Origin of the sequence: Neobacillus vireti, from assembly GCF_036962465.1 — a bacterium.
Taxonomy (GTDB): domain Bacteria; phylum Bacillota; class Bacilli; order Bacillales; family Cytobacillaceae; genus Neobacillus; species Neobacillus vireti_B.
Window position 1 is genome coordinate 26,039 of the sequence record NZ_JBALNF010000033.1, and the last position, 102,201, is coordinate 128,239.

Here is a 102,201-nt window from a genome sequence, read left to right on the forward strand (position 1 = left end):
CACCTTGAACTGTCCGAACTTTGACCCCCTTCGGACAACAAGCTCCGTAATTCACCTTAAGTTTGCTCTGTCTTGATCCCTTCTTAGCTTACGTTATAAGTTTTCTTCTTTCTCAGCTAAAAAACGCTCAATTAAATCCATCGTAAAACCTTTACGATACAGTGCTTGCTTAATCTTTTGCTGATACTCAAATCCATCAAGATGAGAATACTTTCTGTGGACCTTCTCGCCTTGAAATCGAACAGCTTCCATTTCCCTATCTACTTCTTCTGGTACTTCTGCTTCATTAACCGCAATATTGATAACTTCATAAGAATAACCTTTTCTCAGCAGTAACTGCTCAAGCTTCTGTTTTTGAACTTTAACAGAAACCTTTGCATTTTTTTGATAAAACTTCGCCGAAATTTTCAATGCCTTCTCAACCTGCTGCTCTAAAGGAAATTCCTCAAGCGCTTTTAAGAGGAAAGCCTCTGCTATCCCTTTCTCCTTTAAATCCATTTTAATCACATTTGGACCTTTATCGGTTGTATTTGCTTGGGTCCTTACAAAGGCTACAGCATATTCCTGATCATTAATATAATGTTGTACAGTTAATCTATGAATAACCTCATTAATCACCGGCTCGTCCACTTCTTTTTGGCCCAGATAATCCACAATTTCTTTTTCCGATCTCATTCGTCTGGCCAAATAATTAATAGCCAAATTATAAGCCTTGCGGATGTCATCTTGGTATTGAATTTCTAAAAAGGAGAAGTCATCAAGCTCCATTCCTTTTTTAAGTTGAAATTTAATTAAAACGTCACTATCGACACTAAAAGCAAATTCCTCACCTTTGCCTTTTCCATAATCCATAAACACGTTAAAGCGATCTTGGTTCTTCTGTTGTGTGGTGATTTTTGTAATAACGGCCATATCCTTCACCTCAAAATTACTTTACCATACGGAAGGGACCTTTTTTAAAAATATCTTTGAAAAAACCGTATCTTTTTTTTCGAACAGGTAAAAATGGAAATAAGTACATATTTAGTAATATGCATTTGCACTTAGGCTTTAAAACTTAACAAATATCGAAAGGAATGATTATAATGGGTGAAAAGAAAAAGAAGGACAGCAAATACGGAGGAAAGTATCCTTTAACCAGCATGCAAGAGGTACGCTATCAGCGTGATTTTAAGATGGCAGACCGTGCGGCTGGTTTCACGGACAAAAAAACTCGTATTTAGAAAAACATACAGAGAGTGATAATTAAATTTTTCCATTAATGTACTCCTTTCAAGCAGTAAAAACTATCTTTGAGAGCAATAATTGCTACTCACTTTAGTTTAATTTGAAAGGGGTTTTTTCATGGGCCGCGCACAAGGACAAAAGCACAATAAAGGATCACTTCCACAGGTGCCTAAAAATCTAAAAACAGATGGAAAAGATGTTGAGTATTCTTCAGAGTTCGCAGATCATGCCGATTTAGAAGCACAGGCACGAGCTAATGCTGCTAACCAACGTGTAAGAAATAGAAACAGTAAATAACTATCAGATAAAATAATGAAGCAGGGCTGCCCTTGCCCTGCTTCTTAAATAAAAGATTTATGCTATCTTGCCAAGACATGCTCCTTTTCATATTCCCCTATGATAGGGAAATACACTAGTTCTTTATTTAGTCTTGAGAGCTCGTCTATTTCTTCCCTTATTGCCTTGGCAATCCATATTCCATCTTTGACCTGATCAATCAGTTTAACAGCATGATCAGTTACATTATAAAACCCAGCTAATAGCCATGTTTCCTCTTTCTGCCCTTGTTCTGGTTGAGCAGAATTAGTTTCATTTGTTGTTAGGAATCCTTGTCTTTCAGTTCGATTCTGACAGACATAGACTAAGTCTTCGATGACTGCACTTGCAGTTGGCAGCATACCAGCCCCAGGGCCTTGAAGGGTTATTTGACCCACAATATCCGAAGAAATATTTACTGCATTCTGGACCCCTTCTACATGATATAGTGGATGTTCATTTCCAACCAGAACTGGTCCAACAGATACCTTAAGTTGATTAACTGATTTTTTTATACTGGCAATATGTTTAAACCTTAATCCAAGTTCCTCAGCTGTGTCGATTAATTCACTTGTAATTGAAGTTATCCCTATCCGTTCAACAGCATGCCAATTTGGCTCTTCGCCGAAGGCAAGCCTGCTTAGTATCATGGCTTTGTAAAAGGCATCGAAGCCTTCCACATCATTTGTCGGATCGGCCTCAGCAAAGCCGTTTTCCTGGGCTGTACGTAAAGCATGGGCAAAGGAAAGCTTTTTCTCCCGCATCTCCGTTAAAATGAAATTCGATGTTCCATTTAAAATGCCTTGAACCTGCTGAACACGATTAACATTTAATAATTGTCTTAAGGTTTGAATCACTGGTATTCCTCCAGCTACGGTTGCTTCATATCCAACCGAGACATGGTGTATTTGCGCAAGTTCAAGCAGCTCTGTTCCATAGTGGGCAAACATCTCCTTATTTGCTGTAATAATGTGACAGCCCCGCTCAATGGCCCTCTTTAGATATATGTAGGTTGGATCCTTATCAACAATGGCTTCAACTACAACATCAAGCTGTGGAAGATTAAGGATATCTGTAAATTCTGTTGTAACAAGGACATCCTTACTAATATCCCTTTTCTTCCCCTTGTTTTTGATTAGAATGGCAGCCACCTCTACTTTTTTTCCTAAAACGGCTGTCAGTTCTTCTGCATGAGATTGAATCGTCCGATAGAATCCTTCACCAACCGTGCCAAAACCAAGGATTGCCACTTTAATTACAGACATGTTGATATCCACCCTTCTACTTTCATTTGCATGATTCTTATCAGTTTTTCTAATAAATAAAGAAAAGCCCTCTTAATAAGAAGAGGGCGAATTCCTCCTCTTATCTGTCAGGTTAAATAACCTGCAGGAATTAGCACCTTTTCAAGGAATACCTTGAAGGTTGCCGGGCTTCATCGGGCCTAGTCCCTCCGCCTCTCTGGATAAGAGTCATATTTTATTTTATAAATTGCTGAGTTAAGTTATAAAAAGTATTCTAGTTTAATTATTTACAAATGTCAATATTTTCTTTCTATTTAAAAGTTGAGACGCCTTGATCAGGTAGTATGCCCCCGACGATCCCCCTGGGCTGGAGCTGGACAATTTTCAAAGTCAATTTTTATACTTCCTTAATCATAAACAAGACCCGCCGTTAAGCGAGCCATAAAATTACCTTATTATCTTTGAAGTTTCCCCTCTGCAAGCACTATTTGATGCTCTACCTGTGCTGGAGCAGTACCGCCAAAGCTGTTTCTTACTGCGACTACTTGTTCAGGAGCCAATACCTCGTAAATATCTTCTTCAAATAGAGGACTGAAGCCCTGATATTCTTCAAAACTTAAATCCAATAAAAACTTATTTGATTGAATTGCATATAGAACAATTTTTCCAATCACTTCATGGGCCTCACGAAATGGCAGACCTTTTCTAACTAAGTAATCAGCAATGTCTGTTGCATTGGAAAAATCATTATTAATTGCCTTTCGCATCACATCTTTATTGACTGTCATGGTTTCAACCATTGGGGCTAACAACTTTAATGAGCCTTCAAGCGTCTCTACTGTATCAAACATACCTTCTTTATCTTCTTGTAAATCTTTATTATAAGCAAGCGGCAGACCCTTTAGTACGGTCAACAATCCAATTAAGTTACCATATGTCCGTCCAGTCTTACCTCTCAGCAATTCCGGTACATCCGGGTTTTTCTTTTGTGGCATGATACTTGAACCGGTACAGAAAGAATCATCAAGTTCTACAAACTGAAACTCCTGACTTGACCAAATGACCAATTCCTCTGAAAATCTAGAGATATGTGTCATAATAATCGACCCGATTGACAAAAATTCTAATATAAAATCGCGATCACTTACGGCGTCCATACTATTAGGATAAATAGTTTCAAATCCTAATATTTCTGCGACTCGTTCACGATTGATGGGAAATGTTGTCCCTGCTAATGCACCTGAACCAAGTGGAAGCCAATTGATCCGTTTGAGTGAATCCATTAGTCTCTCTTTATCACGTTCAAACATCCAAAAATAGGCCATAAGGTGATGGGCAAAGGAAACGGGCTGAGCTCGCTGCAAATGAGTGTATCCGGGAATCAAAGTATGAATGTTCGCTTTTGCCTGCTCAATTAATGCCTGTTGAACATCTTCAATTAGCTTAATCAGCTCGGTTGTTTTAGTTCGTAAGTATAAATGCATATCGGTGGCCACTTGGTCATTACGGCTTCGCCCGGTATGAAGTTTCCCGCCAACTGGTCCAATTTTTTCAATCAAGAGCTTTTCAATATTCATATGAATATCTTCATCTTCAACTAAAAACTCAACCTCGCCGGCATCCACCAATTTCTTTATTGCTAAAAGGCCGTCCTTTATTTTAATAGCATCCTCGATCGGAATAATGCCGCATTCTCCCAGCATTTGGACATGAGCCATACTTCCGGCAATATCCTCTTTTGCTAACTTTTGATCAAAAGAAATCGATGCTGTAAACTCTTCTACCAGCTTATTGGTTTCTTTCGTAAAACGGCCGCCCCATAACTTAGACATTACTGGTTCCTCCTAATTATAAAAAAGACAGCCCCCGAGTGGATTCGAGGGCAATCCGGAATTATTTTAAAATGGTCTCTTTGTTATTTACTTCAGAATAAACTTTTGTTGGAAGTCCCCAAAGCTTAATAAAACCAACCGCTGCATTATGATCAAAGGCATCGCCTTTTGCATAGGTAGCTAGTTCTTCATTGTAAAGGCTGTGTGGTGATTTTCTGCCTACAACCGTGTGATTTCCTTTAAAAAGCTTAACGCGAATCGTTCCAGAAACAACCTTTTGAGTCTCATTAATAAATGCATCAAGGGCAGGTTTGATTGGAGAATACCAAAGACCTTCATAAATAATCTTTGCCATTTGCTGTTCAACCTGTGTCTTGAATTGAGTAACCTCACGAGTTAGCGTTAAAAACTCTAATTCTCTATGAGCATTAATCAAAATTAACGCAGCAGGGTTTTCATACACTTCTCTCGATTTGATCCCTACTAATCTATTTTCAATATGGTCGATGCGGCCAACCCCATGTTTGCCGCCAAGAGTATTAAGTGTCTCAATCAATTGAACAAGTGGCAGCTTTTCGCCATTAAGGGCAACAGGAACCCCTTGTTCGAATTCAATTTCAAGATATTCAGGTGCATCCGGTGTCAATTCAATCGGATTCGTCCAGTCAAACGCTGCCTCTGGTGCCTCTGCCCATGGATCCTCAAGAACTCCTGCTTCACAAGCACGTCCCCAGATATTAGCATCAATTGAAAATGGATTATCTAAATCAACTGGTATAGGAATACCGTTTTCTTCCGCATATTTAATTTCTTCATCGCGAGTCATTCCCCACTCACGAACCGGTGCAACAACCTTTAAACTAGGATTTAATGCTTGGATTGATACCTCAAAGCGGACTTGGTCGTTTCCTTTACCTGTACAGCCATGAGCAACAGCGGTTGCTCCCTCTTTTTCCGCAACCTCTACCAATAATTTAGAAATTAGCGGTCTAGATAGGGCAGAAGATAATGGGTACTTACCTTCATATAAACAATTAGCCTTTAAAGCTGGTAAAATATATTCTTTTGCTAACAATTCTTTTGCATCTATCATATATGCCTTGATGGCGCCAACTTTTAATGCTTTATTTTTAATAGCCTCTAGGTCTTTCCCTTCTCCAACATCCAACCCCAAGGCAATCACATCATAACCGTACTTTTCTTGGATCCATTTCACTGATACCGATGTATCTAAACCACCTGAGTATGCTAAAACAATCTTTTCCTTTGTCATTTTTACTCTCCTTGAACTCTCTGTGAATTTTTATTCATTTGATAGAATTATTATACAACATATTTCATAGAAAGTGAAACTATTTTGATAGTAAAAGTTTTAAAATTGCTTTTTGTGCATGCAGACGGTTTTCAGCTTCATCAAATACAACAGAATGTGGTCCATCGATAATCTCACTAGTTACTTCTTCACCGCGATGTGCCGGTAAACAATGTAAAAAGATAAAATCGTTATTCGCATTGCTGCATAATTCCTCATTGACTTGAAAACCTTGGAATGCCTTTAAACGAATATCAGTTTCTTCTTCCTGACCCATACTGGTCCAAACATCTGTCACCACAACATCAGCATCTTTTATGGCTTCATAAGGATTATTTGTAATTATAACGGAAGACCCTGTTTGTTTTCCTGCTTCGATAGCCCTTTCCGTAATTTCCTCATTAGGCAGATAGCCCGCAGGACTGGCAATACTGATATTCATTCCGACCTTCACGGCACCTTCCATTAAGGAATGGGCCATATTATTATTACCATCACCAATATAGCAAAGCTTTAAACCGGCCAGCTTTCCTTTATGTTCTAGTATGGTTAACAAATCAGCCAGTACCTGGGTCGGGTGCTGCAGGTCTGTTAACCCATTTATGACAGGTACTGTTGCATGTGCGGCTAACTCCTCAACCGATTCATGTGAGAATGTCCGTATCATAATTCCGTCAACATAGCGTGACAAAACCTTGGCGGTGTCCGAAATGCTCTCGCCACGGCCGAGCTGAATATCCCTTGAGCTTAAAAAGATTGCATGTCCCCCTAACTGCAGCATCCCTACTTCAAAGGAAACCCTTGTACGGGTCGAGGATTTTTCAAAAATCATTCCTAATACCTTTCCGTTTAAGTAAGGATAAGGTTTACCTTCTTTTTGCTGTTTTTTTAATTCGACGGCTTCATTAAGTAAATATAAGATTTGGCCGGAACTAAAATCATCCAGCTGTAAAAAATCCTGTCCCTTAAATTGCAGGTTCTCCCCGATGCTTTTATCGTCCGTATTAATTGCTTCCAACATGAGTAGCACCTTCTTTCTCGAGTTTGTAATACTCGCTAACCGTCCTTACCTCTGAATTAGCTCCGAGCATCTTTTCCACGCTTAATGTGGTCTCAATTGTATCAAGATGTGTGAATACCGGTACCTTATAGCGGACTGCATACTCGCGCATCTGGAAACCAAACTTGTTTTTGTTCCGACCTTGGTTCGGTATATTTATAACAGCCTGAATCGGCTTGTTCCGGAAGATATCATTTAAATCCTTTTCATCCTTAACGACTAGGTCTACGGTAAAGCCATTCAATGTTAAGAACAAAGCGGTTCCTTCTGTTGCAGCCAGTTTGTAATTTTCTTTTACGATTTCTTGTAAAATGGCAAGACTTTCTGTTTTTTCTCTATCAGAAATCGAACAAAGAATATAATTTTCTTCCTTATTTCCATTAATTAAAGGAATGGATTTTTGCAGTGCTTGCTGAAAGTTAGTTCCAATTCCAAGTACTTCCCCAGTTGACTTCATTTCCGGCCCAAGTACATGATCGACTCCCTTAAGCTTACTGGACGAGAAAACAGGAGTTTTTACTGAATAGTAAATAGGTTCAGATAGTAAACCTAATTCTTGGCTCAATTCTGTTAAAGAATCACCTAATTGAACATATGTTGCCCACTCAATCATTGGAACGCCGGTCACCTTACTAATAATTGGCACGGTCCGTGAAGAGCGCGGATTAACTTCTAAGACATAAACCGTATCGTCATAACTAACAAATTGGATATTCATAATGCCGATAACAGGAGCTGACTTTGCAATCCTGCCTGCATAATCGATTAACGTTTCTTTTATTTTGTTAGATAAAGAGATTGGCGGAAACACGGTAATGCTGTCTCCAGAGTGCACACCAGCCTTCTCAATATGTTCAAAGATTCCAGGTACGACAATATTTTCTCCATCACAAATGACATCAATTTCACATTCCTGGCCTGGTAAAAACTTATCTACTAATAATGGCCACATCTCAGCATTTGAATTTTCTTCAAGCTGAGTAATGTACTGAGCTAGCTCGCTCTCTGAAAAAATCGTAAACATGGATTGCCCGCCGATTACATAGGATGGGCGAACAAGCACCGGATAACCTAAGGCTGCAGCTGCTTCCATTAATTCCTCTGGCTGTGAAGCTGTTTTTCCTTCAATATGAGGAATAGCTAAATCATCCAGGAGTTGATAAAATTCTTTTCGGTCTTCTAGACGGTCAACATTTTGAACTGTTGTCCCTAAAATTTTAATTCCCTCTTCTTCTAAATCATGGGCAAGATTAATAGCTGTCTGCCCGCCAAACTGGATTAACACGCCATCCACTTTTTCTTTCTCAATTACATGGATAACATCCTCGGCAGCAAGTGGTTCAAAATACAAGCGGTCAGCAACCGAATAGTCTGTACTCACTGTTTCCGGGTTATTATTGATTACAACTGCTTCATAGCCTTTTTTCTTAATTGCTTTAGCAGCGTGGACTGAGCAATAATCAAATTCAATTCCTTGACCAATTCGAATTGGACCTGATCCGATTACTAGAATCTTTTTCTTGTCGGTGACCTCAACTTCATCGCTGCCATGCCAAGTGGAATAGTAGTAAGGAGTAACGGCATCGAATTCAGCAGAACACGTATCTACCATTTTGTAGCCTGGAAGCATTTGTTGCTCTTTCCACTTAAGTCTTACTTGTTTTTCCGGGATTTGAAACATTTGCGCTAATAACTTGTCAGAGACGTTGTTTCGTTTGGCCCTTTTAAGCAAGTCAATTGGAACCGTGTCCCATTGGCAGGAAGCTAATTCCTTTTCTAACGCAACGATTGAACTAATTTTGTGTAAAAACCACGGGTCAATCTCAGTCAGTTGTTGGACTTTCGGAAGAGAGTGACCTCTTCTAAATGCTTCGGCAATGACAAAAAGCCGCTTGTCATTCGCTATTTCAAGCAATTCAAACAATGAAGACTCTTTTAATGACTCATAAGCTGTTTGACATAGACCGTATACATTCATTTCCATGGACCGAATAGCCTTGTTTAAGGCTCCTTCAAATGTTCGGTCTATTGCCATTACTTCCCCGGTTGCTTTCATTTGTGTCCCTAAGGTTCTGTCTGCTTCAGGGAATTTATCAAATGGAAAACGAGGCAGTTTCACCACAATATAATCAATCGCTGGCTCAAAAGAAGCAAAGGTATTACCTGTTATTGGGTTCACAATCTCATCAAGATGGTAACCAATCGCACACTTTGCCGCCATCCTTGCGATCGGATATCCGGTTGCTTTAGAAGCCAACGCTGATGAACGGCTTACCCTTGGATTTACCTCAATAATATAGTATTGATTTGATTCGGGATGCAAAGCTAACTGAATATTACATCCACCAATAATCTTTAATTCTCTTATTACTTTTATCGAAACGTCGCGAAGCATTTGATATTGAACATCTGTTAATGTTTGTGATGGAGCCACAACAATGGAATCGCCAGTGTGAACGCCGACTGGATCCATATTTTCCATATTACAAACAATGATGCACGTATCATTTGCATCTCTCATTACCTCATATTCAATTTCCTTCCAGCCCTTAATGCTCTTTTCCACTAAAACTTGATGAATAGGACTCGCTGCTAACCCTTTTTTTAGTACATTTTCAAGTTCCTCATCGTTGTAGGCAAAACCTCCACCCTCTCCTCCTAATGTATAGGCTGGGCGGATGATGACAGGAAACCCGATCTTTTGAACAAACTGAACTCCTTCTTCATAACTGTGAATGATTTCAGATTCTGGGACTGGTTCACCAATTTCAATCATTAAGTTACGGAACTTCTCGCGGTCCTCTCCATTTTTAATGGATGCTACCGAAGTCCCTAAAAGTTCAACATTGTATTTCTCTAAAATTTTCTGTTCAAATAGCTGAACGGTTAAATTCAATCCAGTTTGGCCGCCAAGGGTACCAATTACCCCATCCGGTTTCTCCTTCTGGATAATCTTCTCAATCGTTTCTACATTTAATGGTTCAATATATACCTTATCTGCCACCGCTTCATCTGTCATTATAGTGGCTGGGTTGTTATTAATGAGAACAACTTCAATTCCTTCTTCTTTTAAGGCGATACACGCCTGTGTGCCGGCATAATCAAATTCTGCTGCCTGCCCAATCACAATTGGTCCTGAACCAATAACAAGTACTTTTTTTAGATTTTTATTTAACGGCATATATGTTCTCTCCCAATGATGCAATCTGACTCACAAAATCTTTAAAAATATATTCCGTGTCGCTTGGACCGGGATGTGCCTCCGGATGAAATTGAACGGTTTGAATTGGGTACAATTTATGTTGCAGTCCTTCAATTGATTGGTCATTTATATTTCGGTAGGTAACATTAAATACCTTTTGATCAATACTCTCATCAAGCACAACATAGCTATGATTTTGTGCGGTTATTTTTACCTTTCCAGTGTTCAGTTCTTTAACTGGATGGTTTCCGCCTCTATGTCCGTAGGCAAGTTTGCTTGTTTTTGCCCCATATGACAAAGCAATTAACTGATGTCCCAGGCATATTCCGAGAGTTGGATAGGTTTGTGTTATTTTTTTTATTTCTGGAAACCATGCTTTTAACTGCATTGGATCTCCAGGCCCATTACTCAATAAAATACCATCTGGATTTAAGGATTTTATTTTTTCGAATGTGGTGGTATAAGGAACAATCGTTACTGAACAGTTCTCTTCTAACAGAGCATGAAGAATAGACTTTTTATAGCCGAAATCCATTAGGACTACGTGTGGACCATTATTTTTGAAATATTGAATTTTTTTAGTAGAAACTTTATCCACCCACATTGTCGTTTTTGAATCGTTCGGAACAATATTTTTCTTTTCCTTTCCTAAATACCCTTTTACCGTACCACGGCTTCGAATGGTTTTGACAAGTCGTCTTGTGTCCACCCCGGCAAGCCCGGGTACTCCTGCAAACTTCAGCTTTTCTGAAAATTTATTAATAGATTGGTAATGACTTGGCTCTTCACATAAATCACTAATGACAACACCTGCTAATGCTGGAGAAATGCTTTCATCATCCAATGCATTGACTCCATAGTTTCCAATAATCGGATAGCAGAAGGTAATAATTTGCCCGGCATATGATGGGTCTGTGATAATCTCCTGATACCCAGTCATACTTGTATTAAAAACAACTTCGCCTAGAGAGTCCTTATCCGCCCCAATTAGGACGCCTTCAAATATTTCTCCTGTTTCCAAAGTAAGATAACCCTTTTCCAAAATTGTCACTCGCCTTTCTCAATACTTTGGAATGTTTTTTCCAATGCTTCTATAAATTTATTTATTTCTTCTTTCGTTACGGTTAATGGAGGTAAAATACGGACGACATTAGGTCCGGCAGTTAAAATAAGGAGTTGATTGGAAATTGCTTCTTGAACAATTTCTAATGCATTTGTATCGACAACTAATCCTTTTAACAGCCCTTTACCGCGAATTTCTTTTATAAAAGAGTATTTCTGATTTAAAAGGTACAGCTGCTGATCAAGATAATCTATTGCTTCCTTTGTCTGCTCAAGTAAATTACTTTCAATAATATGGGTCACAGTCGCAAGTCCCGCTGCAGTTGCCAGTGGGTTTCCGCCAAAGGTACTCCCATGGCTGCCCGGTTCAAAACCTTTTGCTGCCTCTTCTTTGGCAATGATCGCTCCAATTGGAAATCCGGAACCCAACCCTTTGGCAATACTGATGACATCTGGTTCGATAGAATATTGTTCATAGGCAAAGAATGTTCCTGTTCGGCCTATTCCTGTTTGGATTTCATCCACCATCAGCAGAATATCGTTTTCCTTACAAATCTGTGCTAATTTTGTTACCCATAGCTGATTTGCTGGAATAACCCCGCCTTCACCTTGGACAAGCTCTAGTAATACTGCTGCAGGTTTAATAGTAACAAGCTGTTCTAACGCAGTCTCGTCATTATATGGAAGGTAACTGAATCCTGGCATAAGCGGTGCAAAGCCGTTTTGGATTTTCTCTTGTCCTGTTGCTGTCAAGGTAGCTAAAGTTCTCCCATGGAAGGACTGCCCAAAGGTGACAACCTCAGAAGAACTGCTTCCTTTTACTTTATTTGCATATCTTCTTGCCAGTTTAATAGCGGCTTCATTCGCTTCAGCGCCACTATTGCAGAAAAAAACCTGATCACCGCAGCTAATAGCGGTTAGCAATGCAGCAAGCTGCTGCTGATTAGGAATGTTATATAGATTGGAGCAATGCCACAAATTTTGTAATTGTTCCTCCAGCTTTTCCTTAACTGGGTCGGGAACATGCCCTAAGTTACATGTAGCAATACCTGAAGTGAAATCTAAAAATTGGTTCCCTTGATCGTCCCACACGTAACTTCCTTTCCCCTTAACTAATGTGATAGGGAATCGGCTGTATGTTGCCATTACTGGTGTGGTCAGGGAGATGGAAGTATCGTTTACCATTACGCAATCTCCTCTTCTAAGACTATTTTTGTACCAACGCATTTGCCGTTTGAATAATCTAGCAGACTATTTTTTTCAAAACCGTTAATGATTCCAACCTCTGGTATGTTATGAACAAGGCCGTCAATCGCGGCTTGAACCTTTGGAATCATTCCTCCATAAATGGTTTCGTCTTCGATCATCTGTTCAATAATGGCTTTTGAGACCTTATCAAGCTTAGTTTTTACTCCATCATGATCCACCAAGATACCAGGAATATCACTGATGAAACACAGGTTGGCTTCTAATGATTTTGCAATGGCAGAGGCAGCAATATCACCATTTATATTGTAACGCTGCCCACTTGCATCAATACCAACCGGAGAAATAACCGGGATAAATCCCTGGTCAATGATACCCTCGATGATGCTGTGATTAACTTCGACTACCTCTCCAACAAAACCTAACGTTTTCGCATTAGTTGTCGGAGCTGCCTTTAACAGGCCGCCATCAACACCGCTAATACCGACAGCCTTTCCTCCAACTTCGACAAGGTTTCTAACTACTTGTTTATTAACCGATCCGCTTAAAACCATTTCAACTACGTCTAACACTTGGTGATCGGTTACTCTAAGTCCATTTACGAATTTAGTTTCCACATTTAAGCTTCTTAATAATGATGTAATTAGCGGGCCTCCGCCATGAACGATTATCGGTGTCCACTCACTGGATGCATGCATCTTTACGATGTCTTCATAAAAGGATCTTGGCAGATTTTCTAACACACTTCCGCCACACTTAATGACTAAATATTTCATTGTTGTCCTCCCTTAAGTACGGTAGGATGCATTGATTTTTACATAGTCATAAGTAAGATCGCATCCCCAGGCCGTTGCACTGTATTCACCTTGATTTAAATCTACATGTATAACAACATTCTCTTGTTCCAAGTAGCCTTTTACTTCCTCTTCAACGATTGGACACGGTAAACCTTTTTCAAACACTTTATATTGACCGATTGAGACCTCTAATAACTGGGGTTCAATTGGCACCCCACTGTATCCCGCTGCTGTGACAATACGTCCCCAGTTAGGATCGGTGCCATATATAGCCGTTTTGACAAGGTTTGAGGAAATGATTGACTTACCGACTGTTTTAGCTTCATCTGTGCTGAAGGCTCCACTTACTTGGACTTCAACAAGCTTGGTTGCTCCTTCACCGTCTCTAGCAATTTTTTTGGCAAGTTCTTTACACACAATCCCTAATGCGGTGACGAAGCTTCCCCAATCAGGATGTTCTTTTGTTAACTGTTCATTGCCAGCTAACCCATTTGCCATCACAAGCACCATGTCATTGGTACTTGTATCCCCATCAACTGTAATCATGTTAAATGTTTGGTTGGTTACGTCCTTAAGCGCGAATAACAAATCATCTTGGGCGACGTTAGCATCAGTTGTTACAAAACCGAGCATTGTTGCCATATTCGGATGGATCATCCCTGAACCTTTGGCAGCACCGCCGATTGAAATGGTATGCCCATCTATTTTTATTTGAACACCGATTTGTTTGATACATGTATCAGTTGTTAAAATGGATTGTTTAAAATTTTCTTCTTGTTCAAATTCAGATTGCAGGATTTGTTTAATTCCCGCATTAATACATTCCATTGGCATCAGTTCCCCTATTACTCCCGTTGATGTAACGGCAACTAGATGTGGTTGGATCCCTAACTCGTCTGCGAATCTTTTTTGCATCTCTGCTGCATCTAGTAAACCCTGCTCGCCTGTACAGGCATTGGCGTTCCCAGAGTTCACAAGGATTGCTTGAATTTTATTTTCTTTTGCGATACTTTCTTGCGTTAGAATTAGTGGTGCCGCCTGGAAAATATTAGTCGTATAAACACCCGCTACAGCGGCCGGTACTTCCGAGACGATATATCCCAAATCCAAGCGCTTCTTCTTAATCCCGCAATGCATACCGCCTGCTTTATATCCCTTTGGTAAGGTTATACTCTCATTTTCAAGTACAACAATTTTGTTGGTAGATGTGGCTTGTGTCAATTTGTTTTTCCCCCTTAGTGGTCCCTTGCAATTAACAGGGCTATTTAACTAGTAAATTATTAGTTTTAAATTATGGATACATTGGTATATCGGTGAGCCCAGTTTGTTCCTCCCAGCCGTTCATTAGATTGGCGTTCTGAATCGCTTGACCAGCAGCCCCTTTTACTAAGTTGTCGATGACTGAGATGATTGTTAACCGATTGGTCCGTTCATCCACATGCAAACCAATATCACAAAAATTTGATCCCATTACTTCTTTTGTTGCAGGTATATTTCCTTCCGGCCGTACTCTTATAAAATGAGATTCTTGATAAAATTGTTTATATAAATCAATAACTTTTTGGGTTGAAATTTTTTCTTTTAGATTCACGTACATCGTACACATAATTCCTCTTGTCATTGGAACAAGATGTGTTGTAAAGGTAACCGTTGTCCGTTTTCCACTCTCATCTGTGAGAACTTGTTCTATTTCAGGTATATGTTGATGTTTACCTAGTTTGTAAGCTTTAAAGTTTTCATTCATTTCCGAGTAATGGGATGTTAGTGATACCCCTCTACCGGCACCTGATACCCCGGATTTAGCATCGATAATAATGAAATTCTCATCCGCTAATTCGGACTTCATAATTGGTAAAAGTCCAAGATTGGTTGCGGTGGGATAGCAGCCCGGATTAGCAATTAAGGTTGAGTTCTTGATTTCCTCTTTATAGATCTCACTCAAACCGTAGACTGCCTGTTTTAAGTACTTATCCTCTGCTGGGGAGTGCCGATACCAGGTTTCATATTCTTCAGCTGATCTCAGCCGGAAATCCCCGGAAAGGTCAATACACTTTATTCCCTGATCCAGCAGCTGTGGTACAAGTTTGCTGCTTACTCCTGAAGGGGTAGCAAGGAAAACAATGTCATTTTCTTCACTTAATCTATTAGCATCAAATGTTTCTAGAGGTTGAACAACCACATCAGAAAGATGTGGATACACATCGCTAAAATTAACCCCAGCTTGGGAATTAGATACCACTGAACCAATCTCCAAGTATGGGTGCTTATTAATTAACCTGACTAATTCAATTGATCCATAACCAGTTCCGCCGATAATCGCAGCTTTCATTTCTTCAACTCCCAAGTCACTTTCATAATGTATTATTATACATATAGATATATAATTATTCAACAAGTAATTAGTCTTATTTTTTATTTTCGCTGAAAATTACCGCTATTTAATTTGTAAACGCTTTCACAACTTTTTGTAAGATTATACATTTTATATACACAAATAAGTAACCCACTATCTTTATACCTTATCTTAAAAAAAGCTCCAGCTTATGCTGGAACTTCACAAATATTTCATACAATGAGATTTGTTTTATAGACTCGTATGGAGCAAATTCAGTACGTTTCGCAGTTCCGTAACCGATACCTGTCCCGGAGCAGAAGCCTTCTTAGCGGCTCCAAAAGTAAGAGCCGAGCCAAATAATTCTCCGGCTAAGCGGCTAATAACTCCCTTTCCTGCCATGGACATAGTAATAATCGGTCTGTCAGCGTACTGTTCATTCATTGTAGATGTGGCCTCAAGCAATGTCAGTACATCAGCTGTACTAGCAGGCATTACAGCTATCTTTGGCAGATCCCCGCCTAATTCCTGCGCTCTACGCAATCGCGAAATAATCTCCTCTTTTGCCGGGGTCGCCTGAAAATCATGGTTAGAAATAATAACATAAACGTTTTGAGAATGAGCAGATTCTATTAATGCTTTAACATCATTTTCATCATTAAATAACTCCACATCAACGATATCGACCAGGCCGGTTTCAGCAATAGCTTTATTTAACTCAAAGTAGAAAGCGGTACTCACCTCTTTTTCCCCGCCCTCTTTGGCACTGCGGAAAGTAAAAACAAGAGGGATCTCTGTGAGGATTCCCCGAATCTCCCTTAAAGCCTCTTTTACCTTTTCAATTTGTTCGACATCCTCAAAGAAATCGACACGCCATTCTACTAAATCCAAATCAAGTGTGTTTAAATAGTTTGCTTCCTCTATTAGTTGAGCTAAGCTAGTCCCTACCATTGGAACACAAATTTTAGGAGTACCTTCACCAATGATAATGTTCTTGACTGTAATAGTTTTTATTCTTTTCTTAATCATGGCCTTACACCAAATTCCATTGATAACGTGTTAATAATTTGTTCTGCAATGTTATCAGCGCTTTGGTTGTCTGTACAGATTTTCAGATGATGCATTGCATAGATTTCCTGCCGATTATAGTAGAGCTCCTCCATTTCACCAATCGACTTACCATGTAAAACCGGCCGGCTGTCAACTATTAAACTGAGCCGCTCTTTCCAGCTTTCCAGGGATAAGTCCAGATGTATGACAATGCAGGAGGATAGACAAATCCTTCTTATTTCTTCCTGCAAAAAAGCACCTCCGCCGAGAGAAATTACTTTTCGCTTTTGTTCGGCTAAATCAGCAATTAGCTGTTTTTCTCGATCTCTAAAAGATTTTTCACCAATTTCCTTAAAAATTTGCGAGACCGGCATTCCATACTCTTTTTCAATTTCTTCGTCAATGTCAACAAAAGGACGAAGAAGTTTATGTGCAACAAGCTTCCCTATTGTCGTCTTTCCTACTCCCATAAAACCAATAAAAATTATACTTTTTTCACCATTATTCAAAACCTTTCATCCCCCTAAAGGCTATGAGCTTTTATTTACATCATTATAATGCTTAATTGAAAATTTAGAAACCTTGGATTATTAATGAATAAAAAAAGACCCCTATTGGAGTCTAACTTGTTTATCCATCGACCAACTCTTTTGCCTGTCACCTAGCGTTATGCCGAACTTCTCTTATTTCTAGTTCTTCATCTTCGGGTCAAGGACATCTCTAAGTCCATCACCCATTAAATTGAAACCTAACACCGTCAGCATGATGGCAACTCCTGGAAAAAATAAGGTCCAAGGGGCCAGGGTAATATAATTCTTTGAATCTGCCAGCATTTTACCCCACTCCGGTGTCGGCGCCTGTGCACCCATTCCAAGAAAGCCAAGGGCCGCTGCTTCAATAATAGATGTGGCAATCGCTAATGTTGCTTGTACAATGACTGGTGAAACACTGTTAGGTAAGATATGATGGAAAAGAATTCGAGTATCCTTCATTCCCACCGCACGTGCTGCCATAATGTATTCTTCTTGTTTAACACTTAGCACCTTTGAACGGACAAGCCGGCCAAAGTTCGGAATATTAATGACTGCAATGGCGATTAAAGCATTTTGTAAAGATGGGCCAAGAATGGCCACAACCGCTATCGCTAAGAGGATACTAGGGAAGGCAAGCATGATATCAAAAATTCGTGAAATAACAGAATCAATCCAGCGGCCATAATATCCTGCAACAATTCCTAAAATGGTACCAAATACCACTGACCCTAGGACGGAGAAGAATCCAACCCACAAGGATATCCTCGCCCCATAAACAATCCGAGAGAAGATGTCACGGCCAAAATCATCTGTACCAAACCAATGATCACCTGAAGGCGGGAGCATTCGCTCTGTTAACACTTGCTCTTTGTAACTATAGGGTGCAATAACCGGTGCTAAAATGGCAATGATGATAAAAAATGCTACAATCCCAAGACCAGCGAGGGCTAATCGGTTTTTATAAAAGGATACCCATGCTTCCTTCCATGGAGGTGTCTGCTTTTCTTCCCTTGCAGCAGGAAGGATATTAGCCGTTTTTTTTACAATTTCCGCCACTTATTAATCCCCTCCTTTATTTCGTATATTTAATTCTTGGATCAACAAAGACGTACAATAAATCCACAATTAAATTAATAAGGACAAAAATGGCAGCAATTAATAAGATGCCTGACTGAATCACTGGATAATCACGATAGCCGATTGCATCATATAAATATCGGCCAATTCCCGGCCATCCGAAAATTGTTTCGGTTAGGATGGCTCCCCCCAATAGCAAGCCTGTTTGCAATCCGATAATCGTTAGTACTGGGATAATTGCATTTTTTAAAGAATGCTTATACACGACCCAAAACATACTCAGACCTTTCGCCCTAGCGGTACGGATGTAATCTGATTTCATTATTTCAAGCATGGTGGCACGACTCATTCTGGCGATTATGGCCATTGGTATCGTAGCAAGTGCCAAACTTGGTAATATCAAATGCTTCAGTACTACAATAAATTGATCAAATCTTCCTTGTAAAAGTGTATCGATTAAATATAGATTAGTAATGGCGGAAACGGGATCTCTAACATTCTCTCTGCCTGTGGTCGGAAGCCAGCCTAAATGGATGGAAAACACCCATTGTTCCATTAAACCCAGCCAAAATATTGGCAGTGATACCCCTATTAAGGCAAGGACCATCGCTGTATAATCAAACCATGATCTCGAGAACCAGGCACTGACTATCCCTGCATTTACACCAATAATAACTGCGATAAACATAGCCACAATAGTTAATTCCGCTGTAGCCGCTAAGTAAGACCATATTTCTTCATTAATGGGACCCCTTGTCCTAAGTGATATCCCTAAATCTCCATGAAGCAATGATTTAATATAATCTATATATTGTATGTACCATGGGCGGTCTAATCCTAATTCCTTAGTTAAGGTCGCAATGGATTCTGCGGTTGCTCTTTGACCAAGAATGACTTGGGCTGGATTACCAGGAATAGCATGGATAATAGCAAAAACCACCATTGTCATCCCAATTAAAACCGGTATGAGAGAGAACACGCGGCGAACTGTGTACGTAAACAAATTTTTCACCTCTTTTGAGAATGAACTTTAGGTTACCAAAAGGGAGGGAAAATCCCTCCCCACTGTTACAAGATAAAAAATTTTAAATCACTTTAAGAATTGTCCAGCTGCAGCGCCTAAGCGCTTCCGCTTTTCTTTTTATTTAAATTCTACTTTTGTCAAAGCCTCTGAACCTGTTGGGTGCGGCAAATAGTTAACCACGTCTTTCCCTGCTGCTAATAATGGTGTGGAATGTACCAGTGGAACCCAAGGAGCATCATCATGGATGATGACTTGCGCCTGCTCGTAAAGCGCATTACGCTTAGCCTGATCTGTTTCTGTTTGAGCCTTAATTAGGATGTCATGTAATTGGTCATTGCTATAATAAGAATAGTTGTTGCTTCCAATGCTGTCTTTATCAAGCAGAGTGTATAAGAAGTTATCAGGATCTCCATTGTCGCCTGTCCAGCCAAGCATGAACATATCAAACTCGCCTTTGCCCGCTTTGTCTAAATAAGTTGCCCAGTCAACAGACTGGATCTTGGCTTTAACGCCAATTTTACTTAGACTTTCTTGGATCACTTCTGCGACCTTTTGCGCTTCTGGCATATATGGTCGTGCTACAGGCATAGCCCATAGGTCAATCGTAAAGCCTTTTTCATAACCAGCTTCTTTTAATAATTGTTTCGCTTTGTCTAAATCATATGGATATGGCTCAATAGACTTGTTATATCCCTCGATGGAAGGAGGGATTGGATTAACAGCTTCTAGTGCCTTTCCGCCATAAAATGCATCGATGATTGATTTTTTATCAATAGCATAATTGATGGCTTGACGGACAAGTTTGTTATCAAATGGTTTGCGAGTGGTTGTTAAACCAATATAGCCAACATTCATTGATGGACGTTCAATTACTTGAAGATTAGCATTTGCTTTAACTGCAGCTTCATCTGAATTGTTTAGTCCATCCATGACATCAATTTCACCATTGGCAAGTGCATTAAGACGTGCTGTATTTTCAGGGATGACACGGAAAATAATTTTGTTTAGCTTAGGATAGCCTTTTTGCCAGTAGTCAGGGTTTTTCTCAATCGTAATCGTATCGTTTTCCTTCCACTCAACGAATTTAAATGGACCTGTTCCTACAGGATGTTGTCTAAATTTATCACCGTATTTTTTAACGGCTTCAGGGCTGGCAATTCCAAACGGAGACATCGCCAAGTTCTTAAGGAATGGTGCTTGTGGTCTAGTTAAGATAAATTGAACTGTATGTTCATCAATCGCTTTAACCTCTTTAATGACGTGGCCTTTGTCCCCTTTATAACCGCCAAACATTGTATAATAAGGGAAACTGTCTGCGTTTCCATTCATCCAGCGGTCAAAGTTAAAAACCACCGCTTCTGCATTAAAATCGGTTCCATCATGGAATTTGACTCCTTGCCGAAGTTTAAAGGTATACGTTAAACCATCAGGAGTAACTTTCCATGATTCAGCAAGTCCAGGATGTATGGTAGTATCTTGGTCGCCATATTCAAGTAATGTTTCAAATATATTTTCGGTTACTTTAAATGTTTCTCCTTCCGTTGAGGTGATTGGATCTAGCGAAGTAGAATCTCCTCCACGGCCATAGACTAGTGTATCCTTTTTCGATTTGCTTCCAGAGACCGGATCTTTCTTGCCTCCAGCAGTTTCATTTGTTTTACTGTTGCAGCCAGCCAAAAACATGCTGATGACTAGTAGAGAAATCCACAACAGTATAAAAGGTTTTTTCTTCATAAAAGTTTGTTACCCCCTATACGCTTTATTTTTTTATCATAAATGCAGCCCATCACTTGTTATATAAATGACACGCAACAAAATGACCGTTCAACTCTTGTTCTCGAGGTCTTGATGTTTTGCAAATATCAAACACCTGTGAACACCTGGTATGGAATGCACAGCCAGAAGGAGGATTGGCAGGACTAGGAATTTCTCCCTCTATTAAAATCGTTTCCTTCTTACAATCTGGGTCTGGGATGGGTACAGCTGAGAGAAGTGCCTTGGTGTATGGATGGAAGGGACTTTGATATAGTCTTTCACTTTCAGCTAACTCTATTAATCTTCCTAAATACATCACGCCAACACGATCACTAATATGACGAACCACACCTAAATCATGTGCGATAAATATGTAGGTAAGCTGAAATTCTTTTTGTATATCCTTCATTAAGTTTAGTACCTGGGCTTGGATTGAAACGTCTAATGCTGACACTGGTTCATCCGCAATTATCAGCTTCGGTTTTGTCATCAATGCTTTAGCAATTCCAATCCGTTGACGCTGACCACCGCTGAATTGGTGCGGATATCGCTTGGCATAATTGCTGCTTAAGCCGACTACCTCGAGCATTTCTCTCACTTGCTTTTTGCGCTCAGCTTTGGTCCCGATTCCATGGACAATCAGCGGTTCTTCAAGAATTTGTTCAATCGAATGTCTTGGGTTTAAGGATGCATAGGGGTCTTGAAATACCATCTGTATATCGCGGCGGGTTTTTCTTAATTCTGATTTTGTCATACTCGTAATTTCTTTATCTTCAAATACAATCTTTCCTTCGCTTGCTTCAATCAAACGCATTAACAGACGGCCAGTAGTCGATTTCCCGCATCCACTTTCCCCTACAATGCCCAATGTCTCTCCCTTTCTAACATAAAAAGAAATATCATCTACTGCTTTCACTTCACCCTGTTTCCTTCCAAAAAGTCCTCCCGTAATCGGAAAGTACTTTTTCAACCCATTTACCTCAAGAAGTAACTCCGACATGTTTGTCACTCCCTTCCTTCACTGTATATAAAAAACAGCGAACTTCATGTTCGTCATTTTCTAATTTTCTTAGATTTGGTTTCTCCTCTTGGCACCTGCCAAAAGCTTCCGAACACCGTGGTGCAAATCGGCACCCATGTTGAATGGATCCCGGGAGAGGGACTGTTCCTGGTATGCTATAGAGACGCTCCTTTTTTCCTCTTATTTCAGGGACCGATTTTAATAGCCCTTTCGTATACGGATGCCGCGGATTTTTAAGGATGGTTCTAACATCACCCTGTTCAACGATTTGTCCAGAATACATAACGATTACCCGTTCACATATTTCGGCCACCACGCCTAAATCGTGCGTAATCAGGATAATTGATGTATTTGTTTTTTTATTCAAATCCTTCATTAAAGCAAGAATTTGTGCTTGAATTGTTACGTCAAGTGCGGTGGTGGGCTCATCCGCAATCAGTACCTTTGGATTGCAAGCCATTGCCATGGCAATCATGATCCGTTGTCTCATTCCACCCGATAATTGGTGGGGATACTCCTTAAGAATTCCCTCTGCTCTTGGTATCCCAACCAGTCTTAATAATTCAATTCCTCGTACTAGTGCTTCTCTCTTTGAAAAATTAGTATGTAATCTTATAGCCTCTATCACTTGATTACCGATGGTGAATAACGGGTTTAAGGATGTCATTGGTTCCTGGAAGATCATTGATATCTGATTTCCACGAACTTTACGCCACTCCTTTTCGGTATTCTGTCTTAAATCTTTTCCCTCAAATATAATTTGACCGTTTTCCATTTTTCCTGGCGGTGAGGGAATTAACCCCATTGCGGCTAAAGAGGTTACACTTTTACCACTCCCTGATTCACCCACGATTCCAAGAATTTCTCCGTCTTTTAAATCAAAACTAATCCCATCAACTGCAGGTAAGAGCTGTTTCCCAGATTGAAATGATACTTTTAAGTCCTTAATCTGTAAAATATGACTCACATTAACACCTACCTCTTAAGCTATGATTAACAATCACTTCTTCAAAATATTATAATATAACAAATATTAAAATAATTATGACACATTGTACATGCCTGTTTTTATCGAAACTTGTCAATCACATAAAAAATAATAAAAAAAATGCCTTACACCACACTGCATTAAAGCGTTACTGCAGGGTGGTGCAGGCATCAACTATTCAAATCCTTTTGATATTACTATATTACTATTGCTTTTTTATACCTGTGTAAATGTATATGGCATCTCGTAAAAACTTGGCCGTACCTGGCTGCTCTTTATCATAATAGGCAGTAAATCTCTCATCATCTACATACATTTGAGCAAGGCCGGCATGGGCCTCTTTGCTGTATTTGGTCCAATAATAGCCTAACCATTGTTTGTGCAGTTCTGCCGCTTTTTGGGCTAACTCCCCTCCAGGATCGCCTGTCTTAAACGCTTCAGCTAAGGTGATAGAAATATTTTCAGCCAATGCAGTGACTTCATTGTGCTGCTCCTGCGTCATACTCATTACCTTTTCATTTGATTGATCCACTCGGTCATTGCCATATTTTTGGCGGATTTCTTCACCAAACTTTTTCTCATTTTCCTCAATTATTCTTTTCTTAAAGCCTTCGAACTTATCTTTATTAGACATTTCCATTCTCCCTTCCGTTGACGCAATCGTTTTATCAAGATTGGCAATTAACACTTCTAATTGTTTCTTTTTCTCAAGGAGTTTTTCACGGTGTTCTTTAAGTGCAGCCGCACCATCAAAGGCTGGATCGGTGACAATTTCTTTGATTCTATCTAAACTGACCTCTAATTCCCTGTAAAAAAGAATTTGCTGCAGCCGATCGACTTCCGCTTGGCCATAGATCCGATATCCAGATGAATTAATTCTCGCCGGCTTAAGAATGCCTATCTCGTCATAATATCTAAGCGTCCTCGTACTAATCCCCGTCAAACTTGCCAACTTTTGCACGGTATACTCCATTCGCTCACCCCCTCCTAAAATCAACGATACACCTTAACGCAACGTCAAAGTCAACCAAAAAATTGGTGCCTGACACCACTAAAAGACATTGTCCATTTGAGGTGTACAGGCACCAGTTAGCTCTTGTATATCTGGTAGTTGCTTCTGCCGTTTTCTTTTGCTTTGTAAAGGGCATGGTCTGCATGTTGTAGTAAGTTTTTTTCGTCATGGCTATGATGGGAGTAAAATGCAATACCGATACTGGTAGTTATTTTAATTTTTGTTTGATTTATTTCCCATTCGTTTTTACTTGAGGCTATTATTCGCTTGGCGATTTGGATGACGTTTTCTTCTGACAACCCCGTCAGTAGAATAACAAATTCGTCTCCCCCCAGTCTTGCAAGCATATCCTCCTCCCTTATACAGGCTTTTACCCGCTGAGAGAACTCCTTTAATAGTTTATCTCCCATATCATGTCCCATCGAATCATTAATTTTTTTAAAATGATCGATATCTAGATAAAATACAGCTAATGTTGTTTTCGTCTGTTTTGATAATTCCATGTCCTCCTTCAGCCTTACAAAGAAGTAAGTCCGATTTGGCAGTCCTGTTAAGTTATCATGGTGGGCCATATGTTTTAATTGCTGCTCATACTTTTTCCGTTCTGTTACATCACGAACCACTGCCAGTAAATGCGTACATTGACCTTCCTGATTAACCACTGGTGTAACAGTTGATTCCCAATAAACGACATGGTTCTTTGAATGGTTCATTGGCGTTGAAAGAACAATTTTATCTTCGTATTTGACTGGTTTCTTAGTAGCCAAGACTTGTAAGTATTTATCTTCAATGACGCTGTAAACTTCTGGCTGAAGCACCTCTTTTATGGACTTTCCATAGCAGTCTGATGTTAGTCCTGAAAAATTTTTGGCCGGTTCATTAGCTAGAACATAACTAAATTGTCCATTATCTTCTACACTCGTCAAATAAACCAAATCAGACATATTATTAAATAACTTAAAAAATAAATCTTTATTTAAAAAGTTTAGATTATCTTTACTAACCATATATACGTCCCCTGTATTCATTAATTTTAAAATGGCCCCTGGTTTTTTCCCTTCTTAGCGGATAAATATAAAATGCCCCTTAAGTTCAGATTAAAACCTAATTGAGTTTCTATCAATCTATTTGCGCGAAAAATCATTTTAATCTGAAATGATTTATTATTTCAAAAAAACTTTCTTTTTTTTACTCAACAGCTCAAATATATTGAATTATCAAGGTTTTCATCCTCTATTCACTTTATTGCCAAAAAAAAGTTTTTGACAATTCAAACTTAGAAAAAGTATCATAGAATAATGTAAAAGGAGGTAATGTAATGTCAAATTTAAATAAACAGAAAATTGTGGATAGTGTACCTCAGAAAGGATTCTTTGGACATCCTAAAGGTTTATTTACACTTTTCTTTACAGAATTCTGGGAGAGATTCTCTTATTACGGAATGAGAGCTATTCTTGTTTACTATATGTATTATAGTGTAACCAAGGGCGGTTTAGGAATGGACCAAACCTTGGCATTATCGATTATGTCGATATACGGATCCCTCGTCTATATGTCAGGGATTATTGGAGGCTGGTTCGCTGACCGGATCTTCGGTACCTCAAGAGCAGTATTTATTGGGGGCATTCTCATTATGCTTGGACATATTGCCCTTGCCATTCCTGGAAGTATTGCCTTTTTCTTTGTTTCAATGGTACTGATTGTCTTGGGTACAGGATTATTAAAGCCAAACGTTTCAACCGTTGTTGGGGAAATGTATGCTGAAAATGACAATCGCCGTGATGCTGGATTTAGTATTTTTTATATGGGGATTAACGCTGGCGCCTTCCTATCACCATTAATCGTTGGTTCTAAGACCATCATGAATACTAGCTTCCACTTAGGTTTCGGTATTGCCGCAGTAGGGATGTTCCTAGGATTAGTTGTCTTTTTAATGACAAAGAAGAAAAATCTTGGTCTTGCAGGGACTTCTATATCAAACCCACTCACATCTACTGAGAAGAAAAAAATATACACATATTTCGCAATTGCGATTATTGTCATTGCTATTATCTGTTTTATAACAATTCCAGCTGGAATTTTAACATTCAAAGGGTTTATTAATATTGTAAGTATTCTTGGAATTCTAATTCCTACCATCTACTTTATTCGCATGTATGTAAGCCCTAAAACTACATCGGTTGAGAAATCACGTGTTATCGCCTATATTCCATTGTTTATTGCATCCGTGATGTTTTGGGCAATTCAGGAGCAGGGTTCAACGATCCTAGCCAACTATGCGGACAAGCGTACACAATTAGATTTTGCTGGAATAACTATTTCTCCAGCTTGGTTCCAATCACTGAACCCATTATTCATTATTGTATTAGCTCCTGTATTCGCTGCAATATGGATGAAATTAGGAAAGCGCGAGCCTTCCATTCCGCAAAAATTCTCTCTAGGTCTATTATTTGCTGGTCTATCATTTATGGTTATCCTTGTTCCCGCCTATTTCGGAGGAACAGATTCATTGGTAAATCCATTATGGCTAGTTCTCAGTTATTTAATTGTTGTATTAGGTGAGTTATGTTTATCACCTGTAGGACTTTCAGCAACTACTAAATTAGCTCCGGCAGCTTTCTCTGCACAAACGATGAGCTTATGGTTCTTATCCAGTGCAGCCGCTCAGGCACTAAATGCACAAGTAGTTAAATTCTATACACCGGAAACAGAAATGACATACTTCGGTGTAATCGGCGGTGTTTCTATTGTCCTTGGTTTTATCCTATTAGCACTCGCACCAAAAATTCAAGGATTAATGAAAGGCATACGCTAATGATAAAAGGTGAAAGTACTCTTATTGAAAGAGAACTTTCACCTTTTCTTTTACTCATTTTTTACTTATCCGTTAAATCCTTTAATTCATCGATTAATTGTTTTGTCCGTTTTGCGTTTCCTTCAGCAAAATTTTCTAGGCGTTCTTTTAATTCATCATTATCATGAATCCGCTCTGCAGTAATCAAATAAGTTCGCATTAAATCTTCTTCTATTTCTTTTGAGTTTTTCAGGATAACTTCAAGGTTTTCCTCTTCTTCTTTATCCTTTCGGCTGAACAGATGGTTATCCATTGCAAAGGACCTCCTTTTACTTTTATCCTTCTCTAACCTAACGATATTTATGTTTATTCCATCCAAAAGAAGTCTATATCAGTTATATGGGGGCAACAATGGGCACGTATGCCGGCAAAGACGGAATGATTATCTCCTTTTAAAAAAGTTAAAAGCTCATCTTATCTAAAAAGTAAGATGAGCTTTTTAACTTTATTCTAATAATTAGAGACTTCGGTTTAAAAAGGCCTTTGTTCGATCAAACTGAGGTTTGGTAAGAACCTCTGACGGGTGACCGGATTCAATAATCTCACCATTGTCCATAAAAATTACCCGGTTTGCCACTTCTTTTGCAAATCCCATTTCATGTGTTACCACAATCATGGTCATTTTCTCTTCTGCCAACTCCTTCATTACTTGAAGAACCTCCCCTGTTAGTTCCGGGTCGAGGGCCGATGTAGGTTCATCAAACAACAAGATTTCAGGGTTCATCATAAGAGCCCGCGCAATGGCTACCCGTTGTTTTTGACCGCCAGATAAATTAGCGGGATAGGCTTTTGCACGATTAGTTAAGCCTATTTTGTCAAGGAGTTCAGAGCTTCGCTGATGTAGTTCTGCGGCAGTTTCCTTTTTCACCAATTTAGGAGCAATGATTAAATTTTCCTGAACTGTAAGATGGGGAAACAAATTAAAATGCTGGAAGACCATTCCCATCCTAGCCGTAATCTGCTTAATCTCGGACAGTTTTGGATAGACTCCATCCTTGACCAAATATTCACCGGAAACACTGATACTGCCAGCGTCTACTTGTTCTAGATGGACAAGACTGCGGAGCATTGTACTCTTTCCTGAACCCGATGGACCGATTACTGCTACTACATCATTTTTATTTACATCAAACGTAATCTTTTTTAATACATCTAAATTACCATAAGACTTTTTCAGGTTTGAAACTTCAATGATCGCCATATTCACCCATACCTTCTATTCAAATCTAAATCTATTTTCAACCCATTTAAACACTAATGTTAAGACAAGTGTCATCAAGAGATAAATAATCCCTGCAACCACAAAAGGCACAATAGTAAAATCACGATTAACGGCTGTTTCGGCAAAATGTAATAATTCAGGCACTGCAACAGCATAAAGCAGCGCAGTATCCTTAATCAGTGTAACCGATTCATTTGCTACAGCAGGGAGAGCAATTCGAAACATTTGCGGCATGATAATTCTGGTTGTCATTTGCCACCTATTCAACCCCAATACCTGCGATGCCTCGTATTGTCCCTTATCAATCGCAAGAATCCCTCCGCGAAAAATTTCTGCAAAGTATGCTGCGTAATTCAAAATAAACCCTAAACAGGCTGCAACAAAGCGATCCAAAACTAAATATTCACCGATGACAGGAATCATTGGCAGCCCAAAGCAAATGAATAATAACTGCAATAACAGTGGAGTGCCACGCATTACATAGATATAGGCTTGAGCAAGCCATGATAAAGGTTTAATTTGGCTTCTTACCGCCAATGTTAATAAAAAGCCCAATGGAATAGAGACTACAATGGCAATGATGAATAATAGCACAGTCATCTGGGCCCCTTCAAGCATTGGTTTTAGAATCGATATAATGTAATTTATAGACATTCTTTATTTTCCTCCAATTAGAAAAGCGTAAGCACCTATACCAATTAACACAACAAAACAGGCTTCCCTATGGAAATCCTGTTTTGCCAATTATTATTTTACTTTAAGACTTTATCTTCACCAAACCACTTAGTTGAAATTTTGGATGCTGTACCATCTGCATTCATGTCATCAAGGGCTTTTTGAAGATTTTTAAGTAAATCCTCATTACCTTTTTTTACGCCGACTCCATATTCCTCAGGAGCAAGTGATTCATCCAGTATTTTAAAAGTATCTTTCTCTTTGGTCATATAATAATTAATAACCACCTCATCAATAACAACTGCATCCAAACGGCCGCTCTTTAGGTCGTTTAAAGCTAATACATTGTCCTTAAATTCTGTGACGGTTTTAATTTTAGATTTAATTGGATTTGCATCTAAAGCATCTGACGCGGAGGAAAGGGATTGAAGTCCAACAGTCTTACCCTCTAAATCCGATAGTTTAGTAAGTTTTGAATCAGTTCGCGTTACAACTACTTGTGCATTTTTTAAGTAAGGTTTTGTGAAAAGCACTTTTTTCTTTCTGTCATCGGTAATAGTATATCCATTCCAAATGAGGTCAATCCGTCCGCTGCTAAGTTCAGACTCTTTTGTCTTCCAATCGATGGGCTGGAACGTAACTTTTTTCCCCATTTTATCAGCCGCAGCTTTTGCGAGGTCAATATCAAAGCCAACAATTTTATTGTTTTCATCCCTGAATCCCATGGGAGCAAATTTATCGTCGATCCCAATAATTAGCGTATCATTATTAGTACCAGAAGTTTTGCTTGAGCAGGCTGTTAGAAGAGAAAAAACAGCCGCAATTGCCAAAATCATGGTTGCTATACGTTTCATCCTATTTTACCACCTTTTACAAGATAATTTTATAAGTCCTTTAGTACGTTACCATATTATCATACTAGCACATTATAACATTATAGCTTTTTAAAATACAATCACTTTTCTACTAAAACGAAAAAAGTCTCTCTATATGTAGAAAAATAGACTTATTTTATTTATAAATATNNAAATAATATAATTGAGTCAGCCTACAATAAGGAATCTATAAAAAAACAAAGGCAACTACCTTAAAAAGGGCAGTTGCCTTAATCTTTTCCTTATGCTATTGTGTACCGGCTCTCAGCCGACTTTATCCGTTGATACAACTCTTGATTAACCGGGGTTGGCACATCATACCTTTTCCCCAATTTCACTACGGTACCGGAAAATAACTCAACTTCACTAAATCGTCTTGCCTCAACATCCTGGGCCATCGAAGGTTTTCCATCTGGACTTAAAGTACCTAATACCTTTAACCAATACTCTAAATCCTCTTCCGATAGACGAACCCCTGCTTTTTCCGAGAGCGCAATTACTTCTCTCATAGCCGAAATCATCATCGTTCTGGCTGGACCTTCAAGCTGAACCTCGCCATAATTACTTTCAAAAACAGCAACAGTTTGATTTACCCCTACATTAAGCATGAATTTCCCCCACAGCCTTCTTAACATATCGGGGTCAACCTCATATGGAATCTCCACTTGATCAAAAAACTCAGCCAGGCTATTCACCTTTTCTGTATCGTTCCCTCCAAAGCAAATCATCCCCATATGGTCGTATGTCAATTGGTTCCCAACTTTAACCGCATCCATGCCTTGGGCCACACAATATAATATTTTATCTATCCCATAAGCCTCACCAATGATTTCTTCACTAGTGATCCCATTCAGGAGTGATATGATAATCGTTTTCTCACCAACATGTTGTTTTACCGCTTGAATGGCATCATCTAAACTGTTAAATTTTACCGCAATAATCAGTAAATCGGCAGGCTCGCAAGCTTCTTGAGGCATTACATAGTTGAAGTCACAACGCTCACCATTACAAAAAACTCCGTCCTCATTATAGCGTTGGATACGGTCTTGATCAGCAATTATCCTTAAATCAGTACCGGGCAATTTTTTGGCTAATTGGTTACCAAATAAAATCCCTAATGCTCCCAGACCGATAATAGAGACTTTTTTTATGACCATCGCTATTCACCTAAATCCTTACTGACCATCCAAAAGGATCTTCTTTTGTACCATTTTGGATTCCGGTTAATGTATCGTATAATTGCTTCGATAATGAACCAATCTCTCCATTATTAACAATCATTTTCTCATTCTTCCATAGGAGTTCCCCAATTGGCGAGATAACTGCAGCAGTTCCCGTACCGAATGCCTCTTCTAATACCCCTTCCTGATAGGCCTTTTCAATTTCATGAATAGATATTCTTCGTTCTACCAGTGGAATATTCATATAATTTAATAGTTCGATAATTGATTTACGTGTAATCCCTTCAAGGATACTTCCATTTAATTCCGGAGTAATAACCTCACCATTGATTTTAAAGAAGACGTTCATACTGCCAACCTCTTCAATATATTGATTCTCTCTGCCATCAAGCCATAACACCTGTGAATAACCATTTTTCTCGGCAATCTCGGATGCCTTTAAGCTTGCTGCATAGTTTCCTGCCGTTTTGGCATTCCCTGTTCCGCCTGTAACAGCGCGAACATACTCGCTTTCAACTGCAATTTTAACAGGATTGATTCCTTCTTTGTAATATGCACCTACAGGTGAAAGAATGATCATAAACTGATAGGTTTTTGCAGGATGAACCCCCAAAAAGGCTTCTGTCGCAATCATAAACGGACGAATATAAAGGGAGGTTCCTTCTCCAGATGGAATCCAATCACGGTCAATTTGAATTAATTGCTTCAAGGCACTTAATGCCCCTTCTTCATCCAGCTTCGGCATACACAACCGGTCATTTGATCGGTTAAATCTTTTCATATTTTCTTCAGGTCTGAATAATAATACCTGTTCATCTTTTGTTAAATAAGCTTTCAGTCCTTCAAAAACCGTTTGCCCATAATGAAATACGGTAGCTGCCGGGTCTAGCATAATAGGTTGGTACGGAATAATTCGTGCGTCATGCCATCCTTTACCTTCGGTGTAATTCCAAATAAACATGTGATCAGTGAAGTGTTTTCCAAACTCCAAGTGATCAAACGATGGCTTTTGTTTTTTTTCTGTGTTTAAAGTTACGTCAATTTTTAACTCCTTCATGATTGTGGCTCCCATCCTTAGTTTCTATAAACTTTCATTAAAAGATATAGTTACATATTTTTTTACTATTTCGATTATTTTAACATATTTTTTGAGGAATGGGTTTAATTTTATACTATCTCAAAAAAACAATTAAAGAATTCCATTTTTACAAAAAAAAGCAAGTAAACGAGTCTTAAGACATTGTTTACTTGCTTCATAGATTTTAGCTTAATACAACCTTACTATTATCTTTTTTCGCAATCTCAGCAGCTACTTCGATAATCATATCCTCTTGGCCGCCGACGACTTTACGCTTCCCTAATTCTATTAAAATATCTCGTGAATCAACGCCAAATTTCGCAGCAGCACGTTTGGCATGAAGAGCAAAGCTTGAGTATACGCCCGCATAGCCTAATGTTAAACTATCTTTTGTAATTTCCTGTGGTACTTGTAAGATAGGCGCAACAATGTCCTCTGCTAAATCCATCATTTTATATAGATCTACTCCAGTTTTAATTCCCATTCGTTCACAAACGGCAACTAGAACTTCTGTTTGCGTATTACCTGCACCTGCCCCCAAGCAGCGTACACTTCCGTCAATACGTGTTGCCCCTTCCTCAATCGCTGCAAGAGTATTGGCCATTGCTAGTGATAAGTTGTTATGACCATGGAAACCGACATTAATGCCAACTGATTCTTTTAAGGCATGAATTCTTTCACGTACTTGGTTAGGTAGTAAATATCCTGCAGAATCCACAACATAAACTGTATCTGCACCATAGCTTTCCATTAATTTAGCTTGTTCCACTAATGTATTAACTGGAGCCATATGATTCATCATGAGGAATCCAACTGTTTCCATTCCTAATTCTTTAGCGTAAGCAATATGCTGTGGAGCTACGTCTGCCTCTGTAACATGTGTAGCAATTCGGGCCATTTTAGCCCCTAAATTAGCTGCTTCTTTTAATTCATGCAAAGTACCGATTCCTGGTAAAAGAAGTACAGCAATTTTTGACTTATCAGCAACTGATACAGCAGCTTCAATTAATTCCATTTCATTTGTTCCAGAAAGACCGTATTGCAGGGAAGAGCCTGCTAGTCCGTCTCCATGGGATACTTCAATAAATGGTACGCCCGCATCATTCAAGGCTTTAGTAACTTTAAGTACTTGTTCTACTGTATATTGATGATTAATCGCATGACTTCCGTCCCGTAAAGCTACCTCGGTAATCAGGATATCTCGCTCATTTGTCATTTTTTCTTTACCCCTTTCTAACAGCTTAAACTGTTTCTTTCATTAATAGTTTTTTGGCAAATGCTTCAGCAATTCTTACACCAGCAGACGTCATGATATCAAGGTTACCTGCATACACCGGCAAGTAATCCCCAGCACCCTCTACTTCAAGGAAGATGGTTACTTTATTACCGTCAAAAATCGCTTCAGTCCGGAGACGGTAGCCTGGCACATAGGATTGGACTACTTTTTCCATCTCGGCAATGGATTGTCTAATAGCAGCTTCATCCATTTTTCCTTCTTCCACAAGTGTATAAACTGTATCACGCATCATAATTGGCGGTTCAGCAGGGTTTAATATCATAATGGCTTTCCCTTTTTTTGCTCCGCCGACTACTTCAATTGCTCTAGAAGTGGTTTCTGTAAATTCATCAATATTGGCACGTGTTCCAGGCCCGGCACTCTTACTAGCAATGGTTGCAACGATTTCTGCATATTCAACTGGTGCAACACGGTTTACAGCATGAACCATTGGGATGGTTGCTTGACCGCCGCAGGTAATCAAATTGATATTATCTTTATCTAAATGGTCTTCAATATTAACAGCTGCACAAACATATGGTCCTACTGCAGCTGGTGTCATATCAATTACTTTTATGCCTGCTTCTTTTAATACTTTTGCATTATATAAATGCGCTTTTGCAGACGTAGCATCAAAAACGATGTCGGCTTCTAATGTTGGATCGGCAAGAAATCCATCAATTCCTGTATCAACCCCGGCGTAACCTAATTCTCTTGCACGACGCAGTCCATCTGATTGTGGGTCAATCCCTATTACAGCAGTTAACTCTAATAGTTCAGAACGGCCTAGTTTGATCATTAAATCTGTACCAATGTTTCCTGATCCAAGAACGGCAACTTTTACTTTTGACAAGATAATTCTCCTCCAATACCAAATTTATTAATTTATTCTCTATGCTTTCTCTATTAAGATGCATTTTCCCCTTTGTAACCTAACTGTCTTGAAACCTCAGCTGCCGCCTGTTTAATTCCCTTAATTACTTTAGGCAGACGTTCTTCATCTAACCTCATTTTAGGAGCAGCACAGCTTATCGAAGCAATTGCCTTCCCTTGATGATTAAAGATCGGTGCAGCTATACATTTAAGACCCAGCTCAATCTCTTCATCATCGAAGGCATAACCTTGTTCCCTGATAGATGGCAAAAGACGTTTGATCTCCTCGACATTTGTGGTGGTAAACTCCGTAAATGCTTCCAAGCTGACGGATGATAAAATACGATCTACCTCTTCTTCACTTAATTGGGAGAGGATGGCTTTGCCAACACCAGTACAATGAAATGGGGCTCTTTTGCCAATATGCGAATAAATCGTTAAGGCACTAGGGCCTTCTACCTTTTCAATGTAAATTAGTTCATCACGCTGCAGCGTTACTAGGTGAACGGTTTCATTTAGTTCTTCAACAAGACCTTTAATGATAGGTCTGGCAATTCTGCCTATATCCAAATTTTTTCCTACGTAATTACCTAGTTCAAAAAGTTTAATTCCGAGACGATATTTTTGATTCTCTGAATTTTGCTCAAGGTAACCTCGATGTTCCAAGGTTTTAATAATGCCGTGAACAGTACTCTTCGATAGGTTCATTCTGTCGCTAATTTCTTTAATACTTTGTTCTGGATGTGAAGTCAAAAAAAGTTCGAGGATATCTGCAGCTCTTTCGATTGATTGAATCAGACGTTCCGTCACTTCGTTCCCTCTTTCTGTTCGACATTATCGAATGGTGTTCGTAAATATTAAGTACACTTTTATAGTACTCTTCGGTCATGATTCTGTCAACGTTTTCATTTGTAATTTTTCTGCTAAAAAAGCCGAATTCTCCTATTGGAAAATACGGCTTTTTTTAATAGCGATCCGACTAAATAATCTCAAATTGTTTAAAACCAGTTACATCCGGAATGTAATCTAATGTTTTATGATTGAAATAATGACATTCTCCTGCATTAATAATGAAATGCAGCCCATCTTTTATGAATTCTGTATCACTTGCTTGCATGTTTTCCTCTAATGTTACCTTCACTTTCATAAAACAACTTTTCCGCATTTGCATCCGAATAAACTGTTTATGACCATATTGTTTTAACCGATTTTGCAGCTCTTGATTTGCCGATTCTGTAACAATAAACATAAAATCACCCCGTTTCTGTTCGTACCTAGGATGATTATGTCAGATTAACGGGTGTCTGTCATGAATAATAAGTTAAGCATACTGATTAAAATCAGCCAAAGTACAGTCGTTGTCATATTGCTTTACTTATGATCCTTAAGAACAAAGCACATAATGCTTCTATCTTCACTTAGGTCCCAATCTACAAAAATGTCAGCAACAGGATTATGAAAAATTTCTTCAAAGCGGCCATCTCGATGTAAATATGATTTTTCCAGTTCATCTTTAGTGACCAAAAGTGTATGTTCATATCCCTTAGAAATTAATGCCTTTTCAATCTGAACTAAAATTCCATCGCGTTTTATTAAATAGATACTTGGTGAAATAAGAATTGCTTCTGTCCTCTCAGGTCTTTTCTGTACTAATATGCTAATCCTCTCTACCTCATCAATCAAAGGTTTAAGGTCAACGGAGCCGCCTTTATTTCGATCCATAGGCCCCGCGATGTCACCTTCAAATTCGACTGTAATCATCCCTGTATTTTGCGGATAGTTCCAATCATGGTAAAAGGATTCAATATCCTGTTCAAATTCTAATTCAAGAATTCCTTTCAACTGGTTATTTACCGACTTCATAACAATATGTCGTGAGATATCAATATTATCAGAATTTCCATTCTCTAATAAAGTGGATTCTAATGGAGACATGAAACCGCGTATGTAAAAAACTAAAAACCGCTCATTTGCATAACAATAGCAGGATTCGGGGCCGCGCCCAAAATTTTTTCTTAACAACTTACTAGTCAGGCTGCTAATATCCATTAGCTTTTGTTGCAGTGGTAATACCATCAAGGGTTCGACCTCACTTTCGGGTAAAAGCAAAAAAAATACTGCCTTACATTAACATGCCCAGGCAGTAAAAATTTTATGGTTCATTTTATGTATAGATCTTATTGAAACTAAAAATTAAGAAACCTTTATTAGCTGGAATATCCCACATCATAAATAAATCCTCAATCGACCGATTAAATAAGTCTTCAAATAGCAGTTTTTGCTGATAGTACCCTTTTTTAATTTCTCTTGTATAAGTTAATAATAAGTCGGAATCGCCATTTTCTACTAACAAATGGTCTAACGGCAGCATAACCCCTTTTAATTCAATTGCACAGATATTCTGAGTATACTTCACTACCTTTAATTGACTGGGAACCTTGTGCAGCTGTGAGCCGACCATTCGGACTAGATGAAATAGTTTCTTCTCAAGACGATCATCTATTTTCAAAACTGGATTACTTTTATTATTTACTAAAATTAAAATTCCCGAATTCGTATTAAAGTTCCAATCTTGGTAAAAGGCTTCAAATGAAATTCCTAAAAGCTGTGATGCCTCTTGCACTAATTCTGTTGACAAAACTGTTATGACAGATGAACGGAATTTCGTTGCCAAATTATAATCTTGTTTTTCTGATAAAATTTCTTCTGCTGGTGTCATAAAATTACGGATATGAACGTATAATCTATTTCCTTTTAAAAATGTATAACAACTTTCAGGACCTTTACCAAATCCCCGCTTTATTATTTTACTAAATGAACTGCTTAGAGAAAGCAAATCCTCTTGAGTTGCAACCATTCAAATCCCCCTAATAAAATATAAAAAGGCCTAACTTCACAAAAAGGAAGTTAGGCCACGGAAAAGACGACTATATAAAAATAGTTTCCACCATTTACCATCACAAAGAAAATATAGTTTTAAATATTATGTACTTGAAAAATGCTTCAAACTAATGACTGCAAGACATTAGACATATAACATAATAACATTAATTCTTCATGATAACAATACCATTAGAAAAAAAATAATTTGCCGAAACTTTATTCTTGTGAAGTTAAGGGTAATTTCACATGGATAGAGGTTCCATTTGAATTACTCTCTATGCATAGGTCCCCTTTATGTTCTTTTAAAATTTGCCGGCTGACCAGCATGCCAAGCCCCGTTCCATTTTCTTTAGTTGTAAAAAAGGGCTGACCAATTTGAGAAAGAATACCCGGGGCAATCCCACGGCCCTGATCAATAATACTAACTTTGACTTGACCTTCTACAAGGGGACTTCCATTTATCCTCAGCAATCCTCCATCGGACATTGCTTCAATTGCATTTTTTATATAATTAATTAAAACCTGTTTTAGCTGGTTAGGATCGCCGGCGATCCACATGTTAGCGAAATCAAACTGTTTGACGATTTGAATATTATTAAGGAGGGCCTGTGAGGCCATTAAGGTAACAACCTGATCTAATAAGACTTGAAGATTTACTCTTTCATATTTTTGTTTGGATGGTTTAGCGAGTACCATTAATTCTTTTAAAATGCCTTCAATCCGGTCGATTTCTGAATTAATGATTTCAAAGTAGATTTTATTACCAATGTTTTCTCCCATTAGTAATTGTAAAAAGCCTTTGATGGCTGTAATGGGGTTACGAATCTCATGGGCTATACCGGCAGCAAGTTGTCCGGCAGTGGCTTGTTTTTCTGATAAGCGGGATAAATGATGAATTAGAGTTTGATATTCTTGTTCACGTTCCATTGATAACCTATTTTGTTTAATGAACGTTATATCCTTTAAAACTAAATACGAGCCAAGAAACTCTTGTTCAAAAAAAATAGGAATCGCAGTAACGTTAACATCTAATTTACTTCCTTCAATTACTTGGACCTGGGCATCAAAATTATCAATTTTTTCCTGTTCTCTGCCTTTAAAGAAGGTTTGCTCTTGATCCAAAAAGTCCGATACAAACAGTTTATTTAATCTTTTCTGTTGCAAGGTATCCCTTGTGAAACCTAGAAGTGGTTCACACGCATGACTGGCATATTCAATATTTCCTTGGAGATCGATTAATATAAACGCATCACGAGTTTTTGACAGGATCGAAAAGTCCTTATCCATATTCGTATCTCGGTACACTTTTAACAGAACACTTTTTCGATCGGTTCCATGCATAACCATAAGGCAGATCCTCCTTTCATCAGTTAAAGAAATAAAAAAGCCACAGTAAGAGCAGGTAATTACCTACTCTTACTGTGGCTTTAAAATCTAGCATACATTTTCTAGAGTTCGTTACCTTATAATTTTCCTATTTACACAAATTTCTAAGTTAGAACATAAGAATAGAGCATCGACTCTATATCCATATTAAATATATTATATTCTTCCATTTTTAGCAATAAGTTATCAGTATTTTCTTAAAATAAATAGGCACTAAGCCCCGCTCCTCTTATCTTATGTTCCGCAAAAGGTTTGGTAAGGTCTTATTGAAGGCTCGGGCAGTGTACCGTATTCCACCTGTTCCGGAGTATGTGCATATGGGTTTGTAAGCACAGCTAAGAGCCTGTTCATGACGCCGAAATCATCATGATTTACTGCCGCTTCAAGTGCTTCCTCTACCCGATGGTTTCGAGGGATTACCGCAGGGTTACTACTCCTCATTAACTGGTGGGATTCCTCTTTAGTTTCTTTCTGCCTTTCAAGTCTTTCCAGCCACCGCTCCTTCCATTGTGTAAATCCAACTGTCCCAAATAACTCGTTCTTTTCGTATTTATCAAAAGTTAAGGCCAGGAATGTATTAGTATAGTCGGCCTTATACTTATGCATTAAATTAAGCAGTTCTTCAAATAATGATTCATCCTGTTCCTCTTCGTCAAATATTCCTAGTTTCGACCTCATCCCTGTGAGCCAATTTTTTTGAAACAACTTAGTAAAACCTGAAATATACTCCTGGGCCAATTGAAGGGCTTGCTCTTGATTATTATCGAGAAGCGGCAATAAAGTTTCCGCAAATCGTGCCAGATTCCATCCGCCAATGTACGGCTGATTAGCATAGGCATACCGCCCTTCTCTGTCAATGGAACTAAAAACAGTGGCCGGATCATATTGATCCATAAAGGCGCACGGACCATAATCGATGGTTTCCCCACTTATGGCCATATTATCAGTGTTCATGACTCCATGGATAAAACCTATTAGTTGCCATTTGGCAATCAAAGCAGCCTGCCGTTTAATAACTTCCTGAAGCAGAGTTAAATATTTGTTCGGAGCATCCTTAATATGTGGATAATGACGCTTTATAGTATAGTCAGCCAAAGCCCGCAGATCATCCAATTCTCCTCTTCCCGCTGCATATTGGAATGTTCCAACACGGATATGGCTGGAAGCCACACGTGTAAGAACAGCACCAGGCAGCATGGTTTCGCGGATAATAGTCTCTCCAGTTGTAACCACTGCCAGGCTGCGAGTTGTTGGAATTCCTAGTGCATGCATAGCTTCGCTGATAATGTATTCGCGCAGCATTGGTCCGAGTGCTGCTCTGCCATCACCGCCGCGCGAGTAAGGTGTTCGGCCTGAACCTTTTAACTGAATATCGAACCGTTCATCTTTAGGGGTAATCTGCTCCCCAAGCAATACTGCCCGGCCATCTCCTAGCATGGTAAAATGCCCAAATTGGTGCCCGGCATAGGCTTGAGCAAGCGGCTCGGCACCTTCAGGAATCTTGTTTCCTGCAAACACTGCTATACCATTCTCACTTTGGAGTGCCGAGATTTCAAGGCCTAACACCTCTGCCAATGGTTGATTTAAAATCGCTAGCTTTGGTGAATTTACAGGGCCTGGGTTTTGTCTTGTGTAAAATAATTCAGGAAGACGGGAGTAACTGTTATCAAAATTCCATCCTGTTTTTGTCATGGGAGCTCCTTTTCTACATATTATCCTCATTTTATTGTTATTCTTCGTAAAATGGTGATAGCCCTTTTTAATTTTTGCCTTCGCAATGTTATTATACCTTTTCTCCTTCAAGGTAATGTGAGCTCTGCACTGATAAGTTATAAAAAAAAGCAACTCCCTGAAGAGAGCAGCCTCACATAGAATGGTTAACTATATTTTGGTAATCATGTTTCATATCCACATCCAAAATCGTCCATTCATCATCTATTGGCACGTAAATATGTTGATCAGCAAATTTAAAAATCGGTTTCGCCCCCTGGTCACCGGTTATTGTTTTTAAATAAGGGATCATTGAGGCAGAAATAAAAACTGGATGTCCTGGAATTCCATTGTAGGTTGGTTGAACAATACATTTGGATTGAGCGAGTTCCTTTTCTATAATAACTTGGAGGATTTGGTCGATTGTCGATGGTCTTAGAAGGGGCTGGTCACCCAAGAAAACTAAAACACCACTTGTTTCATTATTACCGAAACCGATTGCTGCTTTTATCGAACTACTTAACCCTTCAATGAATTGTTCATTAGTAATCCAATTGAACCGATCGTCTTCAAAATTTATAGCCTCTTTTAGTTCCTTTGCTTTATACCCAACAACTGCCATGACTTCTTGAAATGGAAATGATAAAACTTTTGTTAAAACAATCTCAAGCATAGGTTTTCCATCAATCGGAAGCAAAGGCTTAAATTTTCCCATTCTTGAGGAAACACCTGCAGCTAAAACTACTGCTCTTATCGGTATCAAATTGATGGGTAGCCCCATGAACTTTTTCCTCCTCTTTTATCAAGCGAGAGGTCTAGAAAAACACACATGTCTGTGTTTAATAGAATAGCTCAGCCTAAACCATATTCTTTTATTTTGTTATAAAGAGTCCCCCGTGAAATACCGAGCAAACTAGCCGCCGCACTTTTATTTCCATATGTTTTTCTTAACGCCTCTTCTATTTGCAGCGCTTCCGCATTCTTTGAGGAAATTTCTACTGAGGTGCTTTCCACACCTTTTCTCTCCTTATTATTGATTATAATTTTGCTCTTTATGTTCTCAGGCAATTGTTCACTTGTAATAGATGGCCTGTCATTCAGTAGAACGATTCGTTCGATGGTATTCCTCATTTCACGCACATTCCCAGGCCAATCATAGTTCACTATGTGGAGCATCGTTTCGGGATGAACCTCTGGAACCACTTTTTTATACTTAGCACTAAATTCATTGATATATTTATCAACCAATGTGACAATATCCTCTTTTCTGGTCCGAAGCGGAGGGATATCGATTGTTATCACTGATAGATGGAAGTAGAGCTTCTCATTTAACCTCCCTTCCCTTAGCAGTAAATCAATGGGTTCGGAGGTGGACGTAATAATCCGGGTAGTCGATGCAATCTTCTCTACCCCTCCAACCCTGTAGAAACTATGGTCGACTAGGTATTCAAGCAACTTGCCTTGGATGGATAGCGGCATTTTATCAACATCTTCAATAAATAACGTACCATTAGACGCCTGTTCAATCCTTCCAATTTGCAAAGTTTGCTGTTCAAAAATGTCGGTATCCTTTTGAAAACCAAAAAGTTCAATTTCTAATATGGCCGCAGGAATAACCGAACAATTTAAAGTAATAAAAGCTCCATCTGCTTTTGCTCCACCATAGTGAATCGCTTGGGCTAACATTTCCTTGCCTGAACCAGGTTCCCCTGTTATATGGATCGGTATGTCGGCATGCGCTACCTTTTGCGCAATTTTCAATGACTCTTGAAATCTCGCGCTTCCCGTTACCATCGCAGAAAAAGGATTTGTTTTAGGGACGAGTAAAGATGAGTTTGAGTCCAATTCTTCATTAAGCCGTATAATATTGGTAATATTATGTTCTGTAGCGACACCGCCGATAATTTTGTTTTCAACTATAATCGGTAAGGCATTTATTAGAACATGCGTATCTTTATTTGGACGATGGTACTCTCCTCTTACAAACCGCCCTTCATTCAGAATTCGATGAAGAATAACCGAGTCATCATTAAAGTGCTCACCAATTTTCTTACCCAGGATAAATTCCTTTTTAATCTTGTATGTCTCTTCTGCCGTTGTATTCCAGTAAACAACATTTCCTGATTCATCCACAGCCGTAACAGAATCACTTATAGTCTCCGCCAAGGTTTCAAAATAAGCTGAAATCTTGTTATTCTCTTCATTAAGTTTTTTAATTTCCTTTCCTGATGTTAGGATTCCTATGTATCCCCCTTCATTTTTAAAAAGGACCGGCCTTCTCCAGTCCACTTCCGACGGGAGACCTTTATCAGCTAAAACTACTGTTGAAGGCAGCCATTTGAGATGCAGAAGCCAGTCAATAATAGGCATAGAATCGTTCCCTAAAGCCATCAGGTTGTATTCATAGTTATTAATGATAAAGTATGTTCCATCTGCGACAATGACAAAATTATACTCGTTCAGTTTCTTTTTAATTTCAGTTAATGGTGTACGATCATTTACAATTGTAAAGGAGTAATCTAATTGATATTGTGCATTTTTGAACATACTAAAATCCTTTCTCACTTTTCTCTCACTTTAACACAAAATAAAACGCTTTATCCACTAATCGCATCAAGAATGGCTTCAACACCAATAAAGCAAAAACATTAGTATAATAACTGATTTTATCTGAATTTTTATCAATGAGTTAATCTTTGTTAGATATTTTAAGGCACCTGATTATCAATCGTCAAAGCTCAAATTAAGTATAAAAAAGCTGAACCCGTATGGAACGGGCTTCAGCTTTTTTAAATGGAATTACTGAATACTTCCCAACCAACTTAATCTAGAATTTGTACTAAACAATCAAAATCAGGAACATCTCTTGAAACTTAACAATTATGCTGATTGTTTGTATTGATCAAATTCTTTCTTTAACTGGTCACTCGGTTCCGGTGTAACCAGACTGACTAACCAGATAGCCGCCAACCCAACAATGAACCCTGGAATAATCTCGTAAAGACCTTTTGCCAATACGGGAACATTGGCCCAAACAATTACAGTAACCGCTCCACCAATCATACCGGCAAGAGCCCCCCACCGATTCATCCGTTTCCAGTAAAGGCTCAAAAGAATAACTGGCCCAAAAGCTGCTCCAAAGCCTGCCCATGCATAAGCAACAAGGGAGAGAATAGTGCCATTTTTATTAAAGGCCAGTAATACAGCTATAAAGGAAACAACAAGGACGGAAAGTCTGCTTACAAGTAACAGTTCTTTGTCTGTTGCTGACCTGCGGAAAAAAGTCTTATAGACATCTTCTGTCAGGGAGCTTGCCGTAACCAAAAGTTGAGAAGAAATCGTACTCATGACGGCAGCTAATAATGCCGCTAACAAAAACCCAGTAATAAGTGGATGGAAAAGAATTCCGCTTAATTTAATAAAAATTGTTTCTGGATCTGAAAGATTAATTCCTTGCTTTGAATAATAAGCTAAGCCAATAAAACCAGTAAACATCGCGCCACCGACAGAGAAAATCATCCATCCCATACCTATTCTCCGCGCTTTCTTAATCTCTTTAACGGATGAGATTGCCATAAAACGAACAATGATATGAGGTTGTCCAAAGTAACCTAACCCCCATGCCATTAAAGAAATAATCCCGAGCAAAGAAGTCCCTTTAAAAATATCAAATAATTTAGGATCGATCCCTTTTATCTCACCAAATGCCGAGTCAAATCCGCCTACTTGTATAATAGTGACAGCGGGAACAAGAATAAGAGCAATCACCATGATTATTCCTTGGACAAAGTCGGTCCAACTAACCGCTAAAAATCCGCCGAATAAAGTATAGCCAATGACAACAGCAGCTATTATCCAAAGACCTGCCTGATAGTTAAGATTAAAAGTTGACTCAAAAAGAACCCCGCCTGATACCATTCCAGAAGAAACATAGAAAGTAAAGAATACAATAATAACAAGTCCGGAAGTTAACCGCAGTATTGACGAGTTATCCCCAAAACGATTTTCCAAATAGGCTGGTATCGTCATTGAATTATTAGCGGTTTCCGTATAAATTCGCAGTCTTGGAGCCACGTACAGCCAGTTTAAATATGCGCCTATTGTCAGACCGATGGCAATCCAGGATGCACTCAAACCTTGGGTAAACATCGCACCAGGCAATCCCATTAGCAGCCATCCGCTCATATCAGATGCACCGGCACTTAATGCCGTAACTGCCGCTCCCAGGCCTCTTCCACCAATCATATAATCTGATAGATTAGAAGTTCGTTTGTAGGCGAAATAACCAATTAAAAGCATTCCCACCATATAAATACCAATTGAAATAAGTATCTGAGTATTCAATCTTCATCCCCCATTTTCCGTATTACCCCATAATAACACGATTACATCCATAGAAGATACACTTGGTTCAATTTCCCGGGAGAGCCCCCTCAAGAGGGAGCTCTCCGATCCTTTTTGTTATGATAGTTTTTTAGATTTTAACTTAGCTTGAGTAAATAACAGTAAGTAATCGTATCCTCCTGCTTTTGAATTCGTTCCTGACATATTAAAACCGCCAAACGGGTGTGCTCCCACTAATGCACCCGTACACTTTTTATTGATATACAAGTTGCCACAATGCATATTTTCAAGAGCAAAGTTAATTCTTTCCTCATCCTTTGAATGGTAGGCACCTGTTAAACCATACTCTGTATCATTATAAATCTCAATGGCTTCCTTCCAATCAGCAGCTTTCGAAATCGCTAGAACCGGTCCAAAGATTTCCTCCTGCATGATACGGGCTTTTGGATCAACATCCGCAAAAATAGTTGGCTCAATATAAAACCCGTTTCCAGCTGCTCTTGAACCGCCTGTTAGGAGTCTGCCTTCCATCTTACCAATTTCAATATAGCTCATAATTTTATCGACCGATTTCTGATCAATTACTGGACCTATTGAAAAGTTTTCTTCTGGAAGACCAATGGATAGGTTTGCCGTCAATTCAACTACCTTTTCCACCACTTGGTCATAAACTGATTCTACGATAATCGCTCTAGATCCTGCTGAGCATTTTTGTCCCTGAAAACCATAAGCAGAAGCAACAATAGCCGCAGCCGCTGCATCCAAGTCAGCTGTTTCATCAACGACAACTCCGTCTTTCCCACCCATTTCGGCGATGACACGCTTTAACCACAACTGGCCTGGCTGAACCTTTGATGCCCGCTCATAAATACGGCATCCTACAGCACGTGAGCCTGTAAACGAGATGAATCGTGTTTTTGGATGTTCAACCAAATATTCACCCACGTCGATTCCATCCCCAGGCATAAAGTTAAGTACACCTGAAGGTAGTCCAACCTCTTCCATTAATTCTACAAATTTAGCTGCAATCACAGGAGTTGCATCTGCAGGCTTTAAAATAACGGTATTACCAGATACAATCGCGGCTACCGTAGTACCCGCCATGATGGCTAATGGGAAGTTAAATGGAGATATGACAATTCCAACGCCCAGAGGGATGTAAGATATTTGGTTGTCTTCCCCTTCAATTTTAGTAAGCGGCTGATGAATGCTTGTTTCACTCAAGCGAATCATTTCCCTCGCATAAAACTCCATAAAATCAATGGCTTCTGCTGTGTCCGCATCAGCCTCAACCCAATTTTTCCCTGATTCATATACTAAGTAGGAGGAAAACTCATGCTTCCGTTGTCTCATTAAGTCAGCTGCTTTGAATAAATACTCTGCCCGTTCGACAGGGGCAACTTTTTTCCACGTTTCAAATGTTTTCAAAGCTACCTGCATAGCCTTTTCAGCCAGCTCCTGACTCCCTTTACTAACAGTTCCAATAATTTCATCGACATTTCCCGGATTAATAGAAACTGTTTGATCTTCCGTAAACACTTTTTCGCTTCCTATTACTATCGGATACTTTCTGCCAAGCTCCTTTTTAACTTTTGCAAGGGCTGAATACATGGATTGCTTATTTTCTTCCATTGAAAAATCAGTGAAAGGCTCGTTTTTAAATGGTGATACTTGGATTGTTGTTGTCATAATATTAAGACTCCTTTTTGTATAAATTTGTTATTTTAATAGATTTTTAAGTACAAACCATACATTTGCTGGTCTTTCTGCTAAACGCCTCATGAAATAGCCAAACCAATCGACTCCATAGGGGACATATACACGGACTTTAAAGCCTTCTTTCACAAGTCTTGTTTGAATATCTTCACAAATGCCATAGAGCATTTGGAACTCAAATTGTTTTTTCGGTATTTGATACTCGCTCACGACTGACTTTGTATATTCAATCATTGTTTCGTCATGGGTAGCGATCGCAGTATAAAGGCCGTTTAAAAGATGCTGTTTAATGATTTTTTTATAGTTTTCATCCACATCCCTTTTCTCAGGAAAAGCAACAGATGCTGATTCTTTGTAAGCCCCTTTCACAAGGCGCAAGTTTGCTTTCAGTTGATTTAAATCGGCAATATCCTGCTCGGTCCTGTGGAGATAAGCTTGAATGACTAGGCCGACATTGTCATACTCCTTACGAAGCTCTTTGTAAATATCGATTGACAGTTGGCAATGCGCATAATCCTCCATATCAATTCTCACAAAATTATTATAGAGTTTAGCACGATTAAGAATTTTACGCATATTCTTCACGCAAAGCTCTTTGCTTATGTCAAGTCCAAGAGATGTCATTTTAAGGGAAAGATTTGAATTAACGCCTGCCTCATTAATAGCATCCAAAGTTTGAATACACATGGCAGCCGATTCAAGCGCCTCTTCTTCGGTATAAACAAATTCTCCTAAATGGTCCAAGGTGACAACCTTGCCTTCGCTATTAAGCCTATTTACAACCTCTATAGCCGACTTAATAGATTCACCTGCTACAAAACGGCCTGCTCCAAAACGCAATCCATATTTCTTTGCAAGTTTATTAGCGGAAGTGTTTTTCCCAAGTGATTGAAACATGTTTCTCATTATGAATTCCAAATCCTTCAACCTCCTTAAAAGATTATGTAAGCTCTTACACAATTGTAATATTTTTTATACACTATTGTCTATATATTTTTAATTTAAACAATATTGTTAACTTGATAAATTGATAATAAACTATAATCAATATTTTTTGAACATTATTGTCACATTATCTAACACACATTTACAATGGTGTTTAATCTATATGTTCACGAGTAAATATAAAATTGAAGAACTTTGATAGAACTAAGAACTAAAATATCCTTTTCAAATTTCCAAGTTACAAATCTAGCAACGAACTTTTACTGTTCCACAAAAAAAACATCCTATTCTCGTAAATAGGATGTTTTTAGATTATAGCTATATATCAAAAATGGTTATGGTTAGACCTAACGTAAAACTCGTGCCGCACTTGAAAACTTAGACGGATTATAAGCTGCAATTTTTACAACGTCACCTGTTTGTGGTGCGTGGATATATTGCCCGCCTCCAATGTAAATACCAACATGGTAGGCTGGGTTTCCTCTGAATACCAAATCTCCCGGCTGTACTTGACTCGGAGAAATTCTGATACCAACATCTTGCTGGTCTCGTGCTACCCTAGGAAGATTAATGCCAGCTGCATTTCTAAACACATATGAAGTGAATCCTGAGCAATCAAAACCACTAGGCGTTGTCCCGCCCCAAACATATGGAGTGCCCAAAAATTGTTTTGCATAGGCAATAATCGCACTTGCCGAACCAGAGTCAGCTGGAGGGGCTGCGACTGCCGGTGGCGCAGGCTTAACAGGCGTGCTGCTTACTGGTGCTTGCGTTTCTGGTGCTTGCTGTTCGGTTTGTCGAGCAGGCTGATGAGCCTTTTGTTGAGCTTGTTGAGCGCGCTGTTGTGCTTGTTGCTGTGCCAGCTGACGTGCTTGCTCAGCAGCCTTTTGTTCTGCTAGCTTTCGGGCTTCTTCAGCCTTTTGTTGTGCCAATTGTGCCTGTTGGTTTTGTAATGTATTTTTTGCATCTGCTAATTCTTGTTCAATTTCTTTTTTATCTTCTGCAATCTTTTGTTGTTCAGAAGCTAATTCAGTTTGGCTCTTTTTTAATTGATCGAATTCATTATGTAATTTTTCTTCGGCATTTTTTAACGCTTGCTCTTTTTCATTTAAACCGTTCAATAAATCCGTATCACTTTCCATGATATTGGAAATAGCAGTGAAACGAGTTAAGAACTCAGAAATGTTATCGGATGAAAACAAAAGCTCTGCGTAGGTAGCAATAGATTGTTTACCTTCTAATTGAATAGTTTTTAGCCGTTCAGAATAGACCAGTTTGTGAGCATCTAAGGACTTTTGGGCATCTACAATTTCACCCTTAGTTTCTTCTATTTTTCCTTGTTGTGTTTTAATCTGATTGTTCAATTGTTCGCTTTTGTCCATTGCTAAGGAAATCCGGTTGTCTAATTGTTGAATCTTTGTTTCAAAATCGTCAATTTTCCCTTGCGTAGCATTGATTTGGCTTTGTGTTTGCGTCACCGGGCTGGCAAAAGCAGGCGTAGTAGAAATCATAGTGGCGATAATGGAAGCGGATACGGTATATTTTATTAATTTTTTTATCATTATTAGTTCTCCTCTAGTAACCTATAATTCTTACATTATTTCTCAATAAATTCTTAATATATTCTTAATATATTCTTAGTTTATATTCCAAAAGGACTAAAAACAATGAATTAGTCGATAATGTAATATAATTGTAATTTAATGTAGAATAATCTAATTAGAATGTCGACTTCTGTTATTACAGGCTAGAGGGTACAATCGGCAAAAAGGTTTGTCCTCCATCACTTACTTACTTTTCTCTTCGCAAACCAGAAGTATCTTTAATTTCTTAAGTATTATCTTTAGTTTTTTGTGGTTAAAAGTTTTGAGTGCCAAGCTAGAATAAAAGAATACGAGAATGAGAGGAGGGCCGCCTCTTTGTTTGTAAGCGCTTCATAGTTTGTAAAAAATACTTTTTGTGGGGGTAGAAAATGAGAGGAAAGTTGAAAAGATTCATTTCATTACTTCTTGTAGCCTTTTTAGTAATCCCGACGGGCTGGATTGGACATGTTGCGAAGGCAGCGACAAACGTAGATATTCCAGTTATTTTGTATCATCGCATTATGGATAATCCTAACAATCAATGGACGGATACTAGCACAGATACGTTTAAACAGATGATGAAGTATCTTGATGACAATGGTTATACCACTTTGTCTTCGCAACAATATGTGAACATCATGGAAGGAACAGAAACAGCTCCTGCAAAACCGATCCTATTAACCTTTGATGATGGAACTCCTGAATTTATTACCAACGCTCTTCCGACATTGGAGCAATATAACATGAAGGCTGTTCTGTTTATTGTCAGCGACTGGATTGGCGGCGGTTATAGCATGTCACTCGCACAGTTAAAAGATCTTGCCAAGAACCCTTCTCTTAGTCTCGAGAACCATACTAAGACTCATGACGGTGCAATTTGGGGAACTGATGGCGGTACTAGAAGTTCTATAACGAAAGAACAAGCTGAGGATCAAATCAAATCTGCAAATACTTTTCTTAAAGGTATTACAGGCAAAGACCCTGTTCTCATGGCATATCCTTATGGCAGCTATAATGATGCTGCAATACAGGTAAACAAGGAAAATGGGATTAAGTATGCATTTAAAGTTGGATACCCTAATGGGGCCGACAATTATACCATGGGTCGTCACTATGTAACCAATCAGACCCTGGCACAGTTTGCACAAATGATTGGCGGACCAGCACCGGCACCAACCCCGGATCCTACTATTAGAACTGTCTATCAGGAAACCTTTGCTGGTGGATTAGGTGTTGCTACAAAAGCGGGCAACCCGCAAGTAGAACCAGTTTCCGGAAAAGTATTTGATGGAAATGATGATGGAAAAGCTATCTATGTAAGTGGCAGAACAAACAACTGGGATAGCGTGGACATTCCATTCAGCAAGGTAGGGATGGAAAACGGAAAAAAATATACGATTACAGTCAAAGGATATGTTGATGGAAGTGTAAATCTTGCAACAGGTGCAAAAGCTCTCCTTCAGAATGTGGACAGCTATAATGGCTTGTATTTAGCTGCAGATTATCAAGCTGGCCAAGCTTTTACTTTAACAGGTGATTACACTGTTGATACAAGTAAAGATAGAGCCCTGCGCATTCAATCTAACGATGCAGGAAAAACGGTTCCGTTCTATATCGGAGATATTCTTATTACAGAGAAAGTAGCTTCAAGCGGGGGAACTGATTCTGGGCCACAAAGGCCAGCAGCACAAACTTTCAACCCTATTACATTTGAAGACCAAAAAACAGGCGGTTTCGAGGGTAGAGCTGGTACAGAAACGCTTACTGTAACAAATGAAGCAAACCATACTTCTGGCGGATCATATGCTCTTAAAATTGATGGCAGAACACAAGCTTGGAATGGTCCATCTTTACGTGTTGAAAAATATGTTGATCTTGGAAAAGAATATAAGATTTCTGCTTGGGTCAAGCTTATTTCACCTGATAGCTCACAGCTTCAGCTTTCTACGCAGGTAGGCAATGGCGGAAGCGCAAGCTACAACAATCTTCAAGGTAAAACAATCAGCAAGGCAGACGGCTGGGTTAAGCTAGAAGGCACTTACCGTTATACCAATGCAGGCGATGAATTTTTATCTATTTATGTAGAAAGTTCAAATAACGCTACTGCATCCTTCTATATTGACGATATCACCTTTGAGCCTACTGGTTCAGCACCGATTACAGTCCAAGATTTAACTCCGATCAAAGATGTCTATAAAAATGATTTCTTAATCGGAAACGCCGTATCGCTGGCAGATCTCGATGGTGTTAGACTGGATCTCCTTAAAAAGCATTTCAATATTGTCACAGCAGAAAACGCCATGAAACCAGATCAGGCGTATAATGCCAATAGACAATTTGACTTTACCGATGAGGACGCTCTTGTTAACAAAATCAAAGCAGCAGGCCTAAAATTGCATGGACACGTCCTAGCTTGGCACCAGCAGACGCCTGAATGGTTGAATACAGATAATAACGGAAATCCATTGAGTAGAGATGAAGCACTCAAAAATTTAAGGACCCATGTCAAAACAGTCGTTGAGCATTATGGTACCAACGTGATTTCTTGGGACGTGGTTAACGAAGCGATTAACGACACCCTGCCGAACCCGTCGGATTGGCAAGCATCACTCCGTCAATCTGCATGGTACAAGTCCGTTGGACCAGACTTTATAGAGCAGGCATTCCTAGCAGCGAGGGAAGTTCTGGACGAAAAAGGCTGGGATATCAAGCTTTACTATAACGATTACAATGATGATAATCAAAACAAAGCTGAAGCCATCTATCAGATGGTTAAGGCAATCAATGATAAATATGCACTGACACACCCCGGAAAACTTCTTATCGATGGTATTGGTATGCAGTCACACTACAATTTAAATACCAACCCAGAAAATGTTAAAAAGTCGATGGAAAAGTTCCTTTCTTTAGGTGTAGAAGTAAGCATAACCGAGCTTGACATTGCAGCTGGCAGCAACAGCCAACTTACTGACAAGCAAGCAAATGACCAAGCTTATCTATACGCGCAATTGTTCAAGATTTACAAAGAACATGCAGCTCACATCGGACGCGTTACATTCTGGGGTCTAAATGATGCGACAAGCTGGAGAGCAGCCCAAAGTCCGCTTATTTTTGATAAAAACTTACAAGCAAAACCAGGGTACTATGCTGTCACAGATCCGGATAACTTTATCGCAGAACATGCGCCTCAAGTGAAAGTGGCTAAACAATCTACGGCTTTATTTGGTACTCCTACTATTGATGGAACTGTAGATGATGTTTGGAGGAATGCACCAGAACTTCCAGTTAACCACTATCTACAAGCTTGGCAAGGAGCAAACGGTGTATCCAAAGTACTTTGGGATAAGGAAAACCTGTATATTTTAACACAGGTAAGCGATTCTCAACTTGACAAATCAAGCCCTAATCCATGGGAGCAGGATTCAGTTGAAGTTTTCGTTGATGAGAACAATGCAAAAACATCGTCCTACGAAAATGGAGACGGACAATATCGCGTAAACTTTGACAATCAGACTTCTTTTAATCCTGGAAGCATTGTCAATGGTTTCGAATCTGCAACCCACGTATCTGGTAATAGCTACATCGTTGAAATGAAGATTCCGTTCAAAACTGTTACTCCACAACATAACTCGAAGATCGGTTTTGATGTACAGATCAATGACGGTAAAGATGGTACCCGTCAAAGCTCTGCTACATGGAACGACACAACTGGTAATGGCTATCAAGATACATCTGTATTTGGAGTCCTAACACTTGTTGATACCGCTGCACCTGTTACTACTAATAATGCACCAACAGATTGGGTTAATAAAGATGTTACGGTTGATCTTACAGCAACTGATAATGGTTCTGGTGTTAAAGCTACTTACTACAAAGTTGATAACGGTGCACAACAAACTGGAAATTCTATCACGATTTCTGATGAGGGGGTTCATAATTTCACTTATTGGAGTGTAGACAACGCTGGAAATATCGAGGCAGAACATTCAGCCACAGTCAAGATTGACAAGACAGCACCAACGTTAACTATTACTCTAGATAAAACGACTATTTGGTCACCCAATCATAAAATGGTGCCGGTTACGGCTACTATTAGTTCATCTGATGCCGAATCAGGAATTGACTCAGTTGTGTTAACTTCCATTACAAGCAATGAGAAGCTTCAAGCTGATGATATTCAGAATGCTAAATTGAATACAGCTATTACTGGTTCTACTGCTACCTTTGAACTGCGTGCGGATCGATTAGGAAACGGTAATGGACGTGTTTACACGATTACTTTTTCGGCTACAGATAAAGCTGGTAATGTAAAAACTGAGAGTGTTACTGTCACTGTTCCACATGATCAATCTAAATAATTTTTAAAATGTCGAAATACCCTGAAGGCGCGCCATTCAGGGTATTTTTTTGAATTATATTTTGTTATAGCTAGCTAAACGTTTCGTATCTGACATTCAAACAAAACTCAATTTCAACATTGGGCTGAGTACCTAAATGTTGGTGATTGTCCAGTCAATCTCCTTCTGCCCTGTTTGGCGTAAGAACTCATTAGTCCGGGAAAATGGCTTGCTGCCAAAGAAACCACTGTTGGCAGAAAAAGGACTAGGATGTGGTGACTTTATAATAAAATGTCTTGGTGAAGTAATCAGCTGTTGCTTTTGTTGTGCAAACCTTCCCCACAAGATAAAGACCACAGGTTTCTTTCGATCATTCAAGATTTCTATGATTCTATCGGTAAACTTTTCCCAGCCTATCCCTTTATGCGAGTTAGGTTTCCCCGCCTGTACCGTGAGCACAGCATTTAGCAGCAGTACCCCTTTCCCTGTCCATTCCGTTAGAGATCCATGATTTGGTATCTCGCAGCCTATATCATTATGCAATTCTTTATAAATATTTTTCAATGAAGGAGGAATGGTTACCCCTGGCTTGACGGAGAAACTAAGTCCATGAGCCTGTCCCTGTCCATGATACGGATCCTGTCCGATAATCACCACTCTTGTATCCTCATAAGAAGTAAAATGGAGTGCATTGTATATATCATGCCTATCAGGATAGATTACTTTGTTCTGGTAATCTTCCTTTAGTATCTGTCGCAAACGCAGATAATAGCTTTCTGTGAATTCCCGTTCTAGTAAAGGAGCCCAGTCATTTTTTAAAATGGTCATTACATAAACACTCGTTTCATTTTGGGTTGTCTATTAATTATAAATACCGGTAGAAGGAGTTATCAATGTTAAAAAAATTAATTCTTTAATTGGTTGGATGAAAGAATAGAAATAGGCAGCCACTTATTTAATTAGTGATCTGCCTTTTATACTACCTTCAAATACCCCTTAAGGAAATGAGGTAAACATTTTTGGCGGATAGTTGAATTTTTTGGAAGTTTATCCATGTCTTCCTGGGAATCTAACAATCTTGGTAAATTTTATCCAAGATATCTTAATTGAAATATTTAATAAAGGGGCGTATTCTATGAAAGTTATTGTTTTTTTAGTGATAGGACATTGGCTCCAAAGTTTTTGAGTCAGTTAGTTAGTTTAATGAGGGAGAAGAGCTTTGATGAATGGAAAATGGTTTTTAATGATGGCAGGCTTAATCATTATTTGGAGTGTTTCTTGGCCCATTTATAAACTTGCATTGGTATTCACACCTCCATTGCTTTTTGCAGGGATGAGGTGTTTGTTTGGCGGCGTGCTCCTAGGCGCAGTCATTTGGAAAACACGTGCCCGCATTCAATGGCGAAAGAATTGGAAAATATATGTCGTTACCGGCACTTTAAACATAGCGTTGTTCTATGGACTGCAAACAGAAGGGCTTAAATTAGTACCATCAGGTTTATTCTCTGTAATTGTCTATTTTCAACCTATTTTAGTAGGTCTTCTTGCTTGGCTATGGTTAGGCGAGTCGATGACCCTAACAAAAGTATTGGGGCTACTTCTAGGGTTTCTTGGTGTCATCTCTGTGAGCGCAGAAGGATTTTCCGGCCATGTCTCAATTTTAGGTATTATTTTTGGGTTATTATCAGCCCTTTCCTGGGCATTGGGGACAGTTTACACAAAAAAAAATGCTCACTCCGTTGATTTGCTTTGGATGGTTGCATTCCAGTGTTTAATTGGAGGATGTATTCTTATGATTGCCGGTCTTTCGTCTGAAAAGTGGACGAGTATTGTCTGGAATGATACTTTTTTATGGGGGCTTTCATTTGGTACTATTCTCGGAATCGCGATATCATGGATACTGTACGTCATGCTCGTGAAAACAGGGGATGCAAGTATCGTGGCTACATTTACATTCTTAGTTCCAATGCTCGCAGTTGTCATTGGAACGGTATTTTTGAACGAACCCTTTACGAAACTCTTGTTTTTAGGAATCGTTCTGATTGTGGCCAGTATCTATCTCGTAAATAGGAAGCAGGCCACGAAAAAGGTTGTAATGAAAGAGAAAATTGGAGCTTAATCGTTCAGAAAGAAAACAAAAGAAGACCCTTATTTTATTATTATTAGGCAGACAAGCACCGAGCCCCAAAATCACAAAAGATTTTGGGGCTCGAATTTATGGCTTTTTACATAACTTTCCTCAAATTACCCTTAGCGAGCCACGGAAACCCCTGGCAGCATAGTAGGATTCTGCTCCATTGTGGTACATAAAGACCGTGTCGTAGCGACGGTCACAAAAGATGGCCCCGCCGAGTTTTCTAATATTAGCAGGTGTTTTCACCCAGCTCGATGTTTTAGTATCAAAGTTTCCAAGTTTCTGCAGCTCCCGGTATTGTTCTTCGGTTAAAATCTCAATACCCATGTCAGCTGCCATATCAATAGCGCTGTTTTTTGGTTTGTGCTCTTTCCTCGACTCGAGCGCTTCACGGTCGTAACAAACACTTCTTCGGCCTTTAGGACTTTCTGCTGAACAATCATAAAAAATGTATTCGTCCGCCTTTAGATCATATGCAATCACATCCGGTTCGCCGCCAGTTCTTTCCATTTCATTAAGCGACCACAGTTTTTCAGTATTCGTTTCTAGCTTTGTTTGCACGTTTGCCCATTCAAGTCCCTTATGGCGATTCATGTTTTTCTCAAAACGAGCTTTTAATGTTTTGAGTATTTCTTCATGTTGTTCTGCTGACAACTTCCTTTTATTATTTTCCATACAAATACCTCTTCGTATAATATGTTTAGAACTACTTTTTTTAAGATTACCCATTCGCCCGAGAGAATTCGCTTCCTTTTCGGAATTGGTTCTTATTGGATTACTTCATCTACTATTTTCTTATACCTTCTTCATTTTGTCGATAAATAATAAATGATTAAATTTTATAGGTGCTCGCTAGAGGATAAAAGGAATTTCATTAGATGGTCTGGAAATGGAACAAATTGTTACATATGAAGGTAATTGCTTCTATAGAGGTGTATGGATACGCAGTGAAATGAGGAATTTACAAACAGAAGCCGTCTTAAAACATTAGCCAAAGTACACTCTTACACTCCCTTCATTATTTGCTGTTGTTAAACAATTTTGTATAAAATCCAGGATTTGTTTTTGATCCCAAGGAAAGAACTCTCTTCTTGTCAAAGAAAAATCACCTTTTTTACAGAATTGCTTGTAGGCATTCATAGCCTTTTCAATTTGTTGTATTGAGAAGGTAGCACTTCCGCCTGATCCGCTAACTCCTGCATAGTAATTATTTGCATCAAGAACATTATACAGTATGGCAGCATTATAATTCCCCATGCTAAAACGAGCATAAGCGATTTCTTTCCCTGCTTTATTGTACCCTGATATATCGTGGCCCATTATTTATCCTCCTTCAGATCTAAATTAACTTATCAAAAATAAATAGTCTTAGGAAACTTATATTGATAATTTGTTTTAATGGTTTACCTATCTTTTTGGTCTACTTTTTTATAAACAATTCTCTTGAAATAATATGGAAGTAGTAGGTGTTAAAGGAGATTTGTGAAGATTCAATAAGGAGATTGTTCATAAACGTTGCATCATTAAGAGTTGTATATATTCTTCGAGGTCTTCTTAAAATCATTGTTTTGATGGGGAAAATGATGAATAAAAAACGCCATAATTTAAAAAGTAAATATTTTTATTGTCATATTTCCATTTTGCTACCTCCTCCCGATAAAATAATATCACATTAGATTTCATAGAAATTTAGTCTTTTCAAAAGCTTTTTTACAATTATGTGAACATAGTAGTAGCCTGTATCGACAACGATTACTTAGTAATCAACGATACAGGCTCTTTTATCAAAGTCTCTCATTTAACTTTTTTATCAGGGTAATCATGGGTAACATAGGTCAGGCAAATAAAGGATGCCTTCAATTAATAGTTCTACTATTCGCCGATTCCCTCAAGATTATTTAAAAAGTTATCAAGCAATGTACGTACTTCATCTGTTGACTTTGTATTCATTAATTGATTTCTTAATTCACTTGCTCCTCGAAATCCTTTGACATATATCTTAAAGAAGCGATGAAGAGCAGTGTACGGACGCAGCCCTAAACTTGAATATTTATCATGTAGATCTAAATGCAATCTTAAGAGATCAAGCAATTCCTTACTGCTATGATCTTTCGGTTCTTTTTCAAAGGCAAAAGGATTATGGAAAATGCCACGCCCAATCATAACCCCATCAATACCATATTGATTAGCAAGCTTTAAGCCAGTTTGACGGTCAGGAATATCCCCATTAATCGTCAATAGTGTGTCTGGTGCTACCTGGTCTCGAAGTTTCTTAATTTCCGGGATTAGTTCCCAATGAGCATCTACTTTGCTCATTTCCTTTCTTGTACGCAGATGGATGGAAAGATTAGCAATATCTTGTTTCAATATGTGTGTCAGCCAGTCACGCCATTCCTCTACATCCGTGAAACCAAGCCTTGTCTTTACACTTACGGGCAACCCTCCTGCTTTTGCTGCTTGTATTAAATTTGCTGCAACTTCAGGACGAAGGATAAGACCACTTCCTTTTCCGTGTTGTGTCACATTAGGTACAGGACACCCCATATTGATATCTATACCTCGAAACCCAAGTTCCGCCATACCAATACTCATTTGCCGGAAATATTCAGGCTTATCTCCCCATATATGGGCTACAATTGGCTGCTCATCCTCTGTAAACGTCAAACGCCCCTTCACACTTTGTTTTCCCTCTGGGTGACAATAACTCTCCGAATTTGTAAACTCTGTAAAAAACACATCAGGTCTGGCTGCAGCACTTACTACGTGGCGAAAAACAACATCTGTCACTTCTTCCATTGGAGCCAGTATAAAAAATGGTCGTGGTAGATCACGCCAAAAATTATCTATCATTTCAAATTCAAATCCTCTCATTATGGGATACCTGTGCAAGCCCTTGCTCCCCAAAATAAAAAGCAAGGATTCCCCTGCTTCTTCTACACTGATACGTGCTTAAGCACTTTTTATCAAGCTATAGTAAATATACATTTTAATATTATCAAATAAAAAGTGCAAAAGAAAATAGGGAAGTTGAGGTAATTTAGGTTTATTTGATCGAAAGAGTTTATTTTTGGATTTCACTTCTAAACTAATTGCCTCAACACTTTTTCCTCGGCCAAAAAAGTGCCTTTCACCACCGAAGAGCAAGGTTGTAAACGAAATACCTAACATCATAGCGATCTCAGCACCGCGGACTGTCTTACCCATTTTGCTGTTAAGTATCCCATTTGTCACTTTTTCAAGCACTCCCGCACCGCCAAGCACACCCCCATTATGCCATAGACAGAAATAACTAGCGTAACCGTTACCATCATGCTGCTAATGCCGCCTGTTAGGAAACCTTTCGGAGCACCATCCTTAACTGAGATAACATTGTCGAACGTTAGAAGGTGAAACGCCAGACCTGTTATCGTTCCTAAAATGATCCCTATAGTTATAGCTTTATAGATATTGCGGGTTTTGATTGCGATAATTAACATGACGACGACCGGAACCAGCATAACCAGTGAGTTTGGATTCATGTTCTTGGCAAGGATATCCGAAGCACCATCCCCTGCCGTGCCGCGACCGCGGATCCAAAATAGAACAAATGAGATAGCACCTGCGACCAAGGAATATTTCAACCGGCTGGCAACACAGCCGCCCACTTCAGCAAAACCATCTTTTTTTGTATATTCTTGAGTTCCAGCAGAAATGATGGTGGTATCTGATATTGGTGCTAAGTTATCACCAAAAATAGAAGCACTGACGAGTGCACCTGCAAGAATGGCAGGATCGCTTCTCAACAATACCCCAGCCGGGTAGAAAATAGGGAAGCAGGTAAACATTGTTCCGATCGATGATCCGGTGGCAGTCGAAATCACACAAACTGCCAGGAAGGTAAACGCCGTGAATAATCCTCCATACACGCCCAAGAGGTTTGCAAGCCCTTAGAAACTTGAGAACCCTAAAACAGTTATGTAAGGTCACGTTTAGTATTCTAAATATTAATGACGGAATGATTTATCTAAGAGAAAATAAGACTTTTACGATCGTTGAACTTAAAAGTAACTTTTTAAAAATAATTTTGAATGTAATTCCCACCAAATTTCGCCCACGTTTGATCCATTAATACCACTGAATTCAGGAAGTAAAAAGTGCAAATACTATTTTAAAGTAGACTTTGGGATTTGGAGGACCATTTTATGTTTTCAGATTTGATTTCAATATTTAGGTTATTATTAACTTCCTTTTATTTACTAGCAATATGGAAAATCGGGGATTGGAAAAATTGGAAAAATTATTATCCCACTCTTCTATTTTATATCTCCGTAAATTTAGGAATTTGCTACCTTATTGATGATTTCCCTCTTTGGCGGTATAGAGATACACTCTTCATCAACAATCATAAAATAATTGACTTTTTCAATACTTTAATTGCCTTTCCAGCGTTAATCTTTCTTTACCTTTCTCTTTTCCCTGTCAAATCGTCTTGGTCTCGACAGGTATTTTATATGATATGTTTCATGCTCATCGAGATTCTGGTTGAAGGTGTATTTATGTATGGAAAACTGATTGTATACTCAAATGGTTGGAATTTTTGGTGGTCTGCCTTAGTATGGATTTTTATTTTTATTGGAGTTCGCTTACACTTTATAAAACCACTTTGGGCATGGGTATTAAGCTTCACTTGTACTGGATTTCTTATCTTGTATTTCGACATCCAGATTTAATTAGCGAAAATTGGAACATAGGTTAATTAAAAAATATAAATTAGCTTGTGTAATAAAATCTTCAAGTAAAATTTTCATCGCAAGAAAACAAAATAAGGAAGATAGACTGTAAGAAATTTGTGGTTAGTTAAGGCCAGAAAAGATATTGTATTAAAGCACTTTTCGATCCAATGTATTTTTCTAATGATAGACATACGGTCCCCCCTAGTCCCTCTCAAACTTCACTTTGAGGTTGGTGTGCATGTACACCTTTGTATCCTGTTATTCAATATTCAATAATTCCTTATCAACCTGTCCAGATTAAATAATTAAGGATTTAATTTTGATTAAGTGATATCCCCTTTTAGCAGCTTAGCTTTTTTCAATAGACAGTTTAGTTTTTATTTGGTTAACTGCAGATACTAGAACTTAAAATTAGAGTGTTTATATTCTAGTTCTAACACTTCCCCTGTAAAGGGAATTATTGTAAAAAAATTAAAGGAATTAGGATTTATAAAACACTAGAGTCCAATACGCATGTTAAATTTATGTGACAATTTTTTGTGTCTTTTTACAATTAAATGCAGATAATAATGATAAGGAAAAGGAAAAAAAGAACAAGACAATCTTCCAATACTTTATGGATTAATAACGGAGGACTTATGCTTACTCTTTCAATTTTAATGGCAATTGTGCTTATAGGAATTATTCCCTTGGTTTATTTTAAAAGTAATATTTCGCTCTTTGAACTGTTGGCTTCCTTTTTTTTAGCATTTACGATTGGAAACGAACTATTTAATATTTTTTCACTAAATATGGAAGTGATTAAGGGGAAAGATAAAATTGGTGATTGGTTTTGTATTGTCTATTTCATGCTTTTTGTCCCAGTTTTATTACTTTGGATGCTTCAGCTTATTTATAATCGTAAGACCAATACAGGGAAAACAGTTGTTTTACTTATTTTCATTTTAACAGTAGCATTTAGTGACCAGGTCATCTTACATACAAAACTTTTAATTTCTTCTAGATGGAATTATATTTTTTCTTTCTGTCATTCATTTATAGCAATAATAATTACTTTGCTTTTCGCATTTTTTTTCAGACATTTAATAAAAAACGAAAAGAAAGTTGGATAATATGAAGACTTATGCACTTCCCAATTACTTTGACCTGAACGAAACCATTATACTTTTGTTTTGGTTTGTCCTTTTTTATTTTTATATCAAGTTACCAAAGCAATTCCCTGCATCCCTTACAGTATTTATTTTGGTTTTCGGAGCTTTTTCAGCAAGATTAGGGGATATTTTGTTTTTCCCTTATGATTTATACGATGTAATGGATAATCCTAAGCATTGTATTTTCGACTTAATTTTATATACTTTAATTTACCCTTTATATGTATATTTTTACTGCTATTTTTATGATAGATTTAAGTTAAGTACAGAATTTCAGTTTCTACATATTATTTGTTGGGCGATACTTTCTTTTATCTTTGAATGGTTAGGTAGTAAAGCTGGTATCTATACCTATAAAGGTTGGAGACCTATCTACTCATTTAACATTTATTTATTATTGATTTCCTGGTACACTTTAATGCTTTATAAAGCAAAGAGTTTACATAAAAGCGCAGCTCCATAAAAGAATTCCCAATAATAATCAATTGTTGCTTCATTCATTTGCTCCTAAAAACGAGATAATCATAGTTTGCCCCAATTTTTCTTTTTGGGATGTAGTTGAAGTTGTTGAAGGTTCAACGTGTATTTTTCAATGTAAAAATATTAAAGATAATGGTTATTTGTATAGAGAAAACTGCTGTAATCCCCCTCTTTTTGTACAATCAATTTGGTTATGCTCACTGCAGAGAAAAAATGCGTGATTATTTGCGAAGTATATCCCTTTCATGGTTAAACGAGGAACTAGATCATGTTTTACCCAAAGAAATATCCGGAAATATTTTCCAATAGGACTTATAAAAACAAACCACTCGCGCAATCACTTGTATAGGAAAATTTAAAGAGACAATGTGCACTATTAACAGGATACTTCAGACTTTTTTCCGTTTGCGATTAAAAATTCTATTAATTTCATCCACTCAATATTGAAAATAGCCCTTCTGATAATCCGAGAAGGGTTATTATTAAAATTTGGGCTTCAATCCTGCTTTGTAAACAGATTGGATAAAAAAGTTCAGTAGAAATCGAAGAACCAGCCTCTAATTACCCCAAAATTATTTTTGTAACAAACTTATCAGTACAGTATTAAGGAATTACCACAGAAAGAATGCAAATTCAATCAACTTTTAGGCTGCAACAAATTTCTCAATAATTATGGGGATATACAAAGATAAGTTATTACACTCAAAAAAGCCCATTTTCTGTTTTAGTTTAAGAGAAATTGGGCCTAATTCCATAGAATCTACTTACCCTTACAACCCAATTGGCTTCCTCCCAGCCATGCAAAACCCATCAGTAATATTACTTGCCCATTAATCAAACCTTCTGGATAGTCTAAAGCTTAGTTGCAAATTGGACATTTTGTAACCAAGTAGTTATAAGGTATAATTAAACTTAGAAAAAACTAGGGGGAGCAAAATGGCAATACTTAATAAAGAAAAGATTTTTTCCGTGACAGAAGAAATTATAATGAGAAAGGGAGTAGAAAAAACCACTCTCTCTGATATCGCAAAGGAACTCGGAGTAACTCATGCTGCATTTTATAAACATTACAAAAATAAAGAAGATCTATTACAACAACTTGCACTACGGTGGTTAGAAACTACTTCTAAAGAATTATTAGAATGGGAAGCCCAAAAAGGTGTAAGTTCAGTTGTTGCACTTCATGATTGGCTTTGGCTTCTAGCTACTACAAAGAAAAAACTTTACCATAATGATCAACGTATGTTTCGGTTATATACAGATTATTTAGAGCGTACGCAAATTCTAGTTAAAGAGCACTTAAACCAATTAGCGCATAAAGCCGAGTCCATTAGTGGACTAAAAAAAGCAGGCCCTGCAATCATCACCGCATTTATATATTTCCATAATCCATATTTTGCAGACCGTTGGGATAGTGAGTTTTATAAGGATATGTTTGAAGATGTATGGCGGTTATTAGCTAATAATCTGTGATATTAGTAAAATTACGAAAAGGCCTCCCTTTTTTCAAGATGGGGAACTGATCTTTTTCTGACACAAGAAAAAAGACCGCCGTAGCGATCACTTTAGTCAAAAATTTTATTTCGAAATAAAATTGAGCTTTTACGTCTTAATATGTATTAGTCTTTACAAAATGGATAAAAGCCTCTATTTTACTATTTAAGAAACTAAGTGTGCCTTCGTCCACCATTTTCCTGTTTATTCATTAAACTTCTGATTCGCTAAACAGTACCTCATTTCCTCCTTGAGGAAGTATTTTTGATTGAATACAAGGCGCAGCTAATATTTCACGTAAATCATTTGTGCACGAACAGTTCCAAGCAGTCCAAGATTGGCACCAAGGGCCATGACTGGTTTACCAATGAGTATCTTTCAACCCTCGAAGCCCAATCCAGAGCATTTTTTTAAACACCAGGAATACACCAATTGTATTCTGGCGTAATGATGATTACACCATCTGCACTTGTAATTAACTCTTTAAATTCTTTTACTGCCTGCGGTGGGTTGTTTTCCTCATCTTAATCATAATGAGGTAGGGAACGGATCTCTGCTATTTTCTGTCAAATTTTCCATAATAGCGTTCTTGCATAGTTTTTGCTATTTGCAAATTATATGATTTTTTACGTAAACTTCCCACGATTGTCACAAATTTCACGATTGATAATCACCAATAATTATTACTAAGATTGCTCACTAAACATGAAATATTTAATGAGAACAAAAAAACTGTACAAAAGACATAGTTTATTTTCTAATGTTAGTAACATCAAACGTGAAACTTGGATTCTGTAATTTTTTATTTATTTACTCTGACCATGCTGAATGTAAAATGCAGTGACAGAAATTCTTATTCTTATATTCCGGTTTAAAATGTTGAATAATATCTTCTTTCATATTTCCAAAAGTAGTTTCTGGTTTATGCTTAAAGCCCTCATAAAAAGCCGGAATAATTTCCCTTTTGAAATTGTTACGAGGGAAAGCGCCTAGAATTTCTTTACGTAAGTCCTCTGGAAATTTATCATAGCCATCCCCCATGACATCTAAACCAACACCAGAAAAAAGTAGTGCTACTTCAGACTCTTTATGTTCTGCTATACCGGGTGTCGTATGCAATGCAATAGCATCCCATACAAGACGGATTGACTCATCTGAAATTTGATACTGTTGTAAAAAACTTCTTGCAGCATTTGCACCATCTACCTCAAACCGTAAATCTGGACTGCTGTATTTTTTTGTTAAACCCAAATCATGGAATAAAGCACTGACATATAATAACTCCAAGTCATAATTCTTCTTCAAGTTTTTTCCGTTTACTGCCCCAAATAAAAATACACGATTGGAATGATTCCATAACAGATTATTTCCATGTTCTCGCAAAATATCAGCTGCATCTTGTGCCAATTGAGAATCAGGAATTTTGATACCTGCAATTGTGTGTTGCATGATTAAGCCTCCTTTTATATCCTATCCTCACCTTTATGAGTTGATTTAATTGTAAAGAGAATTTTATTTTTTATCTATTCAATCATTTCTATTATAATCATAGATAAAAACTATGATAGAGAACTTTGCAAAGAAGAAATCGCATTATTTTCTGTGTGAAAATGAAGCTTTTCGATTTCACGTATTAATAACTCTATATATTTTCGCGCTGCATAATTGATAAAACAATTCTTTTTCATCACAAGATAAACAGCCCTAGTCATAGATGCATCTTCAATATGCTGAAAAAATAAATCACCTGTTTCATAAAATTCAAATAATGTACGTGAAACAATACTGCGACCAATACCACTTCGAACGAGATTCAATATAGATTCAATACTGGACGTTTCAATAATAGGATTTAATTGCTTACCAACATTATCGCTTGCTTTTTCAAGTAATTTTCTACACTGATGCACATTTGGAAATAAAATAAGTGGACCCGCTAAAATGGAAGCTAATGAAACCTTTTGATTTCCATTACTTTTATTACTAATCAAGTAAAATTCTTCATCATACAACTTCGTAACTTGCAACATATCATTTTGATTTAGATAAAAATCAATACCAAAATCAGCCTTGTTTTCTAAAACGGCTTTTTCCACCTGATCAGTGGTTTGTATAAATACCTTAATGTTAGGATAAAACTTATTAAATTGAATACATAGAGTAGATACTAAATCCGTAATTTCTCCTGGTAATACAGCAATTTTTAATTCCCCAATTTCTCCTTCCGTCAATGCTGTAATTTGAGAGAACATTCTTTGTATGGAGTCTTGAATGTTAGATGCTTCTCGCTGTATTATTTCTCCTATCTTAGTAAGCTCGATTTTCTTTCCGACACGATTAAAAAGTGGATACCCCACCTCTTGTTCAAGCATTTTAATTTGATGACTTAAGGTTGGTTGAGAAATCCCTAATTTTTCAGATGCCCTAGTAAAATGAAGTTCTTTACTAACCATTAAAAAATACTCTAAATGTCGCAATTCCAAATTATTTACACACCTTTCAAACGCAAAATTTTTCTTTATTTTAATAGTTATTGAAATAAATCTCTCTATGAATTTAGTTATTTTAATCAGGTGATTTGTATGATTAGTTATACCACACTAGAAAAATCCCTTGTTCCCTTTCTGTTTAAAAGGAAAATGTGGTTCCACCATACAAATTAAGAAGGCCAAATTCATTATGGCAATGACTTAATAACTTGATGATTTTCTAAAAGTGTAAATGTCAATTCAAGTGAGTACCCATTCATACTGACATCCAGCGCGAAAGTACAGAATAGGGTAAACATTGTTTGAATTAAGGACCGATGCCGATTAATAAAGATTTTATAGATAATGTGTTAACAAACTATATACTGGTTTAATTCAGAAACATTCTTTCTTTTACAGGCATTGGTCTTGCAAACATAAAACAAATTTTGGTTAGTATACAGAAAATGCAAATAATGTATTTTCATTGGTTAGACAAAACAAAAAAATCCCCTACTGTAGAGGGCCTACATAAGATAACACGTTACCTCATGACTTCTACAAAAGGAGACATACCAAGTGTAACACTATACCAAATAAAAGCGTCGTTGAAAAGTGTTTAGAGATTCTTGATTTAAAAATTATCGCTACCCCTTCGTGGATCCTGTATCAAAAAAATTGCTTACCGGACCAGCCGTCATGCTGCTTGTCGAAGATAACCTGCGGGCAAAACCGACAATCCAAAGTTTGTCCGACTTGGAATCTATTCACGCCTCTAATGTCTATCATAATATTGAACGCCTACCGTTCCAACTTTTACAGGATATTTGCCAACAATCTTCCGGAGGATCAATGGGCGTCATGCCAAAAAAGAGTCAAGTTCAACTATTGGTAAACTGGATATTTTAGATTCAAGTCAGATCAGTTTTCCAAAAAAGCTGGAGAGTGGGCCAATGTCTCCAAGGATAATAATTCAATCAAGCTTCATATCCGATTAGCAGTTTTTAATGATGGTGGTATCACCTGCCCGAATAAAGTTATTACTCTACCGGAGCACCAAATTCGCTTGAAACCCCTGTTACAAATATAACCTTTTTTCCTGTACTACTCATTTCTCGTTCCTCCTACTATTTATTTATGCAAGACCTCCATTTGAAAATATTACTTGCCCATTAATCCAGCGGCCCGAAGTCGCTAAATATAATACTGTTTCTGCGATATCTTCTGGTTTACCTAAGCGTTCAAGTGGTGTTGTTTTAGAAAAATTATGGATTTTTTGTTTATCCTTTGCATTAAAAAATAACGGTGTCGCAGTTGGACCTGGAGCTACCGTATTAACTGTAATATCTTTACCACGTAGTTCGCGAGCTAAAATCATTGTCATAGATTCAACCGCTGCTTTACTCGCGACGTAAAGAGCATATGTTGGTAATTTCGTGCGGGTCACAGAGGTAGAAAAGTTGATAATTGCACCACCTTGGCGAACACGTTGGGCAGCCTGTTGGGATATAACAAAAGTTCCGCGAGTATTTATACGATACATTTTATCTAAATCCTCTAAGTTCGCCTCTGCGATAGAACTGAGAATCATGATACCTGCTGTATTGATAACGACATCAATTCCGCCAAACTTTTCTTCTACAATATTGAAAGCTTCTTCCATTCGTTTTTCATCTGAAACATCTCCACCTACACTAATTGCTTTTCCACCCTTCTGAACAATCTCGTTCGCGATAGCATCTGCTTTAATTTTATTGCTCGAATAGTGCACAGCAACGGCAAATCCATTATCGGCTAATTTTTTTACTATCGCATGTCCAATACCACCAGAACCCCCTGATACAAATGCAACCCGAAAATCGTTTGTTTTATTAAAATTTTTTGTCATGATATCTCTCCTTGTTATTAAATAAAAAAGTTACATTTTTTATTTTTTGTAACAATCATTAACATCATTATACATCGTCAAGTTACAAATTAAACGTTTTGTAACTATCTGCGATTGAAATTTTAGAATTTTAAGCCTTATATTTCAATTTCCGCTTCCTTCATTACTCAAGAGAATAAAAAAGAAACAGGGGCTTTTCCTGTTTCCATAAGCAATATACCTTTTTTCCTGTACATCTGGAAAAAGCACTTTATATTAGATTACAATTTTCTTTTTTCATTAAGTAAAAGGAATAAAATGCTCATCAACACATAAACTATTTCCATTTCTCACAGGTACTTCTGAAGTGGGAGGGTAATGAGCTTTCCGAAACCTCCACTTGGCAAAGTGTCTTGGTTAGGGAACATCCTATCAAAAGATTCCATGAGAAATTCATCATATTCTTCTTTTATTTTCTTTAAAAGAACTATTCCCAGTTTCCTTTCAACTACTACGGAAACCATTGAAGAAAAGAATATCCATACATGTACTCCATTACCCGATCTGGACCTTTCAATATGAAAAGGAATCTTCATCAATAATTGCTTCAGGTAATGATTTTCTTTTTGCAATCGTTCGTTTCATTCATACCTATCTCTCAAAATCAGATAATATTTAATAACATTATATTCAATAAGTGTGAGAGAACATCCAAGGAAGGTGCAGGATAAAACTAAAGGAGCCCAATTCTTTAACCGAAACTGGACTCTAACTACTTTATTTCTTCACTCCATTTTAATTGGTTATTAATCCAATACTATTTCAACATTAATAGGGCCACAGACTCCAACATACGCTTGTCTGCAGAAACATATCAACCAGCTGAATATATTCGTCACTTTATATTTCGAAATTAGTGTCTGGATATCCTTCACCAATCTGGACAGGTTGCAGGAAACATAAATCACTTTTTGCGCTTCTGTTTGCAAAATGATTTGCAATAGCGTACTATCCAGTCCTTAGACAATACTTTCCACATGTCCCTCATGGATGTCAGACTTATTTCAAAAATAACTGTGATACACACTCAACGTGTCTAGAGTGTATGGGACAACACAAAAGATATGGTGATTAAATCTTTACGACTCTAACAAAAATCTTTTTAGGATGCAAAATCCCTTCTCCAATTCATCAGAGTCCTTAGGTGAAGTTAGTGAAATACGAATAAATTGAGGAGATTCATCTTTTTTGACCAAAAAACGATGAGAATGAAAAACATGGATCCCCTGGTTTAAGGCAATTTGCTCAAGATGGTTTAGCTGCCATTTTTTATGCAATGGTAACCAACGAAAAAAACTAATCGGGTTTTCGCTCGGATGATTGATTTGAAAATATTTCTGGTAAAGCCGGTTCCGTTCTTGCGAAATTTCCCGCTTTTTCTTAATGATTTGTTCAGCAGCCCCAGTATTAATTAACTCTGTTATAATTTCTGCATTTAAGGCAGATGTTTTTACGTTGAGATTGAAAATTCCATAGGTAATTTTTTCAACAAACGGATTAGCGTAAGCGATAAATGCAACTCGAATACCAGAGCTGAGTGATTTGGCAATACTTAGGATATAAACAAACCTTTCCGGTACAAAATGTGAAATAGGGAAATAGCCATTTGGCGCCAGAAAAGAGTATACGTCATCCTCTATTAAGATAAGCCCGTGTTTATTGATGACATCTGCAATTTCCTTTCTGCGCTTCATATTCATTGTTACAGCAGTAGGATTATTGCAGGAGGGGCTCAAATAAATTCCCTGTAATGAATTAGTTCTGCAGACGGCCTCTAATCTCTCCGGCTTCATGCCAAACTCATCCCCCTCAATAGGGATTAATTGGATATTCATTATTTTTGCCAGTTCAATAAAATTGGGATAAGTATAGATATCGACCGCTATTTTATCTCCCGGATGAAACAAGGCCATTAGAATAAGCGAAAAGGAATTTTGCCCTCCTGAAGTAATCGTAATATTTTCAACGGGTACATCCATGTTAAAGCGCTGCATCCACTTTTTGGCTGCCATTCTGTGATAAGGCATTCCCAGCGGGTGTCTGTAATCTAATAAATTTTCCAGATAATCTTTGGCGGCAATGCTTTTAATCGCTTGTGCGACCAAAGAGTTGGTGTGATCGAGGGGCTTGATGATCCCCATCTCTATGTAATTCTTATTCTCATCACTGTCCGCCATAAAGATAGCATTTTTTATATTGGGAGTAACAAAGGTCCCCCTTCCGGTAACGGCATAGATGAATCCTTTCACCTCGCATATTTTAAATGCCCTTGTGACAGTGCTTAGATTAATATCAAGATAATCTGCAATTTCTCGTTGAGGAGGTAGTTGCGTATTGGGCGCGAGAAAGCCATTGAGAATATCATATTCTAGCAAACTGGCAATCGATCGATACAATGGAGGGGCAAGCTGTTTTTTATCCGGCTTCCACGACATAGGATAATTTTCAAACGAATTAACTGGCATCTAACACCCTCCTTGGAAAAATTGTATTGCATACAATTATATCATTGAAGCCATACAATAGGGATGATAAAGTAAATTTACATACAATTTCTGATAAGTGGGTGAAAGATTTGAACATCAGTGATAACACGTTTTTGCGGGAAGAAAGCAGCTTCCTTGCCGGTGTACGGGATTGTCTGCCCACTGTACTTGGTTACTTAAGTATTGGTTTTGCGGCCGGTGTTGTGGAAAAAACAGCAGGACTTTCGATTGTTGAAATTGGACTCATATCCTTACTGTTATACGCTGGTTCTGGTCAATTTATTGCTGCGGCGATGATTGGGGCAAATAGTCCAACCCTAGCGATTATCTTTACTATTTTCTTTATTAACCTCCGCCATCTTTTAATGAGCGCGGCTATATCGCCTTATTTCCGTCATCTAACAACAGGCAAGAATATATTAATTGGTTCTTTACTTACTGATGAAACATTTGGTGTGGCAATGAATGAAGCTGCAAGTAAGAAATGGCTTAGCGAAAAATGGATGCATGGGTTAAATATAACTGCTTATTTGAATTGGTTTATTGCTAATATTGCAGGAGCATTTTTCGGAGAATGGATTTCAAATCCAGAAAAATTCGGTCTTGATTTTGCATTACCGGGTATGTTCATTGGCCTGCTTGTCCTGCAAATGGTCAGCCGAAGAAAATGGATGAAAGATGTTCTTGTTGCACTAACTGCAGTTGCCATTGTTGTAGGGATAAGTTTGGTGGCATCTGGAAGCGTTGGGGTTATTGTAGCGACAATCATTGCCTCTGGCATAGGAATGGCGGTGGAAAAATGGAAGTAAGATGGTCTATCTTTTTAATTATTTTTGGATCAGCCATTGTCACATTTATTCCAAGAGTACTTCCAATAGCTATCTTAAGTCGTGTTGAACTCCCAGAATGGGCCATGCGATGGTTGAACTACGTTCCCATTGCCGTTATGGCAGCCTTAGTGGGACAAGAGCTGCTAATGCCAAACGGAAAATTAGAGCCTTTGCACAAAAACCTTGAACTAATCGCGTCTCTGCCTGCTTTTTTGATTGCAATTGTAACACGCAGTTTATTAGGAACGGTTGTCGCTGGCATCCTCTCTATCATGGTATTACGTTTTGTGTTTTAAATTGGTAAAGTGTTATTAATGCCGTTTTGTGATAAGCATACTGGCCGTATGGGTCTTATAATAAGTGAAGAGGGGCTGTTCAAAAAGGTTATTTTTCAATCCTTCGTGAACAGCCCCTCTTCGTTATTTTCCTAACATCTTGGGCGTTAACCTTTATTCAGATTAAGCTCAATCATCACTATCGGAGCTTTAGCTTGATTACTTTAACATGGTTGATTGGAGGAATTCTTTTGTACGTTCCTCTTTAGGATGATCAAAGAATTCATCTGGCCGATTTCTTTCGATAATTCTACCATCGTCCATGAAGACAATCCAATCAGCAACCTCGCGGGCAAAGCCCATTTCATGCGTAACTACTACCATGGTCATTCCTTCATCGGCTAACTCCTTCATGGTTGCCAAAACCTCACCAACAAGCTGAGGATCAAGGGCAGATGTCGGTTCATCAAAAAGCATGATATCGGGCTTCATTGCCAATGACCTGGCAATTGCCACACGCTGCTTTTGACCGCCTGACAATTTGCTTGGATAAACATCTGCCTTGTCAAGAAGACCCACCTTTTGGAGCAACTCCTTTGCTTCAGCAATGGCCTGGTCTTTTGAGATTTTTTTTACCATGATGGGTGCTTCAATGACATTTTCAAGGACAGTTTTATGCGGGAATAGATTAAAGTGCTGGAAAACCATCCCCACCTTTTGGCGGACATTATTAATATTGTGTTTTTCTGGGCTAATCTCTTCCCCATGGATTGAAATTCTCCCACCTTCCCTTTTTTCTAAAAAGTTCAGGCATCGCAGCAGCGTACTTTTACCAGAGCCAGATGCTCCGACCAAGCAGACAACTTCACTTTCATACACAGACATGCTTATATCTTTTAATACATGTAAATTGCCATAAGATTTATGTAAGTTTTCTATTTTTATCATTTCTCGTTCATTCACTTTCTCGTCCTCCTATCGATCACTAACTGCCAATCTCTTTTCGAACAGACTCACCAGCATCGTTAATACTGCAACAAGTATGAGATAATAAACGGCTACTATTAACAAGTAGGTCATTTCATCGAAATTATTGGAACCCAGTGTCGTCGAGACATTGAACAGTTCATTCATGGAAATAAAGGCTGCCAGAGATGAATCCTTAAGTCCAATAATAAATTGGTTTCCCAGGGGAGGCAGTGCCCGCTTGAAAGCCTGTGGAAGTATGATACGGCGCATGGCTAGTATTCTGGTCATGCCGAGAGAGCGTGCCGCTTCCATTTGTCCTTTATCAATGGATTGAATCGTCCCCCGAAAAATTTCTGCAATATAGGCACCGTTATGGAAGGCAAGTGCAAGAGCCGCCGCCCAAAAGTCAGGAATGAGAAATATTCCGCTGAAGCCAAAATACAGAATAAAAATCTGGACAATGAGTGGAGTTCCCCTTACAAGGAATACATACGCATTTGAAATATAGCCCAATACTTTAATCCTTGATATTTTTAAAAGAGCAAAAAATAATCCGAATAAAATTCCAATTAAAATAGAGACAACCGTTAGCTTTAACGTCAACAGCGCTGCATCTATGAAAAGATTTTTGCTGCTGATCAATGTATGTAAAAAGTGAGAAAAACTAGGCAAAATAACAACATCCTTTCTTTCTAATGATCAATCTATTATTCTGGTTTTTTCGTAATATCCTCACCAAAATACTTTTGACTGATCCGTGATAGTGTTCCATCGTTACGAAGTTTTTGAAGTGCATCATTAACCCGCTTGAGCAGGATTGGATTATCCTTCGGAATAACAATTGCCTGCTCGCTTCGCTCGATCAAATGCTGCCCCTGAATTTTGAATCCTTCCTTTTTTGCACTTTTACCAGTGACAAAATCAGTAATAACGGCGTCATGCCGGCCAATACTTAGCGCTTTTAATGCCGTAATATCACTGTCATACATTTTTATATTGCTGGTATACTTTTTGGCTGTATCCGCATAGGTGGAGCCCTTTGCTACGGCAACTTCTTTTCCTTTTAAGTCATCTACTGTTTTAATATTGCTGTCAGGTCTGGTGAAAATCTGTGGACCTGAGTAATAGTAGGGTGTGGAAAAATTAACTTGTTTGGCACGTTGGGGGTTAATAGTGTGGCTGGCAACGGCTGCGTCTGCCCGTCCCGTTTTAATGCCCTCGATAAGTCCTTTGAATTTCATCCTTTTTTGGACTGGTTCAAGGCCCAGTTCTTTTCCGACGGCGTTTCCTACCTCAATATCGAAACCGGTCATCGATAAATCATCATTTTTAACATAACTAAAAGGCTTAAATTCCCCTGAAGCTGCAAAAATAAATTTCTGCTTATCTATCAGCTTTGTTCCATCTGCCAGCTGGTCTTTTTGAATACAGCCAGTCAGCATCCCCATTAGAAACAAGCACGATAGAATCATTATGTATCGTTTTTTCATGCTTGATTTTCTCCTCTCTCGTTCAAGCTATACCGTTTCTTTCCCGGCATTTAAGAAAAGGACTGACCTTCTGCTTGTGAAGCAGAAGAGCAGTCCCCTGATTTTCATTCACGAAGCTCGAAAGTTTTGCAAGCTGTTTCTTCCACAGTATCAGCCTCTCTGCTGCCATGTGGACCAACCACATAAATGGAGTCAGCTACACATTGGTCACCATCAGCCCAGTACTTACAGTTTTTAACATTACATTTCACATCCAATTTCATATTGTGCCACCTCCTCTAAACGATTTTCTATTTAGATACCCCCTACAAAGTTGGTTGAAACAAGATGTTACTGCCAATGCTTTGCCACTGCCAATCATCCACGTCATTTAGAATCTTTTATTCTTTTTAATTATTGGGAGTTCTCCGTCGAGATTTATAGAACTATTTTTCATAAAATAAAAGGCAGAAAGTAAGGGTTTAGACATAAAAAAAACAGCTCTCACTATAAATGAGAACCGGGATTAGTATCTAGCACTAGGTTATTTTATTACTTTGTACATCGATTTTTATCTCCACAGAGTTTATCCACTTCACCCCCGCATTCCTTCGTTTTTGGGTTAAAATTCAGGTTATCCCGAACATAAGCTGTTAGGGTAATGTATGTCTTCTCCGAGATCCATGTTCAATCAGTGGTGTACTGGTTCATCCACTTGCAAAAAAACACCCATCCACCCTCCATAATTAAGAAATCCAATTCTCTTTAAAATCTTCTATGTATTTTTTTATCTTGGTTGGCTTCTTATTCATAACCTTTTCGAAATCATCTTTAATTCCCTTTGCAAGTCCCAATTTTGTCGGGAAGTGGACCCCAACAACTACGTTTATGAATCCCTTATCCCCTCCATGCTTTATCATAAACTCCTTAAACTCTTTTATGGAAGGATTGTCATAGCGAATATCAGTATTTAGCACTTCTGACATGATTTTAGCAACTTCAAAAAAATCTAATGCTTCATCACCCGTAATGACATACTTTTGAAATCTGTGCTGTTCTGTATTGGTCAGTGAAAAAACTGCTAAATCAGCAATATCTCTTGCATCCACAAAACTTGTTTTTCCATTTCCAGCAGGGACGAAAATACGTTGGCGTTCAGTAATTTCTTTCAGCATAAAATCATTCAGATTTTGCATAAAGTACCCTGCCCGTAGAAAGGTATAAGGAATCTTAGACTTCTTAATTAACTTCTCATTTTTAAAATGGTGGACAAACGGCATGAATTGAACATCTTTTAAGGAAAGATAGACAATATGTTTAATCTCCTGATCTTTTACCTTCTCTATAAAACTGGCAAACTGAATGTTGTCTCCAGGCGGATACATTAAAAAAATCCTATCCACCCCCATTAATGCTTCTTGAAATGTTTCAGGTCTTGAAAAATCAAGACTGACAAACTCATAATCATCTCCATATTTTTGTTTTGCCTTTTCAACATTTCTCACTGCACAGACAATTTGCAAATTCATTTCTTTTGCTTTCCTTGCCACTTCATAGCCAATTTTACCGTTAAAACCTGTCACTAAGATTTTCATAAAAAATCCGACCTTTATTTTTTAATTAGACCAGTCTATATAATTAAATTAAAAAAGAAACCAGTTATTGGAGAAGAACTGGTATTTGTTTTGCCACTAATAGTAGTGGTTCATTATTTCCAAGTGTAAACGAAATTAGAAATGCCCCTTCAATCATCGAATTGATGACGACTCCCAACTCTTTTGCCCTTGTTTCCTCATAACCAGAATCTAATAACTTTTCCGTGAATAGATACTGAAAGTTTCCATAGGCTGTTTGGCAAGCTTGACGCAATGAGTCACTAATAAGGGCTGTCTCCAGTGCAACAGAGGCAATCGGAACTCCTTCCTTACAACGTTCCTCACAAAATTGCTCTGCCATTTGAACAATAAAGTTTTGTATCGCTTTAATGGGATCAGAAAACTTTTTCAAGCCGTCTTCAATTCTCTCAGACACAAACTTGGCAGTAAATTGAACTGATTCAATAGCAAGCTGTTCCTTTCCTTCTGGAAAATGATAATATAGAGACCCTTTAGGAGCACCACTCTCCTTTGTGATCTGATTTAAACCCGTTGCATGATACCCTTGCTGTTGAAAAAGAAGGGAAGCGGTTTTAATTAATTTAGTTTTTGAATTTTCCTTTTCTCTCATTTTATTAATCCACCTAATTCATTATACCAATTGGTCTATATATATGGTATAACAGTTAAATTGTATAGTCAATTTTATAATCACTTGATTAATTTACTTTGGATGCATCCTACAGTAAGAATATCCTTTATATGTTTCATTTTTTCATAAATATATAGTCCGCCCAATTCCTCCCCTTTCCATAGTCTTGCTTGGTTATCTTGCTGAGAAGATTACATTCAAAACATATTCATTTAATATAGCTTTGGGATTAATTACAGGAAATATAATAAGGCAACTCCCAAATTTGGGTTAGTTGCCTTATTTTAAAATGGGTTGTGTCACACACTCAGCGTGTCCCTGTATACGGGAACACATGGGGTGCTGGTGAGTTTACGTTTACGGGGGTTTAAGAAGTTTCCTCTAATGTCATTTGGAATGTAAGGGCTATCCCCTAGTGATTTTTATGCCTTTTCTCACAGAGAGTCAGACCCGCCATAACGAACTTATTTATTTAGTCTGGATTATTAAAATTTCATCAATGATTGGAATTTCGTTTTTTAATGTGGTTAAAAGATCTTCCCCAATCTGATTGTCGATTTCGCAAATCGTTATCGCTGGACCATTGATTTTTGAACGCTCATTCGCCATACGTGCAATATTAAGCCCTTTTTGATAAAGAATACCTGATAGCTCGGAAATGACCCCTTTTCGGTCTGTATGGTGAATCACAAGTGTCGTCCGTTCACCGGAAAACTTTAAGGGATAATCATTCAATTCCTGAACCTCTACTTTGCCGCCGCCTAAAGAACTGGCCAGTACCTTTACAGTCTGCGTTGCCCCAGATAATTCTACAAGCACCGTATTCGGATGGTAGCTTCCAAGCACCCGTTTCGTGAACTCGTATTGTAAGCCATTTTCCTCAGCAATGGATTTAGCCTTTGGAATGCCTTCATCCATGGTTGTCATTCCCATCACACCGGCTATTAGTGCCAGGTCTGTTCCATGTCCTTGATAAGTTTCGGCGAAGGAGCCCATTAACGAAAACCTCACAAATAATGGTTGTTCGTTTAACAACTGGCGTGCAATATTGCCGATCCGGACAGCCCCTGCGGTATGAGAGCTGGATGGCCCAACCATAACAGGTCCGATAATCTCATAGGCACTTTGGTATTGGGCCGGTCCACATCCACTGCTTTTCCCCCCGAAAACCTGCTCTTTTAATTTTTTTCCTGTCGGAGTACCGGCAAGTCCGCCAATCCCTGTTTCCCGCAACGACTCTGGCATTTGCTGCCCGACTTCATGCATCACATGGACCACCTCATCCGGCGGAATGATGCTGACCACCCCTGCTAAAGCCATATCTGCCGCAGCCTGGGCTGTAATTGCGTGTAACCCGTTCCGAAGGATACATGGAATTTCTACCAGCCCGGCGACCGGATCACAAACTAGTCCCAGTGAATTTTTTAAAGCAATTCCGATGGCATTTCCAACCTGCTTTGGAGTGCCGCCGGCAAGCTCAACTAAAGTACCAGCGGCCATCGCCGTTGCTGAGCCGATTTCCGCCTGGCATCCGCCGGCAGCCCCTGATATGGAAGCTTTATTAGCAATCACCAAACCAAGGGCAGAGGCAGTAAACATCGACAGTACGATCCGCTCCCGTGGGAATTTTCCGCTGTCCAGAGCGTGAACAAGTACTGCCGGCAAGATTCCTGCTGAGCCTGCAGTCGGTGTCGCCACAATCCTCCCCATTGCCGCATTGACCTCTGATACGGCTAGTGCATTGGCTGCAGCATTTAAAGTCACCGGATTGATAAAGGATTTTCCATTTTGGGCATATTGGTGAAGCCGGTATCCATCGCCGCCGGTCAAGCCGGTACGGGACATGACAGCACTTTTCGTCCCCCTAAGGACAGCCTCTTCCATTACCTTAAATTGCTCGGCCATTTTTTCGATAATCGCTTCCCGTGGCATGCTCTTTTGCTGTACTTCAGTTTGAATCATTAATTCCGCAATCGTTATATTTTGCTGCTCAGCCAGTTCAATTACTTCTCTTAAACTCGTGAAAGACATAATATCACTCCTTAAAGAAGACGGTCCCCATGCATGAAGCATTAGAACCGTCCCCCTTTTTCTTTATTTCTTTTTATACTGCCTTTATTTTTGTACTCTCATCGTTTTCGGTCTCGTCTAACGGTACGCGTTTTTCCATTTTTAACAGATAGAAAATGGCTGTCATAATGGCAAGGAATCCAATTCCCGCGATTAACGGGATGCGTGTGCTTGGATTGATCGCCATACCGACAAGTACGATCAGTAAAAATACAATGGTAGCGTAGTTGCTGTACGGTGTAAGAGGCATTTTAAATGGATGTGTTTCCATTGCAACAGCGTTTACTTTTCTAAATTTGATTTCACTGATGAGCAGAACAAACCATGGAATCATTCCTGGAAGAACACTCGCACTGTAAACATACACAAAGATGGATGGCGGTGCAACATAGCTTAACACAACACCAATAGCCAAACCTAATAAAACTGTTATGGTTGAATAAACAGGAACTTTATTTTCCGATAATTTAGCAAAAATCTTTGGTGCCTGTCCATTTTTCGCCAATGCGTAAAGCATTCGTGTGGCGCTGAAGATGCCGCTGTTACAGCCGCTCATTGCTGCCGTAATGACGACAAAGTTGATAATACCTGCTGCAGCCGTTATTCCAATTTTAGCAAAGACCGATACGAACGGACTGCCAACCTGATTGAGCTCGTTCCAAGGATAAACGGTTACAATGACAAAGATAGCACCAATATAGAAAATTAAAATACGCCAAACGGTGGTTTTCACAGCATGTGTAATTGTTTTTTGTGGATTTTCTGCCTCTCCAGCAGTCATCCCTATTAGTTCCACCCCTTGATAAGCACCGATAACGATGGAAAGAGCAAAGAAGAAACCTTTAAATCCCCCAGTGAAAAAGCCGCCGTTTTTCCAGATGTTTGAAAATCCAATTGCATGACCGCCATTTCCGAACCCAAATAGAATAATGCCAATACCAGCAATAATCATGAAGACAATCGTTAACACTTTAATTAATGAGAACCAGAATTCAAATTCACCAAAGTTTTTAACCGAAATCATATTGGCAATGCCCAGAATCACCATCGCGACCACCCCAGGGACCCATGTTGGCAGATGCGGGAACCAATAATGCATATACGCACCAACCGCGATGATTTCCGACATGCCGACAGTGATCCATTGGAACCAATAGCTCCAAGCTGTCAAATAGCCAGCCAAAGGATGGATATATTTATTGCCGAGGTCAGCAAATGAACCGGTGGTTGGTTCCAAATAAAGCATTTCCCCCATCGAGCGCATGATGAAAAATAAGAAGAGGCCGGCAACTGCATAGGCAATCATAACCGATGGACCCGTCCATTTAATTGTACTGGTCGAACCCATAAATAAACCAACACCGATCGTACCACCCAAAGCAATCATTTGAATATGACGCGACTTAAGCCCGCGCTTTAATTCCTGGTTTTTTGACATAAACTTCCCTCTTTCCCCTTGTATTTAAACCTTTTCTTCTTATGTTTTCCTTCCATTAAACAAATATAGGTTCCCGAAATGGAATGTCCAGCTTTTTGGCTAAGTTTTCGAGCATTGATTTTGTCATATGGTCTAAATCGTACCGCGGATTAAAATCCCATTCCTCTCTGGCAGCGGTCACATCAATGGAGTTTGGCCAAGAGTCGGCAATCTGCTGCCGAACTGGATCCACTTGATAATCCATCGTAAATTCCGGTATAAATTTCCTGATGGAAGCAGCAATTTCTTCAGGTTCAAAGCTCATCGCGGTAATATTAAAGGCATTTCGATGTTTTAATCTGGATGAATCCGCTTCCATTAGTTTGATAATCGAATCAATCGCATCTGGAATATACATCATATCCATGTAAGTGCCTTTCGCAATATAGGACGTATATTTTTTGTTCTTTAATGCTTCATAGTAGATATCAACCGCATAGTCTGTCGTTCCTCCGCCCGGTAGTGTTTTGTAGGAAATCAATCCAGGGAAGCGGACACCGCGGGTATCGACGCCAAATTTTGCAAAATAATAGTCACATAGTAATTCGGCGCTGACTTTGGTGACACCGTACATCGTGTTTGGCCGTTGGATTGTATCCTGAGGCGTATTGTCTTTTGGCGTAGATAGACCAAAAGCGCCAATCGAGCTTGGTGTAAAGAACTGTGCATTGGAATTCCGCGCCACCTCGAGTGCATTTACCAGCCCGCCCATATTTAAATTCCAGGCTAGCAGCGGTTTTTTCTCAGCTGTGGCCGATAGCAGCGCTGCCAAATGGATAATCGTATCAATCTGATAGTCATTGACCAACTTTTGCATTTTCTCTCCATCCAGCACATCCAATGTATCAAATAAGCCATTTTCCACCACTGGGTTGCCATCAACATGGCGGATATCAGTAGCAAGGACATTTGTCTCTCCGTAAAGTTCCCTAAGTCTCAACGTTAACTCTGAACCGATTTGACCTAAGCTTCCAGTCACAAGAATTTTTTTCACCGTAAACAACCTCCTTAGTATTTCCCTTATATAATGAACACATGGTATCAAGTTTTAACAGAGAGGGACCTATTCCGGAAACACGGCCCTCCCCTGTTTATCTTCTACACTTAGATGACGCCCAGCTCTTTTCCAACTTTTCCATATACAGCAAGCACTTGGTCCAGCATTTCTTTTGTATGGGCTGCAGTCGGCATATTGCGCACCCTGCCTGTTCCTTTTGGCACTGTCGGGAAGGTGATGGCTTTGGCGTAAACTCCCTCTTCCATTAGACGGCGGGAAAATTGCTGCGTTAATGTTTCGTCTCCGATAATACATGGTGTAATCGGTGTTTCTGAATGGCCAATATCAAACCCTAAATTTTTCAAGCCTTCTTTTAAATAGCTGCCATTTTCCCATAGCTGATCGACTCTCTCTGTTGATTCCGTCATGATGTTAATGGCTTCAATGCAGGCAGCAGCAGCTCCTGGTGTAAGCGATGTTGAAAATAAAAATGGACGGGCGCGCACTTTTAACCAATCAATCAATTGCTGGGTACCGGCCACATAGCCGCCCACGACACCAATAGCCTTGGAAAGCGTTCCAATTTGAAAATCTATTTGATCGGAAAGGCCAAAATGTTTAACCGTGCCGGCCCCATTCCCCATAACGCCTGATCCATGTGCGTCATCAACATATGTAAGCAAACCATATTCTTCGGCGATTTCCACGATTTCTGGAAGCTTTCCAACATCCCCATCCATTGAAAAAACACCATCGGTAATATACATAATTTTTTCATAGGCGCCGCTTTCGACTGCTTCTTTTGCAACCCGCCTTAAATCATCCATGTCCTGATGCTTGACTCGAAGGATTTTTGCTCCGGACAAACGGCAGCCATCAATAATAGATGCGTGATTTAATTCATCAGAAATAATCGCGTCCTTCTTCGTCATGACTGCCGAGATTGCGCCCATATTGCAATTAAATCCTGACTGGAACGCAATCGCTGCTTCCGTATGCTTAAATTCGGCAATCCTTTTTTCCAATTCATTATGAATGGTCATCGTTCCATTGATTGTCCGGACGGCACCAGCACCCACACCATACTGTTTTGTGGCTTCGTTCGCCTTTTGGATTAATCTTTCATTGTTTGCTAATCCAAGGTAATTGTTGGACGACATATTGATAACTTCTTTGCCATTGATTGTCACGATTGGGCCATTAGCTCCCTCTACTGTATCAATGACGTTATATAGCCCTTTCTCATGCAGCTCTTGCAGCTGGGGAGTTAATATCTCTTCTAAAACTTTTCTTGACATCGTATAAACCTCCATCGATTAACTTTTCAGTGGGAATTTCTCTCTATTCTCGATTAAGAAGAGTTAGATTGGAAACGTTTTCATATACTTAGTTTATATCGTTTTTTGTCGATTAACATTCCCATCTTTGTTGTATGTATCACCCATATTTGCCCTCCTTCACAATTTTGTCACATTCAACCACAAAAAAAGACCATTAAGTTTTAACTTAATGGCTTAATTTCAAAGAGATGAAAAGCGTTAAAGGTCAGGGTGGATTGTAAATAAAGCTCTACCTCCACTTTTTCCTCATAAATTTGCAGATCCGGGCGGGTTCCTTGCTTGATAAAAGAAATGACCTCCTGGTCGTAAATATCCTGATGCTGCAAATTTATCCAGTTAATATAAAATTCGCCGTTATTTTGATCAAGAACATGCTTGCGAATTTGGTAACGTCCAGGCGGTAATCCCGAAATCACCACTTTCTTTTCCTTTGTGATGGATTGCAAAAAGAAACTCTCGACCGAATAAGAAGGATTGATATAGGAGGGGTTAAAAACGGCCAATTGATAGCCGCTTTCCCCCATTGTCATGACAAAATCCTCACCTTCAGCTAAAATCCTCAAGTCCATTTTTTTCATTAGTTGGATATTAAAATAAGCAGGGCGTTTAATTTGATAATAATAAAGAAGAGCAATTCCATTCATGGCAATATGGTCTTGATCCAGATTATTTTTTTCCAGCGAGTGGGTATCAATCCAAAACCCCAAACCGGTAATTTCCTTCATCGCATCCAGCATTTCTTTAAAAATAAGTGCTGAACGGAAAAAGGTGCCGCTTAAATCCATCGTATTTCCATATAGCGTATTCCAATCCGTAAGAAAAATTGGAATCTCCTCCAAACCCGCAGTCGATAAGCATTCCTTTAATCTGCTGCAAGCTTTCTTTACATAATTTTTTACTCCTTCAAAAGTAAGATTATCCATATCAGTAAAATCCACTTCTTCATTCGGATTGCAGGTGAAGCAGACCAGGTCACAACGACCGGAAATTTGGTTTAAAAAATCAGCAGCAGGAACGGGTATAGCTTTTCCTAAAGAAAACGGCACATGAAGTCCCACTTTTGCGGCAGAAGCCCGCTTTTTAACAATTTGATAAAAATCTTGATAAAAGCTCTTTGCTGTTTCCCCCCATTTCGTCAAAACCAATTCAAACCGCCATTTGCCTACAAAAGCACTGCCAAAATAACTAAGACTGTGCTGTAAGAATTCATCTAGCTTTTTAAGATATTCAGAACTGCTTTCCACTTCCTTTTCAATCTCTACGCGAATGAAAGGAACCAACCCTAATTGCTGAAAGCGGGTGAATAAAGCATCCATCTGATAAAATTGCCCGCCGATTTGATAAAGGGGCGTTGTCATCGCAAAGCTGTCCGAAAAAAGGTTCGTAAAATAGATATAGTCAAATCCAAGTTCCTCTTGAATTATCTTTAAGTCTGCCTGCACCTCTTCATGCAAAGCATATTCCAGCTGCCCAATCACCAGTACCTTTACTGCTTTTTCTTTGATAAAAATGGGCTCCTGCGGCAGGTCCACATATACGGCTGAAGCAGCTGGTTCCATCAGCGTAGTGCTCTTCTCATTTCCTGAAATGTATTTACTGATTTCCATTAAAAAATTCGGCGATTGCAGTATAGTATATTGTTCCGTTTCATGTTTCATTTCCTCGACAGCCATCGGTTCCACTTTATGAAGGCTGCGATATTCAGTAGGCGTTTGCTGGTACATTTCTTTAAAAGCCTTATTAAACGCCTTCACATTGGGAAAACCATTATTCAGCGAAATCTGCAGAATGTTATGGTCGGTATACAGGAGCTCATGAACTGCTGATTTCAAACGAACATTTTTGATATATTGGGAGAAACTAACCCCAACTTCCTGCTTAAAATAACGCGATAAATAATAAAGAGACAAATACTGCTGCTTGGCGATTTCCTCCAATGATATCGGTTTGCGATAGTTTCTTTCGATAAAAGCCAGGAGCTCTCTAATTCTTTCATCCTTCATTTCGGTGAATTGATGACTTCCGATGTGTGTTGTTTTAAAATTTCGAATCAACAGTGTAACTAACTGAAAAATCAGTCCGTTAATCTCGATCTCACTTCCATCCTGCTTTTGATAATAGGCAATCAAAATTTTCGCCATTAGTTGGCGGATTTGATCAAAAAGCAGATACAGCCCGTTCCCCTCTTTCGATGAATTGCAGATAAAGTAGCACTCTTGAATATTTGGATAATGCGGCTCGATTAGATCCAAGGGGATTTGTAACGATAAGACCACATTCTCCTTATTCCCCTTAATAGAGCGTATATCATTCGTGTTAATAAGCAGTAGATCATTTTCAGCTAAGTGAAAGGATTGTTGATTGACCGTAAGCTCAATTTCTCCCCTTATTACAAGAAGAATCTCAATTCCTAAATGGATATGGTGTGAGGAATATTCAATGTTTTGTAAACTTATTTGATAAGAATTATCTTTTATTGACCGGTTCATGAACATTCACCTCAGGATTAGATTAAAAACGTGCTATACACATAAAGAATAGACTAGAGCCTTAACTCTAGCCTTTTAGTTCATTATTCAGAGGGAGACGTTTATTGACGTACAAACTATAAGCAATGTCGGACAAGAACATAGAATTTTTTTAATGCTCTAATGAACAAGCTAAATCAAAAAACGTTAATCGTTACAAGAAACATGAAAAGGGAACATCCAATGTAGGGTTAGCTGCCTACTTTTAAAATGAGTTGCGAAACACACTCCACATGCGCGGTGTGTGGGAACATGTCCACAGGTTGAATATATTTCACCTCATATTTTGAACTTAATGTTTGAATGTCCTTTGCTAAGGTAGAAGGATTACAAGATACATAAATAAGCTTCTCCGGCTTTACCTGCAAAATGGTTTGAAGGAGCTGGTTGTCTAATCCCGTCCTTGGTGGATCAACAACAATTACATCCGGTTTCCAACCTTTTTTGACCCATTTTGGCAATACCTCTTCCGCTTTACCCGGAACATATTTTGTATTAGTAAACCCGTGACGCTTGGCATTTTTTTTTGCATCATCAATCGATTCAGGGATCACGTCCATACCGCGGACCTCTGCTGCCTGGTCAGCAAGCCATAAACCAATTGTCCCGACACCACAGTAGGCATCGACAACCTTTTCTTTTCCAGTCAGGGCTGCTGCATGTTTAACCTCATTATAGAGCTTGACGGTTTGAATCGGATTCAGCTGAAAAAACGTCCTCGCTGATAACTCAAATTGTAAATCACCTAGCGTTTCCTGGATAAATTCTTCCCCTGCAAGAGCAAGGGTTTCTGCCCCAAAAATAAGCGATGTTTTTTCCCCATTAATATTTTGAACAATTGATTTCACTTTAGGGAGCCTTTTTTGTATTTCCTCAATAATAGAATCCTTTTTAGGCAATTCCTTTTGGGTGGTAATCAGGACTACCTGCAGCTCGCCTGTTTCCACTCCAACACGGGCAACAATGGTTCTTACGATCCCTTTTCTCGTTTTTTCATTATATATAGGGATTTGCAAGTCCTGAAGTATCGACTTTACAATTGTGACTGCTTCATTTGTTTGTGAATGCTGGACCGCACAATGCTCAATATCAATTAGCTGGTGGGAATTCATCCCATATAAGCCCGCCAAGACCTTGCCATTTTTCTGTGCTACCTGGAAGCTGCTTTTATTCCGGTAACCCCAAGGATTTTCCATTCCAATCGTTTCGCAAATATCAAGTTTACCCACATTCAGCTTCGTGTGTCGTTCGAGTGATTGAATAATGATATCGCGTTTTTCTTTTAGCTGCTGGCCATATTGTAAATGCTGAAGCTGACAGCCGCCGCATTGCTCGTAAAACGGACAGGGCGGCTGGACTCGGTGGGGTGATTTAACCCGAATTTTTTTGATTTTCGCCTCAGCAAATTTAGGGTTGATTTTAGTTGCCTCAACTACTACCTCTTCACCAGGCAGAGCCCCGGGAACAAAGACCACATGTTTTTTAAAATAACCCACACCTTCTCCATTGATCCCGAGCCTTTTGATGGTTAACGGAAAGGTTTGTTTTAATTGTATTTTAATACCTTGTTCGGTTTTCATTATACTCACTCCAAATTTTTCAAAAGCTTGAGTTGTATTATAGCATGTTTTATATTGAAAAGCCGAATTCTGTTGAATCTGGCTTGGTGAATGGCAACTAGATATTGAAGAAAGCAATTCCTTGGTAGAAGTACATTATTTACTATAGCAGGTGTTGATTCCTTTTCAAATAACGTAAAAAGGCAACTGCCCAAATGGGTTAGTTGCCTCTTTTACAAGATACAATTTAATCTATCTGCCAATCACTTTATTTAAAAATTGAACCAATCTTGGGTTTTCATTATTAGTGAATACTTCTTCAGGTGTTCCTTTTTCGACAATGACCCCTTGGTCCATAAAAATGACCTGATCCGCGACATTTTTAGCAAATGACATTTCATGAGTTACCACAACCATGGTCATGCCCTCATCAGCAAGGTCTTTCATTACCTTTAACACCTCACCGACCAGTTCAGGATCAAGGGCCGAGGTAGGTTCGTCAAATAACAACACAGCCGGGTCCAGCCCCATCGCACGAGCAATCCCCACCCGTTGTTGTTGTCCACCAGATAATTGATGGGGATACATATCAGCTTTATCTCGCAAACCAACCCTGTCTAGTAAAGCCAAAGCTTTCTCCCGAGCTGCTGTTTTTTCCCGCTTTAAGACATGAACCTGGCCTTCCATTACGTTCTCTAGCGCTGTTAAATGCGGAAAAAGGTTATAATTTTGAAATACCATTCCTGTTTGCTGCCTAAAGGAAGTTACCGTAGAAGATGACAATTTTGTTTTTCCGGAAAAATCGATCGACTTATCGCCTAAAGTTATTTTCCCTGACTCAGGCATTTCTAGTAAATTTAAACAGCGCAAGAATGTCGTCTTGCCTGAACCGGAAGGACCGATAATAACGGCCGTCTTGCCTTTCTCGATGGATAAATTAATTCCGCGAAGGACCTCTAATTCTCCAAATCGCTTAGCCACTTTTTCAACTGAAATCATAGATCTTCCTCCTTCCATTATCGAGCAACACCTTTTTCATACCGTCGCTCAAGCTTTGATTGTAGATTAGATAGGAAGGTACAAAAAATCAAATAAATGAATGCCACTTCAATATATAACCATAGAGGTTCATACGTAACTGAAGCAATTTGTTGACCTTTTTGAAACATTTCTGTAACGGTAATCGTCGCTGCTAAGGAGGTATCTTTCACAAGACTGATAAAGGAATTCCCAAGCGGCGGCAGGGATACTCTTACAGCTTGCGGCAAGATAATTCTTCTCATTGCCTTCGACTTTGTCATTCCAATTGAAAATGCAGCCTCCCATTGTCCTTTTGGGATGGATTGGATAGCGGCGCGAATGATTTCAGAGCTGTACGCACCTACATTTAGGGTAAAGCCGATGACTGCTGCCGGAAATGGATTTAACGTGATTCCCATGCTTGGCAATCCATAAAAAAGGATAAAAAGCTGAACTAATAATGGTGTGCCGCGGAAAATCCACAAATAAAATCTTGCAATTGCATTCAATTGCTTTATACTCGACAGTCGTGCTAAAGCAGTCAAGAAAGCAAGAATTATCCCCAATACAAAGGAAATCAATGTTAAAGGGATTGTAAAATACAATCCCGCTTTTAAAAGTGGAAAAAAGGAATCACTTAGGATTCCCATTATCCGATGTAAACGATCATCTGCCATCAATTTGAATCAATCCTTTACTTAGAAACATCTTCTCCAAAGTATTTCTTGGAAATTTTCAAGTAGGTTCCGTCTTTTTTCATATCTGCTAATGCCTTATTTACAGCCTTAACTAATTCAGGGTTATCTTTACGGAATAAGAAAGCATTTTGTGTAGCGTTTGGCTCTGTATAAACAACCTTAATTGGTAAATCAGGACGTTGTTTCTTTAGATCTAAATAAGAAAGGCTATCATTAATAGTTCCATCAATTCGTTTAGATGTAATCAAATCAATTGCTTGGTTAAAACCTTCAACCACTGTATTAGTTGCGCCATGTTTTTCAGCAATGACACGGTAATTACTATCTAGTGATTGTCCAACTTTTTTACCCTTCAAATCATCAAGCGATTTAATCGTATTATTATCTGACCCTACAATTAATACAGCCTTTGAAGCGATATAAGGATCTGACATATCATATTTTTCAAGGCGTTCAGGGCGGACCGCAACTTCATTGGCAACCATATCATAACGTTTTGCATCAAGGCCGGCAATCATTCCGTCCCATTTTGTTTCAATAAATTTAGGCTTAATGTTTAGACGCTTAAATACTTCTGTCGCAACTTCAATATCAAAACCAGTTAATTTATCGTTACTATCATGAAAAGTAAATGGAGCATAAGTACCTTCAGTACCTATGGTTACTTCACCTTTCGCTTTAATTTGATCATAAAGTGATTTATTAGCAGTTGATGCTGAATCATTCTTTTTCTCTGTATTGTTACATGCAGCTAGTGCAAACAATAAAAGTATGCTTAAAAAAGATAGTAAATATTTCTTCACAATTAATCCCCCATATTCTTATCGGTATTGTTTATTTTCTTACAATAATCCAGAAATTCTATTATGTCAATAAAATAATTTAACTATCTTAAAAGGCTATTTTTATGACGGGTAGAATACGCAAAGCCGAATTCAGTTGAATTCGGCTTTGCTGGTTTATTTCGGTTTAGGAAAATCATCAAGGCTTTTGAATTTATAGCCCCTCTTTTTCAAATCTTTAATTGCTTGTTCTAATGCATCCGCATTATCTTTAGAAACAGAATGAAGCAGGAGAACACAGCCTGGGTGAATTTGCTTCATAATATTATTGTATGAATACTGCCAGCCTTTTTGCTGATTAATATTCCAATCAACAAACGCAAGTGACCAGAAGACATGGGTATATCCCTCTTCTTTGGCAATTTTCATGGTCCTTTCGCTAAATACACCACGGGGCGGGCGAAGATACTTCATTCCTTTTTGCCCGGTAACTTCTTGTGTTTTAAGCTTTACTTTTTGAAGCTCTTCCCGGATTTTCGTATCACCGACGGCTGTAAAATCCGGATGGCTCCAGGAATGATTGCCGATGATATGTCCTTCTTTTACCATCTGCTTGGCAAGGGCAGGCTGTGAGTTTAGAAAGTGTCCCGTCACGAAAAAGGTTGCTGGAACTTTTTCTTTTTTTAAGATTTCAAGAATTTTTGGTGTGTATCCATTTTCATAACCGCTGTCAAAGGTAAGATATAAAAGCTTTGAGTTAGGATCGCCTTTGTAAAAAGCCCCGTATTTTGCCAGCAGCTGGTCATACTGAGCACCCGCTTCCGGCGGAATCTCGTTTTGGGCTTTTTTAAATCCCCAGTTAATCGGCTGGTTAGATACCGCCGCATAGGTACTTGTCGGGATTAATAAGCACATGATGGCAAGAAAGGTGATTAAGCGTTTCATCCATGTTCCCCCTATTTTTAATTTATTTTAGTTTTTGTTATTAAAGGGAAAAGGATAATTAGTATTTATAGGAAATCTTTAGGGGGGTGGTAGATGCGCCCTTTTTTCGTACCGGTTGAAGGGAATTTAAGAAGTTCTAATTGATAAGCAGCGGACCTTTTTGTGGGGAGTTGAAGAAATTCTCGTAGTTCCGAATTTGTAATGGAGGTATTAACGAGAAGAAAGTAATCCTTTATTGCTTCTTTGCAGGATTCTTTAGAAATTTGCTGGCAAGAGGGGCAAATCCATTTGTTCCGGTAATATTCCATTGGTACGATTAGACAAAACGAACAAAGGAAGCCTGGTAATATGTCACCTTTATTAATACCAAGCGTTTGTAAAAAATCAGATCTAAATGGTGTGTGTTTGCTCAATAGTAGTCTCCTTATTTTTCCTATAACTTTTTGATCAACTTGTTCCTTAGAGTAGTATTTCTCCAATTCCTTCATTTTCATCAAAAGGTTGCTTGCTTTGCAAATGTATTTTTCAGCCTCATAGTATCCATCCGCTATCTTGACCCTTGCTGATGAATTCGTGAAAACAACTACCCTTTCAATCGGAATGGGAGGAATTTGATATTTTTGAAAAAAGTATTGCAGAAGGATTTTATGTCGATTAACTTGTGCAATTGGGTTATCATAAATCATTTGTGTATTATTGATTTCTTGTTTTAACTGGTGTTTTTCTAAAGTAAGGGTTCCTGAATAGTTTTTTGACTCTAGGAGGATGATTAGTTTTGGGGATAGAAGGAGTGCATCAATTTGAAAGAAGGAATTTTGAGCAGGTAGACGAAGGCCATGGAAAATATGATAACTTTTTTCGGGGAGTAATCCAAGAAAATAATTTAGCGTTTTCTCTCCTCTGTATCCTGAAGCTAGTTTCTTGATTTTCAATTCCACTTCATCCATCAATGGATGGTTCCTTGGCAGTCTTCTTTGAGCAGCCTCTGCCTGCATCAGGGTTATCGGTTTAATTAAGGGTAGATCAAACAAATTTTTCCCTCCTTTAGATCATTTTTTATCTATTTCGACACGTTTTTGAAAGATTCCTGCTCCGTTTTATATGTGCTTTAACGCGTTAATAACAATTTTTCCGGTGATATTAACAAAAATTCGTCGATATTAACAAATTCCGCGTAGTTATTAACAAAATCCAATGCTTTTTAACAAATTTCAGGATATATTAACAATTACCCTCCCCCACCACAAAAAAAGAGGACAGGCGCCACACTAACGCCTATCCCCAAACCTCTTCTATTTAAAAACCGGCTCCTTAAACTGAGCTAACTTTTCCAATGAAGACTTATCTACATCAGCATGCAGACTGTTGCCGTGTGAATCCATCGTTACAACGGCCGTGAAGCCCTCAACACGAAGGTGCCACATTGCTTCAGGAATACCAAACTGCATCAAATCAACGCCTTCAACGCCTTTAATACAATCTGCATAATACTGGGCAGCGCCGCCAATCGCGTTCAAATACACACCGCCATGCTCGTGCAAGGCTGCCAATGTTTTTGGTCCCATTCCGCCCTTACCAATCACGGCACGGATACCAAACTTCTTCATAATATCACCTTGATAAGGCTCCTCACGAATACTCGTTGTCGGGCCGGCAGCCTTTACATGCCACTTACCAGCCTCGTCCTTCAACATAACTGGGCCGCAATGATAGATAACCTGTCCATTCAAATCAACTGGTGCATCATGATCACTTAAATACTTATGAATCGCATCACGACCGGTGTACATTAAACCATTAATTTGAACAACATCGCCAACCTTCAACGAGCGAATTTTTTCTTCGGTAATCGGCGCCTCTAACGTAATCACATCAGAAGACAACGCAGCAGCTGTTTCCTTTTCAGCTTCCGTTTCAGCGAAATCGATGAATTCACCATCCTGATAAGCCCACTCATTAATTTCACCTGTTGAAGCATCTATACTCACACCTAAGCGTCGGAATGCCCAACAGTTGTAGGCAACTGAAACGTAAAAGCTCGCTGGAATCCGGTTCATTACGCCGATTTTACAACCTAAAAGGGTTGCTTCGCCGCCAAATCCCATCGTTCCAATTCCTAACTTATTTGCATTTTCCATTACATACTCTTCTAGTTTGCGGAGATCCTCGTTTGGATTCACATCTTCAACCGAACGGAATAGTTGCTCTTTTGCTAAATCATAACCTGAAGAACGGTCACCGCCAATCCCTACTCCGATAAACCCAGCGCTGCAGCCTTGGCCCTGTGCCTGGTAAACGGAGTGCATGATGCATTTGCGGATGCCATCAAGGTCGCGGCCGGCGCGGCCAAGCCCTTCCAATTCACATGGCAGGCTGTATTGAATGTTTTTGTTTTCACAGCCGCCGCCTTTTAAAATTAACCGGACATCAATATAGTCCTTTTCCCATTGATCAAATTTAATGACCGGTACCCCGGCACCGAGGTTATCCCCGCTGTTTTTACCAGTTAAGGAATCAACGGAGTTCGGGCGTAATTTCCCTTCCTTTGTTGCGAGGACAATGGCATTTCTGATCGCTTCCTTGATTTCTAATTGGTTAACACCCACTGGTGTCTTAATTTTAAAAGTTGGCAGACCCGTATCCTGACAGATTGGTGAAACTTGATCGTCAGCCATTTTAATATTGTTGGTAATCGTTGCAAGACTCATTGCGGCACTTGTTCCTGCATTTTCTTTTTGCTTGGCCGCTAACACAGCACGCCGAACGTCTTTCGGAAGTTTCGTCGATGTTTCAACAATTAGCTCGTACATGCTCTCTTGAAATTTTTCAATATTCAATTCGAGTACCCCTTTCCCCTTGTCTGCAATTTTATCTATTTTTAATTTTACAACTATTTACACGCTTACATTATACTCCTATAACCATTAGAATTAAAGGAAATTTCCCCAGTAAAAAGAGCCTGTTCTTAAACAGACTCACTTACTTCACGATTATTAAATTCGCGGCATTTTGATTCCATCTCATCGAGCATCGAGATTAAACGATCAATATCCTCTAAATCAGTTTCTTCTGGATCAATCGCATCGAGAACATCGATAAACATGTTTAAACGGTGTTTTAGGAAATCCACTTGTGTATTTTTATTCTGAATTGGGCTGCCCAAATGATCCACTCCTTTCATTACCGTTCCATCCTATCGAAATAAAACAACTTTGGCAATGGATTAATCATATTTTACCCATTTTCCTAAAAAAAGAACCCCTCGGTTTGAGGAGTCCTAAACAATCCACACTATTATCTCGGACGTTCAGAGGCAGCAAAGCCAAAGGAAACATAATCCTGTACAGGGATCCAGGCACCAATGCCTTGGGATGTAACGTTTTTAATCACAATAAACTTTTTACTTCCTTTTAGCATCAAGTAGACTTCCCCGTAGGTTACCTTTCCTTTTTCATTCACCCCTGGAGCATAAGCATATAAATAACCCAAGCGGTTTGGCGGGATATTGTAAATATGATCATTCTTGGTCCCTGCACCAATAATGGTTTCAAAAGCTAGCGGAAGACGCGTTTTTTCCATTGCTTTCAACAACATCATCTTTTTAACTTCTTCAGCATCCGGAATTTTAGAAGTCAAACCGCCTCTAATAATCTTTTGTGTTTCCTGTACATACTTGATTTGGTACGGAGTCTTTCCGCCACGATTATCAAAATAATTAGTGTTAATTTTTTGATACTCCCAGTTTGGGGAAGTTTCGGATGATTCGTAGTTTAATGGCCACTGGCCCAAATAAATAATCGCCCGATACCCTATCGCAAACGGTGAACTGTTGATACTTGACTCATTGAGCATCCGAATCAGATCAGGGTTTTGAATTTTAACTCTTGAAGAATTAATCAGTTTTTTCGTCATATCACTTGGCTGCAGCAATGGCAAGTCCTGTGTTGAATTCGGATACGTATTTTCTTTAGAAATGTTACGTACCGATGGTGGAACCTGATATTTTACTGCAGATTGTTTTACCGGAGCTTTTTGAGCAAAAGCAGACGGTATAAAGGTTAACATTAAGAGCAGTGTCATAAGTAAAGAAACTTTTTTCTTCACGAGTCGGAACTCCTTTCACTAAGAACATTAATCAGTCTGCTAGTAGTTTTTTCGGAGTTCCATTATATTATCCATTTCACCCTAATACTTTTTTACCCATACTATGAATATTTCATTTGCAAATGATGCATAAATTTTTCAAAATAGGGAAAAAACAGTTGAATGGCTGGTCCAACTGTAAACGTAATAATAAGAGTACCATAGGAAATAGGTCCATTTAGGAAAAAAGCCGGAATCAATGCAGTAATTTCACCAATGGTCTTAGCTGCCATCAAGTTAACTTGAAAACGTTCCTTAATAGCTAGCATAAAGTTATCAATCGGGCTTTGGGGAAACTTTGCCTGTAAATAGATTGAGGCACCAAAACCGATAATCAAAATCCCGGCCAATAGCATGAGTAGTTTGACAATTAGGTCATCAACATGAAATAAAGCAAAAATAGTATCAAGCCAAAAGTCGACTAACAAACCAATCACTATAATCGTCATAAGAGAGAAGATATCTGGTCTTCTTTTTACTAATAGGGCATTCACAAAAACTAAAATAACCCCATCAATCATGACCCACTTTCCCACTGATAGCCCTACTTTTTCTGTCAGGGCAACATTCAAGGCATCCCATGCCCCCACTCCAATGTCCGCAACCTTAATGGTCATACATACACCAAAGGTCATGATTGCTAGCCCAATAATGAAAAATAATAATCGTATAGTAAATTTCATATCTCGCTCCTTATGTAGTGGTACAGAAGTAACAAAATTGTAATAATCTGATTATTTACAAAACTTTAACTAGGAATTATAATAAACTTAACCTTAAAAAAAGGGAGGGCAGTAATCAATCGGTTTACGATATACTTACTTTTACTTAGCTTAAGGAGGTTGGGATTCCCGTCTTATATGAAATTCAACACTCGTGTTTGTCTATTTGTTTCCACTAAACATGAAGGTTGGTGATCGATGGTACCCACAAAATGAAAACGATTGATTTAGAACCCTAAAAAAAATAGTGCTGTATTATTATAGCACATGGATGAAAAATTACCGTACATTGAAAAAGTTTGTAAAAAAGGAGACTCTATACCATTTGGCATAGAGTCTTTTCTATTTCTATAACAAGAAAAATCCAATCCCCATAATGACATAGGCAGCTAGTAATGTTAATCCTTCAAACCAGTTAGACTCGCCATCATTCGAAATAACTACCATTAATAGGACTGACGAAACCATGGCGATTAATTCCTGCCAGCTGAAAATAAGCGGCATTGACGTTTCAAAGAGGAGTGAAACCAGCACTAGCACTGGCAATACAAACATCGCCACTTGTAAGGTAGAGCCTATCGCAATTTCAACGGCCACATCCATCTTATTTTTGTAGGCCATCAAAACGGCAGAAGCATGTTCTGCGGCATTTCCGACGATGGCGACAATTATTACCCCAATAAATAATTCAGACCAGCCGAAAGTGTCCCCAACATATTCAAAGGTATGAACAAGATGTTCGGATATATAAGCGACGGCAAGGGTTGCGATGAGAAGGACAGCGATTGCCTTCCCTTTCCCCCATTCGGGAACCTCTTCCTCATGAACCACTTTAGGAGCCGCTGATTGATAGACTCCGCGATGGGTAACCAACTTAAAGAAAAGAGCAGCTAAATAAAGCAGAATCAAAATAACGGATGTTCCTATACTTAGTGATAGTGTACGGGTTTCATCCATATTAATGGAAAATACTTCTGGAATAACAAAGGCAATCATGACAGCAAACATTAACAAGCCGGAATTATGTCTGGCATCATAGACATTAAATTCCTGACGTTTGAATTTTAAACCGCCAATAAAAAAGGAGAGCCCTGCAACTAGCAATAAGTTCCCTAGTACGGAACCGGTTAACGAGGCCAGAACCACGCCTACAAGACCTGCCTTTAAGGAGAAGATAGAAATGATCAGTTCAACCGCATTTCCGAAAGTTGCATTTAACAGTCCGCCAATACGAGGACCAGCTACAATCGCAAGACTCTCCGTTGCCCTCCCCATAAAACTTGATAAAGCGACAATCGTTAAACAGTATAGGATAAATAATATAATGCTCGACCAGTGCATCATCGTTCCAATCACAGACACTGGAACCCCAATGAATGTCATAAGCATAAAAACTTTATTCGTCAATGCATTCCCTCCAGTTGATTCGGACAATTTCTTTTATATATTTCCACCTGTTCCTTAATTTACCTAAAAATATGTAAAATGTCTAGGTAACAATTCCCTTGCAAATGATCTACTTTCTAGATACCATCATGGAGGGACGATTAAACTTACTTTACATTACGCGAGGATGTTTTATGAATAAAATAAATGTACGTTTCTGGATCCTTGTCAGTATTGTGGCAATTTCGGGATTCTCTCAAGGGATGCTCCTTCCGCTTATTGCGATTATTTTTGAAAAGAACGGCGTATCTCCTTCATTAAATGGGTTTAATGCAACCGCCTTATATATCGGAATACTCTTAGTCTCTCCGTTTATGGAAAGGCCATTAAGGAGGTATGGATACAAGCCTGTTATCGTTTGGGGCGGAGGTCTTGTTGTGATTTCGCTTGCATTATTTCCGCTATGGAAGACCTTTTGGTTTTGGTTTGCGCTGCGATTACTGATTGGGATAGGTGACCACTCCCTTCACTTTGCAACACAAACATGGATCACCTCTTCTTCCCCAGCAGAAAAGCGCGGCCGCAATATTTCCTTATATGGGTTGTTTTTTGGAATTGGTTTTGCGGCAGGACCTTTAATGACCCCGTTAGTCACGATAACTCAATCCTTACCTTTTATTATCTCTTCAATTTTATGTTTAATTGGCTGGGGTTTTGTATTTACGTTGAAAAATGAGTTTCCTGAACAAACTGTCAACATCCATTCTTTTTTAGCAACCATTAAACAATTTAAACAAGCTTTCAAATATGGCTGGGTTGCATTTTTACTTCCATTTACATATGGGTTCTTAGAATCTTGCTTAAACGGAAGCTTTCCCGTATACGCTCTTCGGACCAACATTAATGTTTCCAATGTTTCCCTTGTTCTCTCTGTATTTGCTATCGGCAGTATCATTACACAGCTCCCTTTAGGAATGTTAAGTGATCAATATGGGAGAAGAAATGTCATCGTGGTCGTGCTGCTGCTCGGTTTTTTTAGTTTTACAATGGCAAGTTTTGTGGAGCATTCGTTTATTGGTCTTTTCATTGCCTTTCTTTTTTCTGGGATGGTTGTCGGTTCGACCTTCTCACTCGGTATTAGCTTTATGACGGATTTGGTACCAAGGTTTCTGTTACCAACCGGTAATTTATTATGTGGAATCTTCTATAGCCTTGGCAGTTTAAGCGGACCGATAATTGGCGGGTTGTTTATTAAGTTTTTTCAACATATAAGTTTCTTTTACATTATTAGTACCATGCTCCTTATCATCACCTTCATCATATTTGCCTTTTCAAAAAAAACTGCGGTAAGAATGGAACAGCAAAATTCCTAAGTGCTTTTTATAAAAGCAAATTCATATCTTAATACATACGATATATGGTAAAATAAATAAAAAGAAATAGGTTGAGATTCGTGCTGTCATCACTTGATGACAGCTTTCGTGTTTTTTTAAGGGTAATGAAGATGATTATTTTTATCAATTAGAATCAACTGCGGAAGCGCCTGTTTAGCGAAGGACACTAGCCGCTGGACGCTGAAGCTAGCCGTATCAATAATAAGGGGGGAGAACCATGAGTTCAGAAGCAAAAGTTTTAACAAAGGGGATCGAAGAAGCCAGTTTGGTTGAAAAAATAAAACCACATATTGAATTAATAGCTGCCGGGTTAAGCGGCATCTTAATCGCGGCAGGCTGGCTGTTTGATAAGTATGATTATGGGGTCGAATCAATTATTTCTTATTTATTAGCATTCGTAATCGGGGGCTTTGCGAAGGCAAAAGAAGGAATAGAGGCCACCTATGAAAATAAGGAATTAAACGTGGAAATGCTAATGATCTTTGCTGCAGTCGGTTCGGCCATTATCGGTTATTGGACAGAAGGGGCCGTGCTAATCTTTATTTTCGCCGTTAGTGGAGCACTAGAAACCTACACCATGAATAAAAGTCACAAGGAGATCTCCTCCTTAATGGAACTGCAGCCACAAGAGGCCTTATTAATTGCCGATGGATATGAAAAACGTGTAGCGGTTTCTGAATTAATAGTGGGTGACCATATCTTGATTAAACCGGGAGAGCGTGTGCCTTCTGATGGGGTTATCATGAAGGGGCAAACCAATATTGACGAAGCGGCCATTACCGGTGAATCCATGCCTGTTTCGAAGAGAGAGCAAGCAGAAGTGTTTGCCGGTACAGTCAATTTGACTGGATCAATCACAGTTCAAATAACAAAGGCTAGCACCGATACACTTTTTCAAAAAATAATTCAGCTAGTTCAGTCAGCTCAAAGTGAAAAATCACCTTCTCAGCTTTTTATTGAGCGGTTTGAAGGAACCTATGTTAAAGTGGTCCTGCTTGTCGTTATCAGCATGTTCTTTTTGCCTTATTTCTTACTTGGCTGGAACTGGCATGAGTCCTTTTATCGGGCAATGATTTTACTGGTTGTTGCCTCCCCATGTGCCCTGGTTGCCTCGATTATGCCTGCCACCCTTTCCGCCATTTCAAATGGGGCAAAGCACGGAATCTTAGTTAAAGGCGGCGTCCATTTAGAAAATTTAGGGCATTTAGAAGCGATCGCCTTTGATAAAACAGGTACCCTGACAAAAGGGAAACCGGAAGTGACAGAGGTAATTGTAAGGAACGGTCTTGATCAAGAGGAACTTATCTTAAAAGCAGCTTCTATCGAGAACCTATCCAATCATCCACTGGCTCAAGCCATTGTTAAATATGCAAAACAAACATTGAAGAGAGATTTATTACAACCAGAAAGCCTTGAGGATATACCAGGCTGGGGTGTAAAGGCTGCGATGAACGGAGAACAATGGAAAATTGGTAAAGCAGCGTTTATTGGAAATGAACAGGTAAATCAGTTCGCTGAAGAAAAGGTAAAGGAATTGGCTGGTTTAGGGAATACATTAGTTTTCATTGAGATTGATGGTGTGCTTAGTGCTATGATTGCTATGAAAGATGTGGTTCGCAAAGAAACTAAGCATGCGATTGAGGATTTAAAGAGACAAAACATAAAGACGATCATGCTGACTGGTGATAGTGAAAAAACAGCCCATGCCATTGCGGCCGAAAGTCATGTGGATGAATTTTACGCAGAATGTCTTCCTGAAGAAAAGGTTGAGCAATTAAAACAACTTAAGCAGAAATACAAAACGGTAGCCATGGTTGGGGATGGTATTAATGATGCACCCGCACTCGCCACTGCCAGCGTTGGAATTGCAATGGGAGAAGGAACAGATGTGGCCCTCGAAACGGCTGATATTGTGTTAATGAAAAATGATTTGCTCAAAATAGCTGAGGCTGTCCGTCTTTCACAGCGAATGAACAGGATTATTAAACAAAACGTCGTCTTCTCTATCGCTGTAATTATGTTGCTCATATGCTCAAATTTCTTTCAACTGCTGGATTTACCCTTCGGAGTCATTGGCCACGAAGGAAGTACTATCCTTGTGATCTTAAACAGCCTTAGGCTGTTAAAATCATAGGTAAACGAAAGGACCAGGTGAATTTATCTCACCTGGTCCTTTTATTGCACGCTTAGTGATAGCCGTTAGATCCGTTTGCAGAACCTGAAGTTTTATTCCCCTTACTGCCTTTACCCTTTTGCTTTGTACTGCCATCTTTTTTCGTATGCTTTGTCATTTTGTCATCCTCCCTTGATGTTCGGGTACTAAGCCCCTAATCATAGTTTGGCCGGATAAGTTAATTTCAGTAAGGTAAGTGTTAGCAGTTTGTCTTGTATTTTTCACTGTAGAAGGCATTTACTTCGCCTCCCAGAATAATAATAAAGGCGGATAAGTATAACCAAATCATTAACACAATGATCGCGCCAATCCCTCCATATGTAAGGGAATAATTACTAAAATTTCCGACGTAGAAGGATAAACCCATTGACGAAATGATCCAGCCTACAGTGGCAAAGATGGCCCCCGGAAAAGCACTTCTGCATTTGATTTTTACATTCGGTGCAATCCAATAGAGCCCAGTAAACATTAGAAATAAAATGATCGCACTGCCCAACCAGCTTAATGCATTCCAAATCTTTATAAATTCTTCTGTATAGCCCAATTGTGAGAATAAAAAAACGCCTATTTCCTTTCCAAAAACAGGTAGGATAAGGGCAAGTAAAAAAACAAAAATCATGCCAAAAGTTAATAAAACTGCCATCCCCCTTGCGACAATAAAGGAACGGCTTTCCTTCACGTTATATGCCTTATTAAAAGCTCTTACGATGGCATTAATTCCATTCGATGCCGACCAAATGGTCCCTATAATACCGAAGGAAAGTAACCCGCCATTTCGTTGACTCATTATTTCTTTAACATTTTTTTCAATAAGTGCCATTGCCTCAGCAGGTGCAAAATCCCTGATCATCCCGAGTATATTCTGATGTGGAATCGGGAAATACGGAAGAAGTGTAAATAATACAATTAAGAGTGGAAATAAGGAAAGAAGAAAAAAATAGGCCAATTGTGCACTCAAACCGGGAAGATCATCTTCTTCAATCCGATGCCAAAGTAATCTTAATAATGATGAGCGTACATTTACTTTTTTGTCCATATAGATCCTCCTTCTTATCCGAGACTTATTCGCCCTTTCCTACTGTTAGATCGTCTAAAAAATCATCTTCAGCATTAACAACAAAGGTTTCTTTTGTTTCTTTAATAATTTCTGTTACCTGTGGTGTCAGTTCCCTTAACTCCTCGACTTTTTCAGTAATAAAGGTTATATCCTCACTAACCGTTTCAAAGGTGGATTTAAATTTGGCAGCTGTCCCCTTCAAATTTTCAGATATTTCATCTGGATGACGGATGATATACCCTATATTACCAGAAGTCTTTTTTACATTTTCCTTCATTGCCTCACGTGTATCTTTATCTAATAAGCTAAGTGCACCCCCTGCAATCGCCCCTAGCAGGATACCCTTCCAAAACTGATTTTTCCTCGTCATCTTAACCTCTCCTTCACTCTTTATAATTATCATTTGCTCTTCTTAAAAGAAAATAATACCATTGTTTATCTTACCATTTATTTTGCGATATCAAACCTCTCATTGCAATCTGATCGTCATCATTCATGATCTTCTTTGGGCAAACTACAAGTGAGATTAGTATTGACATATACTTTTTAACATGAAAAGATGGGATTAAAATTTGTGAAAAGGGTGACGGAAATGAATTTATCAGAAAAGTCTGTTGAAAATGTCGAATTCATGATCGAACAAATAAAAGAAAAATTAAAGGTGCTAAACCTTGGGGCAATTAAACCCTCCCATTTTGATGAAGAAATGTACGAAGAATTAAAAGAAATCTATGAAATGGTCTTGAAGAAGAAATCATTTAGTCCAAATGAGATGCAAGCATTAGTTGAGGAACTTGGCAGTCTAAGAAAAAAATAATAAAAAAAGACCCGTTATTTTTGATTGAAAAATAACGGGTCTTTTATTTATTTTTGTTCAGTTAAAATGATGGGTCCGTTTTTTGTAATAGCAAGAGTATGCTCATATTGTGCAGAATATTTGCCATCAATTGTTCGCGCAGTCCAGCCGTTTAGATCCATTTTAGTCTGGTATCGGCCGATGTTGACCATCGGTTCAATCGTAAATACCATTCCCTCTTTGATTCGTGCCCCCTTGCCTGGAAGCCCATAATGCGGAATATCTGGTTTCTCGTGCATAACTGCACCGATACCATGGCCAATAAAATCACGAACAACTGAAAACCCTTCCCCTTCTACATATGTTTGGATCGCATGACCTATATCGCCAATTCGATTTCCGACAACTGCCTGCTCAATCCCTTTGTATAAGGCCTCTTTTGTAACTATTAATAAATGGGCTGCTTCCTCCGAAATTTCGCCAACACCGTAAGACCAAGCAGAATCAGCAAGCGCCCCATTATAATTAACAACCATATCAATCGTAACAATATCTCCACTTTTTAATGGGTCCTTTCGGGGAAACCCATGGCATACCTCGTCATTTATACTGGCACAGGTTGCATATTCATATCCCTTATACCCTTTTTGTTCAGGTGTTGCTCCATTTTTCCTGAGAAATTCATCCACAAATTCTTCTATTTCCCACGTGGTGATTCCTGGTTTAATAAGTTTAGCAATTTCCTTATGACAGGCTGCAAGTATTTCTCCCGCCTTTTGCATTGCCTCAATTTCACGTTGTGATTTTAATACAATCATCTGATTCCCTGCCTTTTTGATTATATTTATGTACATTCATTGATATTGTTCGCTGTAGTGTTGTTTAGAACATTATTCTTTCATACTATAATGGCAACAACATAATATTAACGCTATTGAGCCTTTTTTTCAAAACATACCTTCCACAGGTCCTAGGTCTAGGAAAATATTCACATTGTTCATGATATTGTAATAATAGGCTGTTCTTAATATGGTACTTCTTCATACTTTTTGATAGAATATATATAAAGAACTGTGACCGATTAAATGTAATTACACTGTTTATCGGTAAAATTTAAAATGTAGGTGTGTGAGATTCAATGATTGGTGACCGTGTTAAAAAATATCGCTTAGAAAAGAAGATGTCACTTTCCGAACTTGCTGAGCAAGCGGGAGTTGCAAAATCTTATTTAAGTTCTTTAGAAAGAAACTTACAAAAGAACCCTTCTATTCAATTTCTCGAAAAAATTGCCGGCGTATTAAACCTTCCTGTCGAACATCTGATTCACGAACAAATCAATAAAGATGATTTAGATACAGATTGGATGAACCTTGTAAAAGAAGCTATGAATTCTGGTGTTTCTAAAGAGCAATTCAAGGATTTTCTTGAATTTAATAAGTGGCGGATTAATCAAAATAATAATGAATAAAAAAAGCATTCTACAAA

Annotated in this window: 92 protein-coding genes and 1 riboswitch; of the genes, 15 read left to right on the forward strand and 77 right to left on the reverse strand. The window is 38.6% G+C overall.

Features of this window, described 5'->3' with window-relative positions:
- Positions 1-93: 93 nt before the first annotated feature.
- Positions 94-912 (reverse strand): recombination regulator RecX, encoded by an 819-nt coding sequence (recX, locus tag V7077_RS15120; protein ID WP_335503242.1) that lies wholly within the window; start codon positions 910-912, stop codon positions 94-96.
- A 173-nt stretch (positions 913-1,085) separates the two neighbouring features.
- On the opposite strand from recX, the gene V7077_RS15125 reads away from it, so the two are divergent.
- Positions 1,086-1,223, forward strand: a complete 138-nt coding sequence (locus tag V7077_RS15125) for a YfhE family protein (protein WP_335503245.1) — start codon at positions 1,086-1,088, stop codon at positions 1,221-1,223.
- A 121-nt stretch (positions 1,224-1,344) separates the two neighbouring features.
- On the forward strand, positions 1,345-1,524 hold the full coding sequence (locus tag V7077_RS15130; RefSeq protein WP_335503248.1) for a YfhD family protein: 180 nt from the start codon (positions 1,345-1,347) through the stop codon (positions 1,522-1,524).
- Positions 1,525-1,586: 62 nt separating this feature from the next.
- Here the strand turns inward: V7077_RS15130 and V7077_RS15135 are convergent, their stop codons facing one another.
- The 19 genes from V7077_RS15135 to V7077_RS15225 all read right to left on the reverse strand — a co-directional run bounded on the left by V7077_RS15135 (position 1,587) and on the right by V7077_RS15225 (position 25,056).
- Positions 1,587-2,807, reverse strand: a complete 1,221-nt coding sequence (locus V7077_RS15135) for a homoserine dehydrogenase (protein ID WP_335503251.1) — start codon at positions 2,805-2,807, stop codon at positions 1,587-1,589.
- 97 nt (positions 2,808-2,904) lie between these two features.
- Positions 2,905-3,014: riboswitch (SAM riboswitch) on the reverse strand.
- Positions 3,015-3,241: 227 nt separating this feature from the next.
- Positions 3,242-4,618 (reverse strand): argininosuccinate lyase, encoded by a 1,377-nt coding sequence (argH, locus tag V7077_RS15140; protein WP_335503254.1) that lies wholly within the window; start codon positions 4,616-4,618, stop codon positions 3,242-3,244.
- A gap of 61 nt (positions 4,619-4,679) precedes the next feature.
- Complete coding sequence (locus tag V7077_RS15145) at positions 4,680-5,891, reverse strand: argininosuccinate synthase (protein ID WP_335503257.1); 1,212 nt, start codon at positions 5,889-5,891, stop codon at positions 4,680-4,682.
- 79 nt (positions 5,892-5,970) lie between these two features.
- Positions 5,971-6,951, reverse strand: a complete 981-nt coding sequence (gene argF / locus V7077_RS15150; protein WP_335503260.1) for an ornithine carbamoyltransferase — start codon at positions 6,949-6,951, stop codon at positions 5,971-5,973.
- The gene (gene carB / locus V7077_RS15155; protein ID WP_335503263.1) at positions 6,935-10,171 is read right to left on the reverse strand and encodes a carbamoyl-phosphate synthase (glutamine-hydrolyzing) large subunit; all 3,237 of its coding nucleotides are present in this window, start codon (positions 10,169-10,171) and stop codon (positions 6,935-6,937) included. Before carB ends, argF begins: the two co-directional genes overlap by 17 nt.
- Positions 10,158-11,234: a carbamoyl phosphate synthase small subunit gene (locus tag V7077_RS15160; RefSeq protein ID WP_335503514.1), complete on the reverse strand. Its 1,077-nt coding sequence runs from the start codon at positions 11,232-11,234 to the stop codon at positions 10,158-10,160. The genes carB and V7077_RS15160 overlap by 14 nt, the downstream gene beginning before the upstream one ends.
- A gap of 5 nt (positions 11,235-11,239) precedes the next feature.
- Complete coding sequence (locus V7077_RS15165) at positions 11,240-12,439, reverse strand: acetylornithine transaminase (RefSeq protein WP_335503266.1); 1,200 nt, start codon at positions 12,437-12,439, stop codon at positions 11,240-11,242.
- Positions 12,439-13,236 (reverse strand): acetylglutamate kinase, encoded by a 798-nt coding sequence (gene argB, locus V7077_RS15170; RefSeq protein WP_335503269.1) that lies wholly within the window; start codon positions 13,234-13,236, stop codon positions 12,439-12,441. The genes V7077_RS15165 and argB overlap by 1 nt, the downstream gene beginning before the upstream one ends.
- Before the next feature lie 12 nt (positions 13,237-13,248).
- Positions 13,249-14,478: a bifunctional glutamate N-acetyltransferase/amino-acid acetyltransferase ArgJ gene (gene argJ, locus V7077_RS15175; protein ID WP_335503271.1), complete on the reverse strand. Its 1,230-nt coding sequence runs from the start codon at positions 14,476-14,478 to the stop codon at positions 13,249-13,251.
- Positions 14,479-14,548: 70 nt separating this feature from the next.
- A complete protein-coding gene (gene argC / locus V7077_RS15180; RefSeq protein ID WP_335503274.1) occupies positions 14,549-15,586 on the reverse strand; it encodes an N-acetyl-gamma-glutamyl-phosphate reductase in 1,038 nt (345 codons plus the stop codon).
- Between the two features lie 255 nt (positions 15,587-15,841).
- Positions 15,842-16,618, reverse strand: coding sequence for a type I 3-dehydroquinate dehydratase (gene aroD, locus V7077_RS15185; protein ID WP_420489655.1), 777 nt, complete (start codon positions 16,616-16,618; stop codon positions 15,842-15,844).
- The gene (locus tag V7077_RS15190) at positions 16,615-17,109 is read right to left on the reverse strand and encodes a shikimate kinase (protein ID WP_335503519.1); all 495 of its coding nucleotides are present in this window, start codon (positions 17,107-17,109) and stop codon (positions 16,615-16,617) included. Before V7077_RS15190 ends, aroD begins: the two co-directional genes overlap by 4 nt.
- Before the next feature lie 219 nt (positions 17,110-17,328).
- A complete protein-coding gene (locus tag V7077_RS15195) occupies positions 17,329-18,219 on the reverse strand; it encodes an ABC transporter permease (RefSeq protein ID WP_335503522.1) in 891 nt (296 codons plus the stop codon).
- A gap of 25 nt (positions 18,220-18,244) precedes the next feature.
- A complete protein-coding gene (locus tag V7077_RS15200; protein ID WP_335503276.1) occupies positions 18,245-19,252 on the reverse strand; it encodes an ABC transporter permease in 1,008 nt (335 codons plus the stop codon).
- Positions 19,253-19,390: 138 nt separating this feature from the next.
- Positions 19,391-21,007 (reverse strand): ABC transporter substrate-binding protein, encoded by a 1,617-nt coding sequence (locus tag V7077_RS15205; protein ID WP_335503279.1) that lies wholly within the window; start codon positions 21,005-21,007, stop codon positions 19,391-19,393.
- 52 nt (positions 21,008-21,059) lie between these two features.
- A complete protein-coding gene (locus tag V7077_RS15210) occupies positions 21,060-22,028 on the reverse strand; it encodes an ABC transporter ATP-binding protein (protein ID WP_335503283.1) in 969 nt (322 codons plus the stop codon).
- Complete coding sequence (locus V7077_RS15215) at positions 22,009-23,016, reverse strand: ABC transporter ATP-binding protein (RefSeq protein ID WP_335503287.1); 1,008 nt, start codon at positions 23,014-23,016, stop codon at positions 22,009-22,011. Before V7077_RS15215 ends, V7077_RS15210 begins: the two co-directional genes overlap by 20 nt.
- Before the next feature lie 226 nt (positions 23,017-23,242).
- Entirely contained in the window at positions 23,243-24,010 is a 768-nt protein-coding gene (locus tag V7077_RS15220) for a MerR family transcriptional regulator (RefSeq protein ID WP_335503290.1), read from the reverse strand.
- Positions 24,011-24,126: 116 nt separating this feature from the next.
- On the reverse strand, positions 24,127-25,056 hold the full coding sequence (locus V7077_RS15225) for a sensor domain-containing protein (RefSeq protein WP_335503293.1): 930 nt from the start codon (positions 25,054-25,056) through the stop codon (positions 24,127-24,129).
- Positions 25,057-25,367: 311 nt separating this feature from the next.
- Here V7077_RS15225 and V7077_RS15230 point away from each other — a divergent pair, with 311 nt between their 5' ends.
- A complete protein-coding gene (locus V7077_RS15230) occupies positions 25,368-26,864 on the forward strand; it encodes a peptide MFS transporter (RefSeq protein WP_335503296.1) in 1,497 nt (498 codons plus the stop codon).
- A 61-nt stretch (positions 26,865-26,925) separates the two neighbouring features.
- Here V7077_RS15230 and V7077_RS15235 read toward each other — a convergent pair whose 3' ends face one another.
- The 20 genes from V7077_RS15235 to V7077_RS15330 form a co-directional block, all read right to left on the reverse strand.
- Positions 26,926-27,156: a hypothetical protein gene (locus V7077_RS15235; RefSeq protein ID WP_335503299.1), complete on the reverse strand. Its 231-nt coding sequence runs from the start codon at positions 27,154-27,156 to the stop codon at positions 26,926-26,928.
- Positions 27,157-27,360: 204 nt separating this feature from the next.
- Positions 27,361-28,104, reverse strand: coding sequence for an amino acid ABC transporter ATP-binding protein (locus V7077_RS15240; RefSeq protein WP_335503302.1), 744 nt, complete (start codon positions 28,102-28,104; stop codon positions 27,361-27,363).
- A gap of 15 nt (positions 28,105-28,119) precedes the next feature.
- A complete protein-coding gene (locus V7077_RS15245) occupies positions 28,120-28,779 on the reverse strand; it encodes an amino acid ABC transporter permease (RefSeq protein ID WP_335503305.1) in 660 nt (219 codons plus the stop codon).
- A gap of 98 nt (positions 28,780-28,877) precedes the next feature.
- Positions 28,878-29,654: an amino acid ABC transporter substrate-binding protein gene (locus V7077_RS15250; protein WP_335503308.1), complete on the reverse strand. Its 777-nt coding sequence runs from the start codon at positions 29,652-29,654 to the stop codon at positions 28,878-28,880.
- Positions 29,655-29,917: 263 nt separating this feature from the next.
- Positions 29,918-30,832 (reverse strand): ketopantoate reductase family protein, encoded by a 915-nt coding sequence (locus V7077_RS15255; protein ID WP_335503310.1) that lies wholly within the window; start codon positions 30,830-30,832, stop codon positions 29,918-29,920.
- A gap of 10 nt (positions 30,833-30,842) precedes the next feature.
- Positions 30,843-31,913, reverse strand: coding sequence for a branched-chain amino acid aminotransferase (locus V7077_RS15260; protein WP_335503314.1), 1,071 nt, complete (start codon positions 31,911-31,913; stop codon positions 30,843-30,845).
- Positions 31,914-32,118: 205 nt separating this feature from the next.
- A complete protein-coding gene (dmpG, locus tag V7077_RS15265; RefSeq protein ID WP_335503317.1) occupies positions 32,119-33,150 on the reverse strand; it encodes a 4-hydroxy-2-oxovalerate aldolase in 1,032 nt (343 codons plus the stop codon).
- Between the two features lie 25 nt (positions 33,151-33,175).
- Complete coding sequence (locus tag V7077_RS15270) at positions 33,176-34,063, reverse strand: acetaldehyde dehydrogenase (acetylating) (protein ID WP_335503320.1); 888 nt, start codon at positions 34,061-34,063, stop codon at positions 33,176-33,178.
- A 53-nt stretch (positions 34,064-34,116) separates the two neighbouring features.
- The gene (locus tag V7077_RS15275) at positions 34,117-34,893 is read right to left on the reverse strand and encodes an IclR family transcriptional regulator (protein ID WP_335503323.1); all 777 of its coding nucleotides are present in this window, start codon (positions 34,891-34,893) and stop codon (positions 34,117-34,119) included.
- Between the two features lie 169 nt (positions 34,894-35,062).
- Complete coding sequence (locus V7077_RS15280; protein ID WP_335503326.1) at positions 35,063-35,332, reverse strand: iron-sulfur cluster biosynthesis; 270 nt, start codon at positions 35,330-35,332, stop codon at positions 35,063-35,065.
- Positions 35,333-35,454: 122 nt separating this feature from the next.
- A complete protein-coding gene (locus tag V7077_RS15285) occupies positions 35,455-36,159 on the reverse strand; it encodes a Na-translocating system protein MpsC family protein (RefSeq protein WP_335503525.1) in 705 nt (234 codons plus the stop codon).
- An 88-nt stretch (positions 36,160-36,247) separates the two neighbouring features.
- Positions 36,248-36,940 (reverse strand): Na-translocating system protein MpsC family protein, encoded by a 693-nt coding sequence (locus V7077_RS15290; RefSeq protein ID WP_335503329.1) that lies wholly within the window; start codon positions 36,938-36,940, stop codon positions 36,248-36,250.
- A 242-nt stretch (positions 36,941-37,182) separates the two neighbouring features.
- Positions 37,183-38,313 carry an ATP-binding protein gene (locus V7077_RS15295; RefSeq protein ID WP_335503332.1) on the reverse strand — a complete coding sequence of 377 codons (1,131 nt, stop codon included), beginning with the start codon at positions 38,311-38,313 and terminating at the stop codon, positions 37,183-37,185.
- Positions 38,314-38,586: 273 nt separating this feature from the next.
- On the reverse strand, positions 38,587-40,044 hold the full coding sequence (locus tag V7077_RS15300) for a protein adenylyltransferase SelO (protein ID WP_335503334.1): 1,458 nt from the start codon (positions 40,042-40,044) through the stop codon (positions 38,587-38,589).
- Between the two features lie 172 nt (positions 40,045-40,216).
- Positions 40,217-40,843, reverse strand: a complete 627-nt coding sequence (locus tag V7077_RS15305; RefSeq protein ID WP_335503337.1) for a nucleotidyltransferase family protein — start codon at positions 40,841-40,843, stop codon at positions 40,217-40,219.
- Positions 40,844-40,914: 71 nt separating this feature from the next.
- The gene (locus V7077_RS15310) at positions 40,915-42,609 is read right to left on the reverse strand and encodes a sigma-54 interaction domain-containing protein (RefSeq protein WP_335503340.1); all 1,695 of its coding nucleotides are present in this window, start codon (positions 42,607-42,609) and stop codon (positions 40,915-40,917) included.
- A gap of 333 nt (positions 42,610-42,942) precedes the next feature.
- Complete coding sequence (gene putP, locus V7077_RS15315; protein ID WP_420489657.1) at positions 42,943-44,394, reverse strand: sodium/proline symporter PutP; 1,452 nt, start codon at positions 44,392-44,394, stop codon at positions 42,943-42,945.
- Positions 44,395-44,523: 129 nt separating this feature from the next.
- Entirely contained in the window at positions 44,524-46,095 is a 1,572-nt protein-coding gene (pruA, locus tag V7077_RS15320; protein ID WP_335503345.1) for an L-glutamate gamma-semialdehyde dehydrogenase, read from the reverse strand.
- Positions 46,096-46,125: 30 nt separating this feature from the next.
- Positions 46,126-47,040, reverse strand: a complete 915-nt coding sequence (locus V7077_RS15325) for a proline dehydrogenase (protein ID WP_335503348.1) — start codon at positions 47,038-47,040, stop codon at positions 46,126-46,128.
- A gap of 374 nt (positions 47,041-47,414) precedes the next feature.
- Positions 47,415-48,629 carry a C40 family peptidase gene (locus V7077_RS15330; RefSeq protein ID WP_335503350.1) on the reverse strand — a complete coding sequence of 405 codons (1,215 nt, stop codon included), beginning with the start codon at positions 48,627-48,629 and terminating at the stop codon, positions 47,415-47,417.
- A gap of 410 nt (positions 48,630-49,039) precedes the next feature.
- Between V7077_RS15330 and V7077_RS15335 the strand changes: the two genes are divergently transcribed.
- Positions 49,040-53,008, forward strand: coding sequence for an endo-1,4-beta-xylanase (locus V7077_RS15335; protein ID WP_335503353.1), 3,969 nt, complete (start codon positions 49,040-49,042; stop codon positions 53,006-53,008).
- A 132-nt stretch (positions 53,009-53,140) separates the two neighbouring features.
- On the opposite strand, the gene V7077_RS15340 is transcribed toward V7077_RS15335, so the two are convergent.
- Positions 53,141-53,815: a uracil-DNA glycosylase gene (locus V7077_RS15340; RefSeq protein WP_335503356.1), complete on the reverse strand. Its 675-nt coding sequence runs from the start codon at positions 53,813-53,815 to the stop codon at positions 53,141-53,143.
- Positions 53,816-54,209: 394 nt separating this feature from the next.
- Here V7077_RS15340 and V7077_RS15345 point away from each other — a divergent pair, with 394 nt between their 5' ends.
- Complete coding sequence (locus V7077_RS15345; RefSeq protein WP_335503358.1) at positions 54,210-55,106, forward strand: DMT family transporter; 897 nt, start codon at positions 54,210-54,212, stop codon at positions 55,104-55,106.
- Between the two features lie 120 nt (positions 55,107-55,226).
- On the opposite strand, the gene V7077_RS15350 is transcribed toward V7077_RS15345, so the two are convergent.
- The 5 genes from V7077_RS15350 to V7077_RS15370 all read right to left on the reverse strand — a co-directional run bounded on the left by V7077_RS15350 (position 55,227) and on the right by V7077_RS15370 (position 59,026).
- Entirely contained in the window at positions 55,227-55,796 is a 570-nt protein-coding gene (locus tag V7077_RS15350; RefSeq protein WP_335503361.1) for a DUF4256 domain-containing protein, read from the reverse strand.
- 312 nt (positions 55,797-56,108) lie between these two features.
- Entirely contained in the window at positions 56,109-56,441 is a 333-nt protein-coding gene (locus V7077_RS15355; protein ID WP_335503364.1) for a hypothetical protein, read from the reverse strand.
- 552 nt (positions 56,442-56,993) lie between these two features.
- The gene (locus V7077_RS15360; protein ID WP_335503367.1) at positions 56,994-57,971 is read right to left on the reverse strand and encodes a tRNA dihydrouridine synthase; all 978 of its coding nucleotides are present in this window, start codon (positions 57,969-57,971) and stop codon (positions 56,994-56,996) included.
- Positions 57,972-58,070: 99 nt separating this feature from the next.
- A complete protein-coding gene (locus V7077_RS15365) occupies positions 58,071-58,364 on the reverse strand; it encodes a hypothetical protein (RefSeq protein WP_335503370.1) in 294 nt (97 codons plus the stop codon).
- Positions 58,349-59,026, reverse strand: coding sequence for a Na+/H+ antiporter NhaC family protein (locus V7077_RS15370; protein WP_335503528.1), 678 nt, complete (start codon positions 59,024-59,026; stop codon positions 58,349-58,351). Before V7077_RS15370 ends, V7077_RS15365 begins: the two co-directional genes overlap by 16 nt.
- Before the next feature lie 276 nt (positions 59,027-59,302).
- Between V7077_RS15370 and V7077_RS27735 the strand changes: the two genes are divergently transcribed.
- From V7077_RS27735 to V7077_RS15390, 4 genes are all read left to right on the forward strand, one after another.
- Positions 59,303-59,830, forward strand: coding sequence for a CBO0543 family protein (locus tag V7077_RS27735; RefSeq protein WP_420489656.1), 528 nt, complete (start codon positions 59,303-59,305; stop codon positions 59,828-59,830).
- Positions 59,831-60,471: 641 nt separating this feature from the next.
- A complete protein-coding gene (locus V7077_RS15375) occupies positions 60,472-60,945 on the forward strand; it encodes a hypothetical protein (protein WP_335503374.1) in 474 nt (157 codons plus the stop codon).
- Between the two features lies 1 nt (position 60,946).
- Complete coding sequence (locus V7077_RS15380; protein WP_335503378.1) at positions 60,947-61,447, forward strand: hypothetical protein; 501 nt, start codon at positions 60,947-60,949, stop codon at positions 61,445-61,447.
- Positions 61,448-62,400: 953 nt separating this feature from the next.
- Positions 62,401-62,937, forward strand: a complete 537-nt coding sequence (locus V7077_RS15390) for a TetR/AcrR family transcriptional regulator (RefSeq protein ID WP_335503380.1) — start codon at positions 62,401-62,403, stop codon at positions 62,935-62,937.
- A gap of 431 nt (positions 62,938-63,368) precedes the next feature.
- Here the strand turns inward: V7077_RS15390 and V7077_RS27740 are convergent, their stop codons facing one another.
- From V7077_RS27740 to V7077_RS15410, 6 genes are all read right to left on the reverse strand, one after another.
- On the reverse strand, positions 63,369-63,434 hold the full coding sequence (locus V7077_RS27740) for an NAD(P)H-dependent oxidoreductase (RefSeq protein ID WP_420489658.1): 66 nt from the start codon (positions 63,432-63,434) through the stop codon (positions 63,369-63,371).
- 334 nt (positions 63,435-63,768) lie between these two features.
- Positions 63,769-64,407, reverse strand: coding sequence for an HD domain-containing protein (locus V7077_RS15395; RefSeq protein ID WP_335503382.1), 639 nt, complete (start codon positions 64,405-64,407; stop codon positions 63,769-63,771).
- Positions 64,408-64,517: 110 nt separating this feature from the next.
- Positions 64,518-65,441, reverse strand: a complete 924-nt coding sequence (locus V7077_RS15400; RefSeq protein ID WP_335503386.1) for a LysR family transcriptional regulator — start codon at positions 65,439-65,441, stop codon at positions 64,518-64,520.
- A 1,120-nt stretch (positions 65,442-66,561) separates the two neighbouring features.
- On the reverse strand, positions 66,562-67,314 hold the full coding sequence (locus V7077_RS15405; RefSeq protein WP_335503387.1) for an SDR family oxidoreductase: 753 nt from the start codon (positions 67,312-67,314) through the stop codon (positions 66,562-66,564).
- Positions 67,315-67,643: 329 nt separating this feature from the next.
- Complete coding sequence (locus V7077_RS27745) at positions 67,644-67,889, reverse strand: TOTE conflict system archaeo-eukaryotic primase domain-containing protein (protein WP_420489659.1); 246 nt, start codon at positions 67,887-67,889, stop codon at positions 67,644-67,646.
- Between the two features lie 543 nt (positions 67,890-68,432).
- Positions 68,433-69,818, reverse strand: coding sequence for a PLP-dependent aminotransferase family protein (locus V7077_RS15410; protein WP_335503390.1), 1,386 nt, complete (start codon positions 69,816-69,818; stop codon positions 68,433-68,435).
- A 110-nt stretch (positions 69,819-69,928) separates the two neighbouring features.
- Between V7077_RS15410 and V7077_RS15415 the strand changes: the two genes are divergently transcribed.
- Complete coding sequence (locus tag V7077_RS15415; protein ID WP_335503531.1) at positions 69,929-70,648, forward strand: AzlC family ABC transporter permease; 720 nt, start codon at positions 69,929-69,931, stop codon at positions 70,646-70,648.
- Positions 70,639-70,965 (forward strand): AzlD domain-containing protein, encoded by a 327-nt coding sequence (locus V7077_RS15420; protein ID WP_335503392.1) that lies wholly within the window; start codon positions 70,639-70,641, stop codon positions 70,963-70,965. The genes V7077_RS15415 and V7077_RS15420 overlap by 10 nt, the downstream gene beginning before the upstream one ends.
- A gap of 198 nt (positions 70,966-71,163) precedes the next feature.
- On the opposite strand, the gene V7077_RS15425 is transcribed toward V7077_RS15420, so the two are convergent.
- From V7077_RS15425 to cax, 22 genes are all read right to left on the reverse strand, one after another.
- Positions 71,164-71,907, reverse strand: coding sequence for an amino acid ABC transporter ATP-binding protein (locus tag V7077_RS15425; protein WP_335503395.1), 744 nt, complete (start codon positions 71,905-71,907; stop codon positions 71,164-71,166).
- Positions 71,908-71,919: 12 nt separating this feature from the next.
- The gene (locus V7077_RS15430; RefSeq protein WP_335503399.1) at positions 71,920-72,585 is read right to left on the reverse strand and encodes an amino acid ABC transporter permease; all 666 of its coding nucleotides are present in this window, start codon (positions 72,583-72,585) and stop codon (positions 71,920-71,922) included.
- Between the two features lie 35 nt (positions 72,586-72,620).
- Positions 72,621-73,403 (reverse strand): transporter substrate-binding domain-containing protein, encoded by a 783-nt coding sequence (locus V7077_RS15435; RefSeq protein ID WP_335503400.1) that lies wholly within the window; start codon positions 73,401-73,403, stop codon positions 72,621-72,623.
- Between the two features lie 104 nt (positions 73,404-73,507).
- Positions 73,508-73,666 carry a DUF1540 domain-containing protein gene (locus V7077_RS15440; RefSeq protein ID WP_335503403.1) on the reverse strand — a complete coding sequence of 53 codons (159 nt, stop codon included), beginning with the start codon at positions 73,664-73,666 and terminating at the stop codon, positions 73,508-73,510.
- A gap of 462 nt (positions 73,667-74,128) precedes the next feature.
- Complete coding sequence (locus V7077_RS15445) at positions 74,129-74,977, reverse strand: SDR family oxidoreductase (RefSeq protein WP_335503406.1); 849 nt, start codon at positions 74,975-74,977, stop codon at positions 74,129-74,131.
- A 64-nt stretch (positions 74,978-75,041) separates the two neighbouring features.
- Entirely contained in the window at positions 75,042-75,608 is a 567-nt protein-coding gene (locus tag V7077_RS15450) for a TetR/AcrR family transcriptional regulator (RefSeq protein WP_335503408.1), read from the reverse strand.
- A gap of 489 nt (positions 75,609-76,097) precedes the next feature.
- Positions 76,098-77,702, reverse strand: a complete 1,605-nt coding sequence (sdaAA, locus tag V7077_RS15455) for an L-serine ammonia-lyase, iron-sulfur-dependent, subunit alpha (protein ID WP_335503412.1) — start codon at positions 77,700-77,702, stop codon at positions 76,098-76,100.
- A 31-nt stretch (positions 77,703-77,733) separates the two neighbouring features.
- Positions 77,734-79,137: an amino acid permease gene (locus tag V7077_RS15460; protein WP_335503415.1), complete on the reverse strand. Its 1,404-nt coding sequence runs from the start codon at positions 79,135-79,137 to the stop codon at positions 77,734-77,736.
- Between the two features lie 55 nt (positions 79,138-79,192).
- Complete coding sequence (locus V7077_RS15465; protein ID WP_335503418.1) at positions 79,193-80,170, reverse strand: L-threonine 3-dehydrogenase; 978 nt, start codon at positions 80,168-80,170, stop codon at positions 79,193-79,195.
- A gap of 110 nt (positions 80,171-80,280) precedes the next feature.
- Positions 80,281-81,471 carry a glycine C-acetyltransferase gene (locus tag V7077_RS15470; RefSeq protein WP_335503421.1) on the reverse strand — a complete coding sequence of 397 codons (1,191 nt, stop codon included), beginning with the start codon at positions 81,469-81,471 and terminating at the stop codon, positions 80,281-80,283.
- Between the two features lie 203 nt (positions 81,472-81,674).
- Positions 81,675-84,002 carry a helix-turn-helix domain-containing protein gene (locus V7077_RS15475; protein WP_335503424.1) on the reverse strand — a complete coding sequence of 776 codons (2,328 nt, stop codon included), beginning with the start codon at positions 84,000-84,002 and terminating at the stop codon, positions 81,675-81,677.
- A 230-nt stretch (positions 84,003-84,232) separates the two neighbouring features.
- Positions 84,233-85,621 carry a 23S rRNA (uracil(1939)-C(5))-methyltransferase RlmD gene (rlmD, locus tag V7077_RS15480; RefSeq protein WP_335503426.1) on the reverse strand — a complete coding sequence of 463 codons (1,389 nt, stop codon included), beginning with the start codon at positions 85,619-85,621 and terminating at the stop codon, positions 84,233-84,235.
- 231 nt (positions 85,622-85,852) lie between these two features.
- Positions 85,853-86,599 carry an amino acid ABC transporter ATP-binding protein gene (locus V7077_RS15485; RefSeq protein WP_335503429.1) on the reverse strand — a complete coding sequence of 249 codons (747 nt, stop codon included), beginning with the start codon at positions 86,597-86,599 and terminating at the stop codon, positions 85,853-85,855.
- 17 nt (positions 86,600-86,616) lie between these two features.
- Complete coding sequence (locus V7077_RS15490; RefSeq protein WP_335503534.1) at positions 86,617-87,297, reverse strand: amino acid ABC transporter permease; 681 nt, start codon at positions 87,295-87,297, stop codon at positions 86,617-86,619.
- A 17-nt stretch (positions 87,298-87,314) separates the two neighbouring features.
- A complete protein-coding gene (locus V7077_RS15495; RefSeq protein WP_335503432.1) occupies positions 87,315-88,121 on the reverse strand; it encodes an amino acid ABC transporter substrate-binding protein in 807 nt (268 codons plus the stop codon).
- Between the two features lie 156 nt (positions 88,122-88,277).
- Positions 88,278-89,045: a delta-lactam-biosynthetic de-N-acetylase gene (pdaA, locus tag V7077_RS15500; RefSeq protein ID WP_335503435.1), complete on the reverse strand. Its 768-nt coding sequence runs from the start codon at positions 89,043-89,045 to the stop codon at positions 88,278-88,280.
- A 65-nt stretch (positions 89,046-89,110) separates the two neighbouring features.
- On the reverse strand, positions 89,111-90,076 hold the full coding sequence (locus tag V7077_RS15505) for a nuclease-related domain-containing protein (protein WP_335503438.1): 966 nt from the start codon (positions 90,074-90,076) through the stop codon (positions 89,111-89,113).
- A 261-nt stretch (positions 90,077-90,337) separates the two neighbouring features.
- Positions 90,338-91,882, reverse strand: a complete 1,545-nt coding sequence (locus V7077_RS15510) for a fumarate hydratase (RefSeq protein WP_335503441.1) — start codon at positions 91,880-91,882, stop codon at positions 90,338-90,340.
- A gap of 128 nt (positions 91,883-92,010) precedes the next feature.
- The gene (locus V7077_RS15515) at positions 92,011-92,208 is read right to left on the reverse strand and encodes an SE1561 family protein (RefSeq protein ID WP_335503538.1); all 198 of its coding nucleotides are present in this window, start codon (positions 92,206-92,208) and stop codon (positions 92,011-92,013) included.
- A 131-nt stretch (positions 92,209-92,339) separates the two neighbouring features.
- Entirely contained in the window at positions 92,340-93,149 is an 810-nt protein-coding gene (locus tag V7077_RS15520; protein ID WP_335503444.1) for a YfkD famly protein, read from the reverse strand.
- Positions 93,150-93,250: 101 nt separating this feature from the next.
- A complete protein-coding gene (locus tag V7077_RS15525; protein ID WP_335503446.1) occupies positions 93,251-93,871 on the reverse strand; it encodes a YczE/YyaS/YitT family protein in 621 nt (206 codons plus the stop codon).
- Positions 93,872-94,258: 387 nt separating this feature from the next.
- Positions 94,259-95,317 carry a calcium/proton exchanger gene (gene cax, locus V7077_RS15530; protein ID WP_335503448.1) on the reverse strand — a complete coding sequence of 353 codons (1,059 nt, stop codon included), beginning with the start codon at positions 95,315-95,317 and terminating at the stop codon, positions 94,259-94,261.
- A gap of 173 nt (positions 95,318-95,490) precedes the next feature.
- On the opposite strand from cax, the gene V7077_RS15535 reads away from it, so the two are divergent.
- A complete protein-coding gene (locus tag V7077_RS15535; RefSeq protein ID WP_335503451.1) occupies positions 95,491-96,669 on the forward strand; it encodes an MFS transporter in 1,179 nt (392 codons plus the stop codon).
- A 238-nt stretch (positions 96,670-96,907) separates the two neighbouring features.
- The gene (locus V7077_RS15540; protein WP_335503454.1) at positions 96,908-98,824 is read left to right on the forward strand and encodes a heavy metal translocating P-type ATPase; all 1,917 of its coding nucleotides are present in this window, start codon (positions 96,908-96,910) and stop codon (positions 98,822-98,824) included.
- Positions 98,825-99,062: 238 nt separating this feature from the next.
- On the opposite strand, the gene V7077_RS15545 is transcribed toward V7077_RS15540, so the two are convergent.
- On the reverse strand, positions 99,063-99,899 hold the full coding sequence (locus tag V7077_RS15545; protein ID WP_335503457.1) for a YihY/virulence factor BrkB family protein: 837 nt from the start codon (positions 99,897-99,899) through the stop codon (positions 99,063-99,065).
- A 25-nt stretch (positions 99,900-99,924) separates the two neighbouring features.
- Positions 99,925-100,290, reverse strand: a complete 366-nt coding sequence (locus V7077_RS15550) for a YtxH domain-containing protein (protein ID WP_335503460.1) — start codon at positions 100,288-100,290, stop codon at positions 99,925-99,927.
- A gap of 222 nt (positions 100,291-100,512) precedes the next feature.
- Between V7077_RS15550 and V7077_RS15555 the strand changes: the two genes are divergently transcribed.
- On the forward strand, positions 100,513-100,737 hold the full coding sequence (locus tag V7077_RS15555) for a DUF1128 domain-containing protein (protein WP_098532862.1): 225 nt from the start codon (positions 100,513-100,515) through the stop codon (positions 100,735-100,737).
- A gap of 47 nt (positions 100,738-100,784) precedes the next feature.
- On the opposite strand, the gene map is transcribed toward V7077_RS15555, so the two are convergent.
- Entirely contained in the window at positions 100,785-101,534 is a 750-nt protein-coding gene (gene map / locus V7077_RS15560; RefSeq protein ID WP_335503464.1) for a type I methionyl aminopeptidase, read from the reverse strand.
- A 320-nt stretch (positions 101,535-101,854) separates the two neighbouring features.
- Between map and V7077_RS15565 the strand changes: the two genes are divergently transcribed.
- On the forward strand, positions 101,855-102,184 hold the full coding sequence (locus V7077_RS15565) for a helix-turn-helix domain-containing protein (protein ID WP_215047789.1): 330 nt from the start codon (positions 101,855-101,857) through the stop codon (positions 102,182-102,184).
- Positions 102,185-102,201: the final 17 nt, after the last annotated feature.

Bases quoted from the DNA above. Each gene is read 5' to 3' on its own strand.
- V7077_RS15255 (WP_335503310.1), bottom strand. From the start codon at position 30,832: ATGGTCATAAAAAAAGTCTCTATTATCGGTCTGGGAGCATTAGGGATT.
- argB (WP_335503269.1), bottom strand. From the start codon at position 13,236: ATGAAATATTTAGTCATTAAGTGTGGCGGAAGTGTGTTAGAAAATCTG.
- V7077_RS15205 (WP_335503279.1), bottom strand. From the start codon at position 21,007: ATGAAGAAAAAACCTTTTATACTGTTGTGGATTTCTCTACTAGTCATC.
- V7077_RS15380 (WP_335503378.1), top strand. From the start codon at position 60,947: ATGAAGACTTATGCACTTCCCAATTACTTTGACCTGAACGAAACCATT.
- V7077_RS15245 (WP_335503305.1), bottom strand. From the start codon at position 28,779: ATGTCTATAAATTACATTATATCGATTCTAAAACCAATGCTTGAAGGG.
- V7077_RS15310 (WP_335503340.1), bottom strand. From the start codon at position 42,609: ATGTTCAAAAATGCACAATATCAATTAGATTACTCCTTTACAATTGTA.
- argH (WP_335503254.1), bottom strand. From the start codon at position 4,618: ATGTCTAAGTTATGGGGCGGCCGTTTTACGAAAGAAACCAATAAGCTG.
- V7077_RS15405 (WP_335503387.1), bottom strand. From the start codon at position 67,314: ATGACAAAAAATTTTAATAAAACAAACGATTTTCGGGTTGCATTTGTA.
- V7077_RS15235 (WP_335503299.1), bottom strand. From the start codon at position 27,156: ATGGATAACCATCTGTTCAGCCGAAAGGATAAAGAAGAAGAGGAAAAC.
- V7077_RS15220 (WP_335503290.1), bottom strand. From the start codon at position 24,010: ATGGAGTATACCGTGCAAAAGTTGGCAAGTTTGACGGGGATTAGTACG.
- V7077_RS15355 (WP_335503364.1), bottom strand. From the start codon at position 56,441: ATGGGCCACGATATATCAGGGTACAATAAAGCAGGGAAAGAAATCGCT.
- V7077_RS15130 (WP_335503248.1), top strand. From the start codon at position 1,345: ATGGGCCGCGCACAAGGACAAAAGCACAATAAAGGATCACTTCCACAG.
- V7077_RS15230 (WP_335503296.1), top strand. From the start codon at position 25,368: ATGTCAAATTTAAATAAACAGAAAATTGTGGATAGTGTACCTCAGAAA.
- V7077_RS15295 (WP_335503332.1), bottom strand. From the start codon at position 38,313: ATGGTTATGCATGGAACCGATCGAAAAAGTGTTCTGTTAAAAGTGTAC.
- aroD (WP_420489655.1), bottom strand. From the start codon at position 16,618: ATGATTAAGAAAAGAATAAAAACTATTACAGTCAAGAACATTATCATT.
- sdaAA (WP_335503412.1), bottom strand. From the start codon at position 77,702: ATGCTTCATGCATGGGGACCGTCTTCTTTAAGGAGTGATATTATGTCT.
- V7077_RS15305 (WP_335503337.1), bottom strand. From the start codon at position 40,843: ATGGGGCTACCCATCAATTTGATACCGATAAGAGCAGTAGTTTTAGCT.
- V7077_RS15525 (WP_335503446.1), bottom strand. From the start codon at position 93,871: ATGAAATTTACTATACGATTATTATTTTTCATTATTGGGCTAGCAATC.
- map (WP_335503464.1), bottom strand. From the start codon at position 101,534: ATGATTGTATTAAAATCACAACGTGAAATTGAGGCAATGCAAAAGGCG.
- V7077_RS15375 (WP_335503374.1), top strand. From the start codon at position 60,472: ATGCTTACTCTTTCAATTTTAATGGCAATTGTGCTTATAGGAATTATT.
- V7077_RS15290 (WP_335503329.1), bottom strand. From the start codon at position 36,940: ATGGTTGCAACTCAAGAGGATTTGCTTTCTCTAAGCAGTTCATTTAGT.
- carB (WP_335503263.1), bottom strand. From the start codon at position 10,171: ATGCCGTTAAATAAAAATCTAAAAAAAGTACTTGTTATTGGTTCAGGA.
- V7077_RS15240 (WP_335503302.1), bottom strand. From the start codon at position 28,104: ATGGCGATCATTGAAGTTTCAAACCTGAAAAAGTCTTATGGTAATTTA.
- V7077_RS15250 (WP_335503308.1), bottom strand. From the start codon at position 29,654: ATGAAACGTATAGCAACCATGATTTTGGCAATTGCGGCTGTTTTTTCT.
- V7077_RS15335 (WP_335503353.1), top strand. From the start codon at position 49,040: ATGAGAGGAAAGTTGAAAAGATTCATTTCATTACTTCTTGTAGCCTTT.
- V7077_RS15135 (WP_335503251.1), bottom strand. From the start codon at position 2,807: ATGTCTGTAATTAAAGTGGCAATCCTTGGTTTTGGCACGGTTGGTGAA.
- V7077_RS15550 (WP_335503460.1), bottom strand. From the start codon at position 100,290: ATGACGAGGAAAAATCAGTTTTGGAAGGGTATCCTGCTAGGGGCGATT.
- V7077_RS15125 (WP_335503245.1), top strand. From the start codon at position 1,086: ATGGGTGAAAAGAAAAAGAAGGACAGCAAATACGGAGGAAAGTATCCT.
- V7077_RS27735 (WP_420489656.1), top strand. From the start codon at position 59,303: ATGTTTTCAGATTTGATTTCAATATTTAGGTTATTATTAACTTCCTTT.
- dmpG (WP_335503317.1), bottom strand. From the start codon at position 33,150: ATGACAAATGAGCGAGATATCCTGATTACCGAGGTAGCTTTACGGGAC.
- V7077_RS15545 (WP_335503457.1), bottom strand. From the start codon at position 99,899: ATGGACAAAAAAGTAAATGTACGCTCATCATTATTAAGATTACTTTGG.
- V7077_RS15330 (WP_335503350.1), bottom strand. From the start codon at position 48,629: ATGATAAAAAAATTAATAAAATATACCGTATCCGCTTCCATTATCGCC.
- V7077_RS15165 (WP_335503266.1), bottom strand. From the start codon at position 12,439: ATGGTAAACGATACTTCCATCTCCCTGACCACACCAGTAATGGCAACA.
- V7077_RS15450 (WP_335503408.1), bottom strand. From the start codon at position 75,608: ATGAGAGAAAAGGAAAATTCAAAAACTAAATTAATTAAAACCGCTTCC.
- V7077_RS15420 (WP_335503392.1), top strand. From the start codon at position 70,639: ATGGAAGTAAGATGGTCTATCTTTTTAATTATTTTTGGATCAGCCATT.
- V7077_RS15300 (WP_335503334.1), bottom strand. From the start codon at position 40,044: ATGACAAAAACAGGATGGAATTTTGATAACAGTTACTCCCGTCTTCCT.
- V7077_RS15565 (WP_215047789.1), top strand. From the start codon at position 101,855: ATGATTGGTGACCGTGTTAAAAAATATCGCTTAGAAAAGAAGATGTCA.
- V7077_RS15260 (WP_335503314.1), bottom strand. From the start codon at position 31,913: ATGAAGGAGTTAAAAATTGACGTAACTTTAAACACAGAAAAAAAACAA.
- V7077_RS15210 (WP_335503283.1), bottom strand. From the start codon at position 22,028: ATGTCGGAGTTACTTCTTGAGGTAAATGGGTTGAAAAAGTACTTTCCG.
- argF (WP_335503260.1), bottom strand. From the start codon at position 6,951: ATGTTGGAAGCAATTAATACGGACGATAAAAGCATCGGGGAGAACCTG.
- V7077_RS15390 (WP_335503380.1), top strand. From the start codon at position 62,401: ATGGCAATACTTAATAAAGAAAAGATTTTTTCCGTGACAGAAGAAATT.
- V7077_RS15395 (WP_335503382.1), bottom strand. From the start codon at position 64,407: ATGCAACACACAATTGCAGGTATCAAAATTCCTGATTCTCAATTGGCA.
- V7077_RS15470 (WP_335503421.1), bottom strand. From the start codon at position 81,471: ATGTCAAGAAAAGTTTTAGAAGAGATATTAACTCCCCAGCTGCAAGAG.
- V7077_RS15225 (WP_335503293.1), bottom strand. From the start codon at position 25,056: ATGGTTAGTAAAGATAATCTAAACTTTTTAAATAAAGATTTATTTTTT.
- V7077_RS15535 (WP_335503451.1), top strand. From the start codon at position 95,491: ATGAATAAAATAAATGTACGTTTCTGGATCCTTGTCAGTATTGTGGCA.
- V7077_RS15440 (WP_335503403.1), bottom strand. From the start codon at position 73,666: ATGAAATTGGATGTGAAATGTAATGTTAAAAACTGTAAGTACTGGGCT.
- V7077_RS27745 (WP_420489659.1), bottom strand. From the start codon at position 67,889: ATGAAGATTCCTTTTCATATTGAAAGGTCCAGATCGGGTAATGGAGTA.
- V7077_RS15435 (WP_335503400.1), bottom strand. From the start codon at position 73,403: ATGAAAAAACGATACATAATGATTCTATCGTGCTTGTTTCTAATGGGG.
- V7077_RS15485 (WP_335503429.1), bottom strand. From the start codon at position 86,599: ATGATTTCAGTTGAAAAAGTGGCTAAGCGATTTGGAGAATTAGAGGTC.
- V7077_RS15350 (WP_335503361.1), bottom strand. From the start codon at position 55,796: ATGGAAAATAATAAAAGGAAGTTGTCAGCAGAACAACATGAAGAAATA.
- V7077_RS15475 (WP_335503424.1), bottom strand. From the start codon at position 84,002: ATGAACCGGTCAATAAAAGATAATTCTTATCAAATAAGTTTACAAAAC.
- V7077_RS15360 (WP_335503367.1), bottom strand. From the start codon at position 57,971: ATGATAGATAATTTTTGGCGTGATCTACCACGACCATTTTTTATACTG.
- rlmD (WP_335503426.1), bottom strand. From the start codon at position 85,621: ATGAAAACCGAACAAGGTATTAAAATACAATTAAAACAAACCTTTCCG.
- V7077_RS15280 (WP_335503326.1), bottom strand. From the start codon at position 35,332: ATGTTTATTGTTACAGAATCGGCAAATCAAGAGCTGCAAAATCGGTTA.
- V7077_RS15540 (WP_335503454.1), top strand. From the start codon at position 96,908: ATGAGTTCAGAAGCAAAAGTTTTAACAAAGGGGATCGAAGAAGCCAGT.
- V7077_RS15285 (WP_335503525.1), bottom strand. From the start codon at position 36,159: ATGGTATTACCACTGCAACAAAAGCTAATGGATATTAGCAGCCTGACT.
- V7077_RS15340 (WP_335503356.1), bottom strand. From the start codon at position 53,815: ATGACCATTTTAAAAAATGACTGGGCTCCTTTACTAGAACGGGAATTC.
- V7077_RS15460 (WP_335503415.1), bottom strand. From the start codon at position 79,137: ATGTCAAAAAACCAGGAATTAAAGCGCGGGCTTAAGTCGCGTCATATT.
- recX (WP_335503242.1), bottom strand. From the start codon at position 912: ATGGCCGTTATTACAAAAATCACCACACAACAGAAGAACCAAGATCGC.
- V7077_RS15555 (WP_098532862.1), top strand. From the start codon at position 100,513: ATGAATTTATCAGAAAAGTCTGTTGAAAATGTCGAATTCATGATCGAA.
- argC (WP_335503274.1), bottom strand. From the start codon at position 15,586: ATGAAAGCTGCGATTATCGGCGGAACTGGTTATGGATCAATTGAATTA.
- pruA (WP_335503345.1), bottom strand. From the start codon at position 46,095: ATGACAACAACAATCCAAGTATCACCATTTAAAAACGAGCCTTTCACT.
- V7077_RS15490 (WP_335503534.1), bottom strand. From the start codon at position 87,297: ATGGCAGATGATCGTTTACATCGGATAATGGGAATCCTAAGTGATTCC.
- V7077_RS15345 (WP_335503358.1), top strand. From the start codon at position 54,210: ATGAATGGAAAATGGTTTTTAATGATGGCAGGCTTAATCATTATTTGG.
- pdaA (WP_335503435.1), bottom strand. From the start codon at position 89,045: ATGAAACGCTTAATCACCTTTCTTGCCATCATGTGCTTATTAATCCCG.
- V7077_RS15410 (WP_335503390.1), bottom strand. From the start codon at position 69,818: ATGCCAGTTAATTCGTTTGAAAATTATCCTATGTCGTGGAAGCCGGAT.
- V7077_RS15145 (WP_335503257.1), bottom strand. From the start codon at position 5,891: ATGACAAAGGAAAAGATTGTTTTAGCATACTCAGGTGGTTTAGATACA.
- V7077_RS15190 (WP_335503519.1), bottom strand. From the start codon at position 17,109: ATGGGAGTAGGAAAGACGACAATAGGGAAGCTTGTTGCACATAAACTT.
- V7077_RS15445 (WP_335503406.1), bottom strand. From the start codon at position 74,977: ATGAAAATCTTAGTGACAGGTTTTAACGGTAAAATTGGCTATGAAGTG.